The sequence below is a fragment of the Pseudomonas sp. GW821-FHT10B02 genome (assembly GCF_059415665.1).
Genome location: NZ_JBWKNR010000013.1, coordinates 1 through 115,343, shown reverse-complemented (window position 1 = coordinate 115,343; position 115,343 = coordinate 1). Strand labels below are relative to the sequence as shown.

The following is a 115,343-nucleotide window of genomic DNA, read 5'->3' as shown; positions in this document are numbered from 1 at the left end:
TCAGCGTTACGCCGCGATAGGCCTTGTAGTCGGAACCGGCAACCTCAGTCAGATCGACCTTGATCCCGTCTTCGTTCTTGGCCTGCTTCCAGTCCTCGGCCTGGGCCAGCGGCAGCAGCGCTGCGCTAAGACCCATGATCAGTGCCACTTGCTTAAACGATCCCATTCTGTTGTTCCTTATTGTCGAAGATCCACGTTTCAAGCCGCCGTCATTTGCTCCAGCCATCCGAGGATCCTGATCGCCTCATCGCGATCGCTGCCGCACACTTCCACATCAGCCCTGAAGCCGCCACACACCGCGGGGCGTTCGGGCTTGCCGAACAACCCGCACAGATTAGCGAGCGACAGATGCAAGCAGCGCTCACCCGCCGGCTTGCCCTTGGGCATACCGGGAATCGGTGAGCTGATGGAGGGCGCGATGCAGCAAGCGCCACATCCTTCACGGCAGTTCATGACAACAGAATCCTCGGTACAGCAAATGATCAATGAATCGGAATAGTAACCGCTTAAACGGTCGTTTGAAATTGCTGGAAACATGAAAACTCACCTGACCCGCCATGACTGACCGGTCAGTGCAACAACTACTGCTTGAACTCGAACTCGATCGCCGCGCCTTCGATATCCTGCTGGCGCGCATCATTACGCAGCTGCAGCTGCATTTCGTTGCTCAGCAGGCGACCGTTGAGCTGAAACGGGCTGTCGGCAGGAGGCTTCTCGCCAAACAGGTAAGGCAGCAGAGGCTTGGGCGTAGACACCGGATCCTGGGTCGCCGGCTTGAGGTCCTTGACCATTTCGGCCGGCAAACGCAGATCCACTTTGGCTCTCGGCAAGGGTGCCGGGGCAGCCTTGGCTGATTTTGCCGCTTTATGCCGGACCGGTTTGGCCGCCGGCTTTTTACTCACCGGCACCGGCTTGGCCTGCTTTTGCTGGACGTTCGGCTTGGCTTTTGTCGAAGTGCTGGCCGGCTTGCCTGGTGTCGCGGCAACTGGCGTCTGGGCCACAGCATTCCCGGTACCTGCCAGAAGACCCAGCAATGACAGGAACAGGCCAACCCGAGACAAGGCTTTCATAGACACCGAAAATCATCCGCAAAGAGCTATATGCTCCTCGTTCCCGAGAGGGCTGGCAAGTTTATGGCATAACAGCTAGAAAAAGTTTGCCGCCCCCGACTCCTGGCACAGCTGACTGGCCAACAGCCCCAGGGTCATCAAGGCGCGCTCCGCTTCGCGGTTCCAGGGAATCCCGCAGTTCAGGCGGATACAGTGGTTGAACTGCTCGGTATTACTGAAGATCAGTCCCGGCGCGATACTGATTCCCTGCTGCAGCGCCCGCACGTGCAACTCCTGGGTATTGACCCGCCCAGGCAGGCTCACCCAGAGAATGAAACCGCCGGTCGGCCGGGTCATCTGCGTGCCTTCAGGAAAATGCTGCTGCACCGCCAGTTGATAAGCGCTGAGGTTCTTCCGGTACTCCTGGCGGATGTACCGCAAGTGCCGGTCGTAGCCGCCGTTCTCAAGATATGAGGCCACCCCCATCTGCGTCACACTGCAGGCCGAGTGCGTGGTGAAGGTCTGCAAGCGCTGGATTTCCGCCTGGTATTTACCGGCAATCATCCAGCCGATACGCACCCCGGGCGACAAGGTCTTGGAAAAGCTCGAGCAGTAGATCACACGCCCCAGGCGATCAAACGCCTTGAGCGCTTTGGTCTTGCCCTGCTCGAACATCAGTTCGCCATAAATATCGTCTTCGACAATCTGGATATCGAAGTCCGAAGCCAGACGCAGCAATTGCTTCTGCCGATCTTCCGGAATAGTGCCACCGAGCGGATTGCTCAGCCGCGCGGTCAATACCAACGCCTTGATCGACCACTGGTTGGCCGCAAGCTGCAGCGCTTCCAGACTGATACCGGTAGACGGATCACTGGGAATCTCGATGACCTTCAGCCCCAACAGATCGGCCAGTTGCAGCAAACCATAATATGTCGGTGACTCGGCAGCGATCAGATCACCCGGTTTGGTCAACACCCGCAGCGACATCTGCAACGCATCGACACAGCCATGGGTGACCACCACCTCGCTGGGGTCAACCACCACGCCGGCATCACGCATGCGGATGGCGATCTGCCGGCGCAACGGTTCAAAGCCCGGGCTGAACATATAGCTGAACGCCCGCGGGCTATGGAAACGGGTGACCTTGGCCAACTGTTGATGCAGCGCCCGCACCGGCAGGTAGTCGACATGGGGCACCGCCGCGCCGAACGGGAACACGCCGTCGCGCCGGGCCTCGGTCAGCACTTGCTGGATGATGCTGCTGCGGGTGACCAGACCGGGGCGCTCGACCCGGGCGATATCCGGGGTCTGCGCAGTCAATGCCGGGGTCTGGTGCACATAATAGCCAGACTGCGGACGAGCCCGGATCAACCCCTGGTCTTCCAGGTTGGCATAGGCCTGCAACACCGTGGCATGACTGACGTTGAGCTGCGAGCTCATCTTGCGCACCGACGGCACCCGCTCACCCGGTTGATAGACACCACGGCGGATATCTTCGGCCAGTTGCTGGGCGATACGCTGATAGAGCAGCAGGTTGGTCATGATCGGTTCTCGACACGCAGGCAATGTAGTTATTTTTGTACGACTCGAAGATTGAGTCAGAATACCGGAACAGTTGCAAAGTGTACTGGGACAGATTGCAGAATAGTCGACAATACAGTTGTGTGACAGCCCCCTGCCGGCACTTTCCGACGCCCATAAAAAAACCCGGTGAGCGGTACTCACCGGGTTTTTCAGAGGACCTTAGCGCGCGGCGCCAAGCTTGCCCTTTTCGTCGGAAAAGACGATCTCGACGCGACGGTTCTGCGCCCTGCCCCGCTCCGAAGCATTGGCTTCGACCGGGTACTGGTCGCCATAGCCTTCGACCTGAATGCGCTTTTCGTCGACCCCCAGGTCGACCAGCATATCGGCCACCGCCTGCGCCCGGTCGCGGGACAACTTGAGGTTGTCCTCCGCAGCACCCGTGCTGTCGGTGTAACCCTCGATACGCACGACACGCTTGGGGTTGAGCTGCAGGAACTGCACCAGCTTGAGCACGGTTCGATTGGCCGAATTCTTCAACTCGGCGCGACCGGTGTCGAACAGCACATCACCCAACGTCATGACCAGGCCGCGATCGCTCTGGGTGGTGGCCAGACTGACAATCTGCGCCTCCAGCCACTTGCCCTGCTGCTGCACACTGGCAAGCTTGGCCTCACGCAGCGCCAGCTGCAGGCGTTGACGCTCGAGCTCAAGCTTGGCCAGACGCTCCTGGTTGAGCACCAGATTGCTGTGCTCACGGGCAATATCACTGTAGCGCTGGCTCAGGTAGGCGTAGTGGCGCACATCGGCACCGGTTCCGAAGTAGCTGGACAGCCGGTCGGCCCGCGCCAGCGACTCACCTGCTCGAATGACATCGCGCGGCGCACTGCGCAACACATCGGAATCGTCCTTGACCGTCTGGAATTTGGCCGTCGCTTCATCCAGTGCCGTCTCGCTGCGCTGACTGGCGCAACCCTGCAGACCGACGAGCCCGAGCAGCAGCAAGGCTGCCATAGGTTTGATCGAACTCACGGCTGTTCTCCCAACTGTTTACGCAGGCGATTGACCCGCGATTGCAGCAGGTCGAGCTGCTCTTTGCTTTTGCTGGTCAACACCCGCGCCTCGGCCAGGCGCGCGTCGAGCTCGGCCTGTTCGGCGCGCATGCGTGCATCGCGATAGGCCTCATGGTTCATATTGACCTGGGCCCGGGCCATTTTGTCTTCCGCCAGCTTCAGCTCTGCCACTTCATCGGTCGCACCGACGGCCTTGGCCTGCGCCAGCGCCTGCTCGGACAGGCGCAGCTGTTCATTGGGGGCCGGATCATTGGCGCATCCAGCCAGGGCCAGCAGCGCCAGGGCGGCGAATAGTGAATGAGTTCTCACACAATCTTCCTACTGTTTAGGGGCATCCAGCGGTACCTGCATCTGCGCCTTCCAGCGCTCGACATTGCGTTGCAGTACCGCCTGGGACACGCCGGAGGCCGGCAATTCTGTCAGCTTTTTTGCCAGTTGTCCGCGCAACCAGGCGTCATTGCATGCCGAATTATGCGAAAGCGCCAAATACAGTCCAGGGCGATCCAGAGGCAAGCCGCGGGCGATCAACGCATTGCTCATGCCCAGGGTCTGGGCCATGGCCATACCGGCATAGCGTCCAGCCAGCACGTAGTCGACCTGGCCCAGCAACAGCTTCTGGAACGCCTGGGTCAGATTCTGCGCTGGAGCAAGCCGCAACTGACTCTTGGCGTAGGCAGAGAATTCGGGGGTAAGGCGCGCTTTTTCCGAAACACTGCCCTGATGCTCGCGCAGATCGGACAAGGTGTCGTAGACCAGTGATGAATCGTGGCGGGTCCAGACCACGTATTCGTTGCTCAGCAACGACGGGTGTACATAATCCACCGTAGTGAGCTCAGCCACGGCGAAGGGCGAATCGATCAGCAAATCCACTCGACCGCTGCGCACCTCTTCCAGCGCCTGGTTGCGCGTTCCGCTATCCAGCACTTCAACCTTCAGACCCAACTCGCCGGCGACCTGCCTGAACAGGTCGACGTTGGCGCCGATCAGGTGTTTGGGGTCTTGCGGATCGCGCCAGGAATAAGGCGGAGCGTCAGGGCTGCCGGTAGCCACCAGCCGCTCACATTTACCCACGGCCCACACCGACAACGGCGTCAGCAGCGTAGCGAACACCAGCGCCGTGTTGATCCGGCCATGCCATCCCATGCAACCCCTCCCTACGCTTTGTACCCTGAATGAAAAAGCCCGATCGATCGAGCTGTGCAAGGCAGGCCTGCACAGCCCGAACGGATCGGGCTCTTTTATAAGTGAAGCGGCTGGATTAAACCAGCTTCTCCAGCTCAGGGATGGCTTCGAACAGGTCAGCGACCAGGCCGTAATCGGCCACCTGGAAGATTGGCGCTTCTTCGTCCTTGTTGATCGCAACGATCACTTTGGAGTCTTTCATACCAGCCAGGTGCTGGATCGCGCCGGAGATACCGACGGCAATGTACAGCTGTGGCGCAACGATCTTGCCGGTCTGGCCGACCTGCATGTCGTTCGGTACGAAACCGGCGTCAACCGCGGCGCGCGAAGCACCCACTGCGGCGCCCAGCTTGTCGGCCAGGGCGTACAGGTGTTTGAAGTTATCACCGTTCTGCATGCCACGCCCGCCCGAGACGACGATCTTGGCAGCGGTCAGTTCTGGACGATCGGACTTGGCCAGTTCTTCGCCAACGAACGCCGATTTGCCAGCGTCGTGAGCAGCAGCAACAGCTTCAACTGCAGCCGAACCACCTTCAGCTGCAACGGCATCAAAGCCGGTGGAGCGTACGGTGATGACTTTGACGGCAGCATTCGATTGCACGGTGGCAATGGCGTTACCGGCATAGATCGGACGCTTGAAGGTGTCAGCCGATTCCACCGAGATGATCTCGGAGATCTGGTCAACGTCCAGCAGCGCAGCAACGCGTGGCAGGATGTTCTTGCCGTTGGAGGTAGCAGGTGCCAGCACGTGGCTGTAGCCCTTGCCCAGCTCGGCTACCAGCGGCGCGACGTTTTCCGGCAGTTGGTGCGCGTAAGCGGCGTTATCGGCAACCAGCACCTTGGCAACGCCAGCGATCTTGGCTGCAGCTTCAGCAACGCCACCGACATTCTGGCCAGAGACCAGCACGTGGATGTCGCCACCGATTTTGGCGGCAGCAGCAACAGTGTTCAGGGTGGCCGGGGCAACGGCACCGTTTTCGTGTTCAGCGATAACCAGGATAGTCATTTAGATTACCTTCGCCTCGTTCTTCAGTTTCTCGACCAGTTCAGCAACCGACTTGACCTTGATACCCGCGCTGCGTGCAGCTGGCGCTTCGACTTTCAGGGTCTTGTTGGTGGAGGCGGTGGAAACGCCCAGCGCGTCTGGAGTAACGGTTTCCAGCGGCTTTTTCTTGGCCTTCATGATGTTCGGCAGCGACGCGTAGCGCGGCTCGTTCAGGCGCAGGTCGGTGGTGACGATCGCTGGCAGGTTCAGCGCAACGGTCTGCAGGCCGCCGTCGATTTCACGGGTAACGTTGACCTTGTCGCCAGCCACTTCAACCTTGGAGGCGAAAGTGCCTTGAGCGAAGCCGCTCAGCGCCGCCAGCATCTGGCCGGTCTGGTTGTTGTCACTGTCGATCGCTTGCTTGCCAAGGATCACCAGCTGCGGCTGTTCTTTGTCGACCACAGCCTTGAGCAGTTTGGCCACGGCCAGCGAGGTCAGCTCTTCAGCGGACTCGACCAGCACGGCACGGTCGGCACCCAGTGCCAGGGCAGTACGCAGTTGCTCCTGGGCAGTGGCCGGGCCGACGGTAACGACGACGATCTCGCTCGCAACGCCCTTTTCTTTCAGGCGTACGGCTTCTTCTACGGCGATTTCGCAGAAGGGGTTCATGGACATCTTGACGTTAGCAAGGTCGACGCCGGAGTTGTCCGCCTTGACGCGAACCTTGACGTTATAGTCGACCACTCGTTTGACAGCTACAAGAACCTTCATGGATTCCTCGTTACTCTCCGGTGAAAAGAATGTCGCCTGGGGCAAACCCGGCGATTGCGCGTGGGTACAAGGGCACCTCTAAAAACGATTGCAGCCGATAGAATTTAACCCTGACCCAGCAGTCCCAATTCGACCTTGCAGCAGCAAAACCCGTGAGTCATTTTCTGTCGTGGTGTGTAAACTCCACTACAAAGCGGCCCGCGGCCCAGCTGCCCTGCTTTTCGCCTGGTTTTTAGGGGTGCACCTGCATCCGGCGGTCAGCCTACGGCGAGCGCAAAACCGCTCGTATCTTGACCGTAACGCCCAATCCGGTCAATACGGCAAACCGGTCAGATTCACGCCGTGCGTCTTTGATTTTACTGGCCTGCGGCAAATTCAAACAAACGTTTGTATTGGACCCCGTGAGTGGTGTAGATATAATGCGCGGCCAAGAGAAAGCGGTGTAGTCCGTCATCACTCGAGCTACAGCTTACACGTAGCGAAAAATGACCGCCTGACACCCGCCAACAAAGAAAAACCGATGAGCCTTGAGTAGGAGAGAACCTGTGGAACGCGAATACATGGAATTCGACGTGGTCATTGTCGGCGCTGGCCCGGCTGGCCTGTCCGCCGCCTGCCGACTGAAGCAGAAGGCCGCCGAAGCCGGTAACGAAATCAGCGTCTGCGTGGTCGAGAAAGGCTCGGAAGTCGGTGCCCACATCCTCTCCGGCGCAGTTTTCGAACCGCGCGCCCTGAACGAACTGTTCCCGGACTGGAAAGAGCTCGGCGCCCCGCTCAACACCGAAGTCAAACGCGACGATATCTACGTGCTCAAGGATGCTGGCAGCTCGATCAAGGTCCCAGACCTGTTCGTGCCCAAGACCATGCACAACGAAGGCAACTACATCATCTCCCTGGGCAACCTGTGCCGCTGGCTGGCCCAGCAGGCCGAGAACCTGGGCGTCGAGATCTACCCGGGCTTCGCCGCCCAGGAAGCCCTGTTCGACGAGAACGGCGTAGTCCGCGGGATCATCACCGGCGACCTGGGTGTCGACCGTGAAGGCAATCCGAAAGAAGGCCTGTACACCCCGGGCATGGAGCTGCGCGGCAAGTACACCCTGTTTGCCGAAGGCTGCCGTGGCCACATCGGCAAGCAACTGATCAAACGCTTCAACCTGGACAACGAATCCGACGTCCAGCACTACGGCATCGGCCTGAAAGAAATCTGGGAAATCGATCCGGCCAAGCACGAACAAGGTCTGGTTGTGCACACCGCTGGCTGGCCGCTGGATGTCATGGCCAAGGAAAACACCGGTGGATCGTTCCTCTATCACCTGGAAAACAACCAGGTGGTCGTGGGTTTGATCGTCGATCTGTCCTACTCCAACGCCTACCTGTCGCCGTTCGACGAATTCCAGCGCCTCAAGCACCACCCGGTGATCAGCCAGTACCTCGAAGGCGGCAAGCGCATCAGCTACGGCGCCCGCGCCATCAGCAAGGGCGGCCTGAACTCGCTGCCGAAGATGGTCTTCAACGGTGGCGCGCTGATCGGGTGCGATCTGGGCACCCTGAACTTCGCCAAGATCAAGGGCAGCCACACCGCGATGAAGTCCGGCATGCTCGCCGCCGAAGCGGTGGCCGACGCCCTGCTGGCCGGCAGCGAAGGCGGCGACCAGCTCAACAGCTACGTCACAGCATTCAAGGCCAGCTGGCTGCATGAAGAACTGTTCGCCAGCCGTAACTTCGGCCCGGCCATGCACAAGTTCGGCCCGATCTTCGGTGCGGCGTTCAACTACGTCGACCAGAACTGGTTCGGCGGCAAGCTGCCGTTCACCCTGCGCGACACCAAGCCGGACTACGCCTGTCTGAAGCTGGCCGCCGACTCGAAAAAAATCGACTATCCAAAACCGGATGGCAAGCTGAGCTTCGACAAGCTCAGCTCGGTGTTCCTCTCCAGCACCAACCATGAAGAAGAGCAGCCGTGCCACCTGAAACTGGCCGATGCGAGCATCCCGATCGGCACCAACCTGCCGCTGTACGACGAGCCAGCCCAGCGCTACTGCCCCGCCGGCGTGTACGAAGTGGTCACCCAGGAAGACGGCAGCAAGCGCTTCCAGATCAACGCCCAGAACTGCGTGCACTGCAAGACCTGTGACATCAAGGACCCTTCGCAGAACATCACCTGGGTAACGCCGGAAGGCGCCGGTGGTCCGACTTACCCGAACATGTAAGTCAGCAGCCAACAAAAAGCCCCCTCGCCTTGCGGCCAGGGGGCTTTTTATTGCACATCGTTTGGCTTTAGCAGCGTACCGCCCTGTCCTCAAACCCAAGCGTTTCCCGCGCCCCGTAATACACCGCCGTCAACAGCCCGACCACCCCCATGACCAGACTGAAAACTACGCATACCCACGGGCTCCAGGGCATCAACGCAATCAACATCAGCGGTGTGGTACTGGCCCACAGTGCATAGGCGATGTTGTAGGTAAAGGAAATCCCCGACACCCGGATCGGCGCCGGGAACAGCCCGACCATCACCGACGGCACCACACCGACCACGCCACAGGCCAATCCTGCCAGAGCATAGGCCAGCCCAGGCCACTGCCAACCACTCACCAGGCTCGCATACAAGGCACCGATGCCCAGCGGCAGCAGCAGGCTGTAGAACATCAGCGCGCGCCAGGCGCCAACCCGGTCGACCAACAGTCCGGCCAATACGCATCCGACATTGAGAAAGACGATGCCCATGCTGCTCAACGCGAAGGTGTGCCCGGCACTCATACCGAAGCGCTGTTGCATCACCGTCGGGGTGATGACCACCAGCACCACCACCGCCGAGGTCAGCACACAGGTCAGCAGCACAGCAGGAAGCAGCGCCCGCCGGTGCTCACTCAACACCGTGCGCAGCGGGAAGGCTACCGGCTGCTCGCGGCGCTCGCGCAAGGCCAGGAACACCGGGGTCTCGCTCAACCAGCGGCGCAGCCATACACCAATTACACCGAACACCCCACCCAACAGGAACGGGAAGCGCCAGGCGTAGTCGAGGATCTCTTGCGGCGTGAACAGTTGCGCCAGCAGCGTGGCCGTCAAGGCGCCAAGCAGATAGCCGAAAGTCAGGCCTGCCTGGAGAAAGCCCAGGGCGTAGCCGCGCCGTCCGACCGGTGCATGCTCGGCAACGAACACCCAGGCACTGGGCACTTCGCCGCCTACCGCCGCCCCCTGGAGAATCCGCAGTGCCAGCAGAATCAGCGGGGCGAAATAACCGATTTCGGCATAGGTCGGCATTACCCCGATCAACAGGCACGGCAAGGCCATCATCAGGATACTCAGGCTGAAGACCTTCTTGCGTCCCAGGTGGTCGGCAAAGTGCGCCATCAGGATCCCGCCCAGGGGTCTGGCCAGGTAGCCGGTGACAAAGATCCCGAAGCTCTGCAACAGACGCAGCCACTCGGGCATCTGTGGCGGGAAGAACAACTGGCTGAGGGTCAGGGCGAAGAACACGAAGATGATGAAATCGTAGATTTCCAGCGCGCCGCCCAATGCCGCCAGGCTCAGGGTTTTGTGGTCACTGCGCGTCAGGCGTAGCGCTGGCGCGGGCGTGGTGGCTGTCATAAGGGCATCCGTCAATCGATGGGCATCGACGCGCTCTGCGGCGCGCCTGGGCGAACGCCAGAGGATAGCAAAACCCACCACAAGGGTGCGCCAACTGATGCCAAGGTTCAGGATTGACGGGAAAAAATCGACGGCGCAAAACTCATCCGTCGCGGTGAATGCCCCGCCGGGGATGTCCGATCGAACACACCCGGCAACTGCCCGATGACTTTCGGCGAATCGATGATCGCCATGAAGGTATGCATGGTCTCGTCGTCGGGGACCTTGGGCAGACTGACATTCACCGCTTCGCGCTGGCCGCTGGGAATGGCCGGCACTTTCAGGTGCTGGGACTGGTACAGCAGGGCGTGCTGGATCTGGGCGCTGCCCCGGCAAAAGCGTTCCAGGTCGACCCCGACATGGCTGGCCAGGTCAATGTTGCCCACCAGCAGGTTGAATGGCTGTAGTGCACTCAACACCAGGCGCTGCAGGTCTTCAAACGATTCAACCGGAGCAATGCGATAGTAGCCCATGCCATTGAGGATTTTCTCCAGCTGCAGCAACTGCATCGGATGCTCGTCGGCGATCAGGATCCGCAGTGATTTGTTTGGCATCGTCTATGACCAAGGCTGGAGAGCGTTAGTGGCATTCCTTGACCATAACTGCGCCAATAACTCAACTACAGGCTGGAGGCGAGCACTTCGCCAGATATAGGGTCTTTCTTGATAGTTGTTGGGAAATCCGCAGAAAGCAAGCGCGCCCCCAACGAAATTTTCACACTCCCCCACTAACGCGCGCCTATCAGGACTCCCATAGCCGCATGCGCACACGACAGTGTTTCATCGCATTGACGATGTGTTTTTCCACCAGGCTGCGGGAAATACCCAGACGTTCGGCGATTTCCTGATGTGACAGACCCTCGAGCTTGCGTAACAGAAAACTGTCGCGACAGGGCTTGCTCAATTCACCGAGGGCACGCTGCATCAGCTCCAGGCGCTGCCGCAGCTCCATCTCCTGGGACGGTGCCGGAGAAAAGAAGCGTTCGTCACTATCGAGCACTTCCAGTGGCTCGGCCTGGCGCAACAGGCCCCGGCGATGGCCATCGATCACCAGGTTCAGGGCCGTACGATAGAGGAAAGCCCGCGGATGCTCGATGTCGCTATCGGCCGTGCGCTCCAGCACGCGGGTGTAGGCATCATGGGCGACGTCTTCAGCCGCCTGACGGTTACCCAGGCGGGCGCAGAGGAAACTCACCAGTTCGCGATAGTAGTTTTCCAACACAGCACCTGGCCGCGGCGTCGCGGGGTTTTCCCGGCTCTGGGTGAGCGGAGTTGAATGATGGCAGATTGGAATAATACAAATTATAATTATTCTCAGCAAGATCAAGCGCGCGGGTCTGCTGCCGGCCCCCGCCAGATCACCTGCTGAACCTCGATAGCCACGGTAAATTCCGCCGCCAGTCTCTCGTTTACCTGGGAGCCGCCCGTGTCTGTCGTGTTTGTCTAGCAGCGTGACCCACGGCTCAACCCCTTTGGCTGGAACCCTGCATGAGACGTCCTTCAAACAAACGCCGCCTGCTGTTTTGTGGCCTCGGCCTGCTCAGCCTGAGTGCCCTGCTCGCCTGGAAAACCCTGCCCGCTAGTGGCGACCCGCTCAGCACCGTCAGTGTGACGCGCAACGATATCGAAAGCAGCGTCACCGCGCTGGGCACCTTGCAACCGCGGCGCTACGTGGACGTTGGTGCCCAGGCCTCAGGGCAGATCCGCAAACTGCATGTGGAGGTCGGCGACCAGGTCAAGGCGGGGCAACTGCTGGTCGAAATCGACCCCTCGACCCAACAGGCCAGACTCGATGCCGGGCGCTTCTCGATCGACAACCTCAAGGCCCAGCTGGCTGAACAGCACGCCCAGTACCAGCTCGCCGAACAACAATACAAACGCCAGCGCAACCTGGCCGCCGGCGGCGCCACCCGCGAGGAAGATGTGCAAAGCGCCCAGGCTCAGTTGAAAGTTACCCAGGCCCGCATCGACATGTACCGCGCGCAGATCCGCCAGGCCCAGGCCAGCCTGCGCAGCGATGAGGCCGAACTTGGCTACACGCGTATCTATGCACCGATGTCCGGGACCGTAGTCGCCGTGGATGCGCGCGAAGGCCAGACCCTCAACGCCCAGCAACAGACACCCTTGATCCTGCGCATCGCCAAACTGTCGCCGATGACCGTCTGGGCACAGGTATCGGAAGCCGACATCGGTCATGTCAAACCGGGCATGGCGGCCTATTTCACAACCCTGGCGGGCGGCAAGCGCCGCTGGACCAGTACTGTACGCCAGATCCTGCCGGTCCCCCCCAAGCCCCTGGACCAGTCCAGCCAGGGTGGTGGCAGCCCGGCCAGTGCCAGCGGCACAGGCTCGGCAAGCAAAGTGGTGCTGTACACCGTGCTGCTGGACGTGGACAACCCCGATAACGCCTTGATGGCGGAAATGACCACCCAGGTGTTTTTCGTTGCCGGCCGCGCCAGCAAGGTGCTGACCGTACCGGTGGCCGCACTGGATGAAGATGCCAGCGACGAAAACCTGCGCATTGCCCAGGTGCTTGATGCCAGCGGCAAGATCGAGCAACGCCGGGTACGCACCGGGCTAAGCGACCGCCTGCGGGTGCAAGTGCTTGAAGGTTTGAACGAAGGCGAGCAGCTGTTGATCGGCGCACCTGCCGCCAGCGGAGGTTGAATGAGTACGCCGCTGATCGAACTGCGTGACATCCGCAAATCATACGGCGGGGTCGACACCCCGAAGGTCGAAGTGGTGCGAGGTATCAGCCTGGCGATCCACCCGGGCGAGTTCGTCGCCATTGTCGGCGCGTCCGGCTCCGGCAAGTCGACCTTGATGAACATTCTCGGTTGCCTGGATCGTCCGACCTCCGGTGACTACCTGTTCGCCGGCAAGGATGTCGCCGAGCTGGACAGCGACGAGCTGGCCTGGTTGCGCCGCGAAGCCTTCGGTTTCGTGTTCCAGGGCTACCACTTGATCGCCTCAGGCTCGGCCCAGGAAAACGTCGAGATGCCGGCCATTTATGCCGGTACCCCGGCTGCCGAACGCCATGCCCGCGCCAGCACCCTGCTCGATCGCCTGGGGCTTGCCAGCCGCACCGGCAATCGCCCCCACCAGCTCTCCGGTGGCCAGCAGCAGCGGGTGTCGATTGCCCGTGCGTTGATGAACGGCGGCCATATCATCCTGGCCGACGAACCCACCGGTGCCCTCGACAGCCAGAGCGGCGCCGAAGTCATGGCCTTGCTCGATGAACTGGCCAGCCAGGGTCATGTGGTGATCCTGATCACTCACGATCGCGAAGTCGCTGCCCGGGCCAAGCGCGTCATCGAGATTCGTGACGGCCTGATCGTCAGCGACTCGGCCAACGCACAGTCCAGCATACCCGTAGGCGCCCCCGGCCTGCAGGCTGAAGACCTGCGCCAGCGCCTGGACCAGGGCGCCACCCACAGCGGCGCCTGGAAAGGCGAGATGCTCGAAGCCCTGCAAGCGGCCTGGCGGATCATGTGGATCAACCGTTTTCGCACCGCCCTGACCTTGCTCGGTATCGTTATCGGCGTGGCCTCGGTGGTGGTCATGCTGGCCGTCGGCGAAGGCAGCAAGCGCCAGGTCATGGCGCAAATGGCCGCATTCGGCTCGAACATCCTTTACCTTGGCGGGAGCGCGCCAACCCTGCGCGACCCCGCGGGCGTCATCACCCTGGACGACGTCGCTGCCGTCGGCAGCCTGCCCCAGGTGAAAATGATCATGCCGGTGATCGGCGACAAATTGATGGTGCGCTACGGCAACAACAACCAGCAATTCTATGTCGGCGGCAATAACACCTACTTCTGCGAAATCTTCAACTGGCCGGTGGTCCAGGGCAGCTTCTTCACCGAAGCCGACGAACAGGCCGCTGCCGCCGTCGCGGTGATCGGCCAGAAGGTCAAGGAAAAGCTGCTCGGCGCCCAGGTTGATCCGATCGGTCAGTACATCCTGGTAGAGAACGTCCCCTTCCAGGTAGTCGGCATCCTTGCCGGCAAAGGCGCCAGCTCTGGCGATCAGGACAGTGACGAGCGCATCGTGGTGCCCTACTCCGCGGCGGCGATCCGTCTGTTCGGCAGCCGCGACCCGGAGTACGTGACCATCGCCGCGGCCGACTCGCGACGGGTAGCCGAGACCGAAGCTGCGATCGACAGATTGATGCTCAAGCTGCACCACGGCAAACGCGATTTCGAGTTGAGCAACGACGCCGCCCTGATCCAGGCCGAGGCGCGCACACAGAACACCCTGTCACTGATGCTGGGCTCCATCGCCGCAATCTCTCTGCTGGTCGGCGGTATCGGCGTGATGAACATCATGCTCATGACCGTACGCGAGCGCACCCGCGAAATTGGTATCCGCATGGCCACTGGCGCCCGTCAACGCGACATCCTGCGCCAGTTCCTCAGCGAGGCGGTATTGCTGTCGATGGTCGGCGGCGTTACCGGCATTGCCCTGGCCTTGCTGATTGGCGGCGTGCTGCTGCTTGGCAACATCGCCGTGGCCTTTTCCCTGGCGGCCGTGCTCGGCGCCTTTGCCTGCGCAGTGGTCACCGGGGTGGTGTTCGGCTTCATGCCGGCGCGCAAAGCCGCCCGTCTCGACCCGGTCAAAGCCCTTACCAGCGAATAATCAATGAACCTGCCCAGCCGTCTCAGTGTGTTGTCCATCAGCCTGTTCATCGCCGCTTGCAGCAACACGCTCACGCCACCACAAAGTGGTCTGCAAACTCCGGATGCCTGGCAAAGCCATACCGCCACACTCGATCAGCCACTGCCGCAACAGGACTGGTGGCAGCAGTTTTCCAGCGTCGTACTCGATCAACTGATCGAGCAAGCGCGGCAAAACAGTTTCGACCTCGCCGCTGCCGCCGCCAGGGTCCGCCAGGCCCAGGCCTCGGCGGTGATCGCCGGTGCCCCGCTGCTACCGGAGGTCAAATTCGGCCTGGATGGCAGCCGCCAGCGCCTGCTGCACGGCAATGGTTTCGACCAGCTCGACGCCAGCAGCCGCGAACGTACCAGCACCTCGTTCAATACCCGCCTGAGCGCCAGCTACGAGATCGACTTCTGGGGCGGCAAGGCCGCCGCCCGTGACAGCGCCCTGTTTGACCTGGACGCCAGTCGTTACGACCGGCAAACGGTCGAGCTGACCCTGCTCAGCGGCGTTGCCAACAGCTACCTGCAAAGCCTGGCGCTGGCCGAGCAGGTGCGTATTGCCCAGCTCAACCTGGCCAACGCCGAGGACGTGCTACGTCTGGTGCAGACCCGCTACGACTCGGGTTCGGCCACGGCCCTGGAACTGGCCCAGCAACGTAGTCTGGTCGCTGGCCAGGCGCGCCAGGTGCCGTTGTTCGAACAGCAACTGCAGGAGGCCCGTATCACCCTGGCGACTCTGCTGGGCGAACCGGTGCAGACACTGGCGCCGATCCAGGAGTCCCTCGACGGGGTGCACTGGCCGGAGATTGGCAGTGGCGTACCCAGCGAGCTGCTCAGCCGTCGCCCCGATATTGCCGCCGCCGAAGCACGCCTGGCCGCCGCCCAGGCCAATGTCCAGGTCGCGCGTGCGGCGATGCTGCCAAGCCTTACCCTGGGCGCTGACCTGGGCTCAGGCGCCGACACCTTCGCCCAGATTCTGCGCAGCCCCTACTACACCTTGAGTGCCGGCCTGGCCGCACCGATCTTCAACAATGGGCGTTTGCGGGCCGAGCGGGACAAGGCCCGGGCCCAGCAGGAAGAGCTGTTGCAGAACTATCGCAGCAGCATCGTGGCCGGCTTTGCCGATGTCGAGAAAGCCCTCAATGCTATCAGCGGTGTGGACAATCAGCGCCAGTGGCAGGATCAGGAAGTCGAGCAGGCGCGTACGGCCTTTACCCTGTCGGAAAGCCGCTATCGGGCGGGTGCCGAAACCTTGCTGACCGTGCTGGAGACCCAGCGCACCTTGTACCAGGCTCAGGACCAGCAGGCACAGCTGCGTCTGGCGCGACTGCAAGGCAGTGTGGCGTTGTACAAGGCGTTGGGTGGGGGGTGGCAGGTGTCTCGGTAAACGCGTTATCGCGGGGCAAGCCCGCTCCCACCGGCCCGGAACTGAACCGGTGGGAGCGGGCTTGCCCCGCGATCGAACGCTCAGGAAATAATGCCTCGCAATGACAGATGCCGCGCATACCACGGCCGTTGCGGCACTCGACGGGTCAGGTCTGCGATCTTGTCGTCTTCACTAAAGGTGATACGCAACGCCAGTTTCATGGTTTCCACATCCATCTCCACCGACTTGCCAGGCAAGGTTCCGGGCACGGTACTGCAGCCATGGGTCATCGGCCCCAGCCAGGGATCGTCGACCTCGACCCAGCGCCCCGGGGCAAACCATTTCACACCATTGACCTCAAGCCTGCGCACCTGCCCCGGGTTGTGCCGCTCATGGGCGCGATACCAGTCTTCGATACGGTCGTCGATCCAGCCATGAAAGCCCCAGAATACCGGGCTCACATGCGAAGAGAACGGATCGCCAAGGAAGTCGTTTTCCGCACCGTACCAGCGCGAAGCAAAATCAGCCGGATCGCGGGCAAAAGGTACCGGCGCACCGTTGACCGGATCCCGAGGTATCGAGGCCCAGCACATGTGCAACCAGTCGTGCAGGTTCATCTCCAGCTCTGAGCCGAACGTACCCAGCGTCATTTTCGACAGGTAGAGCGGATCCTGGTACTGCGACTCCCAGACCTGGAAGTTACTGCAGAACGTTTCACCGGCCTTGATTGCCGACACCCACTGGCCATAGGCATCATCGCCCGGCGCCTGCCAGGTCGGCGGTACGCAGTAGCCATCATGGTTGTCGAAGTAGCGGGCGAAACCCTGACGGTCCTGCTCGACGTTGGGTTTGGGCAAGGGGAAATGGCTCCAGGACGGCAGGTCCTGCAGGGTGCGGGCAGTCGCGAGCATGTCCCGGTGCATGAACAAAAAATCGATCCCCGATCCATTGCGATGTTTGCGCGGGCCACGGGCATCGCGTTCCTGGTCCCGAGGCCCGGGTTGCCAGCCCAGCCCACGCAAGGCGCCGCGCTTTTCTTCGGACAGGGTGTGCCACTTGTCCCGGGTCGCATGCCAGAGCTGGTGAAACAGACGGTGCTCGGCGCTGATCACCCAGGCTTGCATTTGCGGGGTATAGGGCAAGCGCTCACGGGCCTCGGGGAACAGACGCTTGACCGCGACAAAGTGGCTGTCCAGCAGTGGCAAAGCCATGGAGCGGTCCAGCGGCTGCAGGCGACCGCTCAAGGTGCCGCTGCCGGCATTGGCAAAACTGCCCCAGACTTCATCCAGACTGGCAATGCACTCATAGTCGGTGCCGCCCTGATTGCCCAGCAGGCGCCAGCGCACTTGTGCGCTGGAGGCGCCAACCAGATCGCCCACAACCCGATAAGCCACCGACCCCGGCCCCTCAAGACGGCTCTTTTCATCGACGAAGCCGCGCAGTCCGCGGCCCTTGCTTGCAACGTCCAGGTACAGCTGCAGCCCATGCTCAGGCAAGCCGGCAAGCCCGCCCTGGCTGCCGTAAACGCGCAGATCCCAGACCCCGCGCAGTTGATCCGCCAACTGCTGACCGGCGACATCGGCCAATTCGACACTGGCCTCACCTGGCGTGACGATATCGTCCTCAGGGTCATGGGTCAGTTCCTTGTGCGCGTAATAGGCCGCTGGCACCGCTGCACCCGCCACTGCCAGGCCCGCTATGAATCCTCGTCGCGATATCGTCATTGTCCTACCCGTGTCCGCCATAAAGCAGGCTTTATCCAAGCTAGGACGTATCCTGGAGCGGAAAATTTAACGGCTGGAGCGGCGGCTAATTCAGCTGCGCGGGGGTTCGTTTCTCAGGTGAATTCTCCGCAAAAGGGTATCGCCCATGTCCTCTTCCACCTCCTTGGCCAGCGCTTTGGGCAACGGCCTGCGCAAGCTGGTTGGCAAACCGGCCAGGCCCAGTGGCTACCGCGTGTTCGACGTCCAGCTCAAGGCAATCATTCGCCTGAGCCCGTCGCTCAGCCGCTTTGTTTTCAGCGGTGACGACGTCGCGCAGATGCACACCCTGGCCGCCGACCAGCGCATCAAGATTTTCTTTCCCGGCGCCAACGGCCAGCCACCGCAATTGCCCAAGCAGGGCTCCTGGCAAGAAGCCCGGCGTGGCCTCGATGCCCAGAGCAGCCCGCCAATGCGCACCTACACCATCCGCGCCCTGCGGCGTGAGGCGCTGGAGGTGGATGTCGACTTTGTCCTGCATGGCGTCAATGGCCCCGCCTCAGCCTGGGCAACCCGGGCCTGCATCGGTGACCGCCTGCAGATGGTCGCGCCCAATCTGGCCTTCGCTGGCGACCCCGGTGGTTACGAATGGCGACCGCCCAAGGACCTGCGCACCTTGCTGCTGGTCGGAGACGAAACCGCCCTGCCCGCCATTGCCGGCATTCTCGAACAAATGGTCCTGGACTATCCCAACGTACAAACGCAGGCATTCATTGAAGTGCCCGGCGAACAGGACTGCCTTGATTTGACCTGCAGCGCGGCGACTGAGCTGCACTGGCTACCGCGCGACGTGCTCAACGGTGAGCATGGCGATGCGATGATTCATGCCGTGCGCGAACTGGCACGACTGCCTCGTAGACAGCTCGGCAAAACCGATGTGCTTGAGGATGTCGACATCGACCAGCAGATTCTCTGGGAGCGAGGACTGCCCGGCGATGGTGAGTTCTACGCCTGGATTGCCGGTGAGTCTGCGGCGGTGATGGGTATCCGCCGTTTCCTGGTCCAGGAGCGTGGGCTGGACCGTAAAACGTTGACCTTGATGGGTTACTGGCGCGCTGGGCGCTCGTTCGATTGAAGTGCTGATCGCGGGGCGTTTGCCCCGCGATCGCGCTGTCAGAGGCTGGCCACAGCCGCAGCCAGCGCCCGCCCGAACCGCGCAGCCACTTCATCGATCTGCTCGGCGGTGATCACCAAAGGCGGCAGGAAGCGCACAACAGCGCCCTGACGCCCTCCCAGCTCAAGAATCAGACCACGCTTGAGGCACTCACGCTGAACCAGCGGTGCCAACTGCGGGCACGCGCCCGGGTGGCCCAGGGTATCCTTGGCACTTGCCGGATCGACCAGCTCGACGCCGAGCATCAGGCCACGGCCACGAATATCGCCCAGTTGCGCAAAGTCCTTCTGCAGGTGGCGCAGATGCCCGCTCAGGCGCTCGCCCATTGCCTGGGCATGAGCACACAGATCGTGATCCTTGATGTACCTCATCACCGCCGAACCTGCTGCCATGGCCATCTGGTTGCCGCGAAACGTCCCGGCATGCGCTCCCGGCTGCCAGGTATCCAGCCACTGGCGGTAGACCACCACCGCCAGGGGCAGGCTGCCACCAATGGCTTTGGACATCACCACCACATCGGGAACGATGCCCGCATGTTCGAAGGCAAACATCTTGCCGGTACGCGCAAACCCACTCTGGATCTCATCGACGATCAAGGCCACACCGGCCTTCTCGGTAATCCGCCGCACGCCGCGCAGCCATTCCAGATCCGCCGGAATCACCCCACCTTCGCCTTGCACCGCCTCGACGATGATCGCGGCCGGCAATTGCACGCCGCCTTCCGGGTCAGTCAGCAGGTTCTCCAGATAATGCAGGTTGACCTTGACCCCCGCCTCGCCGCCCAGACCGAACGGGCAACGGTAGTCATAGGGATATGGCAGAAACTGCACGCCATTGCTCAGCAGCCCGGCCAACGGCTTTTTCGGTGCCAGGCTGCCCATCAGGCTCAAAGCCCCCTGGGACATGCCGTGATAGCCCCCCTGGAACGACAGCACGGTGGTGCGTCCGGTCGCGGTGCGCACCAGCTTCAGGGCCGCCTCCACCGCATCGGTGCCGGTCGGCCCGCAGAACTGGATCTTCGCTTCGTCACGCAACGCCTGCGGCAACAGGCCGAACAGGTCCTGAACGAACTGGTCCTTGACCGGGGTGGTGAGGTCGAGGGTGTGCAGGGGCAGTTCGTCGGCCAGCACCTGCTGGATTGCCTCGATCACCACCGGGTGGTTGTGGCCCAGCGCCAGAGTCCCGGCCCCGGCCAGGCAGTCGATGAACTGACGCCCTTCGACATCTTCGACATACAGGCCACGGGCCTTTTTCAGCGCCAGGGGAATGCGTCGCGGGTAACTGCGGGCATTCGACTCTTGCTGTTTTTGCCGGGCCAGCAGGGGCGACTCTTCGAAGTGATAAAGCGTTTCGGCAGTGGCCAGGTCCGAAGACTCCGGCAGCGGCTGGGCAAGGCTGATAGCGACTGACATCTGGGGAAACCCTCGCAAGCAAGCGGATGTGCCCGTCACGCGCCTGTCACCAGATGTGTGTCGGGTTGTTATCGCTTGAAAAACGCTTCAGCGCCTTGCGGATTTAGCCCCCAGATCAACTACTGCGCACGTAAAGGGATATGCAAGAACACCCGCAGCCCATCGGTGCGGCTGTCAAAGCGCAAGGAGCCGGCACAGCGCTGGACGATGGCCTGGACAATCGCCAACCCCAGCCCGCAACCGCCGCTCTGGCCATTGCGCCAGAATCGCTCGGTAAGGTGCTCAAGGTCCTGCTCGACGATACCCGGGCCGTGGTCACGCACCAGGAAGGCCACCTGGTCCTTGTCCATCCGCACCGCCAGTTCCACCGGCGCCGGGCCACGGGTGTGGCGCAAGGCGTTGTCGAGCAGGTTGCGCAAGGCGGTCACGGCCAGTGGCGAAGGCATACCAAGGTAGGCCTGGGCGGCCTCCGGCGCCAATTGCAGGTCAATGCGCTGCGAATCGCCGAGCCCGGTGTCCTGGATCGCCTGGCGAGCCACTTGTTCGGCGCTGCACTGCACCCCGTCCTCAAACGACAGGCTGCCTTCAACCCGCGCCAGCAGCAGCAACTGTTCCAGGGTCCGGTGCAAGCGGTCAGCACCCTGCTCGGCGTGCTCCAGGGCTTGCTCACGAACCGCACCATCGGTCATTCGCGCCACTTGCAAGTGGGTCTTGATCGCGGTCAGCGGCGTGCGCAACTCATGGGCGGCGTCATCGGTCAGGCGCCGTTCGCGTTCGATCGTCTGGGCAATGCGCAAGAACAGCTGGTTCTGGGTATCCAGCAGCGGTTGCAACTCGCTGGGCAAGGCGCGCACCTGCAACGGTTCAAGGGCATCAGGGCTACGCCGGCGCAGGGCATCACGCATGCGGTTGAGCGGTGCCAGGCCCTTGCCGATACCGATCCAGAGCAACCCAAGGGTACCAAGCAAGGCGACAAACACCGGCGCCGAAGCCGCCAACAAGATCGAGCGATTCAGCGCCTCACGCTCCTGGTGACGGTCGGCCGTGGTGATGCGGACATCACCGCGGTAATAGGTAAACGTGCGCCAGCGCGCGCCCTCGATGGTCTGGTCGCGAAAACCACTGCGATCGTCGTCGAGGGTGTGTCCCTGACTATGGTTGCGGGCAATGATCTCGCCACGTAACGAGCTGACCTGACAGGCCATGCCATCCGGCACACTGAGCTGGTCGGCACTCAACTTTGTGCCCTCACCCTTGGCCGTCAGTGGCTGCGGCAACTGATCGATCAGGCCGGCAACCATGCGCGCCGAAGCCACCAGACGCTGATCGAGGGAAAACATCATCTGATAGCGCAGGTCGCGCAGCATCCAGGCCGCCGCCAGGGCCCAGATGAGCACGAAGGCGGTGCCGAGGATCAGTGTCAGGCGTACGCGCAGGCTCATGGCTGCCCGACCTCCGGCAACTGCGCCGGCCCCAGGCGATAACCCAGGCCACGTACGGTTTCGACGATGCCATTGCCCAATTTGCGGCGCAGGTGATGAATGTGCACGTTCAGGGCATTGCTCTCGACCTCGTCACCAAAGCCGTAGACGCTGTCCTTGAGCTGCTCGCTGGACAGCACCCGGCCGCGGTTGTGCAACAGTGCCTGCAACAGCGCCTGCTCGCGCCGTGACAGGTCGACCGGCGTACCTCCCAGACAGGTCTCACGACTGCTGGGATCGTAGCTGAGCGGGCCGTGCTCGATGATATTGACCGCACGCCCGGCCGAGCGGCGCAACAGGGTATGCAAACGCGCCGCCAGCTCGCGCAGGTCGAAGGGCTTGAGCAGATAATCGTCGGCACCGGCCTGCAGGCCGTCGACCCGGTCGGTAACCGCGTCGCGGGCAGTGAGCACCAGCACCGGCAGGCTCTCGCCCTGCTGACGCAGGCGCTGCAACAGTTTGAGACCATCTTCGTCGGGCAAGCCCAGGTCCAGCACCATGACATCGAAGGCGGCAGCCTGGAGCATGGCCTGGGCCGCAGCCGCCGTGGCGACCCTGTCCACGGTCATGCCCTGGGCGGTCAACCCCGCGGCGATACCGCTGGCAATCAGGTCGTCATCCTCGCAGAGCAGTACGTGCATGGTCGGTCTCGATGCTAAAAGTGGCAGTGAAGCGCAGGCGGATTAAGTCAGGATTATGCCGCGCCAGCAGCGGATCGTCGCGGTCCGGGCGACAATCGACGCTTATGGGTTAACACTCGGTTAATCGCGCTCGGCCAGGATCGGGCACTTATCGCACTACCAAGGCTTAGAGATGCGCACGTTACTAATTGCCCTGATGCTCCTGTTCAGCAGCCTGACCCAGGCCAACCCCTTTGCCCAGAGCGACTTTCTGCCGGTGGACAAGGCGTTCGTGTTCAGCAGCGAGCGGCTGGATTCCGGGCAGATGCGCCTGCACTGGAAAATCACCGATGGTTACTATCTTTACCAGAAACGCCTGAAGTTCGACGGTCTGCCCGTCGAGCAGCAGCCCGCCTTGCCAGAGGCCCTGCCCCATCAGGACGAGTTCTTCGGCGAGACTCTGGTGTATCGCGGCGAACTTGAACTGATCCTGCCCGCCTCCGCCACAGGCCAGTTGCGTATGGGCTGGCAAGGCTGCGCCGATGCCGGCTTGTGCTATCCACCGCAGACCAATCTGGTCAGCTTGAGCAGCGCTGCTGTCGATGAGCAAGAACAAGCCAGCGATCAGGCCCTGGCCGGCGGTCTGCAGCAGTCGGGCCTGGCCTGGAGCCTGCTGGCCTTTTTGGGCCTGGGCCTGTTGCTGGCCTTTACCCCCTGCTCGTTGCCGATGCTGCCGATTCTTGCCGGGCTGGTCCTCGGTAATGGCGTGAGTGCCCGCCGTGGCTGGGCACTGGCCAGCGTTTACGTACTGAGTATGGCGCTGGTGTACGCCGCCCTCGGGGTGATTGCCGCGTTGCTGGGGGGAAGTCTTCAGGCCTGGTTGCAACAACCCTGGTTGCTCGGCAGCCTGGCCGGCCTGTTTGTGTTGCTGGCCTTGCCGATGTTCGGTGCTTTCGAGCTGCAGTTGCCGGCCTGGTTGCGTGATCGCCTGGAACGCGCCGGCCACGGTACCCGCGGCGGCAACCTGTATGGCGCAGCCTTGCTCGGTGCACTCTCGGGGCTGTTGATGGGCCCGTGCATGACCGCGCCCCTGGCCGGCGCCCTGCTGTACATCGCCCAGAGCGGCAATGCCGTGCACGGCGGGTTGGTGCTGTTCACTCTCGGCATCGGCATGGGCTTGCCGCTGTTGCTGCTGGTGACCCTGGGCAATCGCTACCTGCCGCGCCCCGGCCCGTGGATGAACCTGGTCAAGGGTCTGTTCGGCTTCGTGTTCCTGGCCATGGCCCTGTATACCCTGCGCACCGTGCTGGAGCCTTCGCTGTGGCTGGGCCTGGCCGGCGCCTGGCTGATCGCCCTGGCCTGGGCGGCATGGCCTGCGTTGCATGGCTTGCGGCCAATCCGCGCGTTGCCGCTGCTGCTGGGCTTCTGGGGCAGCCTGCTGGTGATCGGTGCCGCCGCCGGTGGCGACGACCCCTGGCAACCGCTGCAGCCCTTCCGCGCCGGTAGCTCCACGGTTGTTGCCAGCGCTGTCCACAGCGATGCCTTCATCACCGTCAGCCAGCCGGCTGACCTGCAACGCGAGCTGGACACCGCCAAGGCCCAGGGGCAGTGGGTGATGCTCGACTACTACGCTGACTGGTGCGTGTCGTGCAAGGTCATGGAGAAACAGGTATTCGCCCGCGCCGATGTGCTGGCCGCGCTGAACGGCGTACGCTTGCTGCGCCTGGATGTGACCGCCGATGCGCCCTCCAGCCGCGAATTGCTGCAGCGTTACCAGGTGCCCGGCCCGCCCAGCCTGATCTGGATCGGCCCGGAAGGCAACGAGCGCCGCAGCCGGCGCATCACCGGTGAAATCGATGCGAAGAACTTCCTCGAACAGTGGGCCCAGACCCGGAGTCAAGGCTGATGCTGACGGTAAACCTCGGGCCGCTGACCATGGCCGTCGATCATCTGTTGCTACTCTGCGCGCTGGCTTTGGCCACCCTGGTCGGCTGGCGCGTGGCCAAACGCGGTGGCGACAACCCTGAATCGGTGCTGTTCGGCCTGTTCCTGCTGGGCCTGCTGGGGGCACGCCTGGGGTTCGTGCTCAGCTACTGGCCGATGTACCGCGATGATCCACTGCAGATTGTCGACTTGCGCGACGGCGGCTTTCTGCTCTGGCCGGGTTTGCTGGTGGTGGCCATCGGTGCGTTGTGGCAAGGCTGGCGCCGCTCGAGCTTGCGCCGTCCGCTGGGCTGGGGCCTGTTCAGCGGTGTGCTGTTCTGGCTACTCGGCAGCCTGGCCAGCCATCTCTATGAACAAGGCACGCAATTACCGGAGATGAGCCTGCACAAGGCCGACGGTCAGGCCGTGCAACTGACTTCCTACCGAGGCCGGCCGCTGGTCATCAACCTCTGGGCCACCTGGTGCCCGCCGTGCCGTCGGGAAATGCCGGTTTTGCAACAGGCGCAACACGAACACCCGGACATCACCTTCCTGTTCGTCAACCAGGGAGAAACCCCGCAGACGGTCAGCACCTTTCTCGCCACCACCGGGCTGAACCTGTCCCATGTGCTGTTTGACGGCGGTGGCCAGTTGGCCCAGCAGGTCGGCTCCATGGCCCTGCCCACCACCCTGTTCTACGACGCCGACGGCCGCCTGGTCGGCAGCCATCTGGGCGAGCTGTCGCGGGCAAGCCTGAGCCACGCCCTGGAATCCTTTGAGCGCACTCCTGCGCCCGCCGCCACCCACTCTTCAAGGAATGACACATGCACCCTTTGCTGAAACTGCCCCTGACTCTGACCTTCGGCCTGCTGGCCAGCCAGGCTGCCATGGCCGAAACCCTGCCCAAGGCCGTGCAGCAAATGGAAGCCAAGGGCGTGAAGATCAAAGGCAGCTTCGATGCCCCCAACGGCCTGCGCGGTTACGCGGCCGAGTACCAGAACCGGGGTATGGCCCTGTACCTGACACCCGATGGCAAACATGTGCTGGTCGGCAGCCTGTTCGATGAACAAGGCCAGGACCTCAGCGAAGCACCGCTGGAGAAGCTGGTCTATGCGCCGATGTCCAAAGAGGTCTGGGCGAAGATGGAAAAGACCGCCTGGATCGCCGACGGCAAGGCCGATGCGCCACGCGTCGTCTATCTGTTCAGCGACCCCAACTGCCCGTACTGCAATATGTTCTGGCAGCAGGCACGGCCCTGGGTCGAGTCGGGCAAGGTGCAGTTGCGCCACATCATGGTCGGCATCATCCGTGAAGACAGCCCGGGCAAATCGGCGGCGCTGCTGGCCAGCAATGATCCGGTCAAGGCCCTGCTGAAACACGAGAGTGCCGGCAAGGCCAGCAGCCTCAAGGCACTGGAGAAGATCCCCGCTGCCGTGCAAAGCAAGCTCGACGGCAACCAGGCATTGATGGAGGAACTGGGATTGGCGGCGACCCCGGCGATCTTCTACCTGGATGAGCAACAGCAACTGCAAACGCAGCAAGGCGCGCCACGCCCGGAAATGCTCGGGAAGATTCTGGGTAAACGTTGAGCCTCTGACAGCAGGTTGTAACACCAGCACGAGCAAGGCGTCTGGAGAGTACCCCTAACCGAAAAGGAACTCTCCATGACCCGCCCCGCCTACCTCGACGCCTTTGTGCGCTCCTCCCTCGACATCACGTTGCTGCGCCTGAGCCTGATCGTGATTTTCATCGGTTTCGGCTACACCAAATGGTTCGCCTATGAAGCCCAGGCGCTCATTCCGCTGATCGACAACAGTCCGTTGCTGTCCTGGATGCATCCCGCCTTCGGGATCCAGGGCGCCAGCTATGCCCTGGGCGTAGCCGAGTGGGCAATCGGCGCAGCGTTGCTGATCGGCTTCTGGCAACCGCGCTGGGCCGTGGCCGGGGCGATCGGCTCGGCGATCACCTACCTGACCACCCTGACCCTGATCCTGAGCACTCCCGGTGGCTGGGAAAGCAGCGCCGGCGGCTTTCCGGCCATGGGCAGCTCGACGTCCTTTCTGATCAAGGACGCCGTGTTGCTGGCCGCCTCGGTCGTGTTGCTCAAACACGACCTGCAACGTACCTGCCCCACCACCGCCTAGCCGCTAGAGCGCCTCAAGCTCGGCCATCAGGTCACTGAGCCGGTCGACCTTGTCGTCGCTCAGCTCACTGGCCTTGAGGCCTTCCACGTAGCTCGCCAGCTCTTCGACGGTGCTGCACTCGAACATCGCCCGCAACGGCACGTTCAGTTGCAGCGCCTTCTGCACCCTCGAGGCGATCTGCGTAGCCAAAAGGGAGTGACCGCCCAACTCGAAGAAGTTGTCGCGCACCCCGACCTGCCCGACCTTGAGCACCTCGGCCCAGATCGTCGCCAGGGTCTGCTCCAGCTCACTGCGCGGAGCGAGGAAGTCCTGACTCTGCTGAGCGGCGAAATCAACGCTTGGCAGCGCCTTGCGGTCGAGCTTGCCGTTGGCATTGAGCGGCAGTTGCTTGAGCCAGGCCCAGTGCAGCGGGACCATGTATTCGGGCAGCTCGGCGCGCAAGCGTTGCTTGATCAGCTCGAGCAGCACGCTGCTATCGGCTGCCGCATCGTTGGGCACCAGATAACCCACCAGATGCTTGCCATTGACCCCTTCCTGAACCCCCACCGCTGCGTCGCGCACCTCGGCCTGCTCATGCAGACGCGCTTCGATCTCGCCCAGCTCGATGCGGTAGCCACGGATCTTCACCTGATGGTCAATGCGCCCGACGTATTCGAGCACGCCATCCGCACGGCGCCGCGCCAGGTCACCCGTGCGGTACAGGCGTTCGCCCGCCGCCCCGAACGGATGCGGGATGAACGCCAGGGCGGTGCGCTGCGGGTCGCTGACATAGCCGCGACCGACGCCGGTGCCGGCCACACAGAGCTCACCGACGGCCCCCAGTGGCACCAGTTGCTGATCGTCACCGAGCAGGTACAGGCGGTTGTTGTCGGTCGGCGTACCAATAGGCAGATAGCTGCCACGGGTCGAGGCCGCATCGACGCGGAAGAACGCCACGTCATCGGAACATTCCGCCGGACCATAGGCATTGACCAGGCCGATCTGCGGATAGCGCTGCAACCACTGCGACGCCAGCTCGGGTGGCATCGCCTCCCCGGTTGGCAGCATCCAGCGCAGGCCGTCGAGTTGCTGATGCTCGTTGGCGAGCATGCCCTGGATCAGTGACGGCACGCTTTCCAGCACCGTGATCCCGCAAGCCTGAACGTGCTCAAGCAGGCCCTGGGGATCGTGGGCAATGCTGTTGGGCACGATCGCCACCTGAGCCCCGAACAACGGCGCGGCGAGGAACTGCCAGACGGAAATGTCGAAACTCTGCGAGGCGGTCTGGGCAATCACGTCGTGTTCGTCCAGTTGCAGGTACGGCACCTTGCTCAACTGGTTGTTGAGCATGCCGCGCTGCTCGACCATCACGCCCTTCGGCAAGCCCGTGGAGCCGGAGGTGTAGATCACGTAGGCGAGGTTGTCCGGCGCACTGTAGATGCCTGGGTTGAGCTCGGGTAGCTCGGCGTTCTGCACCTGCTCCCAGACCAGCAACTTCGGCCGCCCCGCGCAGGCCAGTTCATCCAGCAGCGCGCGGCCCTGCTCGGCGCAGGCCTGACTGCAGACCAGCACTGGCGTACGGCTGAGTTCGACGATGCGTTGCAGACGCGCCGTCGGCAAGCCCGGATCGAGCGGCAAGTAACCGGCACCGGCCTTGAAGCTGCCGACGATCATCCCCAGCAACGGCAAATCGCGCTCGGCCAGCAGCGCCACCGGCTGGTCGATACTTACCCCGGCAGCCACCAGTGCATGCCCCAGGCGGTTGGCCTGGCGATTGAGCTGTGCATAGCTGATCGACTGCTCCAGACACCGTGCGGCAGTACGCTGCGGATGGGCAGCGACCCGCGCCTCGAACAGCGCTACGTAACTCTGCTCCAGCGGGTAATCCCGTTCGCTGCGGTTGCAGTCTTCCAACAGCAAACGGCGCTCCTGTTCACCCAGCAACGGCAGCTCGCTCATGTCGCCCTGGAAGCCATCGGCCAGGGCCAGTAGCAGACGCTTGAACTCGGCCAGCAAGCGCTCGACCGTCGAGGTGTCGAAATAGCGCTGATCGAACGACAGGTGCAGCCCCAGGTCATCGCCGGGGTAGCAGACTGCAGTCAGCGGGAAGTTGGTGTGGGTGCGCCCGGAATCGGAGCTGGCATTCAGGTGTTGCGCACGGTCCAGCACCGAGACTTCCACCGGGGCGTTCTCGAACACGAACAGGCTGTCGAACAATGGCTGGCCCTTGGGTAGCTCACTGCACTCCTGAATGCTCACCAGCGGCAGGTACTCGTATTCGCGCAACTCCATATTGCGTTCGAACAGGCCCTTGAGCCATTGACGGACACTGCAACGCTGGCCCACCGCCGGCAGTTGCACGCGCAGAGCGATACTGTTGATGAACAGCCCGACCGTGCGCTGCATCTGCGGCATGCTCACCGGACGACCGGCCACGGTGACCCCGAACAGCACGTCGCGCTCGCCGCTATAACGGCTCAATACCAGCGCCCAGGCCGCCTGGGCAAAGGTGTTGACGGTCAACTGATGGGCCTGGGCCAACTCACGCAGGCGCGCTCCTTCAGTCACATCGAGGCGGGTGTAACAGTCACCGACGATCATCCCGGCGTTCTCGGCGCCATGATCACGCAGCAGCGGCCGGTCGCTCGGCACAGCGGTGCTGCGTTCGAAGCCCAGCAGGTTGTCGCGCCACCACTGACGCGCAGCGTCGAGGTCCTGGTGCTGCAGCCAGCTGATGTAGTCGCGGTAGCGCGGCGGCACCGGCAACTGCGCCTCGCGGCCTTCGCCCAGGGCCATGTACAGCTCGAAGAAATCGTTCATCAGCAACGAGCGGCACCAGGCATCGATGAGGATGTGGTGATTGCTCATCATGAACCAGTAGCGGTCTGTGCCGATGCGAATCAGGCGCAGGTGGAACGGCGCCTGTTGCAGCAGATCGAAGCCTGCTTCGCGCTCCTGCTTATGCAGGGCCTGCAAACGCGCTTCCTGCTCGTCTTCGCTGATGTCGGTCCAGTCCAGGTAGTCAAGCGCGGTACTGCCGGGTTTATGGATGATCTGCAGCATGGCTTCGCCAGCGTTCCAGCTGAACGACGCACGCAGGGCCTCGTGGCGTGCAACAACCGCTTGCCAGGCCTGGGCAAAGCGCTGCGGGTCGAGGGCGCTGTTGATCCGGTAGCGGTCCTGCATGTAGTAGATGCCGGTGCCGGGCTCAAGCAGGGTATGCAGCAACAGCCCTTCCTGCATGGGCGTCAGTGGATACACATCGTCGATCTGCGCCGCAGGCACGGGCAGGCTGTCGATCTGCTCCTGGGTCAGTTGCGCCAGCGGGAAGTCCGACGGCGTGAAGCTGCCGTTGCCAGGGGCCAGGCAGTGCTCGATCAGGCCGAGCAGTTCGGTTTTGTAGGCCTCGGCCAATTGTTCAATGGTGCGCTGGTCATAGCGCTCACGGCTGAAGGTCCAGCGCAGCTGCAATTCACCGGCGTAGACCTGGCCATCGACACTCAACCAGTTGGGCAGCGGCGCCTCCGGGTCATGGGCCTCGCCGGCTGCTTCATCCACCGGCTGGAACAGCGCATCGGCCTGGAATTGCTGGTCGAACTGGCCGAGGTAGTTGAAGGTGATCCGCGCCTGCGGCAAGGCCGCCATGGTTTCGCGTACTGAAGTATCGGCGAGGTAACGCAGCACACCGTACCCCAGCCCCTTGTGCGGCACCTGGCGCAGTTGTTCCTTGATTGCCTTGATCGACGCACCGGCATCAGCCGCAGGGCTCAGGCTCAATGGATAGGCACTGGTGAACCAGCCGACACTGCGGGTCAGGTCCATGTCCTCGAACAGGTTTTCCCGGCCATGGCCTTCCAGTTGCACCAGCACCGAGGTGTCGCCGCTCCAGCGGCACAGCACCCGGGCCAGGGCGGTCAACAGCAGGTCGTTGACCTGAGTGTGGTAGGCCGCTGGCGCTTCTTTGAGCAGTTGCCGGGTCTGTGTGGCATCCAGGCGCAAGCTCAGGGTGTGCGCCTGCTTGTGCAGGTTCGCCCCTTGCGGATGGTCGCATGGCAGTTCACGGTGAGCGGTGCTCAATTGGGTCTGCCACCAGTGCTGTTCGTCGCGCAGTGAATCACTGCCGGCATAGGCCTGCAGGCGTGCGGCCCAATCGCTCATGGCGCGGGTTTTCGCCGCCAATGCCTGGCCACGGTAAAGCGCCTGCAAATCCTCAAGCAGCACCCGCCACGACACACCATCGACCACCAGGTGATGGATCGCCAACAGCAAGCGCTGCTGCCCCTCAACGTCTTCGACCAGCAACGCCCGCAACAGTGGACCGTTGCCCAGGTCCAGGCTGCGCTGCACGTCGCTGTACAGCGGCTGGCAATCGGCAAAACTGTTGACCGACACCTGCCAGAGCAACTCGCGGCTTTCACCCTGGACGTAATCACCCTGCCACTGGCCCTCCTGCGTGCTAAAGCGCAGGCGCAGCGCGTCGTGATGCTCGATCAGTTGCTGCAAGGCCTGCTCCAGCGCCTTGGGCGTCAGACGCTCGACCGGTGCCAGCAATACCGCCTGGTTCCAGTGCTGGGGCTGCGCTACATCGCTGTCGAAGAACCAGTGCTGGATCGGCGTCAGCGCCGCGCGACCACTCAGTGGCCCTTGATCGACCGGGTTGTCGTCGCCGCGGCGCACCACACTGGCCAAGGTCTGGATGGTCTGGTGCTGGAACAGGTCGCGCGGGGTGAAATGCAGCCCCGCCTGACGCGCACGGCTGACCACCTGGATCGACAGGATCGAGTCACCGCCCAGTTCGAAGAAGTTGTCCTGCAAGCCGACCCGCGGTACGTTCAGCACATCGCGCCAGAGGTTGGCCAGCTGCTGTTCCAGCGCGTTGCGCGGTGCTTCATAGTGCTCACGCCCGTGCTCCAGATCAGGCGCAGGCAGGGCACGGCGGTCAAGCTTGCCATTGCCCATCAGTGGCATCTGCTCCAGCAGTACCAGATGGCTGGGCACCATATAGTCCGGCAGGTGCAGTCGAAGCTGGGCCTTCAGTGCATCACGCAGCACAGCCTGCACAGCGCTATCGCCATGAGCCTGATCGCAGACCAGGTAACCGACCAACTGTTTGCCGCCCGGCATGTCCAGGGCCTGCACGACTGCCTCGCGAACCGCTGGATGCTCCAGCAGGCGCGTCTCGATTTCCCCCAGTTCGATACGGAAACCACGAATCTTCACCTGATGGTCGATTCGGCCAACGTACTCGACCAGCCCATCGGCGCCCTGACGCACCAGGTCGCCGGTACGGTACAAGCGCCCGCCTTGAGTACTGAACGGGTCGGCGACAAAGCGTTCGGCACTGAGCCCCGGTCGCTCATGGTAACCTTGGGCCAGGCCGGCGCCGCCGACATACAGCTCGCCGATACCGCCCTGGGGTAACAGCGCCAGATCGGCATCGAGAATGTAAGCCACCCGGGCACCCACCACGCTACCGATCGGCACACTGCCGGCACCGGCTGGCAACTGTTCCGGCGCCAGGCACGCCAACGGCATGACCACGGTTTCGGTCGGCCCATAGGCGTTGAAGAACTGCTGTGGCGTGAACGCCTGGCGGATCCGCTGCAGGTGCTCAGCGGTCAGGGCTTCGCCACCGGTGATGCACAGGCGCACCGGCAGGGTCTCGTTGCGGCTGGCCAGCCACTGCGCCAGTTGGCTGCCATAGCTCGGGGTAAAGCCGAGAACCGACACCTGCTGTTCGCGAATCAAGGTGCAGATCTCTTCGGCGTCCCACTGTCCCTGAGCGCGCAAGACCACCCGCGCGCCGCACAGCAGCGGCACCAGCAAGCGCTCGGTAGCGGCGTCAAAGTTGATCGAATAGAAGTGCAGTTCGCAGTCGTCACTACGCATGCCGAAACGTTCGATGACCGCCTGGCAATGCATGGCGATCTCGCCACGGCTGACCACCACGCCTTTAGGCTTGCCGGTGGAGCCTGACGTGTAGATCAAGTAAGCCTGATGGCCCGGCAGACTCTGTGTGATCAGCGGCTCGCAACTGACATTGGCCAGCGCCGGGCCGTCGTCTTCCAGGCTCCAGCGATCGACCTGGCCCGGCAGTTCGCCCAGCGCCGCGAACAGGCTGCGCTGCCCCAGCAACAGGCTGATGCCACTGTCTTCGATCATGTAGTGCAGGCGTTCCAGCGGGTACTCCGGGTCCAGCGGCACATAGGCGCCACCGGCCTTGAGGATCGCCAGCAAGCCCACGACCATTTCCAGCGAGCGCTCCAGCGCCAGGCCTACCCTTACCTGTGGGCCTACACCGCGTTTGCGCAGGACCCGGGCCAACTGGTTGGCCCGGGCGTCCAGCTCAGCATAGCTCAGGTGCTGACCGGCAAAGGTCAGCGCCAGGGCCTGTGGCTGACGTGCCGCTTGCGCACTGAACAGGCCTTCGATGGTCTGCCCCAGGTCTGCATCAAGGTCGCCTTCGAGGCTGGCACGCAGCTGCTGTTGTTCAGTGCTGGCCAGCATCGGCAACTCGCACAGGCGCTGCTCGGGATTTTCGAGCATGGCCGCCAGCAGGTTCTGCCAGTGGGCCGCCATCTGCGCGATGCGCGGCTCGTCGAACAGGTCGCAACTGTAGGTCAGGCAGCAGCCCAGACGCCGGTCGAGGTCGGTGACTTCCAGGTTGAGGTCGAACTTGGTCGCCCGGGCGTCGTTGACCAGGTAATCCACCTGCATGCCCGACAATTGCCGGCTCTGCTGGAACTCCCAGCGCTGCACGTTGCACATCACCTGGAACAACGGGTTGTAGGCGGTGCTGCGCGCAGGTTGCAAGGCTTCGACCAGTTGATCGAACGGCAGGTCCTGGTGCGACTGGCCTTCGATCACGGTCTGGCGGACCTGATCGATCAGCTCAGCGACGCGCATCTGCCCAGTGAGCTGGCAGCGCAGCACCTGGGTGTTGAGGAAGGCGCCGATCAGCCCCTCGCTTTCCGGACGGATGCGGTTGGCCACCGGCGCGCCGATACGCAGGTCTTGCTGTGCGCTGTAGCGATAGAGCAGCACCGCCAGGGTTGCCGTCATGGTCATGAACAGGGTCAGGCCGCGCTCGGCATTGAAGGCGCGAACCCGCGCCGCCAGTTGCGGGCTGAGGTCAAAGCGATAGAGCTCGCCACGGTGACTTTGCAGTGCTGGCCGTGGACGATCGGTGGGCAGTTCCAGCACCGGATGCTCATCACCGAGCCTGGTTTTCCAGTAATCCAGTTGACGCTGCCCCTCTCCGGCTTCCAGCCATTGGCGCTGCCAGACGCTGTAATCCAGGTACTGCACCGGCAACGCCGGCAGCGGCGATTCACGCTCATCGACAAAGGCTTCGTACAGCTCGCCGAGCTCGCGGGCGAAGATGTCCATGGCCCAGCCTTCAGTGACGATGTGGTGCAAGGTCAGAACAAAATAGTGCTCGTGCTCGCTGACCTTGACCAGGCAGGCACGCAGCAGCGGACCGCGCTCCAGGTCGAAGGGTTGATGCGCCTGCTCATCGGCGAAGGCCTGCAGACGCTGCTCGCGCTGGGCGGGGTTGTCGGCGGAAAAATCCTGCCAGTGCATTTGCAGCGTGCTGTCGCTGTGCACGCACTGGTATGGCACGCCGTCGATGCTCGGGAAGGTGGTGCGCAGGGTCTCATGGCGCACGATCAGGGTTTGCAAGGCCTGCTCGAAGCGGCTGACATCCAGCACTCCACGCAGTCGGGCCATACCGCCGACGTTGTAGGCCGGGCTGTCCGGTTCCATCTGCCAGAGGAACCACATGCGCTGCTGGGAGTAAGACAACGGCACGGCCTGGCGACGGTCGATCCGCGCGATCTCGCCCTGCAGGTTATGTGCGCCGCTGTGCTGTATACGTTCGACCTCTCGGGCAAATGCGCCCAGCTCGCTGGCGTCGAACAATACCCGCAGCGGCAACTCGACGTTGCACGCCTGGCGGGTGCGGGAAATGATCTGGGTCGCCAGCAGCGAATGGCCGCCGAGGGCAAAGAAGTCGTCCTGCAGGCCGACCTGTTGCAGCCCCAGCACTTCGCGCCAGATCGCCGCGATCTGCTGTTGCAGCGCGGTGCTCGGTTCGATGTGTTCACGGGTGGTCCAGAGCGGTGCCGGTAGTGCTTTGCGCTCGACCTTGCCGCTTGGGCCCAGGGGCATCTGCGCCAAGTGCATCAACAACGCCGGGACCATATAGGCCGGCAGTTGACCGGCCAATGCCGCCAACAGTCCGGCATTGTTTTCCACGCCGCTGTAATAGCCCACCAGTTGCGTCCCGGCAACGGTCTGGCGAATCAGTACCAGCGCCTGCTCAACACCTGGCTGACTGAGCAGACAGGCCTCAACTTCCTCAGGTTCGACGCGAAAGCCGCGCAGTTTCACCTGCTGATCAAGCCGGCCCAGGTACTCCAGGGCTCCCAGCGACGCCACCCAGCGCGCCCGGTCACCACTGCGGTAGAGACGCTGGCCATCACCTTCCGGGTGCGGCACGAAACGTTCGGCAGTCAGCCCCGGCCTGCCGAGATAGCCGCGTGCCAGCCCGGCCCCACCGAGCAACAACTCTCCCGGAACGCCCGGGGCAGTGAGCTGCAACTCCTCATCGACAACCCGGCAAACGACGTTGGCCAACGGCCGGCCAATCGGCGAGCGCGCGCCATCGGCCTCGCTGCACTGCCAGTGAGTGACGTTGATCGCGGTTTCGGTCGGGCCATAACGGTTATGCAGCGCCACCTGCGGCAGCACTTGCAGCACCCGGTCACGCAGTGCGGCAGACAACGCCTCACCGCCGGAGAACAGACGGCGCAAACTGGTGCAGCTCGCCGCCAGTGGCTCTTGAACAAAGACCTGCAGCAAGGCTGGAACAAAGTGCAAGGTGGTCACCGCATGCTCGCGCACCAGCGCGGCAATACGCTGTGGATCACGGTGCTCGCCGGGGCCTGCCAGTACCAGTTTGCAGCCACTGACCAGCGGCCAGAAGCACTCCCAGACCGAAACGTCGAAGCTGATCGGCGCTTTCTGCATCAGCACGTCGTGCTCATCCAGCGCATAGCGTTCCTGCATCCACTGCAGACGTTCGGCCAGTGCCGCATGGGTGTTGCCGACGCCCTTGGGTTGCCCGGTGGAGCCGGAGGTATAGATCACATAGGCGAGGTTATCGCCGTGCAGGTGCAGCCCCGGTGGCTGGCACGGCCAGCTGTCGAGATTGAGCTGATCCATGGCAATGGCACTGACCCCATCCACTTGCGGCAGGCGCTCCAGCACCTCGCTGTGGCTGAGCAACAGGCTCGCACCACAGTCGGCGAGCATGTAAGCCAGGCGTTCGCCCGGGTAATCGACGTCCAGCGGCACATAGGCGCCACCGGCCTTGAGAATCGCCAGCACACCGATCAGCAACTGCGGCGAACGTTCGGCGGCAATCGCCACGCAGACATCCGGGCCGACGCCCTTGTCGCGCAGATAATGGGCCAGGCGGTTGGCCTGCTGGTGCATGCCGGCGTAGTCGAGCGCGCCGCCCTCCCACACCAGCGCAGTACGCTGCGGCGTCAGCCGTGCCTGCTCATTGAGTTGCTCGACGACCCACTGTTGCGCTGCAGGCGCCGGTGCCTGCCCCCACTGCAGCAGTTGCTCACGCGCTTGCGCATCGAGCAGTTGCAGGTCGCCGATCGCTAACGTCGGCAGCGCACAGACCTGCTCCAGCAAGCTCAGCAGGTGTGCGGCCAGACGCTGCACGCTGGCGGCGTCGAACAGCTCGCTGGCGTAGTCGAAGGACAGCGACAGGCGCCCCTGGTGGTCTTCCTCGCTGTGCAGTTGCAGGTCGAACTTGGCCTCGCGGCTGTGCCATGGCAGTTCTTCGGCGAGCAGCCCAGGCAGGCGACGCAAAGCACTCAGATCGCGCTGCTGGTGGTTGAACATGACCTGGAACAGGCCCTGCTCGCGGGCATCCGGGAAGGCTGCCAGCAATTGTTCGAAGGGCAGGTCCTGATGTTCCTGAGCCTGCAAGGTTGCCTGGCGGACCTGAGCCAGCAGGTCGGCGAACGACAGGCGCGAGGTGAACCGGGCACGCAGGACCTGGGTGTTGATGAAAAAACCGACCAGCCCCTGGGTTTCCAGGCGTGGACGGTTGGCATTAGGCACCCCGACACGGATATCGGACTGCCCGCTGTAGCGGTGCAGCAGGCTCTGGAAACCGGCCAGGAGGATCATGAACAGGGTGCTGTCGTGCTGGCGGGCGGTGCTGCGCAGCGCTTCGGTCAACGCCGCCGGCACCCGCAGGCTCAGGCGTGCGGCCGACTGGTGCTGCTGACTGGAACGCGGGTGGTCGGTGGCCAGGTCAAGCACCGGCTGTTCATCGCCCAGTTGCGCCTGCCAGTAGCTCAGTTGCCGTGTGGCCTCCCCTTCGGCCAGCCATTGCCGTTGCCAGCTGCCATAGTCGGCATAGTCCAGGGTCAATGCCGGCAACTCGGCCTGCTGCCCCTGGCAGTGAGCGGCGTACAGACGCGAGAATTCGTCGATGAGGATGTTCATCGACCAGCCATCGGCAATGATGTGGTGCATGGTGACCCACAGCTGATGCGCTTCGCTGTCCATGCGTGCCAGGGTCACCCGCAGCAATGGACCGGCTTGCAGATCGAACGGTTGCTGCGCTTCGGCTTCACGTCGCGCCAGTACTGCTTCGCTGTCGAGGTCGCTCAGGTCCAGCTGCTGCACAGTGAACTCCAGCGCTGGCAGGATACGCTGCAGCGCCTGGCCATCAATCTCGGCAAACACTGTACGCAGAGATTCATGACGTTCGACCAGGGCCTGGAAGCTGGACTGCAGCGCCGCGTGGTCCAGCTCGCCGCGCAAACGCAGCGCCCCCGGAATGTTATAGGCGGCGCTCTGCGGTTCCAGTTGCCAGAGCAACCACAAACGATTTTGCCCCAGTGACTGCGGCAACGCCTGCACGCGGGCGAGGCGCTCGATCGCCCCCTGCGCCACGCCCGCCTGCTGCGCAGCGGCGACAGCGCTGCAGAAATCACCCAGCAGCGGCGCATCGAACAGCACGCGCAAGCTCAACTGCAGGTCCAGTTCATCAGCCAGGCGGGCGGTGAGCTGGGTGGCGGCAATCGAGTTGCCACCGAGCAGGAAGAAATGATCATCGTCGGCGACCTGCTCCACGCCCAGTTGCTCGCACCACAAGCGCGCGATCAGACTGTGCAGCGGGTTGCCTTGTAGCGCTTGCGCGACCGCCACCGGCTGCCGGGCATCCGGGAAACGCGCATAGCAGTCGAGGCTGCCATCACTCATCCGCAGCCGGCAGGCAGAGCGCTGCAGCTTGCCACTGGAAGTCTTCGGCAATGCCCCCGGGTTGAGCAGCAGGACCACCGCCGGGGCTTGCTGGCAGGCATCGGCAATGACCTGGCGCAAGGTCTTGATCAGGCTTTGCGGGCTGACGATCTTCTGCACATTGCGGCTGATTTCGACCGCGACACCGATGCCCTCCTCACCCTGGTCATCGACGGCAAACACCGCCACCCGGCCTTTGCGCAATACCTCGACTTCACGCTCCAGGGTCTTCTCCAGATCCTGCGGGTAGAGATTGTGGCCGCGCACAATCAGCAAGTCCTTGAGCCTGCCGGTGACAAACAACTCACCCTCACGGACAAAGCCCAGGTCGCCGGTGCGCAACCAGGTCTGTCCGCCTTGTTCGACAAAGGTCTGCGCAGTCGCTTGCGGGTTGCGCCAGTAGCCTTTGGCAATGCTCGGACCACAGGCCCAGATCTCGCCAACCTGATTGTCACCCAGCACCGTCATTTGCTGCGGATCGACGATCTGCACGCCATGCCCGGGCTGGCTGCGCCCGCAACTCATCTGCACCGAGTCAGTGCCAGGTTCGGCACTGTTACGTGCCAGGGCGTCGGCATCCAGGGTCAGCGCAGCAATACCCTGGCCACGGCTACTGCCGCTGACAAACAGGGTTGCCTCCGCCAGGCCATAGCTGGCGAAGAAGCTCTGGGCGCTGAAGCCACAGCCAGCGAACTTCTCGGCAAAGGCCTGGAGGCTGTCCTGACGGATCGGCTCGGAACCGGAATAGGCCACCCGCCAGCGGCTCAGGTCGAGCTTGGCTAGCGCTGCACTGCTGACCCGCTCGCTGCACAGCCGATAGGCAAAATCGGGGCCGCCACTGATGGTGCCGCCGTGGTCGCTGATCGCCTGCAACCAACGCTGTGGCCGGGCGAGAAAGTAGGCCGGGGCCATCAGCACGCAAGGCACGCCGCTGAAGATCGGTTGCAGCAAACCGCCGATCAGGCCCATGTCGTGATACAGCGGCAACCAGCTGACGATGACATCGTCCGGGTTGAGGTCGATACCGAAGCCATGGCGGATCAGCACCTCGTTGGCCACCAGGTTGCCGTGGCTGACCTGCACGCCCTTGGGCAACGCCGTGGACCCGGAGGTGTATTGCAAGAAGGCGATGTCATCGGCTTGCAGCGCGGGTGCCTGCCAGGCATCGGCCAGTGCTGTGTCCAGATGATCGACCGCCAACAGCTGCGGCGCAGCTTCCTCGGCCAGCACCTCCAGGGCCTGCAGGCTGTCATGCAGGGCGCTGGTGGTCAGCAGCAGGCGCGGTTCGGCGTCGTCGATGATCGATAGCAGGCGTTCCTGGTGATGACGACGGGCAGACTCCGGTGGGTATGCGGGCACGGCAATGACTCCGGCGTACAGGCAGCCGAAGAAGGCGGCTACGTAATCCGCTCCGCTGGGAAACAGCAGGATGGCGCGGTCTCCAAAAGTCGTACGCGCCTGCAAGGCGCCGGCAATGGTCCGCGCACGCAGGTCCAGCTCCCGGTAGGTCAGCACCGCCTCCTCTTGCGGGTCATCGGCCAGAAAGCGCAAGGCAACCCGCTCCGGGGTTTGCGCAGCACGTTGTGCCAGTGCCTGGACCAGCGTAACCGGGAGTTCGAAGGCGTCCGTCATGGGAGGGTTCCTGCCAGAGTCTGTACGTGAAATCAGGGCTCGGCAGTGGCGCGTAGCGGCTATGCGCTTGCACGTTGCGCCTGCCGAGCGCCGGGTGATGTACACAGAGGAACGGATGGCCAGGGCAAATAATTAAGCGTTGGCTGCAGCTTGGGCGGGGCGCGGGGCGGTGGCTTTTTTGAAGTGGATCACAGGCTCGGACTTATAACCAAACCACCTCGGTACTAATTACTTTTCTCATTTGACAACAATTATCATTAAGAATAGCTTGTCGCACGTCGTAGGAAGCCTCCCGGCTTGGAGTGCTCCCCCTCCCTCTTAGAGACAAGGTGATTTCCATGGCGGAACAACTATCCACAGGTAAGTGCGATTCACCGTTACTCCAGGCGTTTGTCGACAACCGCAGCATTCTGGTGAAGATCGCCGCGCGCATCACTGGCTGTCGCTCCCGCGCTGAAGATGTGGTGCAGGACGCTTTCTTTCGACTCAGCTCTGCGCCGCAGATCACTTCCTCGTTCAAGGCCCAGCTGAGTTACCTGTTCCAGATCGTGCGCAACCTGGCCATCGATCACTATCGCAAGCAGTCCATGGAGCTCAAGTACTCCGGCAGCGAAGAAGAAGGCCTGAACGTGGTCGTCCAGGGCGCCTCGCCCGAAGCCACGCACATCAACTTCGCCACCCTGGAACACATCGCCGACGCGTTGAACGAACTGCCGCAGCGCACGCGCTATGCCTTCGAGATGTACCGCCTGCACGGCGTTGCACAAAAAGACATCGCCAAAGAACTCGGCGTCTCGCCGACCCTGGTCAACTTCATGATCCGCGACGCCATGGTGCATTGCCGCAAAGTTTCAAATCAGAGGACTTAAGCGCTTCAGACTGCAAGTTGCGCACTCCCTGCTCGCAACTTGCAGCGTGCAGATCATGCCAGCCTGCAACGCTCGAAGAACCGCTCCCGCCCCAGAATCATCAAAGCCGCGCGCTTATGCGGGAAGTCGAATTCCTTCTCGCAATGAAAACACTGATCGTGCATGTAGCCGATCATCTTGCTGTTGTCGGCACGCGGCTCGGCCACCACCCGCTGGGTGCGCGGGTCATCGAGAAACAGATAGTGCACCAGCGCCGACAACCAGCTGGCAACCTTGTGCGGCCCACGCTGATGCTCTTCACCGACCAGCATGTGAATGCCACGATCGTAGTCATCGGCTGCATAGAAGGGAGCGATGCGGTCTTCCTTGGCCCAATAGGCTTCGAAGTAGGCGAATGGCTGATCGTCGAAACAACCGATCAGCGTCAGGCTGTGAGGATCGGCTTGCAGCTTGCTCAGGTAGTCACGGTGCTGTTCGAGGCTGCCGCCCTCCTGCCAGAAATTCAGGACCCGCGGGTTGTTCTGCCAGCGGTTGAAACGCTCCAGATCGCTATCGATTTCCAAAGTACGCAGCGACACCCAGGCCCCCAGGCGGGCATCAAAACGACGATACACCTCACCCCGTGGTTTCGGCGCGCGGCGCGGATGGCGCTTGCCCTCGGTGATCTGCATCTGTTGCGGGTAGACGCCGGCAACCGCCTGGCCTAACCAGGGCTGCGGCAATTGCCAGAACTGCGTCCTTTCACAGCTGTACACCCCGCTCTGGGCTTGCTCGACCAGCAAACCACTGAGCAGCGCGTCGGCCGGTGCCGAACTCAGGTGCCAGGTCAGACGCTGGCAACCGGGGTCGCGGGCGAACAGCCAATAGCATGCCGCCCACAAGGCTTGCTGTGGCCGCTCGTGGGCAAATTCTTCAAGGTGGACGTGCAGCGCTTCACCCCGCACCAGGCGCACCCGGATCAACGGGCTGCCTTCAAGCACAAGGCTCAGGTGGCAGTCACTTTCATCGGCGTCCAGGCTACGCCAGCGGGGCAAGGATAAGGTTTGCGAAGCAGTGTCGAAGGGCATGGTCTTGGCTCACGAAGGAAAGATGCTCACCTTTGTGAACGTGGTCGCCCAGGGGAAATTTAGTGTGCCTGAGGGGTGCTGACGCTGATGCGGTAAGGCTGGAAGATCCGCAACAGTTCGCCCTTGTCGCGCAACTGTTGCAACAGACCGGCAAAGGCCGGGCCACTGATCGGCGCGCCGGGACGCAACAGAGCGTAATGGTGATAGACCTGATCGACCCGCTGGGATATCAGCAACTGCCCGACGCTTTTCGGGTTGCGTGCGAGAAAATCGCTGAGGTAGGAGCGGGTCACCAGGGCGACATCGGCCCGACCGCGCTGAACCATCAGCAGGTTGCTGTCGTGGGAATAGGTCAAGGTTGCGTTGTAGTGATCGGCGAGGTATTGCGGGTCCGGATTGAAATCGGCAAAGGCGTAGTGATAACCGCTGTACAGGGCCAGACGCTTGCCGTTGAGGTCGGCAAAATAGCGCTGGTCACGGTCTGGTTGCAGATGGGTGACGAATACCTCGGCATCTTCCAGGCCCATATCGACCGCTACATGGTCGATGTGCTTCCAGCCCCACTGCGGATTCTCGAAAATCGCCATGTCGGTACGCCCCTGGCGGAAATCGCCGAATCGACGCGGAATCGAGGTAGGTACCAGGACGAAACGGTAGTGCTGCTGGGCGTTGTTCAAGGCCTCGACCAATTGCGGCAACAGCCCCGTTTCGGCGCCCTTCTCGGGACGCACCGTATAAGGAGGGAAATGCGCGGCACCGACCTTGACCTCGATTTCCTCGAATGCCTGCACCGGCGACGCCAGCCACAGGGTGGCGAGCATGAACAGGAAAGACACAGCCTGCGGCATGGGCGTTGGAGTCAAAGCAACACACTCTTTGCGGTTTTTAACCGGAATCCGCCTAAGCTAGGCGTTTTCCTGGCGCTGTACAACCATCGATTGTGCCAAATTCCAGTTACCGGCAAAAGGCCAGGGGATACCCCAAGCGTTGAAGTTTGGCTACGCTCTAGCGAGTCTTGCAAGGGAGCCTACTATGGGGCATTGGCTGGTGATCGACCTGGAAGCAACCACAGACGATGGGGGCTGGCCGGTCACGGATATGGAAGTTATCGAAATTGGCGCGACGCTGGTCAATCGGCAGGGCCGTGAGGTCGATCATTTCCAGCGCTTCGTCAAACCACGGCGGCGCCCGCAACTGACGCCTTTTTGCCGTGAGCTGACGCATATCAGCCAGGCCAATGTCGATGCGGCCGCCTCCTTCGGTGAAGTGTGGGGACAGTTCGAACGCTGGATCGGCCATCATCGCGGGCATCTGCAGGCCTGGGTCAGCTGGGGCGACTATGACCGCCAGCAATTGCTGCAGGAGTGGCAGTTGCATCAATTGCACAGCGTGCTCGCCGACCTGCCGCACATCAACCTCAAGCAACGCTTCGCCAAGACGCGTCAACTGCAGCGACCACTCGGCCTCAACGGCGCCTTGCAACTGGCTGGCCTGCAGTTCAGCGGTCAGCAGCACCGCGCCCTGGAAGATGCCCGTAATACCGCGCGGTTGCTGCCGTTGACCCTCCCGGCCAATGGCACCTGAAAGCGGATGACGGCGCCAGGCGCCTTGGGCATACTGGCCAACCTTTTCAGCCCCTTTTCAGGAGTCGCCCATGTTTAAGGTCAACGAGTACTTTGATGGCACCGTCAAGTCGATCGCCTTCGGCACCGCCGAAGGTCCGGCCACGGTTGGCGTGATGGCCCCCGGCGAGTACGAATTCGGCACTGCCCAGCGTGAAATCATGCATGTGGTGTCCGGCGCCCTGACCGTCAAGCTGCCTGACAGCGACAACTGGGAAACCTTCTCGGCAGGCAGCCAGTTCAACGTACCGGCCAACAGCAAGTTCCAGCTCAAGGTGGCAGTGGATACCGCCTACCTGTGCGAGTACCGCGGCTGAGCCGAAGTGCAATGTTGACCCCATCGCCGGCAAGGCCGGCTCCCACTGAGAGAGTCCCTGTGGGAGCCGGCCTTGCCGGCGATAGCTGCTCAGCAGCCCCGATGGTTACTGCACAAACGCCGTAATCCTCTGCGCCGCCGTCGCCAGATGATCACCCTGACTGAACCCCGAAGCCTTCAACGGCTTCAGATCATGATCCCCCGCCTCCAGCCAGCACAGCTCGATCGCTGGCGATAGTTCATAGCCTTCCACCGTCTGCCGATTACCCAACGCATCGCGTTCGCCCTGGACGATCAGCGTCGGCGTCTTCAGCCCGGCCAGATGCGCCACCCGCGGTTTTTCCGGTTTGCCGGTGGCATAAAAGGGATAACCCAGGCACACCAGTGCATCCGCCCCCAGCTCATCGGCCAGCAGGCTCGCCATGCGCCCGCCCATGGACTTGCCACCGATGGCCAGCGTCCCAGTGACCAATGGTCGCACCTGTTGGTACACCTCGCGCCAGCATTCGAGCAGCTTGGCCTGCGGATTCGGGGGCCTTTTGCCACCATCGAGGCGCCGTTGCGCCATATAGGGAAACTCGAAGCGCACCACCCCCAGCCCTTGTGCCGCCAGCCTTTGCGCGATTTCTTCCATGAACCCGCTGTCCATCGGCGCACCCGCGCCATGGGCCAGGATCAGACAGCGCAAATGTTCGCCATCCCCCTGATTTTGCGGGGCATTCCAGCGCCAGCCACGGCTTTCGATCAACCGCGCCCATTGATCCCCGTCAATACCGGCCACTTGCCCATTAATCATGCTTGCCTCGCTATTTAGCCTGCCTATAACCGTGGATGGGAACCCATACATGAACACAACCAGCAGTACCGCCTACAACTACAAGGTGGTCCGCCAATTCGCCATTATGACGGTGGTGTGGGGAATCGTCGGGATGGGGCTCGGCGTTTTTCTTGCCGCGCAACTCGTCTGGCCTTCGCTCAACTTCGACCTCCCCTGGACCAGCTTCGGGCGCCTGCGCCCGCTGCACACCAACGCGGTGATCTTCGCCTTCGGTGGTTGCGCGCTGTTCGCCGCCTCCTACTACTCGGTCCAGCGCACCTGCCAGACCACCCTGTTCTCACCACGCCTCGCCGCCTTCACCTTCTGGGCCTGGCAACTGGTGATCGTGCTTGCCGCCGTCAGCCTGCCGCTGGGTTATACCAGCTCCAAGGAGTACGCCGAACTGGAATGGCCGATCGATATCCTGATCACCATTGTCTGGGTCGCCTACGCCGTGGTGTTCTTCGGCACCCTGATGAAGCGCACCACCAAGCACATCTACGTGGGCAACTGGTTCTTCGGTGCGTTCATCATCACCGTGGCGATCCTGCACATCGTCAACAACCTGGAACTGCCGGTCAGCCTGACCAAGTCCTACTCGCTGTACGGTGGCGCCACTGACGCCATGGTCCAGTGGTGGTACGGCCACAACGCCGTGGGCTTCTTCCTGACCGCAGGCTTCCTCGGCATGATGTACTACTTCGTGCCCAAGCAGGCCGAGCGTCCGGTGTACTCCTATCGCCTGTCGATCGTGCACTTCTGGGCACTGATCACCCTGTACATCTGGGCCGGCCCACACCACCTGCACTACACCGCCCTGCCCGACTGGGCGCAGTCGCTGGGCATGATCATGTCGCTGATCCTCCTGGCCCCGAGCTGGGGTGGCATGATCAACGGCATGATGACCCTCTCGGGCGCCTGGCATAAGCTGCGCAGCGACCCGATCCTGCGCTTCCTGGTGGTCTCGCTGGCGTTCTACGGCATGTCGACCTTCGAAGGTCCGATGATGGCGATCAAGACCGTCAACGCCTTGTCCCACTACACCGACTGGACCATCGGCCACGTACACGCCGGCGCTCTGGGCTGGGTTGCGATGATCTCGATCGGCGCCCTGTACCACATGATCCCGAAAGTCTTCGGCCGCGAGCAGATGTACAGCCTGGGCCTGATCAACGCGCACTTCTGGCTCGCCACCATCGGCACCGTGCTGTACATCGCTTCGATGTGGGTCAACGGTATCGCTCAAGGCCTGATGTGGCGCGCGGTCAACGCCGACGGCACGCTGACCTACTCCTTCGTCGAAACCCTGGTGGCCAGCCACCCTGGCTTCATCGTGCGCTTCGTCGGCGGGGCGATCTTCCTCACCGGCATGTTCCTGATGGCCTGGAACACCTGGCGCACCGTGCGTGCCCCGGTAGCCGCACCTGCACCTGCCGCTGCGCAGCTGGCCTGAGGAGATCGAGATGAAACACGAAGTAATCGAGAAAAACGTCTTCCTGCTGGTGCTGTTGATGGTCTTTGCCGTCAGCATCGGCGGCCTGACCCAGATCGTCCCGCTATTCTTCCAGGACGTCACCAACAAGCCGGTCGAAGGCATGAAGCCTTACACCGCGCTGCAACTGGAAGGCCGTGACATCTACATCCGCGAAGGCTGTGTGCAGTGCCACTCGCAGATGATCCGTCCGTTCCGTGCCGAAACCGAACGCTACGGCCACTACTCGGTCGCCGGTGAAAGCGTCTGGGACCACCCGTTCCTGTGGGGCTCCAAGCGTACCGGTCCGGACCTGGCCCGTGTCGGCGGCCGCTACTCCGATGACTGGCACCGTGCGCACCTGTACAACCCGCGCAACGTCGTGCCCGAGTCGAAGATGCCGGCCTACCCATGGCTGGTCGCCAGCCCGGTAGACAGCAGCCACACCGAGACCAAGCTGCGCACCATGCGCACCCTGGGCGTGCCCTACACCGACGCAGATATCAGCGGTGCGGTGGAGTCGATCAAGGGCAAGACCGAAATGGATGCACTGGTTGCCTACCTGCAGGTGCTCGGCACCGCGATCAAGAACAAGAGGTAAGTGCCATGGACTTCACACTGGATATCGGCCAGCTGCGCGGCCTGGGCACCCTGCTGGTGGCCATCGCCTTCATCGGCCTGTCGTTGTGGGTGTTCAACGGTCGGCGTGACCGCGAGTTTGCCGAGGCAAGCCTGTTGCCGTTCGCCGATGACCGCCTAGCACCTGCCGCCAACGAACCCGCATCGAGGAGTAACGGGCAATGACCACCTTCTGGAGTACGTACATCTGCGTACTGACCATCGGCAGCCTGATCGGCTTGACCTGGCTGCTGCTGGCCACGCGCAAGGGCGAAAAGCCCAACGGCGGCGACCAGACCATGGGCCACAGCTTCGACGGCATCGAGGAGTACGACAACCCGCTGCCCAAGTGGTGGTTCTGGCTGTTCGTCGGCACCCTGGTGTTCTCGGTCGGCTACCTGATCCTCTACCCTGGCCTGGGCAACTGGAAAGGCATCCTGCCGGGCTATCAGGACGGCTGGACCCAGGTCAACGAATGGCAGAAAGAAATGGACAAGGCCGACGCCAAATTCGGCCCGATCTTCGCCAAGTTCGCGGCCATGCCGGTAGAGGAAGTGGCCAAGGATCCGCAAGCGCTGAAAATGGGTGGCCGCCTGTTCGCCTCCAACTGCTCGGTCTGCCACGGTTCCGACGCCAAGGGTGCCTACGGCTTCCCTAACCTGACCGACAAGGACTGGCGCTGGGGCGGCGACCCGGACACCATCAAGCAGTCGATCATGAGCGGTCGTCACGGCGTCATGCCGGCCTGGGCCGAAGTGATCGGTGAGCAAGGTGTGGCCGACGTAGCCGCTTTCGTCCTCACCAACATGGATGGACGCAAGCTGCCAGAAGGCACCAAGGCCGATATTGGCAACGGCGAGAAGCTCTTTGCAACCAACTGTGTGGCCTGCCACGGTCCGCAAGGCAAAGGTACCCCAGCCATGGGCGCACCGGACCTGACGCACCCGCAAGCCTTCATCTACGGTTCAAGCTTCGCCCAGCTGCAGCAGACCATTCGCTATGGCCGCCAGGGCCAGATGCCTGCCCAGGAAGCGATCCAGGGTAACGACAAGGTCCACCTGCTGGCCGCCTATGTCTACAGCCTGTCGCAGGATGAACCGGCTCAAGGTGAGAACCTCTCTGCCAAGTAAAATCATCCCTTAACTGAGCCTTGACTCAAACCGCCGCAGCCACCCGGATGCGGCGGTTCCATTTCCCCCTTGCGACCAAACGTCGCACCTCCCCCGCCACCCCGCCTTGCACCCGCCTTGATCGGAACTAAGCTTGTTGCCACAGCGACCGCAACCCGGGGCCTGCTAATCCCGTTGGTCGGTCGTGGCTGTTGAAGAATGCGTGCAAAGGCAGATGGGATCGGCTCGACCTCTTTGTACCCGCTTCTGGATAACGGAAAACGGTTACAGCAAGCCTGACCGATTGGACAAGAAAAGATGAATAACGGTACACATATCAAGCAGATAATTGTGTACACTTTGTCCGCCAACAAGGCCCGGAACAGCGGTAGATCGGGCTTTGGCAAAGGCCGGCGCGAGAGCCATCGCGTTGCAATAACCACACGGTTTATACATACTTGCGCCGATTTTTTAACCTACAAAAACACCCAAACCGTGGAACCTTAGAATGAGCACAGCAATCAGTCCGACTGCTTATAACTATAAGGTCGTCCGCCAGTTCGCCATCATGACGGTGGTCTGGGGGATCCTTGGCATGGGGCTTGGAGTCTTCATCGCCTCGCAACTGGTATGGCCCCAGCTGAACCTGGACCTGCCATGGACGAGCTTTGGACGGCTTCGCCCACTGCACACCAACCTGGTGATTTTCGCCTTCGGTGGCTGTGCACTGTTTGCCACTTCTTATTATGTCGTGCAGCGTACCTGCCAGACGCGACTGATTTCCGACAGCCTCGCGGCCTTCACCTTCTGGGGTTGGCAAGCGGTGATCGTCGGTGCGCTCATTACCCTGCCGCTGGGTTACACCACGACCAAGGAATACGCCGAGCTGGAATGGCCGATCGCCATTTTGCTGGCGATTGTCTGGGTCACCTACGGTGTGGTGTTCTTCGGCACCATCGTCAAGCGCAAGACCAAGCACATCTATGTGGGTAACTGGTTCTACGGTGCGTTCATCGTGGTGACCGCGATGCTGCACATCGTCAACCACATGTCGCTGCCGGTCAGCCTGTTCAAGTCCTACTCGGCTTACTCGGGTGCCACCGACGCGATGATCCAGTGGTGGTACGGCCACAACGCCGTGGGCTTCTTCCTGACCACGGGCTTTCTCGGCATGATGTACTACTTCGTGCCAAAACAGGCCGAGCGTCCGATCTACTCCTATCGCCTGTCGATCGTGCACTTCTGGGCACTGATCACCCTGTACATCTGGGCCGGCCCGCACCACCTGCACTACACCGCCCTGCCGGACTGGGCGCAGTCGCTGGGCATGGCCATGTCGATCATTCTCCTGGCACCAAGCTGGGGCGGCATGATCAACGGCATGATGACCCTCTCGGGCGCCTGGCATAAGCTGCGCACCGACCCGATCCTGCGTTTCCTCGTGGTGTCCCTGGCGTTCTACGGCATGTCGACCTTCGAAGGTCCGATGATGGCGATCAAGACCGTCAACTCGCTGTCGCACTACACCGACTGGACCGTCGGCCACGTACACGCCGGCGCTCTGGGCTGGGTTGCGATGATCTCGATCGGCGCCCTGTACCACATGATCCCGAAAGTCTACGGCCGCGAGCAGATGCACAGCATCGGCCTGATCAACGCGCACTTCTGGCTGGCGACCATCGGTACCGTGCTGTACATCTCCTCGATGTGGGTCAACGGCATCACCCAGGGCCTGATGTGGCGTGCAATCAACGATGACGGCACCCTCACCTACTCCTTCGTCGAAGCCCTGCAGGCCAGCCACCCAGGCTTTATCGTCCGTGCCCTGGGCGGTGCGTTCTTCGCCTCCGGCATGCTGCTGATGGCGTACAACGTCTACCGTACCGTACGCGCCTCGAAGCCGGCCGAAGCTGAAGCTGCGGCTCAGATCGCTGTAGTTGGAGCTCACTGATGAAGCACGAAACACTCGAGAAGAATATCGGCCTGCTGGCCTTCTTCATGGTCATCGCCGTGAGTGTCGGTGGCCTGACCCAGATCGTCCCGCTGTTCTTCCAGGACGTCACCAACAAGCCGGTCGAGGGCATGAAGCCACGTACCGCGCTGGAACTGGAAGGCCGTGACATCTACATCCGCGAAGGCTGCGTGCAGTGCCACTCGCAGATGATCCGTCCGTTCCGTGCCGAAACCGAGCGCTACGGCCACTACTCGGTCGCCGGTGAAAGCGTCTGGGACCACCCGTTCCTGTGGGGCTCCAAGCGTACCGGCCCGGACCTGGCCCGTGTCGGCGGCCGTTACTCCGATGACTGGCACCGTGCGCACCTGTACAACCCGCGCAACGTCGTGCCCGAGTCGAAAATGCCGGCCTACCCATGGCTGGTAGAGAACAAGCTCGATGGCAAGGACACCGTCAAGAAAATGGAAGTCCTGCGCACCCTCGGCACACCGTACACCGATGAAGACATCGCCGGTGCCCGCGACGCGGTCAAGGGCAAGACTGAAATGGACGCTCTGGTGGCCTACCTGCAAGGCCTGGGCACCATCATCAAAAGCAAACGGTGACATTGATGGATATCGGGATGATTCGTGGCCTGGGCACCGTCGTGGTGATGGTGGCCTTTATTGGCCTGGCGTTGTGGGTGTTCAGTTCTCGGCGCAAGTCTGAGTTCGACGAAGCGACCATGCTGCCCTTCGCGGATGATCCCGAAGCCAGCAAGCACGTCGAGCAAGCGCAAGCGAAAGCGTCTAGGAGTAACAACGAATGACTACCTTCTGGAGTCTGTACGTCACCGTTTTGAGTCTGGGCACGATCTTCGCCCTGACCTGGCTGCTGCTGTCCACCCGCAAGGGCCAGCGCAGCGAAACCACCGAAGAAACCGTGGGCCACGCCTACGACGGCATCGAGGAATATGACAACCCGTTGCCGAAATGGTGGTTCATGCTGTTCGTCGGCACCATCGTTTTCGCCCTGGGTTACCTGGTGCTGTACCCGGGCCTGGGTAACTGGAAAGGCATTTTGCCGGGTTACCAGTACGTGGATAACGAGAAAAAGACCGAGTTCGCCAACGGCCAGCCTGGCTGGACCGGCGTACACGAGTGGGAAAAGGAAATGGCCCGCGCTGACGCTAAATTTGGGCCGATCTTCGCCAAATTTGCAGCCATGCCCATTGAAGAAGTGGCCAAGGATCCGCAAGCCCTGAAAATGGGTGGGCGCCTGTTCGCCTCCAACTGCTCGGTGTGCCACGGTTCCGACGCCAAGGGTTCCTATGGCTTCCCTAACCTCACCGACAACGACTGGCGTTGGGGCGGTGATCCGGCAACCATCAAGGCCACCATCATGGGCGGTCGTCACGGCGTGATGCCGGCCTGGGCCGAAGTCATTGGTGAGCAGGGCGTTGCCGACGTCGCCGGGTACGTGCTGACCAACCTTGATGGCCGCAAGCTGCCAGAAGGGGCGAAAGCCGACATCGCCAACGGCCAGAAGCTCTTCGCCGCCAACTGCGTGGCCTGCCACGGCCCTGAAGGCAAAGGCACCCCGGCCATGGGCGCGCCGAACCTGACGCACCCGCAGGCATTCATCTACGGTTCGAGCTTCGCGCAACTGCAGCAGACCATCCGTTACGGCCGTCAGGGCCAGATGCCTGCCCAGGAAGCGATCCAGGGTAACGACAAGGTCCACCTGCTGGCCGCCTATGTCTACAGCCTGTCGCATCAAGGTGAAAAGGCGGCTGAAGCGAAGTAATTCGCACAGCCACCAAAAGGCCCCGTCAGTGCAGACTGGCGGGGCTTTTTTATAGACGCCGCTCCCACCGGGTCAAGGCAGTTCGCATGACCCAGATCAATTGACACGCCCACTACACTAATCACCAGGCAAACCCAACGCGACTAAAGGTCGCAGCCATGCCCCATGCTGCCACTACAGGCGTATTATCCGACCTAGAGCAGCATAAACTTCTGACTGCGGTCGGCACGCACTGATCGCGGCGTAATTCCACTGCCGTGGGACTCAATGATGAGCAAGCAGATTCCAGTACATGATGTCACCCCGCCTGCCAATAAAGACAAAGACAGCGTCGATCTCTACGCCTCTCGGGAAAAAATCTACACCCGGGCCTTCACCGGCTTGTTCCGCAATTTGCGCATGGCCGGCGGCGCCGTCCTGTTCCTGCTGTATTTCGGCACGGTGTGGCTGAACTGGGGCGAGCACCAGGCGGTCTGGTGGAACCTGCCCGAGCGCAAGTTCTACATCTTCGGCGCCACCATCTGGCCGCAGGATTTCATCCTGCTGTCCGGCCTGTTGATCGTTGCCGCCTTCGGCCTGTTCTTCATCACCGTGTTCGCTGGCCGGGTGTGGTGCGGCTACACCTGTCCGCAGAGCGTCTGGACCTGGATCTTCATGTGGTGCGAAAAGGTCACGGAAGGTGACCGCAACCAGCGCATGAAGCTGGACAAGGCGCCCATGAGCGGCAACAAGTTCCTGCGCAAACTGGCCAAGCACAGCCTGTGGCTGCTGATCGGCTTTGTCACCGGCATGACCTTCGTCGGCTACTTCTCGCCGATCCGCGAGCTGGTGGTGGAGTTCTTCACCGGCCAGGCCGATGGCTGGGCGTATTTCTGGGTCGGTTTCTTCACCCTGGCCACCTACGGCAATGCCGGCTGGCTGCGCGAGCAGGTGTGCGTGTACATGTGCCCCTATGCGCGCTTCCAGAGCGTGATGTTCGACAAGGACACGCTGATCGTCTCCTACGATCCACGTCGCGGCGAAACCCGTGGCCCGCGCAAGAAAGACCTCGATTACAAGGCCAAAGGCCTGGGTGACTGCATCGACTGCACCATGTGCGTCCAGGTCTGTCCGACCGGCATCGACATTCGCGATGGCCTGCAGATCGAGTGCATCGGCTGCGCCGCCTGCATCGACGCCTGCGACACCATCATGGACAAGATGAACTACCCCAAAGGCCTGATCAGCTACACCACCGAGCACAACCTCTCCGGGCAGAAAACCCACATGTTGCGCCCGCGCCTGATCGGTTATGCGGTGGTCTTGCTGGCCATGATCGGCCTGCTCGCAAGCGCCTTCGTGCTGCGCCCGCTGGTCGGCTTCGACGTCAGCAAGGACCGCGTCCTGTACCGCGAAAACGCCCAGGGCCGGATCGAAAACGTCTACAGCCTGAAGGTCATGAACAAAGACCAGCACGACCACGTCTACGTGCTCGAAGCCGCTGGCCTGCCAGACCTCAAGCTTGAAGGCGCCGGGGAAATCCGTGTCGCCGCCGGTGACATCGTCAGCCTGCCGGTACAACTGTCGATGGCCCCGGAGAAACTGCCATCGAGCACCAACGAAGTCACCTTCATCCTCAAGGACGCTGACGACAGCGCCACCCAGGTTGAAGCCAAGAGCCGCTTCATCGGCCCGCAAATTCGATAAGAGACTGAGTCTATGCCTTCTGCAACAGCCGCCAGCCCCTGGTACAAGCACCTTTGGCCATGGATCATCATCGGGGTGCTGGCCACCTCGGTGACCCTGAGCCTGACCATGGTCTACATTGCGGTCAACAACCCGGACAACCTGGTCAACGACAACTACTACGAGGCCGGTAAAGGCATCAACCGCTCGCTGGACCGTGAACTGCTGGGCCAGACCCTGAACCTCAAGGCCAGCGTGCACCTGGACGAGCTGACCGGTGAAGTCGAGCTGCGCCTGAGCGGTAACAGCCAGCCGAAAACCCTGGAACTCAACCTGATCTCGCCGACCCAGCCGGAGAAAGACCGCAAGATCATCCTGACCCAGAGCGCCAGTGAAGCCGGACGCTACGTCGGCCAGCTCAGCGACAAGATCGAAGGCCGTCGCTTCGTCGAGCTGCTCGGCAGCCAGGACGAGCATGTCTGGCGTCTGTTTGAAGAAGAACAGGTTGGCCATGATGTAACCCTGCAGCTGGGCGACGAAGCGCTGCAAGGGGCTGAACACCTCGAAAAATGAGTCGCCCCATCGCCGGCAATGCCGGCTCCCACAAATGCCATCGGTGGTTTTCTGTGGGAGCCGGCATTGCCGGCGATAATGCCCTGAATGACTGCGAAGATAGCCATGACCAGCCCCACGCCTTGCTACCACTGCGCCCTGCCCGTTCCGGCCGGCAGCCACTTCACCGCCGTGGTACTCGGCCAGGACCGGTTGTTCTGCTGCCCGGGTTGCCAGGCCGTGGCCGAAGCCATTGTCGCTGGCAACCTGGAAAGCTATTACCAGCACCGCAGCGAAGCCAGCGCCAACCCCGACGCCCTGCCCCAGCAACTGGTCGACGAGCTGGCCCTGTATGACCGTGCCGATGTGCAAAAACCTTTCGTCCGCCATAGCGGTGAGCTGGCCGAAACCACCTTACTGATCGAAGGCATCAGCTGCGCCGCGTGCGGCTGGCTGATCGAAAAACACCTGCGCAACCTGCCTGGCGTAGCCGAGGCGCGGCTGAACCTGTCCAACCACCGCCTGCAGGTGAACTGGGCCGACAGTCAGTTACCGCTGTCCAGGCTGCTGGCCGAACTGCGCCACATCGGTTACGCGGCGCACCCCTATCAGGCCGACCGCGCCGCTGAACAGCTGGCCAATGAAAACCGCACCGCCCTGCGCCAACTGGGAGTCGCCGGCCTGCTGTGGTTCCAGGCGATGATGGCGACGATGGCCACCTGGCCGGAATTCAACATCGACCTGAGCCCGGAACTGCACACCATCCTGCGCTGGGTCGCGCTGTTCCTGACCACCCCGATCGTCTTCTACAGCTGCGCGCCGTTCTTCCGTGGCGCCGCCCGCGACCTGCGCACCCGACACCTGACCATGGACGTTTCGGTGTCGCTGGCCATCGGCCTGGCCTATGGCGCCGGGATCTGGACCGCGATCACCGGCAGCGGCGAGCTGTATTTCGATGCCGTGGGCATGTTCGCCCTGTTCCTGCTCGCAGGCCGCTACCTGGAACGCCGCGCCCGTGAGCGCACGGCCGCCGCCACTGCACAGCTGGTCAACCTGCTGCCCGCTTCCTGCCTGCGCCTGGGCGCGGCGGGCCAAAGCGAGCGGATCCTGCTCAGTGAGTTGCAACTGGGTGATTGCGTACTGATTCAACCCGGGCATGTCGTGCCTGCCGACGGGCGTATCGTCAGCGGTCAGTCGAGTGTCGATGAGTCGCTGCTGACCGGTGAATACCTGCCCCAGCCGCGCCGTGCGGGCGACGCGGTAACCGCCGGGACCTTGAACGTGGAAAGCGCGCTGACCGTCGAAGTCCAGGCCCTGGGCCAGGACACACGCCTGTCGGCCATCGTCCGCCTGCTGGAGCGGGCCCAGTCGGAAAAACCGCGGCTGGCGGAAATCGCCGACCGCGCCTCGCAGTGGTTCCTGCTGTTCTCCCTGGTCGCCGCTGCGGCCATCGGCCTGCTCTGGTGGCAGCTGGACCCGTCGCGGGCGTTCTGGATCGTCCTGGCGATGCTGGTCGCCACCTGCCCTTGCGCCCTGTCGCTGGCCACCCCTACCGCACTGACCGCCGCCACCGGTACCCTGCACAAACTCGGCCTGCTGCTGACCCGCGGTCATGTGCTCGAAGGCCTGAACCAGATCGACACAGTGATCTTCGACAAGACCGGCACCCTCACCGAAGGCCGCCTGACCTTGCGCGCCATTCGCCCGCTGGCCGCCGCCGACGCCGATCAGTGCCTGATGCTTGCCGCCGCCCTGGAAAACCGCTCCGAACACCCGATTGCCCGTGCCTTCGGGCGCGCCAGCGTTGCTGCCGACGAGGTACACGCCGAGCCTGGCCTCGGGCTTGAAGGCGTGGTGCAAGGGCAACGCCTGCGCATCGGCGAAGCAGGTTTCGTGTGCGCCTTGAGCAACACTGCTGCACCCGAGATGCCCGCAGAGCCGGGTCAATGGCTGTTGCTCGGCGACACCCAGGGCGCCCTTGCCTGGCTGGTGCTCGACGACCGCCTGCGCAATGACGCCGCCGACTTGCTCGCGGCCTGTCGCGCCCGCGGCTGGCAGACCTTGCTGCTGTCCGGCGACAGCTCACCGATGGTGCAGAGCGTGGCCGCCGAGCTGCAGATTGACCAGGCCATCGGCGGCTTGCGTCCGGATGACAAACTGGAAAAACTCAAAGCCCTGCAGCTGCAGGGCCGCAAGGTGCTGATGCTCGGCGACGGAGTCAACGACGTACCGGTGCTGGCCGCCGCCGACATCAGCATCGCCATGGGCTCGGCCACCGACCTTGCCAAGACCAGCGCCGATGCAGTACTGCTGTCCAATCGCCTCGACGCACTGGTGCAGGCCTTCAGCCTGGCCCGGCGCACTCGCCGGATCATTATCGAGAACCTGCTCTGGGCAGCGCTGTATAATGGCCTGATGCTGCCCTTTGCCGCCCTGGGCTGGATCACGCCGGTGTGGGCGGCCATTGGCATGTCCGTCAGTTCGCTGATCGTGGTGCTCAACGCCCTGCGCCTGACCCGCATCAGCGGCCCGGCCGCCGGCGCCACAGCGACCCGCGACTCACACCCAGCCACGGCCTGACCAGGAGCTTCCATGCCCGCGCTATACATCATGATTCCGGCCGCGCTGCTGATCGTCGCCATCGCTATCTACATCTTCTTCTGGGCGGTGGACAGCGGTCAGTACGACGACCTCGACAGCCCGGCCCACAGCATCCTGTTCGACGATCAGGACCCACAGCACACCGCCGCGATGGACGAAGCCGACGGCAAGAAACCCGACGACGGCGCCCCACCCCGTGCTTGAGCTGCTACCCCTGCTCAGCTCGGCGCTGATCCTCGGCCTGCTGGGCGGCGGCCATTGCCTGGGCATGTGCGGCGGGCTGATGGGTGCCCTGACCCTGGCCATCCCCAAAGAACAGCGCAGCCGGCGCTTTCGCCTGCTGCTGGCCTACAACCTGGGCCGCATCTTCAGCTACGCCCTGGCCGGCCTGCTGCTGGGCCTGGCCGGCTGGGCCGTGGCCAACAGCCCGGTGGCCTTGGGCATGCGCGTGGTCGCAGCGTTGCTGTTGATCAGCATGGGCCTGTACCTGGCCGGCTGGTGGAGCGGCCTGACTCGCATCGAAGGCCTCGGACGCGGCCTGTGGCGCCACATACAGCCCGTGGCCAACCGCCTGCTACCGGTTTCCAGCCTGCCCCGCGCTCTGCTGCTGGGCGCCCTGTGGGGCTGGCTGCCATGCGGCCTGGTCTACAGCACCCTGTTGTGGGCTGCGAGCCAGGGCAACGCCGCTGACAGCGCCCTGCTGATGCTGGCCTTCGGTCTCGGCACCTGGCCTGTGCTGCTGGCCACCGGGCTTGCCGCCGAACGCACCAGCGCCCTGCTACGCAAACGCGGGGTACGGGTCGCTGGCGGCATACTGGTGATCCTGTTTGGTCTGTGGACCCTGCCGGGGCCGCACCAGCACTGGCTGATGGGCCACTGAAGCGCCGTTGATACAAATCAAGACGGGCTGTTTCCCACCCCCCTAGACTTCGGGCACTGCTGCTCATTCTGGGGATTGCCCACATGCTCGACGCACTCCGTTGGGACTCCGACCTGATCCGTCGCTACGACCTGTCCGGCCCACGCTACACCTCCTATCCAACCGCAGTGCAACTGCACAGTGAAGTCGGCTCCTTCGACCTGCTGCACGCCCTGCGTGACAGCCGCCGGGCCGTTCGGCCGCTGTCGCTCTATGTGCACGTGCCGTTCTGCGCCAACATCTGCTACTACTGCGCCTGCAACAAGGTCATCACCAAAGACCGCGCCCGCGCCCAGCCCTACCTGCAGCGCCTGGAGCAGGAAATCCAGCTGATCGCTTGTCACCTGGACCCCAAGCAGAGCGTCGAGCAATTGCACTTCGGTGGCGGCACCCCGACCTTTCTCAGCCACGTCGAACTGCGCCAGCTGATGGCGCATTTGCGCCAGCATTTCAACCTGCTGGACGACGATTCCGGCGACTACGGCATCGAGATCGACCCGCGCGAGGCCGACTGGCCGACCATGGGCCTGCTGCGCGAACTGGGTTTCAATCGCGTCAGCCTGGGCGTGCAGGACCTCGACCCGACCGTGCAACGGGCGATCAACCGCCTGCAAACCCTGGAACAGACCCGGACAATCATCGACGCGGCACGCACCCTGCAGTTTCGCTCGATCAACCTCGACCTGATCTACGGTCTGCCCAAACAAACGCCAGAAGGCTTTGCCCGCACCGTGGACGAAGTCATCAAGCTGCAACCGGACCGCCTGTCGGTGTTCAACTATGCGCACTTGCCGGAACGCTTCATGCCGCAGCGGCGCATCGACAGCAATGACCTGCCGGCGCCCGCCGCCAAGCTGGAGATGCTGCAAAGAACCATTGAACAACTGACTGCCGCCGGCTACCGCTACATTGGCATGGACCATTTCGCCCTGCCCGACGACGAACTGGCCATCGCCCAGGAAGAATCGACCCTGCAACGCAATTTCCAGGGCTACACCACCCACGGTCACTGCGACCTGATCGGCCTCGGCGTCTCGGCCATCAGCCAGATCGGTGATCTGTACTGCCAGAACACCAGCGACCTGAACACCTACCAGGACACCCTGTCCAGCGCCCAGCTGGCCACCAGCCGCGGCCTGCTCTGCAGCGCCGACGACCGCCTGCGCCGCGCGGTGATCCAGCAGTTGATCTGCCACTTCGAACTGGACTTCGAAGTCATCGAACAAGCCTTCACCATCGATTTTCGCGGCTACTTCAAGGACCAGTGGCCAGCCCTGCAAGCCATGCACGACGATGGCCTGATCCACCTCAGCAACCAGGGCATCCAGGTATTGCCCGCCGGTCGCCTGCTGGTGCGTTCGGTGTGCATGGTGTTCGACGCCTACCTCGGCCTGCACAGCCAGCAACGCTTCTCTCGGGTGATCTGAAGCGCAAAGCACGGACACTGTTTACAGTCATACTTGTAAAGCACACTATGTTTATCGGAGGTCGGACGATACGCCGCACCTCATCCACCCCACCCTACCCGGGTGCGGGCTGGCCGAAACCCCATGCCCTGAGTTACCCTTACGGCTTATGTGTGCTTTCCCCCAAGGAATGAAGAAATGTCCGAGCCAGTCAAACTGCGCCCCCATAACCAGGCCCACTGCAAGGATTGCAGCCTGGCGCCTCTGTGCCTGCCATTGTCGTTGAACATGGAAGACATGGATGCATTGGATGACATCGTCAAACGCGGGCGACCGCTGAAGAAAGGCGAATTTCTGTTCCGCCAGGGTGACAACTTCGCTTCGGTCTACGCAGTGCGCTCCGGTGCCCTGAAAACCTTCAGCCTGAGCGACGGCGGTGAAGAACAGATCACCGGCTTTCACCTGCCCAGCGAACTGGTCGGCCTGTCCGGCATGGACACCGAAACCTATCCGGTATCGGCCCAGGCCCAGGAAACCACGTCGGTCTGTGAAATCCCCTTCGAACGCCTCGATGAACTTTCGGTTCAGCTGCCTCAACTGCGTCGCCAGCTGATGCGGGTGATGAGCCGCGAAATTCGCGATGACCAGCAGATGATGCTGCTGTTGTCGAAGAAAACCGCCGACGAGCGCATCGCCACCTTCCTGGTCAACCTCTCGGCGCGCTTCCGTGCCCGGGGCTATTCGGCCAATCAGTTCCGCCTGAGCATGTCGCGCAACGAAATCGGCAACTACCTGGGTCTGGCTGTAGAAACTGTTTCACGGGTTTTCACCCGCTTCCAGCAGAACGGCCTGATTGCCGCCGAAGGCAAGGAAATCCACATCCTCGACCCGATCCAGCTGTGTGCGCTGGCCGGTGGTGCTCTGGAGAGCTGAGAACACGGGATAAGGGTATACTGGCGGGCATTCGTTTCTCAGGATACCCGCCCCATGCACAGCGATACCTTCGACCTCAAAGCCCTGATCCGCCCAGTACCGGACTTCCCGAAAGCCGGCGTGATCTTTCGCGACATCACGCCGCTGTTCCAGTCGCCACGGGGCTTGCGCCATGTGGCCGACGCCTTTATCGAGCGTTATGTCGAGGCCGAGTTCAGCCACATCGGTGCCATGGACGCCCGCGGCTTCCTGATCGGCTCGATCATCGCCCACCAACTGAACAAGCCACTGATCCTGTTCCGCAAGCAGGGCAAGCTGCCGGCTGACGTGCTCGCCGAAGGCTACCAGACCGAATACGGTGAAGCGTTCCTCGAAGTGCACGCCGACAGCCTGTGTGAAGGCGATTCGGTGCTGATTTTCGACGACCTGATCGCCACCGGCGGGACCTTCGTGGCAGCAACCAACCTGGTGCGCCGCATGGGTGCGCAAGTGTTCGAGGCCGCAGCGATTATTGACCTGCCGGAGCTGGGTGGCTCGCAGAAACTGCAGGCGCTGGGCATTCCAACCTTCTGCCTGACCGAGTTCTCGTTGAGCGAACGCTAAGTCTTCAGCTCGTGTGGGAGCCAGCCTTGCTGGCGATGGGATCGACGCGGTGTCAGCTGTTGCGCGGTGCCTGCATCGCTGGCAAGGCCAGCTCCCACAAGATCAGCACAAGACCGTTGCTCAGAGCGAAATCGGCTTGCGCCCCGCAAAGGAGTGCGCCAGCGTCCCGCCATCCACCAGCTCCAGCTCTCCGCCCAACGGCACGCCATGAGCGATGCGCGAAGCCACCAGGCCCTTGTCGGCCAGCAACTGCGCAATGTAATGAGCCGTCGCCTCACCCTCCACCGTCGGGTTGGTCGCCAGGATCACCTCGGTAAAGGTGCCCTGCTCCTCGATACGCGCCATCAGCTGCGGAATACCGATCGCCTCAGGCCCCAGCCCGTCCAGCGGTGACAGGTGCCCTTTGAGCACGAAATAACGGCCGCGATAACCGGTCTGTTCCACCGCATAGACATCCATCGGCCCTTCGACCACGCACAGCAGCGTGTCGTCACGGCGCGTGTCGGCGCACTGTGGGCACAGCTCCTGCTCGGTCAGGGTACGGCACTGGCGACAATGACCAACCCCTTCCATGGCCTGGGTCAGGGCCTGAGCCAGGCGCGTGCCGCCACTGCGGTCGCGCTCAAGCAACTGCAGTGCCATGCGCTGAGCGGTTTTCTGGCCGACGCCGGGCAGGATGCGCAAGGCATCGATCAGTTGGCGAATCAGGGGACTGAAGCTCATGGGCAATAACCTGGATATTCAATAAGCGCGAGAAAAACGACGATGGGAGCAACGACCTCACAGCCGTGCTCCCACCGTAGGTACTACGAGTGCTGCCTTAGAACGGCATTTTGAAACCAGGTGGCAGCTGCATGCCAGCGGTCATGCCACCCATTTTTTCCTGGCTGTTCTGCTCGACCTTGCGCACTGCGTCGTTGACGGCGGCGGCGATCAGGTCTTCCAGCACTTCCTTGTCTTCCTGCATCAGACTGTCGTCCAGACTGATGCGCTTGACGTCGTGACGACCGGTCATCACCACGCTCACCAGGCCGGCGCCGGACTGGCCGGTCACTTCGGCGTTGGCCAGCTCTTCCTGCATCTTGGCCATTTTTTCCTGCATTTGCTGGGCCTGCTTCATCAGGCCGGCCATGCCACCTTTCATCATGGGGATCACCTCAAATTTAGTCTTACGGGGTGCGGCGCGGATCGGGCCCGGGCCGCTTGTGTCATTCGGTCATTCGCCCTGGGTTACCGGGGCGTCTACAGGCTCAATGGTATCGTGTCGCACCATGGCGCCAAACTGCTTGATCATCTGCTGGATGAGCGGGTCAGCCTCAATCGACGCCTCTGCCTCACCCTGACGCTCGGCACGCTTGCGCGCTGCCGCCTGGGCCGGGGTTTCCTGCTCCGGGCGAATCAGCTCGATGGACAGCTTCAGCGTGCGCCCGAAATGCTGGTTCAAGGCATCGTTCAGGCGGCGCTGCTGGGTGGCGTTGAACAGCGCACTGTGGGCCGGGTCCAGGTGCAGCAGCCAGTCATCGCCTTCGGCGGCAATCAGCGTACAGTTGGCGGCGATACTGCCGGTCATCCCGGAGATCGGCAACTGCGGGAATAATTCCAGCCATTGCAAAGCCAGGCCGGTGGCCGGCATGGCCGCTGGCAACGGCTCGGGAGTAGCGGCCGGCGCCTCTTCGTGCACATGCTCGATCGCCAGTTCATCCAGGTAACTGTAGCTGGCCGGATCCATCTCCGGCTCATAGTAATCCTCGTCCAGCGGCGGCTCGTCGTCACGCTCCATGCCTGCCGGGCTGTAGCCGATGCTGTCGTCGTGAGGCGGTTCGTCCTGGCGTACCACCGCCTGAACCGGCGTCGGCACCGGTTGCGGCGCTTCGACTACAGGTTCGGGTGCGGCAGGTGCAGCCTCGGACTCGGCAACAGGCTGGACCGGGGCTGGATCGTTCCAGGGCAGGTCGACAACCGGCTCAGGCTCTTCAGCTTTGACCTCGACTGGCGTGGGCGCAGGCTCAGCTTCCGGCTCAGGCTGGGTAACAGCTACCGGCTCAGGAGCGGCAACCGGCACAGGCTCGACAGCCGGCGCAGCAATCACCGCAGGCGCAGCGGAACTCGCTGCTGCCACCGCACTTGCCGAATCAGCTGTGGCCTGGCTGATCCCCACCGGCTTTAGTACCGGCGTCGGTGCATCATCGGTATCGGCGGGACGGAAGGCCAGCATGCGTAACAGCACCATCTCGAAGCCGCCGCGTGGATCCGGAGCCAGCGGCAGGTCACGACGACCGATCAAGCCCATCTGGTAGTAGAACTGTACGTCCTCGGCCGGCAGCGCCTGGGCCAGGGCCAATACCCGGTCGCGATCGCCCTGGCCGTTGTCCACGGCTTCAGGCAGTGCCTGGGCAATGGCGACGCGATGCAGCACATTGAGCATCTCGGCCAGCACGCCGCTCCAGTCCGGCCCCTGCTCGGCCAGGTGGCGTACCGCTTCGAGCAAGGCCCGTGCGTCGCCTTCGAGCAGCGCCTGCAGGACGCCGTAGACCTGGCCATGATCGAGCGTGCCAAGCATGGCCCGCACATCGGCGGCCAATACCTTGCCTTCACCGAAAGCAATGGCCTGATCGGTCAGGCTCATGGCATCGCGCATCGAGCCATCGGCGGCGCGGCCAAGCAGCCACAGCGCGTCGTCTTCGAACGGGACGTTCTCGGCACCGAGCACATGGCTCAGATGCTCGACCACCCGCTCGGGGGTCATGTTCTTCAGGGAAAACTGCAGGCAGCGCGACAGAATGGTCGCCGGCAGCTTCTGCGGATCGGTGGTGGCAAGGATGAACTTGACGTAGGGCGGCGGCTCTTCCAGCGTCTTGAGCAAGGCGTTGAACGAGTGACTGGAGAGCATGTGCACTTCGTCGATCAGGTAGACCTTGAAGCGCCCACGGCTCGGCGCGTACTGCACGTTGTCGAGCAGCTCGCGGGTGTCTTCGACTTTGGTGCGACTGGCGGCGTCGATCTCGATCAGGTCGACGAAACGGCCCTCGTCGATCTCCCGGCACACCGAACAGGTGCCGCAGGGGGTCGAGGTGATGCCGGTTTCACAGTTCAGGCATTTGGCGATGATGCGCGCGATGGTAGTCTTGCCCACGCCGCGAGTACCGGTAAACAGGTAGGCATGGTGCAGGCGCTGGTTGTCCAGTGCGTTGATCAAAGCCTTGAGCACATGGGTCTGGCCGACCATTTCGCGGAACGAGCGCGGACGCCATTTACGTGCAAGAACCTGATAACTCATCGAAAACCGTCAAATAGATAGACCAAAGACCGCTAATCCTAGCGGAGCAGGCCTGAAATTGCATCCGCTATGCGGCCTGACGTATAAGCTTTGTTCGCCAGGATGCCGATACCACGCAGGGAGAAGTGGATGCGCTGGGTTTTGAGCCTGTTAATGCTGTACATCGGCCAACTGCCGGCCGCCGAGTTACCCCCCTTGCGTTTTGCCATCGCCGATAGCTGGACCATGCCGCTGGTACGCCTGGAAAACAACCAGCCCGTCGAAGGCATCATGTTCGACCTGATGAACACCCTGGCCAGCCGCGTGCAGCGTCGTCCTGAATTCCACGTAATGCCGCGTTTGCGCCTGCAGGCAGGGATGGAGCGTGGCAGCGTCGATGTGCGCTGTTTCGTAATGCCGTCCTGGAGCGGCGGGCAATCGGGCAACTTCAGCTGGAGCTCGCCGCTGTTCCAGCAGCGCGACTGGCTGGTGGCTCATCCCCGCGAAACAGCGCCAGCAAACCTGGAGCAGCTGCCCAGCCAGGTTATTGGTGCCGTGCTTGGATTTCACTACCCTGCCCTGCAGGCGCATTTCGACAATGGCCACTTCAAGCGTGACGATGCGCGCAACCAGTTGCAGGTGCTGCAGAAGCTGCAGGCAGGACGCTACCGCTACGCGGTCAGCAGTCAGTTAAGCCTGGATTGGTTCAATCGCTCGCTGCCCGAAGCCCAACGCTTCAAGCCAGTGGCACTACTGGAGGAGCAGGCACTGAGCTGCTATGTGCGAAATGATCCGGGCGTACCCACGCAAGGGATTCTGCGCAGCCTTGAGGCCATGAAAAAATCTGGGGAGATTGAGCGGATGGTCAAACACCATACAGCAGCGCTGGACAGCCAGACACAAGTAGACGGAATTGCACACGCATCAGAAGACGATAAATAAACAAGATAGGTAAAGCAGGAACAAGCGCATGGCTTGAAGATAGGTGGCGACCCCACCAGCCACACCCCGGCACTCGATGTTCCCGCTATGGCTGCTCCCTTCCGGGCCTGACCAGATGGCATGCAAGCATGCTCGGTAATCAATGCGGGCCTTATGGGGCAAGGGTTTCAGGCTGACGGGGTAGCAGATTCTCTGCCCGTGCACACACTCAGCACGAGCGTTCGAAAACTGGGGTGCGACCAGAATTGTTCCACTCAATTGGTCCACTTCATTGGTCCACTCTGGTGCCTCTCATGGCCTATATCGTCCGCCGCCAGTCCGTTTACTACCTCAACCTACGGTTGCCGAAGCACCTCTTCCCAAACCGTCACACCCTGCGTGTATGTCTGCATCTGCGAGAGCGTCAGGCTGCTCTATTCCTCGCCAGCTCACTGGCCCAGCAGGTGCATCAGCATCTGAACGAACACCCACTGGCCGAGCCTCAGATGCTCCGTACGTTGTGTTTGCAATGGCGGGACGCTGCACCTCTGCCAACCATCAAGGCTGCTCCACGGAAGACACCAGTGGCTACTGTGAAGCCGAGTAACGACGGCCCTACCCTCGCCACATTGTCCAAGCTCTATGTAGAAGAAGGGAAACGTGGTGGTACATGGCGGGTAGGAAGCACTGATGAAGTCGAGCGTGCCCTCTCCGATCTGTTCGAGTTGATGGGGGATATGCCAGCGGCTGCCTTCGAGGTGCAGAAAGCTCGTCTACTAAAGGAACGGCTTAGCCGCTGCCCCCAGTACTTCGGCTTACGACCAGAGTTCAAGGGTAAGACCCTGAAGCAGGTGGTTGAATCAGGCAGCACATACAAGACCATTACTGCCGTCACTGTGAACAATCGCCTACGAAAGCTTTCTGCCTTCCTGAACTGGTGCAAGACGAACGGGTACATCACTGACAACCCACTAGCAGGCATGAAAGTGATGACGGGATCAGCGAAGGAAGCACGACTCTCATTTGACCGCCACGATCTGGTTGTCCTGCTGAACCATGAGACGCTGCGAAAGGAAGCCCGCAATCATCCGTGGCGCTACTGGTTACCACTTCTTGGGCGAACCACCGGGGCACGACTGGAAGAACTCTGCCAATTGTATGTGGACGACTTCATCGAACAACAGGGCATCCAGTGCATCCGCATTGATGACAGCCGAGAAGGCCAGAACCTCAAGAACACCAGCAGTCGCCGTATACTTCCACTGCACCCTGCCCTGATCGAGCTTGGCCTACTACAGCAGGTTGAATCAGTCCGAGCGACCGGAGTAGATCGCCTGTTCCCTGAACTTGAGCCAGTAAGAGGAAAGCTGGGCCATGCCCCCTCCAAGTGGTTTGGCAGATACAAGACGAAGTGCGGTATCTCCGATACCCGAAAGACATTTCACAGTTTCCGCCATACCTTCATCGACGATCTTCGTGAAGCTGGGGTTCAAGACTCGCTGATCAAACGAATGGTGGGACATGAAGACAGCTCCGTTACCTTCGGCATCTACGGGAGCAGGACACCAGTCAAAGCGATGGCCGAGGCATTGAATCATATAAATTAACCTCAAATAACCTACTAAAAACCTAGGTTAACCATTGCCTTCCACACGACCTTACCTTGCTACTCTAGTCGGCAACCCCAATGTTTACGGGGCACATAGGCGGTCTTGACCAAGCAAATGCCTTTCTCTTCCGCTGGAAACGGTTTTCTGAATATCGAAACTACGAAGGCGGTTGAGAATGGAGCTCGTCAGATGACAAACATGCCGAACACGTCCCGCACTCATGTAGTGCCAGACGATCGGTATCGTGCTGTCTACAATTAACCAACCGGCAGAAACCCGGCATGACCGCTTCATCACTTCTTGTTGTGAACCTTATTCAAAGCATCGTAGGGAGCTTGATTCAGCCAGTACTCTCGCCCTGCACCAGTCAACGCGTACTCTTCCTGATCCGAGCGAGCAGATACAAGCGCTACCAAGCCTTGCTCAACTAGAGCGCTGAGGCAGTGCGTGGTGGAGATTACAGATTGCCCACTAAATTCTTTGATATTGCTGAGCGTCAACTCGCATTCTGCGTCTACCATCATGCAGAACAAGTTGAAAGTATCCATTTCTACGGAGGTTAGACTGACTGGTGCACGAGGCGGCATCGAGAGTTTCGCATTCGCAGCATCCAGCTCTGCACCGAGAGCAGCCAGCTTTCCGTTCGCATCGAAGTACATCCAAGTCATAAGCCCCAAGGCGACCAGCACGCAGAGCAGCAGGATTACAAGTTCCCACATCTGCACGGGAACCGGCTGATCTAACCAACTCACCGCACTCCGTAGCCAATTCTGCACCCTGTCAATTGCAGGGCTCAAGATCGACAGGTTCAACTGTTCCTCACCCCACTTCGCGAACGGCGCCAACACCACCGTACCCACAATCGCCACTAAGCCCCTGACCGCCCATTTAAATATGGATGTCCTGCCCTGCTGCATTTCTATGCCCCGAAGCCATCTGATATCGCCAGATATTACCTTGGAATAAGGCATGGTTGATGCAGCGGTATCCGTGTCCCGCTCCGCCCAGTATTTCCGGGAGGGATTGACCATCCGAGCTAAGCAGGTCGCTTCTCCCCCGCTGGAAACTGGATTACTCAAAATGGCACAGTGCTGAAGGGCTTTGGCATGATTGATGTTGCGACTTCCAGCGAGCATATTCCAATGCTAGATGCAACAATTACTTGACGAGCGGAGCGTAAGTATGCAATGATGCACATCTGCTTCAGTAAAGCAGACAGACAACTTAGAAGCCTCTACGCGACCATGGTGCGAATAAATCGTCCAGAAATTGCAGGAGGCTTTTTAGTGCCCAAGTTTTGGCTGACCACCATCTGACGGTCAATGCAGATCATGAGAACTCCCCATGACATACGCAATAGCAGCAACACCAACCTTGAGGTCAACGACATCGAATAGCTGAGTTCCTACTCCTCCGTAGCGAGAAGAATGACGAGCCCGATGCCGACCTTGAGTCGGTTTTTTATTGCCCATTTTTCAACTGAACGGAGGAAACAACAATGCTTCAACACAGCTTCAACGACATCACTCGGACCATCTTCGTAGCACCTTGCGTGGCTGGAATCCGCCTTGACCGGACCCTTGGCGAAGAATTGCCACTTTTCGGCCCACCGCTCGATAAGTCTTTGACCTATGGCGTTGGCTACAACAGTGGAAGCCGACGCAAAGCCATGGGTATGCCCTTCTTCAAGACTGGTAAGGGAACACCACACAAAACTTGGTCCAACATGATGCGGCGAGCTTATGGCCCCAAGAAGGCCGCTGCCTATGAAGATTGCAGCGTCTGTAGAAAGTGGCATGACTATCAGGAGTTCGCCACGTGGTACTCCATGCAACCCTACGCCTTCAAGACTGATGCCGAGCTGGACAAAGACATTCTGGATTCGCTGAACATCGTCTATTCGCCTGAGCATTGCTCGGTGGTTCCAAAACTGATCAATCAGATTTTCAGGAACACCCGGAGCCGTCGCGGGAAACTTCCCATTGGAGTGTCGGTCGCTTCCGGTGGAATCGGATTCGTATCGGTGCTTTCGATGTATGGGAAGCCCGTTGTATTGGGGACGTTCCTTGACATCACCGAAGCATTCAGGACGTATCAGGCTGCACACCATGAGTACTGCATTGAACTTGCAGAGAAGTACACAGCCAAGATCGATCTTCGTGTAATTGAGCGTCTTCGCACCTGCTCCCGTCATATCCGGGACTGATTTTCGCACCAAGCAGCACCGCAGGTTAACGTCTGCGGCAACCACTACTAATGAGGCACACGCCTATGAAATGAACTTGAATACAGGAGAACAATCCATGTCGCACCCGCTCGTCTCGAATTCGCCCAGTACCACTGAATCCCACCCCTCTACCAAGCTTCTCTCTCCAGCAGAGCTGGAAGCATTGAACGCACGAATTTCAGCCAACGCTGATAAGTGGCTGACAGTCAATGCACCGAAAGCCAAGAGCAAGGCCGAACGCAAGCCCAAGAGCAATCGGGGAGCAAAGCCCAAGATGTTTGAGAATCCTTTCTATGGATTTATCGGCTGCACAACGTATTGGGGGCGCTACCCAGCATTTGCGATGGACATCATCGAAGGGATCGCTCGACTTGACTGGCATGATCGTCCAACGGGGATCGACGGTAAGTCCATGCCACTGTCAGTCCGCAGTCTTGTCATGATTCTGGAAAGCCTCCCAGCCATTACCAACGCGTTGGTAGAGGAGTTGCTTCAACTGAGAGAGCGACATGCCCGGCGTTACGTCAAGGCGATCGAGTTGATCATTCCATGGATGATGAAGAGCCGCCCTCAATCCCTCTTCAACGAGATGGAAGGAATCGAACCTGAACCGACAGCCTGCGAGTGGGAGGACTATGATGATTTACCCAAACCAAGTGCCGAAGAGCTGGCCAAGCTGCACTACGACCTTCGCACTTTGACTGAGTTCAAGACGGCGGAGGAGTACGAAGCGGAATACCCGACACCTCCAGCTCCCGCTAATATCGTAGCCTTACCAGTGCGTCCTGAGCATCAGAATCGGCACCAGCACCCCAAGAAGCAGGAGGTATTGAGAATGCTGACACAAGGTATGGCGGTTAAGACCATTGAGCGAGAAACCCGCGTAGCAGCGAAGACCATCCGGAAATGGCGTAATGAAATGCAGACTGTGCAAAGCGAGTTGCAGGCCGCGTAAGCGGCTTCACTCGGCAGGGGGGACTAATTCGGCCGCATGTATCATAGAAGCACTTCAATGCGGAGCATTGGGCGGAACACCCTTTCATGCGAGGCATGAGTCAGTACAGTTGTCGTATCGCCCCGATACCGGATCAGTACACCATCCAATTCAATAGCATCAGCACACACCAAAAGCTCTTCGCTTTTGACCCTGATGTACGTGATATGCGGAGCATGGCGGGTATTCTATGTAAGCGACGCTTACGGGTTGATTCAACCAAGATGGAGGGGATGAATGATATAAAATATCATCCCCTAGCCTTGAAGGCTGAACGCCTTGACGTACAACCAGCCAAGCGAAGCTTGTACAGGGATACCATCGTTAGCTGTCGCTAACCACCGTGCACCTACAATTAAGATCAAAGGCAAGAGCTGGATTGGTGTTGATTCTTTATTGGGCACTGTTTGACCGGCAGGTCAGCGGTGATCTGCCTTGCATGAAGCAATTGAAAGCTGTCCGATTTCGGTGCGAACGACCAGCGGAGCTGATCAGGGTATCCAGCTCAAAGCTCCGCTTTCAACGTGCAACGACCATCACAGGCCGTACTAGAAGATCACACTAGTGAACGGACCAAGACTCATGTCGTTCCGGTTCATCTCGATTACGATTTTCGTTGCAGAATCTGCCTGATCTGCTTGTCGATCTTCCTGTTGTGCCAGTCATTAGCACGCATGGTTATACCCCAGACGAACAGCCATACCCCACAGGTAGGAACGCACATTAGCAGGTGCAGAATGTGGTTGGTGGTCTTCTTCTGACTGGTGAGGTAGTAGAGCTGATCGTTCATGAATTGTCCGTAATGTACAGGTGCGAGGTACTTGCACAAGCAAGAATATCCGAAATTCAGATATCCGAAAAGCAGATATAGGTTGGAGAGCTACCATTACCCGGCTAGTTCACCATGACAAAGACGATCTATCGACCTGAACAAACAGTCCTCTTGAGCCTGCTCAGGAAGCACAGAAAGGCGGCGGGCTTGACCCAAGTCGATTGCTCAAAGGAGCTGAGACGACCTCAGTCATTCATGAGTGACGTGGAGAACGGAACACGCCGATTGGACATCGTACAGCTCCGCGACCTATGCAAGGTTCTGGGAATCAGCCTTGTCGAACTGGTGCAAGAGCTTGAGGAAGGCATACTGGAGCTCTAACCTGCTCCGATACCGGATTCGTATTCTTCGATGATTCAGCATCCACGACTCTCATCACCTGCTGGCAGTGTTCTAGCAAGGCATTTCCATCGGCCAATGCCCCAGTGCTCACCAATGATCCGGTTAAGGCGATAGCTCCGATCCATGCGTTCATTCTGAATTCCTTGAGAGTGGCACCGGAATGATACGCCTTTGATGACTCATTGCCCCCCCCCCAACACCCACTGGGATCGGAGTTTGGTGGCAGTCACTCGCACAGGTAAGCTTCTTGGATGGCGAACATAGCTAGCATGGTGTCATCGATGTTCGCCATCTCAGTCTCTTGAAGATACTTCACAACAATCCGCACTGCTTCGCCGTTCGTGATCGGCTTGGTAGGGAAGCAAGTTTGATGCTCCTTGGAGAGCTTATTATTTAGGGTGTACATCGTTCTCAAGACACCTTCCACCGTGCCAAGGCATTGCCCCATAGGGAATGTGGCTGCCCTCCCCTGATCTCCGCGCTCCATGTAACTGATCAGCTCATTGCATTGGGCGAGCAAGCCTACCGCTTCTTTGCTCTGTGCCTGTTCGCCGCTGAAGAGGGCAGCCACAGCGATACCAGCGATAGCCGCTCTCATGGGCTTACCCTTTAGATGGGGTAGGTTTGTGGTTCTCGTGTCGTTCCAGTAGTTCAGCTGACCACATCATCACTTCGCTCCAACTCCTTAGGAATCTTCGCCACAAACCATCTGAAGCTATGCAACTGCCCACAGCTGACGCAAGTCTTCACTTCATCATGCTCAATAGTTTCGAGAGCCATTCGCTGCCCACACTCAAGACAGGGCACCGAACGAAGCTCTCGCCGATCAATGTCGAAGCTATCATCATCGTGCAGCGTGATGACGTGTCGGGCCTGACAATTGTCTTGATAGCACTCGACCTCAGCCTGCGCTTTAATTTGAGCTTCACTGACGTACATGTCAGCCCTACATAGGCTGCAAGGGTACGCTTGGATCGAGTTCATAGACATTACGGTGCTCGCACTTGCCACTCGCTCGATCTCTTGCAATACGGGGAGAATCGTTTCCACAGTGATCTCAGGCGGGCTGCCTGCTTCCGCGAGGGCTGTCATGTGCAGAAATTTGCCCAATTTGTTGTACTGCTTAGAGAGGGTCTTAGCAGTGAACATTTTATAATCACCGATGCGTAACCACTCGCCCGACGGCTTCCCCTCTACCGTATCCAGACACATGCTGATGACGGCATCCCGATCTGCACGGGGTTCAAAGCTTAGGAGTAACTTCATGGCTTTCGGTGGCTGCCATGTACGATATATGGAGCGCGGCAGAGCAGGCCCCACCTGACTCAGCTTCTTGTACACAATCATCTCGATACAGAATCGTAGCTCTAGGCAAGCGTGACGCAACGAGCTTTCGTCTCCCGCCTCGATGAATGCTCTTGCTCTGTTGAGCTGATCTTCTACACCGTAAATGCTCATGGCCTTCCGCTTGCTTAGACTAGGACGTCGCAAGCATACCTACCGGAGCTGTACACCACTAGCCTTCATGGCTAGCTTGCGACCAACCAGAATCGCTCGCTGTCATCATATCCAGCAGCACCCGTGGCACTCGGACCGCTGATAGATCGAGCAAGCATCCTGCCGTTCATTAAGGAAGGATTGATGGCACTGGCCAGGAAGGTAACTTCAAGACGCGCAGACAGTCATCTTGCAGTGCGGGAGCGCTTTGCCGACAAAAGAGCGTTTGGCCGCTCTGCCACAATCAGACGGAGCACACTCGCAGCATACTGGAGATGAAGTGCTTGGAATAACCGACAGAGGCGAGCTAGCATACCGCTCGTGGCGCACCACTTAGGTGTACCTACACACTGGTCCACTTCGAGATTTTTGAGCGAGAAATCCTTGTAGAACCAAGGACTTAGAGATAGGTGGCGACCCCACCAGCCACACCCCGGCACTCGATGTTCCCGCCATGGCTGCTCCCTTCCGGGCCTGACCAGGTTAACGGGTAATCAATGCGGGGGGACCGATGGGGTCACCATAACGCAGCTCATCTGGCGACGAGCCGCGCCATTGTACCGGCATCAAGTGAAGATACAACCTCTAATTCAAAAAAAACCATCAGCACTCAATGACTTGGCGGTGTTCCTGGGCTTAGATGGCAATGCCATGCTCACCCATAAAGGTCACAAAGGCATCTTCATCCAGCACCTTGAGCCCCAGTTCGTTGGCCTTGGCCAGCTTGGAACCGGCCCCCGGCCCGGCCACCACGCAATGGGTCTTGGCCGACACCGAGCCCGCGACCTTGGCGCCGAGGCTTTCCAGCTTGTCTTTGGCGATATCGCGACTCATGCGCTCCAGGGAGCCGGTCAGCACCCAGGTCTGACCGGTCAGCGGCAAACCGGCGGCGACTTTTTTCTCGCTCGACCAGTGCATGCCGAACTCACGCAGCTGCGCCTCAATGGCCAGGGCCAGCGCGGCATTGGCCGGATCCTGGAAGTAACTGCGTACCGCATCGGCCTGCTTGGCCGCCAGGGCCTGGCGCAGATCGATGCCGTCGGCGGCGATGATCTTTTCCAGGCTGTCGAGTTTGGCCACCAGCTTTTCCGCCCCCGTCGGCCCCACCGAGGGAATATCCAGCTTGGCGATCAAGCCGGCCAGGGTGGTGCTGGCCGCGAACTCGGCGCCCAGATCGCCCTCGTCCTGCAACTGCAGCCCACGCTCTAGCAGCTGACTGATAACGGTGCGGTTGTGCTCATCTTCAAAGAAGCTATGGATCTCGTGAGCCACCTCCAGGCCGATGTCCGGCAGGTAGGTCAGCACCTGCGGCAATGCCGCCATGACCCGCTGCAACGAGCCCAGGGAGCGCGCCAGGACCTTGGCCGTCTCCTCACCCACATCGGGAATGCCCAGGGCGTAGATGAAGCGTGCAAGGCCCGGCTGCTTGCTGGCAGCAATGGCCGCCAGCAGGTTCTTGCTCGACAGTTCGGCAAAGCCTTCCAGGTCGACAACCTGCTCGAACGTCAGTTGATAGAGGTCGGCCGGCGAACGGATCAGGCCTTCATCCACCAGTTGCTCGACGCTCTTTTCGCCGAGCCCTTCGATGTCCATGGCGCGCCGCGAGACGTAATGAATGATCGCCTGCTTGAGTTGCGCAGCGCAGGCCAGACGACCGACGCAGCGGTACACCGCGCCCTCACTGACGGTTTCCTTGCCCTTGCTGCGCTTGATCAACTGCGTGCGCTCTACCTGTGAGCCACAGACCGGGCACTGTGTGGGGATGTGCACCGGCCGGGCATCATCAGGACGACGCTCGGTCACCACCTGCATCACCTGCGGGATGACATCGCCAGCCCGGCGAATGATCACCGTATCGCCGATCATCAGCCCCAGGCGCGCCACTTCGTCCATGTTGTGCAACGTGGCATTGGACACGGTCACTCCAGCCACCTTCACCGGCTTGAGCCGGGCCACCGGGGTGACCGCGCCGGTACGTCCGACCTGGAATTCGACGTCCAGCACTTCGGTCAGTTCTTCCATGGCCGGGAACTTGTGGGCAATGGCCCAGCGCGGTTCGCGGGCACGAAAGCCCAGTTCGCGCTGGGAAGCCAGGCTGTTGACCTTGAACACCACGCCATCGATCTCGTAAGGCAGGTCATTGCGGCGCGCGCCGATATCGCGGTAGTACTCCAGGCACTCGGTAACGCCCGCTGCATGGCGCAGTTCGCGGCTGATCGGCATGCCCCAGGCCTTGAGCTGTTCCAGGGTGCCGATATGGGTGTCGGCCAGTGGCGCCGAGACCTGGCCCAGACCATAGCAGCAGAACTCCAGCGGGCGGCTGGCGGTGATCTTCGAATCCAGCTGACGCAGGCTGCCCGCCGCGGCGTTGCGCGGGTTGGCGAAGGTCTTGCCGCCCGCTTCGATCTGCGCCTGGTTCAGACGTTCGAAGCCGGCCTTGGACATGTACACCTCACCGCGCACTTCGAGCACGGCTGGCCAACCCTCACCTTGCAGCTTCAGGGGAATGTTGCGCACGGTACGCACGTTGACGCTGATGTCTTCGCCGGTGGTGCCGTCGCCACGGGTGGCGCCCTGCACCAGTTGCCCGTCGCGGTACAGCAAGCTGACGGCCAGACCATCGAGCTTGGGCTCGCAGCTGTAATCCACCGCCACGCCGTCACCGAACAGATCGCCTGCTGGCAGGTCCAGGCCTTCGACCACGCGCCGGTCGAACTCGCGCAGGTCGTTTTCCTCGAAGGCGTTACCCAGGCTCAGCATCGGCACTTCGTGACGCACCTGACTGAAAGCCGACAAGGCCGCACCGCCGACACGCTGGGTCGGCGAATCAGCGGTCACCAGCTCCGGATGCTCGGCTTCCAGCGCTTTGAGTTCGTTGAACACACGGTCGTATTCGGCGTCCGGAACGCTGGGCTCGTCGAGCACGTAGTAGCGATAGTTGTGCTGGTCGAGTTCGGCACGCAGTTCGAGGATTCGGGATTCGGCGGTCATTTTCGTATTCTCTTGCAAAGCAAAAGAGCAGCCTGGGCTGCTCTTGCGTGTTCGGGGTCGGCTTTGAGGGCCTCATCGCGGGGCAAGCCCGCTCCCACAGGGAGGCTGTTTGTGGGAGCGGGCTTGCCCCGCGATGCTGTTAGCGTTTCTGGGTCAGGGCACGGCGCTCGAACTCGACGATGCGCTGACGGTAATGCTCGATGGTCTGGGCAGTCATTACGCTGCGCTGGTCGTCCTTGAGCTCACCGTTGAGTTCATGAGCCAGCTTGCGCGCAGCAGCAACCATGACATCAAAGGCCTGCTTGGGATGACGCGGCCCCGGCAAGCCCAGGAAGAAGCTCACCGCACGGGTGCTGAAGTGATCGATATCGTCCAGGTCGAACACGCCCGGCTTGACCGCGTTGGCCATCGAAAACAGCACTTCGCCATTACCGGCCATGCTTTCGTGACGGTGGAAAATATCCATTTCGCCGAAACGCAAACCGCTTTCGAGAATGTTCTGCAGCAAGGCCGGGCCCTTGAAGCCGCCTTCGTCACGGGAAATCACGCTGATCACCAGGACTTCTTCAACCGGCGGCAGGTCACGGGTTTCGGTGCTGGCAAAGGCATTGCCGTTATTACGGCTTTCATCCGGGTAATCGTCGTCAGCATTGGCAAACAGGTCCGGCTCACGCTCACGCGGCTCAGCCGCCAGGTTCAGGTCGCCCTGCTGCGGTTCGCTACCACGCTTGCGTTTGGACGCCTTTGGCTTGCTGCTATTGTCACGCTCGCGCGCAGCACTCATGGACGGCAGGTCGTGCTCGTCCAGCTCAGGTTCCTTGTGGGTGTCCAATACCCGCGGCGGGCCGATCAATTCGGGGCTGTTATCGTCATCAGGGGCATTGGAGAAGCTGCGATCCAGACGAAACTTCAGCTTGCCCTTGCCGCCGCGCATACGACGCCAGCCGTCAAAAAGAATACCGGCAATGACAATGATGCCGATGACGATCAGCCACTCGCGCAGACCGATTTCCATGTAATCCTGTGCCTCTGTAAAAAATGCTGAAAAATAAAGGGTTTAAACCCCTTTAAAACGTGGCGCCAACTCTATGTTCTGACAGGCGTTTTTACCCACGCAAAAAATAAGTGACATTAAGCTAGCACGACCAAAGATAACTTTACACCGTCTGTCGCAACTGACAGGGCCATTTAGCGCAGGTTCACGCTTTATCGCCTCAAGTCAGGCGTCGACCATGGCCATCGCCTCCTCCACATCGACCGCAACCAGACGCGAGCAACCCGGTTCATGCATGGTAACCCCCATCAACTGATCGGCCATCTCCATGGCGATCTTGTTGTGAGTGATATAGATGAACTGCACTGTCTGACTCATCTCCTTGACCAGCCGGGCGTAGCGTCCGACGTTGGCATCGTCCAGTGGCGCATCGACTTCATCGAGCATGCAGAACGGTGCCGGGTTCAGTTTGAAAATGGCAAATACCAGGGCCAGGGCGGTCAGCGCTTTCTCCCCGCCCGAGAGCAGGTGAATGGTGCTGTTCTTCTTGCCCGGTGGCCGCGCCATGATCGTTACCCCTGTATCGAGTAAATCTTCGCCCGTCAGTTCCAGGTAAGCACTGCCACCACCGAAAACTTTTGGGAAAAGTGCCTGTAATCCGGCATTTATCTGATCAAAGGTATCTTTGAAGCGGTTGCGGGTTTCCTTGTCGATCTTGCGAATGACGTTTTCCAGGGTATCCAGGGCTTCGACCAGGTCGGCATCCTGAGCATCCAGATAACGCTTGCGCTCTGACTGCTGCTGATACTCGTCGATGGCCGCCAGGTTGATCGCGCCCAGGCGCTGGATACGGGCGTCGATGCGTTCCAGCTCCTGCTCGGCTTCTTGCTCGCTGGCCGCCTCGCTGAGGGTGCCAAGGACCCCTTGCAGGTCGTAGCCGTCGGCGTGCAACTGCTCCTGAAGCGTCTTGCGCCGTACGCTCAGCCCTTGCCATTCCAGGCGGTGCTGCTCCAGCTGGCCACGCAGCAATTGCGCTTGCTGCTCTGCCTGGGTCCGGCGTTTCTCCGCGTCACGCAGCTCGCGGTCAGCCTCATCCATGTGCAGGCGGGCCTGGCGCATTTCGTCATCGACGCTCATGCGCTTTTCCAGCAGCTCTTCGAGTTTCAGGCGCAGCTCTTCCAGCGGTGCTTCACCCTCTTCCAGGTTGAGGCTCAGCTGTTCACGCTTCTCCGTCAGACGCTCCGACTGCAGCTCCAGACGCTCAAGGGCCTGACGGGTGGAATCGTGCTGGGCGCGCAACGAGCCCAGGCGCACGGCCAGTTGATGAGCGTGATCCTTGTGCTGACGAGCTTCCTGGCGCACCCGGTCGAGACGCTCACGCAAGCTGTCGCGCTGGGCCAGAAGCAGTTCGCGCTGTTCGGTGTCCTGGGCCATCAGATCGAGGGCCTCCTGCAGTTGCAGGCGCGACTCACCGAGATTCTCGCTTTCGAGGGCGCGTTGCTCCAGCAGTTCGGCCAGCTCTTCCTCCAGACGCCGACGGCGCAAGCTCAATTGCTCGGCGCGCGCCTTGCCGGCCGACAACCGAGCGTTGAGTTCACTCTGCTGGCGGGCCTCGTCCTGGGCGCGACGACGCAATTGTTCGCGGCGCTCCTCAAGGTCCTGCTGCTGCTCGCGCTGCTCCTGTAACCGGGCTTCAAGCAATTCGAGCGCGGCCTCCAGCTCCTGGTGCTCAAGCCCCAGGCGCTCCAGTTCCTGGCCACGGGCCAGCAGCCCACCTTGAGCATCGCTGGCGCGATTGACCCGCAGAAAATGCCGCCCGACCCAGTAGCCATCACGGCTGACCAGACTCTGGCCGTCATTCAAGCGGCTGCGCTGGGCCAGCGCCTGCTCAAGGCTTTCCACCGGCAAAACCTGCCCCAACCAGGGCGCCAGATCGACCCGGCCTTCAACCTTGTCGAGCAAGCTGCCCGGAATGCGCGCACTTTCGGTCGTTGAATCAAGCAAACGCAGATCGCCCTGACTGAATGCTGCCAGATCAAGGCTACTGAAATCATCCACCAGCACGGCCTGCAAATCGGCGCCCAGCACGGTTTCCACCGCCAGCTCCCACCCCGGTTCGACCCGCAGGCCCTCAGCCAGACGCGGACGCTGCTCCAGGCCCTGCTCGCGCAACCATTGCGCGGTGCCAGTGCCCGGGTCCAGCGCGGCCTGCTGCAAGGCCTCGAGCGACGCCAGGCGGCCACCCAGGCGCTGCAACTCGCCCTGGCTCTGTTGCTGTGCCTGGACGGCCTGCTGCAATTGCTCGCGCAGGGTTTCCAGTTGCTCGACCACCTGTTGTTCCTGCAGTTGAATCTCTTCAAGCACCAGCTCGCTGCTGGCCACTTGCTCACCCAACTCCAGAATCGCGGCATCTTCAGGGTCGGCGCTGAGCTGGTCGCGCTCTTCAGCCAACTTGCGCTGGCGCTCGAACAGACGCTCCAGCGCCTGTTCGAGCTGCTGAATACGCGCCTGCTGCACTTCGGCCTGGCGACGTGGTTCGGCCGAACGGGTGTTGAAGGTGTCCCACTGTTCCTGCCAGCCGTGCATGGTGCCTTCGGCTTCTTCCAGGGTGGCCGCCGACTCTTCGGCAGCGGCCAGGGTCATTTCCTGCTCAGGCTCGAGCATTGCCAGCTCTTCGCCGAGGGTCGCCAGCAAGGTGCGGTCATGCCCCAGGTGCGACTCGGTCTCCAGGCGCGAGCGCTCGGCTTCCTTGAAGTCGTCCTGGAGCTGGCGCAGACGCTGCTGGCCATGCTGGATGCTTTGCTCGACCCGGGCGATATCGCCGCCGACCGAGTAGAAGCGCCCCTGCACCTGCCCAAAGCGCTCGGAGAGTTCATGATGGCCATCACGCAGACGCTCGATACTGGCATCGGCATTGCGCTGCTCGGCCACCAAGGCCTCAAAGGCCACTTCCTGGTCACCGATCACCACTTCGCGCTGACTGACCTGCTGATCCAGCGCCTGCCAGCGCAAGGCCGCCAGCTGCGCCTTGAGCTGGCGTTCCTCGGCCTTGTACTCCTTGTACTTCTCGGCGGCCTGAGCCTGGCGATGCAAGCGTTCGAGCTGGCGCTCCAGCTCTTCGCGCAGGTCGGTCAGGCGCTCAAGGTTTTCATGGGTGCGGCGGATGCGATTCTCGGTCTCGCGCCGACGCTCCTTGTACTTGGAGATCCCGGCCGCTTCTTCGATGAAGTTGCGCAGGTCTTCCGGCTTGGCCTCGATCAGCTTGGAGATCATCCCCTGCTCGATGATCGAGTAGCTGCGCGGGCCCAGGCCAGTACCGAGGAAGATGTCGGTGATATCACGGCGCCGGCACTTGGTACCGTTGAGGTAATAGGTGTTCTGCCCGTCGCGGGTAACTTTACGGCGGATGGAGATTTCCGCGTAGGCGGCGTATTCACCGACCAGGGTGCTGTCGGAGTTATCGAACACCAGTTCGATACTGGCCTGGCTCACCGGTTTGCGGCTGGTCGAGCCGTTGAAGATGACGTCGGTCATCGACTCGCCACGCAGGTTTTTCGCCGAGCTTTCGCCCATCACCCAGCGCACCGCATCGATGATGTTGGACTTGCCGCAGCCATTGGGCCCGACCACTGCCGCCATGTTGCTGGGGAAGTTGACCGTGGTCGGGTCGACGAACGACTTGAACCCGGCCAGGCGAATGCACTTTAGGCGCATGCTCAGGCGGTCGCCAGTGCCGCCAGCACCAGCTCGCAGCTGCGCTGGCAGTATTCGACCAGCACCTTGCGGATGCGCGCCTGATCGCGGGCAACCACGGCCTCCAGCAGGTTGGCGAACAACGCCAGGAAGTCGCTCATTTCGGCCTTGCGTTGATCCAGCGCCAGGTAATAGGCGCGACTCATGGCCGGCTGCAGGTTCTCGACGGTTTCCTGCAGGTAAGGGTTGTTGGCGAACGGGTAAGCCGCGCGCATCACCGCAAAGCTTTCTTCGACGAAAACCTTGATGTCCTGGCGCTGCAGGGCACTGGTCAGGCTTTGCTGGATGTTCAGGAATGCCAGCAGGTCGCTTTCATTGCGCCAGTTCTGTGCAACCGCATTGCCCAAAAGGATGTACAGCTCGCCCATCAAGGTACACAGGCTGCGCACGCCATGTTCGTCGAGTTCGGTCACATGGGCGCCACGGCGCGGCAGGATGGTCACCAGGTGCCGACGTTCGAGGATCAGCAAGGCTTCACGCACCGAGCCGCGACTGACGTTCAATGCCTGGGTGACCTTCTGCTCCTGAATACGCTCAGCAGGTTTGAGCTCGCCGCGGATGATCCGCTCGGCCAGGTAGTGGGCAATTTGCTCGGAGAGGCTGTCCGGCGCCTTGAACGTCATGGTTTTCCTTCAAAATCATTGAACTGTGCAAAGGGCGCAATTGTAGCGCACTTGCCCCCGCGCCGCGCAGGGGCCTGGCAGCAGAAGTTGGCAGCAATGGCGCAAAAAAATCGGCCATGGGCACAGCGGACTATGCTCTATAGAGAGACGCCTGTGGCGGGCGGGTAATGGCGCGTAAATTTTCCTGACCCAGAAGTCAGAAAATTGTTGACCTAAAAATCAAGTCTGCTTACAGTCCGCTCAACAACAATAAACCGCGTGTGAGGCCTTCCGTGATCCAGTTTCTATTAAACCAGGAGCTGCGCAGTGAGCATGCCCTGGATCCCAACCTGACAGTGCTGCAATACCTGCGCGAGCACTTGGGCAAGTCCGGTACCAAGGAAGGCTGCGCCAGCGGCGATTGTGGTGCCTGCACGGTGGTAGTCGGCGAACTGGCCGAGGGCGACGACGGCCGCGAGCAGATCCGCTACCGCAGCCTGAACTCGTGCCTGACCTTTGTTTCGTCGTTGCACGGCAAGCAATTGATCAGCGTCGAAGGTCTCAAGCATCAAGGCCAACTGCACAGCGTGCAACAGGCCATGGCCGACTGCCACGGCTCGCAGTGCGGCTTCTGTACCCCCGGTTTTGTCATGTCGCTGTTTGCCCTGCAAAAGAACAGCGATGCACCGGACCTGCACAAGGCCCAGGAAGCGCTGGCCGGCAACCTCTGCCGCTGCACCGGATACCGCCCTATTCTGGCGGCTGCCGAACAGTCCTGCTGCCAGGCCAAGCCCGACCAGTTTGACAGCAACCAGACGCAGACCATTGCCCGTCTCAAAGCCATTGCGCCGAGCGAAACCGGTGAACTCAACAGCGGCGACAAGCGCTGCCTGGTACCGTTGACCGTCGCCGATCTGGCCGACCTCTACGGCTCGCATCCCGAAGCTCGCCTGCTCGCTGGTGGTACCGACCTGGCACTGGAAGTCACCCAGTTCCACAAAACCCTGCCGGTGATGATCTATGTCGGCAACGTCGCCGAACTCAAGCGCATCGACAGCCATGATGAACATCTGGAAATTGGCGCGGCCACCCCGCTGACCGACTGCTACGACGCCTTGAGCCGCGAATACCCGGACTTCGGCGAACTGCTGCACCGCTTTGCCTCCTTGCAGATCCGCAACCAGGGCACCCTCGGTGGCAACATCGGCAACGCCTCGCCGATCGGCGACTCCCCGCCCCTGCTGATTGCCCTCGATGCGCAGATTGTCCTGCGCAAAGGCGGCAGCACCCGCACCCTGGCGCTGGAAGACTACTTCATCGACTACCGCATCACTGCCCGTCAGGAAAGCGAGTTCATCGAGAAGATCATTGTGCCGCGCGCCCGCAGCGCCTGGACGTTCCGTGCCTACAAGGTTTCCAAGCGCCTGGACGACGATATTTCCGCCGTCTGCGCCGCCTTCAACCTGCGCATCGAAAACGGTGTGGTTGAAGCCGCACGCATCGCCTTCGGCGGCATGGCTGCAATCCCCAAACGCGCCCGCGCCTGCGAAGCCGCATTGGTCGGTAAAGCCTGGAACCAGGCCAGCATCGAACGTGCCTGCCAGGCCCTGGCCGAAGACTTCACCCCGCTGTCGGACTTCCGCGCCAGCAAGGAATACCGCCTGCTCAGTGCGCAGAACCTGCTGCGCAAATACTTCATCGAACTGCAAACGCCGCACATCGAGACCCGGGTGACCGCTTATGTCTAACCATCACGTCGCCAAAAGCCAGGCGCAAATGGCCGAGCTGTTCAGCCAGGACCTGACCACCGGAGTCGGGCGCAGCATCAAGCACGACAGCGCCGACAAGCAGGTCAGCGGTGAGGCGCAGTACATCGACGACCGCCTGGAATTCCCCAACCAGCTGCACGTGTATGCGCGCATGTCCGACCGCGCCCATGCGCGGGTGCTGAAGATCGATACCAGCCCCTGCTATGCCTTCGAGGGTGTGCGCATCGCCATCACCCACGAAGACATTCCAGGCCTCAAGGACATTGGCGCGATCATGCCCGGCGACCCGTTGCTGGCCATCGACAAGGTCGAGTTCGTCGGCCAGCCGGTACTCGCCGTCGCCGCCCGCGACCTGGACACCGCACGCCGCGCGGCAATGGCCGCGATCGTCGAATACGAAGACCTGGAACCGGTGCTCGACGTGGTCGAGGCCCTGCACAAGCGCCACTTCGTGCTGGACAGCCACACCCACAAACGCGGCGACTCGGCCACGGCCCTGGCGAACGCGCCGCATCGTCTGCAAGGTACCCTGCACATCGGCGGCCAGGAACACTTCTACCTGGAAACCCAGATCTCGTCGGTGATGCCTACCGAAGACGACGGGATGATCGTTTACTGCTCGACCCAGAACCCCACCGAGGTGCAGAAGCTGGTCGCCGAAGTGCTCGACGTGCCGATGAACAAGGTACAGGTCGACATGCGCCGCATGGGCGGCGGCTTCGGCGGCAAGGAAACCCAGGCCGCGAGCCCGGCGTGCCTGTGCGCGGTGATCGCGCGCCTGACCGGGCAGCCGACCAAGATGCGTCTGCCGCGGGTCGAAGACATGCTGATGACCGGTAAACGCCATCCGTTCTACGTCGAATACGACGTCGGCTTCGATGACAGCGGCCGCCTGCACGGGATCAACCTGGAGCTGGCCGGCAACTGCGGTTACTCACCAGACCTTTCGGCATCCATCGTCGACCGCGCCATGTTCCACTCCGACAACGCCTATTACCTCGGTGACGCCACGGTCAACGGTCATCGCTGCAAGACCAACACCGCGTCGAACACTGCCTACCGGGGCTTCGGCGGCCCGCAGGGGATGGTCGCCATCGAAGAGGTGATGGACCATATCGCCCGCAGCCTGGCGCTCGACCCGCTGGCGGTTCGCAAGGCCAACTACTACGGCAAGACCGAGCGCAACGTTACCCACTACTACCAGACCGTCGAGCACAACATGCTCGAGGAAATGACTGCCGAGCTGGAGGCCAGCGCCGACTACCATGAGCGCCGCGAATCGATCCGCCTGTTCAATGCCCATAGCCCGATCCTCAAGAAAGGCCTGGCGCTGACCCCGGTGAAGTTCGGTATTTCCTTTACCGCCAGCTTCCTCAACCAGGCCGGTGCCCTGGTACACGTCTACACCGACGGCAGCATCCACCTGAACCATGGCGGCACCGAAATGGGCCAGGGCCTCAATACCAAGGTGGCGCAGGTGGTGGCCGAGGTGTTCCAGGTCGACTTCCAGCGTGTGCAGATCACCGCGACCAACACCGAGAAGGTGCCGAACACCTCGCCGACGGCGGCCTCCTCTGGCGCCGACCTGAACGGCAAGGCAGCACAGAACGCGGCAGAGACCATCAAGAAGCGCCTGGTGGAGTTCGCTGCGCGGCAATACAAGGTGACCGAGGAAGACGTCGAGTTCCGCAACAATCATGTGCGTATCCGCGACGAGATCATCAGCTTCGACGCGCTGATCCAGCAGGCTTACTTTGCCCAGGTATCGCTGTCGAGCACCGGCTTCTACAAGACCCCGAAAATCTATTACGACCGTAGCCAGGCCCGTGGCCGGCCGTTCTACTACTTCGCGTTCGGTGCGGCCTGTGCCGAAGTGATCGTCGACACCCTGACCGGCGAATACAAGATGCTGCGCACCGACATCCTGCACGACGTCGGCGCCTCGCTGAACCCGGCCATCGACATCGGCCAGGTGGAAGGCGGCTACGTTCAGGGCATGGGCTGGCTGACCACCGAAGAGCTGGTGTGGAACGCCAAGGGCAAGTTGGTGACCAACGGCCCGGCCAGTTACAAGATTCCGGCGGTGGCGGACATGCCGATCGACTTTCGCGTGAAGCTGGTGGAAAACCGCAAGAACCCGGAAGACACCGTGTTCCACTCCAAAGCCGTGGGTGAACCGCCGTTCATGCTGGGTATCGCCGCCTGGTGCGCGATCAAGGATGCCGTGGCCAGCCTGGCGGACTACCGGGTGCAACCGAAGATCGATGCGCCGGCGACACCTGAGCGGGTGCTATGGGGTTGCGAGCAGATGCGCAAGGCGGTGGCGGCACAGCAGCCGGCTGCCGAGGTTGAGACAGTGACTCCGTGAGGCCCCTATCGCCGGCAAGGCCGGCTCCCACAGAGCAATGATTCGAAACTCTCAGTGTGGGAGCCGGCCTTGCCGGCGATGAGGCCGGAACAGACACCCCAGAGGTAACTGAATAATGCACACCTGGATCAACGCCCTCGCCGACCTGCAAGCCCGCGGTGAAGCCTGCGTACTGGTGACCATCATCGAAGAACGCGGCTCGACGCCACGCAATGCCGGCTCGAAGATGGTGGTCAGCGCCGAACAGCTGTTCGACACCATCGGCGGCGGCCACCTTGAATACAAAGCGATGAAAATCGCCCGCGAGATGCTCGCCGAGCGTCGCGAATCACCGCATCTGGAGCGCTTCAGCCTCGGCGCCAGTCTTGGCCAGTGCTGCGGCGGCGCTACCGTGCTGCTGTTCGAGCCCATGGGCCAGGTGCAAGCACAAATCGCCGTGTTCGGCGCAGGCCATGTCGGCCGCGCTCTGGTACCCTTGCTCGCCGCGCTGCCCTGCCGGGTGCGCTGGATCGATTCGCGCGAGCAGGAGTTTCCCGAGCAGATTCCGACTGGCGTCAGCAAGATCGTCAGCGAAGAGCCGGTCGATGAAGTCGACGACCTGCCCGCTGGCAGCTATTGCATCGTCATGACCCACAACCATCAACTGGACCTGGAACTGACCGCTGCAATCCTTAAACGCAATGACTTCACCTGGTTCGGCCTGATCGGCTCGAAAACCAAACGGGTCAAATTCGAACACCGTCTGCGTGAACGCGGCTACACCGAGGAGCGTCTGCAACGCATGCGTTGCCCCATGGGCCTGGCCGAGGTCAAGGGCAAACTGCCGATCGAGATCGCCGTGTCCATCGCCGCTGAAATCATTGCCACCTACAACGCCAGCTTCGGCCAGCACGACAGTGCGACCAATGCCGGCCCCATTGCCCAATTGCTGCCGCCCTCGCGGCGCAGCCAAGCCATATGACGAGAGCCCTATGAGCGCAACCCGCAAAGCCTACCGTGCCGCCATCCTGCACAGCATCGCCGACCCTGCCGAGGTGGGAATCGAAGCTTCCTACCAGTATTTCCAGGACGGCCTGCTGCTGATCGACAACGGCAAGATCAGCGCCCTGGGACACGCCAGTGAACTGCTGCCGAGCCTGCCGGCAGACATCGAGGTACAGCACTATCAGGACGCCCTGATCACCCCGGGCTTTATCGACACCCATATCCACTTCCCGCAGACCGGCATGATCGGTTCCTACGGCGAGCAACTGCTGGACTGGCTCAACACCTACACCTTCCCGTGCGAGAAGCAGTTTGCCGACAAGGCGCACGCCGACAAGGTAGCGAAGATCTTCATCGAAGAGCTGCTGCGCAACGGCACCACTACTGCCTTGGTGTTTGGCAGCGTGCACCCCGAGTCGGTCAATGCCTTCTTCGAAGAAGCCGAACGCCTGGACCTGCGGATGATCGCCGGCAAGGTGATGATGGACCGCAATGCCCCGGACTACCTGACCGACACCGCCGAGTCGGGCTACACCGAAAGCAAGGCGCTGATCGAACGCTGGCACGGCAAGGGTCGCCTGCACTACGCCGTGACCCCACGCTTTGCCCCGACCAGCACCCCGGAGCAATTGACCCTGGCCGGGCAGCTGCTGAGCGAATTCCCTGACCTGTACATGCACACCCACCTGAGCGAAAACCTCAAGGAGATCGACTGGGTCAAGGAACTGTTCCCTGAGCGCAAGGGTTACCTGGACGTCTACGATCACTTCAAGCTGCTCGGTGAGCGCTCGGTATTCGCCCACGGCGTACACCTGTGTGACGAAGAGTGCCAGCGCCTGGCCGAAACCGGTTCGGCCGTGGCCTTCTGCCCGACCTCCAACCTGTTCCTCGGCAGCGGCCTGTTCAACCTGCCACAGGCGGAGAAGTTCAAGGTCAAGGTCGGCCTGGGTACCGACGTCGGTGCCGGCACCAGCTTCTCGCTGCTCAACACCCTCAACGAAGCCTACAAGGTCATGCAGCTGCAGGGCGCGCGCCTGAGCCCGTTCAAGTCGCTGTATCTGGCCACCCTCGGCGGCGCTCAGGCGCTGAGCCTGGATGACCGCATCGGCAGCCTCAAGCCTGGCAACGATGCCGACTTCGTGGTGCTCGACTACAAGGCGACGCCGCTGATGGACTACCGCATCCAGCAGTCGAACAGCATCGACGAGACCCTGTTCGTGCTGATGACCCTGGGCGACGACCGTACCGTCAAACAGACCTTCGCCGCCGGGCGTTGCGTACACCAGCGTTAATCTTCAAAAACATCGCGGGGCAAGCCCGCTCCCACAGGATTTGTTTGAACCTGTGGGAGCGGGCTTGCCCCGCGATTGTTTTGAGCCGGTTATCAGCCCTTGATCGGCACCGAACTGCCACGCTTCTTGGTCTGCAACAAATGCGAGAACACCGCATGCAGATCATCCGAAGCGCTGTCCTCGTCGAGGTTGAGCTTGCTGTCGATGTGATCCATGTGGTGCATCATCAGGCTGACCGCCTGATTGACGTCACGCGCCTCGATGGCGTCGATCAGCTGCATGTGCTCGTCGTAGGAACAGTGCGAACGGTTGCCGCTTTCGTACTGGGCGATGATCAACGAAGTCTGCGACACCAGGCTGCGCTGGAAGCTGATCAACGGCGCATTGCCGGCGGCTTCGGCGAGCTTCAGGTGGAACTCGCCGGACAGACGAATACCGGCACCGCGGTCGCCCCGGGAGAAACTGTCGCGCTCTTCACGCACCATCTGGCGCAACTCGTTGAGCTGCTCGGCGGTGGCGTGCTCGACCGCAAGCTCGGTGATGGCGCGCTCAACCATGCGCCGCGAGAAAAACACCTGGCGCGCTTCCTCAACGGTCGGGCTGGCCACCACCGCACCGCGGTTAGGCCGCAGCAGCACCACGCTTTCATGCGCCAGGCGCGACAGTGCGCGGCGAATGATGGTGCGGCTGACGCCAAAGATTTCGCCCAGGGCTTCCTCGCTCAACTTGGTACCCGGCGCCAGACGCTGTTCGAGAATGGCCTCGAAAATGTGCGCGTAGACGATGTCGTCCTGGGTTCCGCTGCGCCCGGCCTTGCCGGTACGCACTGGTTTCTTGAGAGGTTGCAGCTGTTCGTTCATGGGCACTCGAGCACGGGGATCGGCCTGTCGGACCCTGACTGTAATACCAGCCAGTGGGGCGGAGGCAAGTCTTGGTAAGAAAATTAAACGATTAAGGTATGGGCACATTGTACACAGCCGCAGCGATTTCTGCAGGGGGTGATGGCCTTTATAGCGATGCGGCGAAATTATTTGCGCACAACAACAAAAACATTATTTGCATTCTTTGTATACAAACGCATAATCCATCCGTGCAACTTCCTGACTCAGAAGTCAACAAACGGTCCGGTCGCCTGCCATCCCATCCGCCTCACAGAGCTTCCCAGTGCGTGCGCAGGACTGGCTCTGAAAAACAAGAAAAGACTTGAGGAGTACACGCTGTGGAAAGCCGCAAATCCGAAGCCCCTACGCTGGATCTTGCCCCACCGCTCGAAACGAGCTGGCTGGAGCGGATTTTCAAACTCAAGCTACATGGCACCACCGTCAAAACCGAGATGATCGCCGGGTTGACCACCTTTATCACCATGGCCTACATCATCTTCGTCAACCCCAACATCATGGCCGATGCCGGCATCGATCACGGTGCGGCTTTTGTCGCCACCTGTATCGCCGCCGCCCTGGGCTGCCTGTTGATGGGCCTGTACGCCAACTGGCCAGTAGGCCTGGCACCGGGCATGGGCCTCAACGCCTTCTTTACCTATACCGTGGTCGGGACCATGGGCTACACCTGGGAGGCGGCGCTGGGCGCGGTATTCGTCTCCGGGGTGCTGTTCATGCTGCTGACGCTTTCGCGGGTGCGTGAATGGCTGCTCAACAGCATTCCCGTGAGCCTGCGTCATGCGATGGGTGCCGGCGTCGGATTGTTTCTCGGACTGATCGGTCTTAAAACTGCCGGAATTGTCGTCGACAGCCCGGCCACCCTGATCAAGCTCGGCTCTCTGCATGAGCCTGGCCCGCTGCTGGCGGCGATCTGCTTTTTGATGATTGCAGTGCTCAGCTATCACCGCGTGTTCGGCGCGATCCTGATCAGCATCATCAGCGTCACCCTCGCCGGCTGGGGCCTGGGCCTGGTCGAATACGGCGGCCTGTTCTCGTTGCCACCGAGCCTGGCACCGACCTGGATGGCCATGGATGTCGCGGGCGTGTTCAACGTCAGCATGATTGCCGTGGTGTTCGCCTTCCTCTTCGTGCACATGTTCGACACCGCCGGCACCCTGATGGGCGTAGCCCAGCGCGCCAACCTGGTGAATGCCGACGGACGCATCGAAAACCTCTCGCGCGCATTGAAGGCAGACAGTGCTTCGAGTGTGTTCGGTGCAGTGGTGGGCGTACCGCCGGTAACCAGCTATGTGGAAAGTGCTGCGGGTGTTGCCGCAGGTGGCCGCACCGGCCTGACGGCGGTGGTGGTCGGCCTGTTCTTCATCGCCGCGATGTTCTTCGCCCCCCTGGCCGGGATGATTCCCGCCTACGCCACGGCGGGTGCGTTGATCTATGTGGCGATGCTGATGATGGGCAGCATGGCGCACATCAACTGGGATGAAGCCACCGACAGCATCCCGGCGATCGTCACCGCGATCATGATGCCGCTGACCTTCTCGGTTGCCGACGGTATTGCCCTGGGCTTTATCACCTATGTGGTGCTCAAGGCCGGTACCGGTCGCTTCAGCGAGATCTCGGCAAGCTTGTGGGTACTGACGGCGATCTTCATTGCCAAGTTTGTGTTCCTGTAAGCACAACCCCGGGTAAACAGAGCCTCACCTTCGGGTGGGGCTTTTTGTTGCCTGGTCCAGCCCTTGTGGGAGCTGGCTTTGCCAGCGATCGACCGCAGAGCGGTCGTCAGCCTCATCGCCGGCAAGGCCGGCCCCCACAGAAACTGGATGCACCTTCAAATTGCAGACAAAAAAAAGCCCGCAGTGTGAGCGGGCAAGGACCTACGAAGATTCTTCTAGCGACCAACTAGCTTCCACGATAGGTCGAGTAACTGTACGGCGAGATCAACAGTGGTACGTGGTAGTGATCCTGCTCGGCGCTGATGCCAAAACGCAGTACCACAACATCAAGAAATGCATGCTCAGGCAGCTGCACGCCACGGGCGCGGTAGTAGTCGCCGGCATTGAACTGCAGCTGGTAGACGCCGCTGCGGTAATCGTCACCTTGCAACAGTGGCGCGTCGCAACGGCCATCGCTGTTGGTCAGGGTGGTGTGCACCAGCTCGAGCTGCTGGCCTTCGACCCGGTACAGCTCGACCTTGATCGAGCTGCCAGGGCAGCCGTGAGCGGCATCCAGTACATGCGTGGTCAAACGTCCCATTGCTTGCTCGCCTCTGTTCTATCTGTGGGCAAAAAATCCCGTACGGCGCCGTCAGGAGACCCGGCAGCGTACGACTGTCGGATTATTAAGACATTTTTCTGTAAAATTGTACACAATAATTCGGTATTCTTTCCTGACATGCCCACCACCTTCTGTAAATACGCCATCAGTCGCAAAACCACGCCACTGGCCGACGAGCGCGTCATTAACTGACCAATTGGGCAGGTTTCTTGCAGAGGGTTTCCGAGGGTAAAAACAGGAAGAAATAGGAAAAAACAGGCTTACAAACCGCAAACAAAGTTGTATACAATCACCTCATCGTCGTGGCCGATACCCTACCCGGGCGCCACGCCCTCCGTTTACACGTATAAGAAGGAAGACTGCAGTGAGCGCTGACTATCCTCGCGACCTGATCGGTTACGGCAATACCCCACCCCATCCGCGCTGGCCGGGGAATGCCCGCATTGCTTTGTCTTTCGTACTCAATTACGAAGAAGGCGGTGAACGCAACATTCTTCACGGGGACAAGGAATCAGAAGCCTTCCTCTCGGAAATGGTTGCCGCCCAGCCCCTGCAGGGCGCGCGTAACATGAGCATGGAATCGCTCTACGAATACGGCAGCCGCGCCGGCGTCTGGCGCCTGCTCAAGCTGTTCAAGGACACCGGCGTGCCGCTGACCATCTTCGCCGTCGCCATGGCCGCCCAGCGTCACCCCGACGTGATCCGCGCCATGGTCGAAGCCGGTCACGAGATCTGCAGCCACGGCTACCGCTGGATCGACTACCAGAACATGGACGAGGCCCAGGAGCGCGAGCACATGCTCGAAGCGATCCGCATCCTCACCGAACTGACCGGTGAGCGTCCGCTGGGCTGGTACACCGGCCGCACCGGGATCAACACCCGTCGCCTGGTGATGGAGGAAGGTGGCTTCCTCTATGACAGCGACACCTACGACGACGACCTGCCCTACTGGGAACCGAACAACCCGACCGGCAAGCCGCACCTGGTGATCCCTTACACTCTGGACACCAACGACATGCGCTTCACCCAGGTGCAGGGCTTCAACTGCGGCGAGCAGTTCTTCCAGTACCTCAAGGATGCTTTTGACGTCCTCTACGAAGAAGGCGCCGAGGCACCGAAGATGCTCTCGATCGGCCTGCACTGCCGCCTGATTGGCCGTCCGGCTCGCCTGGCTGCGCTCAAGCGCTTCATTGAATACGCCAAGAGCCATGAGCAGGTCTGGTTCACCCGGCGCGTGGACATCGCCCGTCACTGGCATGCCACCCACCCTTACAAAGCCGAGAACGCCCAATGACCGCTTTCAAAACCCTCAAGCCTTCGTCCCTGGAGCGCAGCGCGTTCGTCGAAGCCTTTGCCGACATCTACGAGCACTCGCCGTGGGTCGCCGAAAAGGCCTACGACCTCGGCCAGTTGCAGGAAATCGACCAGATCGAAGCCCTGCATCAACGCATGAGCGACATCCTGCTGAGCGCCGATCACGCCGCCCAGCTGGCCCTGATCAATGCTCACCCGGACCTCGCCGGCAAAGCCGCGATCCAAGGTGAACTGACCGAGTCGAGCACCAACGAGCAGGCCGGCGCTGGTATCCACCAGTGCACCGCCGAAGAGTTCGAGCGCTTCACCGAACTCAACGATGCCTACAAAGAGAAATTCAGGTTCCCGTTCATCATGGCGGTAAAAGGCAGCAACCGGCACCAGATCCTCGCCTCGTTCGAGAAGCGCATCCACAACTCGGTCGAGGCCGAGTTCAAGGAAGCGCTGGCGCAGATCAACCTGATTGCCCTGTTCCGCCTGCTGCAACTTTAAGGGTAAGCCCGGCCTTACCCTCCACAACACAGAATAAAGAGAATCCGCATGCGCACTTTAGTGATTGAGCCCTTGACCAAAGAAGCCTTCGCCCCTTTCGGTGACGTGATCGAAACCGACGGCAGCGACCACTTCATGATCAACAACGGTTCGACCATGCGCTTCCACAAGCTGGCGACGGTACAAACCGCCCAGCCCGAGGACAACGCGATCATCAGCATCTTCCGCGCCGACGCGCAGGACATGCCGCTGACCGTTCGCATGCTGGAGCGCCATCCGCTGGGCAGCCAGGCTTTCATTCCGCTGCTCGGCAACCCCTTTCTGATCGTGGTCGCGCCCGTTGGCGATGCACCTGTATCAGGCCTGGTCCGTGCCTTCATCAGTAATGGAAGGCAGGGCATCAATTACCATCGCGGCGTCTGGCACCACCCGGTGCTGACGATCGAAAAGCGGGATGACTTCCTGGTGGTTGATCGCAGTGGCACTGGCAATAACTGCGATGAGCATTTTTTCAATGAGGATGAGCAATTGATCCTCGCCCCCCACCAATAAGAGAAGACCTGAGCACCCGGCTACAGGGTGCCAGGGTAGAGGTAAAGACTGTGGAAGCACATCTGTTGGAATGGCTGAACCTGAGCGTGCGTTGGGTTCACATGATCACTGGCGTCGCCTGGATTGGCGCGTCGTTCTACTTTGTCTGGCTGGAAAACAACCTCAACCGGGCCAACCCGCGCGATGGTCTGTCCGGCGATCTCTGGGCGATTCACGGTGGCGGGATCTACCACCTGGAGAAGTACAAGCTGGCTCCGCCGAAAATGCCGGAGAACCTGCACTGGTTCAAATGGGAAGCCTATTTCACCTGGATGTCGGGTATCGCCCTGCTGTGCCTGGTGTTCTACTGGAACCCGACCCTGTACCTGCTGGCCCCTGGCAGCACCCTGAGCGGTGGTGAAGGGATCGCCATTGGCGTTGGCTCGCTAATCGCTGGCTGGTTCATCTACGACTTCCTGTGCGACTCGCCACTGGGCAAACGCCCTGGCCTGCTCGGCCTGGTGCTGTTCGTCCTGGTGATTGCCGCCTGCTACGGTTTCAGCCAGGTGTTCAGCGGTCGTGGTGCGTACCTGCACACCGGCGCGATCATCGGCACCATCATGGTCGGTAACGTGTTCCGCATCATCATGCCGGCCCAGCGTCAGCTGGTCGCCGCCATCGAAGCCAACCAGACCCCGGACCCGCTCCTGCCGGCCAAGGGCCTGCTGCGCTCGCGGCACAACAACTACTTCACCCTGCCGGTGCTGTTCATCATGATCAGCAACCACTTCCCGAGCACCTACGGTAGCCAGTACAACTGGCTGATCCTGGGCGGTATCGCAGTGGCTGCAGTGTTGGTTCGTCACTACTTCAACACCCGCCACGACAGCAACAAGTACGCCTGGACCCTGCCGGTCGGTGCCCTGTCGATGATCTGCCTGGCTTACGTCACTGGCCCTGCGCCAATGCCGACCGCGCCTGAGCAGGCCGCTGCCAAGGTCGAGTACCAGCCGCTGCCGGAAACCGCACTGGGTGGCAAGACCGCTGCCGAGAAAGCTGCAGAGCAAGCCGCCGCACCTGCCCAGGCCGCTGCCCCGGCCGAAGCGCCGGCGGCCAACGTCGCCAAACTCGACGATGCCGGTTTCGACAAGATCCACAGCGTCATCCAGGAACGTTGCGCCGTGTGCCATTCGGCCAAGCCGACCAGCCCGCTGTTCAGCGCTGCACCTGCCGGGGTAATGCTCGACACCCCACAACAGATCCAGCAACAGGCCGCGCGTATCCAGGCTCAGGCTGTCGCCACGCAGATCATGCCGTTGGGCAACATCACCCAGATGACCCAGCAGGAACGTGAACTGATTGGCGCCTGGATCGCCAAAGGTGCTCCAACCAAGTAAGTAACAGGCTTCAAGCGACAAGCTGCAAGCTGCAAGCCAAGCGCCACCACCTGCTTCTCCTCGAGGCGTGGCGCTTGAAGCTTGCAGCTCTAAAGAATAAAAACAAAACCGAGGTGTTGCATGTCCGAGTCACGCAAGGCGTACATCCCCGTTGCGCCCCCACGACAGCCACTGCCAATGCTCCAACTGTTCCTGGTGGGTCTACAACATGTCTTGCTGATGTACGGAGGCGCGATTGCCGTGCCGCTGATCATCGGCCAGGCCGCCGGCCTTTCTCGTGAAGAAGTCGCTTTCCTGATCAATGCCGACCTGCTGGTCGCTGGTGTCGCCACCATCGTCCAGTCGTTCGGCATTGGCGCAGTCGGCATACGCATGCCGGTGATGATGGGTGCAAGCTTTGCTGCAGTTGGCAGCATGGTGGCCATGGCCGGAATGCCCGGCGTCGGCCTGCAAGGTATTTTCGGTGCGACCATTGCCGCCGGTTTCTTCGGCATGCTGATCGCCCCGTTCATGTCCAAGGTGGTGCGTTTCTTCCCACCGCTGGTGACCGGCACGGTCATCACCTCGATTGGTCTTTCGCTGTTTCCGGTTGCCGTTAACTGGGCCGGTGGCGGCGCCACTGCCGAAACCTTCGGCTCCCCTATCTACCTGATCGTCGCCGGCCTGGTGCTGGCGACCATCCTCCTGGTCAACCGCTTCATGCGCGGCTTCTGGGTCAATGTCTCGGTGCTGATCGGCATGGGCCTGGGTTATATCCTCGCCGGCTCCATCGGCATGGTCGACCTCTCCGGCCTCGACGAGGCGCCCTGGGTACAAGTGGTAACGCCGCTGCACTTCGGCATGCCGACCTTCAGCCTGGCGCCGATCCTGTCCATGTGCCTGGTGGTGGTGATCATCTTTGTCGAGTCCACCGGCATGTTCCTCGCCCTGGGCAAGGTCACCGACCGTGAAGTCACTCCGGGCATGCTGCGCCGCGGCCTGATGTGCGACGCCGGTGCATCGTTTGTCGCCGGCTTCTTCAACACCTTCACCCACTCCTCGTTCGCCCAGAACATCGGCCTGGTGCAGATGACTGGCGTGCGCTGCCGCTATGTCACGGTGGTTGCCGGTGGTTTTCTGATTCTGCTCAGCCTGCTGCCCAAGGCGGCCTTCCTGATTGCCTCGATTCCGCCGGCGGTATTGGGCGGCGCCTCGATTGCCATGTTCGGCATGGTCGCTGCCACCGGGATCAAGATCCTCCAGGAAGCCGACATCGCCGACCGCCGCAACCAGTTGCTGGTTGCCGTCAGCGTCGGCATGGGCCTGATCCCTGTGGTGCGTCCGGAGTTCTTCGCACAGATGCCGCAGTGGATGGAACCGATCACCCACAGCGGTATCGCCATGGCCACGGTCAGCGCGCTGATCCTCAACCTGCTGTTCAACATTCTCGGCGGCGCCGAACGCGCTGCGCACAACGAAGCCGCCCACCAACACTGAGTCTTTGGGCGGCGCTTGCCGCCCGGTAGCACCCCGAGCAATACGCAGGACCGTCGACCCGTGGGAGCGGGTCGGCCGGGGCGTTTCGCGCCGAAAAAACCGAAAACCAACAATAACAAAGCCGGGAATCACAACATGAAAGGCATCACCACTTCCCTTCTGTTGGGTAGCAGTCTGTTGGCCACTTTGCCAGCCGCCGCAGAAGACCTGCTGCAATGGCACACCAACAGCCTCTCCTACCTGTATGGCAAGGACTTCCAGGTCAACCCTGCCATCCAGCAGACAGTGACCTTCGAACACGCCAACCGGTGGAAATACGGCGACACCTTCCTGTTCGTCGACAAGATCTTCTACAACGGCGGTACCGACCGCAACAAAGGCAACAACACCTACTACGGTGAGTTCAGCCCGCGCCTGTCGTTCGGCAAAATTTTCGACCAGAAGCTGGAGTTCGGTCCGATTACCGACGTGTTGCTGGCCATGACCTACGAGTCGGGCGAAGGCGACAACGAGGCCTACCTGATCGGCCCCGGCTTCAACCTGGCGATTCCCGGTTTCAATTACTTCACCTTGAACTTTTACTTGCGCAACACCGAAGGCAGCCGCCCAGGCGATAACGTTTGGCAGATTACCCCGACCTTTTCCTACACCATCCCTGTAGGCAAGTCCGACATCCTCATCGATGGCTACATGGACTGGGTGGTCGATAACGACGAGACCCGACGCGGTACATACCACGCCAACCTGCAGTTCAACCCACAGGTCAAATACGACCTGGGCAAGGCCCTGAACCTGGGCGCCAAGCAGTTGTACGTGGGTATCGAATACAGCTACTGGAAAGACAAATACGGCATCGAGAACAGTGGACGGCTGGACACCAATCAGAGCGTGACCAGCGCCCTGGTTAAGGTTCACTTCTAAAACCTGACCAAACGCACAGTTTTAGCCACACCCGCTCCACGACGGAGCACTTGAGGACCCGCGCGCAAGCCAGTAATCTGCGCGCCCCCTCGCTCAGGGCAGGATGGATCCTGCCTGCGTTTGCTGACCGCTCAGTCAATGAATTCGGGCGGTTGGCAAGCGTCACGCCAACCTGAAATACCCTTTTTCAGCTGTTCAGAAAGACGTCGAGCAGGACTGTTGCGCCATTGCGGAAAAGTTGGCGCAGCACTTGCCAAATTGTTGTGGCCAATCGAAAAAAACTGACTCAAAAGACAAGTATTTGAACTCAACGGTGCCGCTCAGAGCACCGACAACAGATTCAATCAAGGGAGCAACACAGCGATGCGCATGACCAATAGCCTGATCCTCGCCGGCGGCCTGCTGGCGGCCAGCACGGCCGCTACCGCCGGTGATCTGCTGCAATGGCAGAACAACAGCCTGACCTACCTGTGGGGCAAGAACTTTGCGGTCAACCCGGAAATCCAGCAGACCGTGACCTTCGAGCACGCCGATGCGTGGAAGTACGGCGACAACTTCATCTTCGTCGACAAGATCTTCTACAACGGTGACAAGGACTTCAACAACGGTCCGAACACCTACTACGGCGAGATTCAACCGCGCCTGTCGTTCGGCAAGATCTTCGACCAGAAGCTGGAGTTCGGCCCGATCAAGGACGTGCTGCTGGCCATGACCTACGAGTTTGGTGAGGGCGATACCGAGTCCTACCTGATCGGTCCTGGTTTCGACCTGGCAATCCCGGGCTTCGACTACTTCCAGCTGAACTTCTACCAGCGTCACACCGAAGGCAGTCGTGCCGGTGACAACGTCTGGCAGATCACCCCGGTCTGGTCCTACACCATTCCTGTGGGCAAGTCCGACATTCTCATCGATGGTTTCATGGACTGGGTTGTGGATAACGACGCCACCAGCCGCCGTGGCACCTACCACGCCAACCTGCACTTCAACCCGCAGGTCAAATATGACCTGGGCAAGGCGCTGAACTGGGGCGACAAGCAGCTGTATGTCGGTTTCGAATACGACTACTGGAAGAACAAGTACGGGATCAAGGACAGCGACGCGTTTGATACCGATCAGAACACGGCGAGCTTCCTGCTCAAGTATCACTTCTGATTGAAGCGATCGCGGGGCAAGCCCGCTCCTACCTGGTAGGAGCGGGCTTGCCCCGCGATGAGGCCATCAGCCCTTCACGGCTCGCCAGATTTTGCCAACAACAGCCACCACCGCCAAAACTGCCGCACCCGCAACAATCCCCACCCCGCCATTGAGCAAGGCCCCGGTCAACGCCCCGCCCCGCCCTTCGCTGAAGGCTTCGATGGCGTGATGCAGCGGCGCCACGCCATGCACCAGAATTCCGCCACCGACCAGGAACATCGCCGCGGTACCAATTACCGACAGGCTCTTCATCATGTACGGCGCCGCACGCAGGATGCCGTTGCCCAGCACCTGTGCCGCACGCGACGCCTTCTGGGTCAGCCACAATCCCAGGTCATCGAGTTTGACGATACCGGCAACCAGGCCATACACGCCGATGGTCATGACAATGGCGATGCCCGAGAGCACGATGATCTGCTGGCTCAGCGGCGCAGCAGCAACGGTGCCCAGGGTGATTGCAATGATCTCTGCCGAGAGAATGAAGTCGGTGCGAATCGCGCCCTTGATCTTGGTTTGCTCGAAGGCCACCAGATCGACGTCAGGGTCCGCTACCGCTTCGACTAACGCTGCGTGCTCGGCCTGGTCTTGCGCCTTGCTGTGGAGGAACTTGTGGGCAAGTTTTTCGAAGCCTTCAAAGCACAGAAAAGCGCCACCGATCATCAGCAGCGGCGTTACCGCCCAGGGGATGAACGCACTGATCAACAGCGCTGCCGGCACCAGGATCAGCTTGTTGACGAACGAGCCCTTGGCCACCGCCCAGACCACCGGGATTTCCCGCTCGGCACGCACGCCGGTGACCTGCTGGGCATTGAGCGCCAGGTCGTCGCCCAGCACCCCTGCGGTCTTTTTCGCCGCGACCTTGGTCATTACCGAGACATCGTCGAGTAGCGTGGCGATATCGTCGATCAATACCAGAAGACTGCTTCCTGCCATGTTTGCCTGATTCCAGCGGGTTGAGAGGTGCTCAGTCTAGCCCAAAGTCGCCACCTTGAGCCCTTTGCAAACGCGGTGCTACCATGCGCAACCGCCCTTTCAGGCCCGAGGATTAGCGTCAACCATGAGCAGCATTCGCGAGCGCAACAAAGAACTGATCCTGCGCGCGGCCAGTGAAGAGTTCGCCGACAAGGGCTTCGCCGCCACCAAGACCAGCGACATCGCGGCCAAGGCCGGGCTGCCCAAGCCGAACGTGTACTACTACTTCAAGTCCAAGGAAAACCTCTACCGCGAGGTCCTGGAAAGCATCATCGAGCCGATCATGCAGGCGTCTACGCCGTTCAATGCCGACGGTGATCCGAAAGAAGTATTGAGCGCCTACATCCGCTCCAAGGTACGGATTTCCCGCGACCTGCCGTTTGCTTCCAAAGTGTTCGCCAGCGAGATCATGCACGGTGCCCCGCACCTGAGCCCGAGCCAGGTCGAACAGCTCAACGAGCAGGCCCGGCACAACATCGAATGCATCCAGGCGTGGATCGACCGTGGCCAGATTGCCAAGGTCGACCCGCATCACCTGATGTTCAGCATCTGGGCGGCGACCCAGACCTACGCTGATTTCGACTGGCAGATCTCGGTGGTTACCGGTAAGGCCAAGCTGGAAGACAGCGACTATGAGGCGGCGACGCAGACCATCATTCGTCTGGTGCTCAAGGGCTGTGAGCCGGACGCTTAGTCCGCAGCAACGCTATCGCCGGCAAGGCCGGCTCCCACAGTATTTGAGTCAATGCTGAATCTGTGGGAGCTGGCCTTGCCAGCGAAGGGCTGCAATGCAGCCGCAAAAGACCTCAGGCTGCTACACCGGCATCCGCCGTCAATCCCGCCTCTTCGATCGCACTGATCGCGCACTGCTCATCGATATCCGAGGTATCGCCACTGATACCGATCGCCCCCACCACCACGCCCTGCTGATTACGAATCAGCACGCCACCTGGCGCCGGCACCACCGGGCTCTGCCCCAGACCATTGAGCGCGGCGAAAAACGCCGGGCGTTGTTGTGCATCCAGGGCAATCAGGCGCGAGCCCTTGCCCAGGGCAATCGCGCCCCAGGCCTTGCCCATCGCCACTTGCGGGCGTAACAGGCTGGCGCCGTCTTCGCGCTGCAGGGTCAACAGATGGCCGCCAGCATCAAGCACCGCCACCGTCAGGGGCGCGGCGGAGATCTTGCGGCCTGCGGCCAGCGCGGCGTTCACCAGGCTGACGGCGACTTTCAGGGTCAATGTGGTCATGGAAAGGTCCTCTTGTTGTTAGAAGCCCTGAGGGCAGGTGTGAAAGCAATAGAACAAATAGAACACAATGGCGAATATTTTTGTATACAATAATTCGAGAGCGATAACCCAATTCTGACGAAACGCCTTTTTTATGGCCTTCCTGACGAAAGCACCCATCGCCGATGAAAATGGATTGACCAGAGTCGCCTGGCGTGAATACACTCTGACGAAAAGCCATTTGTATACAATTACAAAATCAAAGAGGCACAAAACCATGAGCAAAATGAGAGCAATTGATGCAGCCGTTCTGGTGATGCGCCGCGAAGGTGTTGAAACCGCGTTTGGTATTCCGGGTGCTGCAATCAACCCGCTGTACTCGGCCCTGAAGAAAGTCGGCGGTATCGATCACGTCCTCGCTCGTCACGTTGAAGGCGCCTCGCACATGGCCGAGGGCTACACCCGCACCAAAGCCGGCAACATCGGCGTGTGCATCGGCACCTCCGGCCCTGCCGGCACTGACATGGTCACCGGCCTGTACAGCGCCTCGGCCGACTCCATCCCGATCCTGTGCATCACCGGCCAAGCGCCGCGTGCCCGTATGCACAAGGAAGATTTCCAGGCCGTCGACATCACCAGCATCGTCAAGCCGGTGACCAAGTGGGCGACCACCGTTCTGGAACCAGGCCAGGTGCCTTATGCGTTCCAGAAAGCCTTCTATGAAATGCGCTCCGGCCGTCCAGGCCCGGTGCTGATCGACCTGCCGTTCGACGTGCAGATGGCCGAAATCGAATTCGACATCGATGCCTACCAGCCGCTGCCAGTACAAAAGCCTGCTGCCAACCGTATCCAGGTCGAAAAAGCCCTGGCCATGCTCGACTCTTCCGAGCGTCCGCTGCTGGTGGCCGGTGGTGGCATCATCAACGCCGATGCCTGTGACAAACTGGTCGAATTCGCCGAACTGACCGGCATTCCGGTGATCCCGACCCTGATGGGCTGGGGCATCATCCCGGACGATCACCCGCTGATGGTCGGCATGGTCGGTCTGCAGACTTCGCACCGCTATGGCAACGCCACCATGCTCAAGTCTGACGTGGTGCTGGGTATCGGTAACCGTTGGGCCAACCGTCACACCGGTTCCGTCGACGTCTACACCGAAGGCCGCCGCTTCATTCACGTCGATATCGAACCGACCCAGATCGGCCGGGTGTTCACCCCTGACCTGGGTATCGTTTCCGACGCCGGTGCTGCCCTGGATGTGTTCCTGGAAGTGGCCCGCGAGTGGAAAGCCGCCGGCAAGCTCAAGGACCGCAGCGCCTGGCTGGAAGATTGCCAGCAGCGCAAATCGAGCCTGCAACGCAAGACCCATTTCGACAACGTGCCGGTCAAGCCGCAGCGCGTGTACCAGGAAATGAACCAGGTGTTCGGCAAGGACACCTGCTACGTCAGCACCATCGGTCTGTCGCAGATCGCCGGCGCGCAGTTCCTGCACGTCTACAAGCCGCGTCACTGGATCAACTGTGGCCAGGCCGGCCCGCTGGGCTGGACCATTCCTGCCGCCCTGGGTGTGGTCAAGGCCGACCCGACCCGCAAGGTAGTAGCACTGTCGGGCGACTATGACTTCCAGTTCATGATCGAAGAGCTGGCCGTAGGCGCGCAGTTCAACCTGCCGTACGTCCACGTACTGGTGAACAACTCCTACCTGGGTCTGATCCGTCAGGCGCAGCGTGGCTTCGAGATGGATTACTGTGTGCAGCTGGCGTTCGAGAACGTCAACGCGCCGGAACTCAACGGTTATGGCGTCGATCACGTCGCCGTGGTCGAAGGCCTGGGTTGCAAGGCCCTGCGCGTTACCGAGCCTGGCGAGATCGCCCCGGCCCTGCTCAAAGCGCAGAAACTGGCTGAAGAGTTCAGGGTTCCGGTGGTGGTCGAGGTTATCCTCGAGCGCGTGACCAACATTTCCATGGGCACCGAAATCAACGCGGTCAACGAATTCGAAGACCTGGCCCTGGTCGGCAACGACGCGCCAACCGCGATTTCCCTGCTCGACTGATCGCTAGAGCGGCCCTGCTGCGTAATGCGCAGGGCCCACTTTTGCAAGGAGACAACCATGCCACGTTTCGCCGCCAACCTGTCCATGCTGTTCACCGAGCAGGACTTTCTCGCCCGTTTCAAGGCTGCCGCCGACGCCGGCTTCAGCGGTGTCGAATACCTGTTCCCGTACGATTACAGCTCGGCTGAAATCAAGCAGCAGCTCGACGCCCACGGCCTGACCCAGGTGCTGTTCAACCTGCCGGCCGGCGACTGGGCCAAAGGTGATCGCGGTATCGCCTGCGATCCGGCCCGCGTCGAGCAGTTCCGCGCCGGTGTCGACCTGGCCATCGCCTACGCCCAGGTGCTGGGCAACACCCAGGTCAACTGCCTGGCCGGTATCCGTCCGCAAGGTCCGGATTGCGCGACCGTGCGCAAGACCTTCGTCGACAACCTCAAGTACGCCGCCGACAAGCTGCAAGCTGCCGGGATCAAGCTGGTCATGGAAATGATCAACACCCGCGACATTCCTGGCTTCTACCTGAACAACACCAAACAGGCCCTGGAAATCCAGGCCGAAGTCGGCAGCAGCAACCTGTTCCTGCAATACGACATCTACCACATGCAGATCATGGAAGGGGATCTTGCCCGCACCATGGAAAGCAACCTGGCCAAGATCAACCACATCCAGCTGGCCGACAACCCGGGCCGCAACGAGCCGGGTACTGGCGAGATCAACTACCGCTTCCTCTTCGAACACCTGGACCGCATCGGCTACCAGGGCTGGGTGGGCTGTGAATACAAGCCACTGACCACCACCGAAGCTGGCCTGGGCTGGTTGAAATCCCATAACGCGATCTGACCTGCAAACAATTACAAGAGGCATCTCTCATGGCTAAAATCGGATTTATCGGCACCGGCATCATGGGCCGCCCAATGGCGCAGAACCTGCAAAAAGCCGGTCACAGCCTGTTCCTCTCCACTCACCACGATGCCGCCCCGGCCGACCTGGTCGCCGCTGGCGCCGTGGCCCTGGCCAACCCGAAAGAAGTGGCCCAGGAAGCTGAATTCATCATCGTCATGGTGCCGGATACCCCACAGGTCGAAGCGGTCCTGTTCGGTGAAAACGGCGTTGCCCAGGGCGTGGGTCCAAACAAGGTAGTGATCGACATGAGCTCGATCTCCCCTACCGCTACCAAAGCCTTCGCCGAGAAAATCAAGGCCACTGGCGCTGCCTACCTCGACGCGCCGGTGTCCGGCGGTGAAGTCGGTGCCAAAGCCGCGACCCTGAGCATCATGGTCGGTGGTTGCCCGAACGCTTTCGAACGCACCCTGCCGCTGTTCCAGGCCATGGGCAAAAACATCACCCGCGTCGGTGGTAACGGCGATGGCCAGACCGCCAAGGTCGCCAACCAGATTATCGTTGCCCTGAACATTCAGGCCGTCGCCGAAGCGCTGCTGTTCGCCGCCAAGAACGGTGCCGATCCGGCCAAGGTACGTGAAGCGCTGATGGGCGGCTTCGCCTCTTCGAAGATCCTCGAAGTGCACGGCGAGCGCATGATCAAAGGCACCTTCGATCCAGGCTTCCGCATCAGCCTGCACCAGAAGGACCTGAACCTGGCCCTGCAAGGCGCCAAAGAGCTGAACATCAACCTGCCCAACACCTCCAACGCCCAGCAAGTGTTCAGCACCTGCGCGGCCATCGGTGGTGCCAACTGGGACCACTCGGCGTTGATCAAAGGCCTTGAGCACATGGCCAACTTCTCGATCCGCGGCGACGAGTAAGCTGCAAGCTTCACGCCGTAAGAAAATCCAGGTCGCGCATCGATCCGCATTTTCTTGAGGCTTGCCGCACAAAGAGCACCACCGCCCCTGGGTCGGCCTGCACGGAGGCAGAACCAGGGGCGTTTTCGATTTTGAAGAACAATAAGATTGGAGCCTGCCATGTCGCTCGATCCGCAACACTTTCTGCGCGACCTGTTCGCTACGGCCATCGATGCCGCGCACCCTCGCCAGGTTCTTGAAGCACACCTGCCCAGCGACCGTAGCGGTCGCGTTATTGTCATCGGCGCCGGCAAGGCCGCAGCCGCCATGGCCGAAGTCGTCGAACGCAACTGGCAAGGCCCGGTTTCCGGCCTGGTGGTGACCCGCTACGGTCACGGCGCCAGCTGCTCGAAGATCGAAGTGGTCGAAGCCGCCCACCCGGTCCCCGATGCCGCCGGCCTGGCCGTGGCCAAACGCGTGCTGGAGATGGTCAGCGATCTGAATGAAGACGATCGGGTGATCTTCCTGCTTTCCGGTGGCGGCTCTGCGCTGCTGGCCCTGCCGGCTGAAGGCCTGACCCTGGCCGACAAGCAACAGATCAACAAGGCCCTGCTCAAGTCCGGCGCCACCATCGGCGAGATGAACTGTGTGCGCAAGCACCTCTCGGCGATCAAGGGCGGGCGTCTGGCCAAGGCCTGCTGGCCGGCCACCGTTTACACCTATGCGATTTCCGATGTACCCGGCGACCTGGCCACGGTCATCGCCTCCGGCCCTACCGTAGCCGACCCGAGCACCTCGGCCGAAGCGCTGGCGATCCTCAAGCGTTACAACATCGAAGCCCCGGCGGCAGTCACCGCCTGGCTGAACAACCCGGCGTCGGAAACCGTCAAGGCCGACGACCCGGCGCTGGCCCGCAGTCATTTCCAGTTGATCGCCCGTCCCCAGCAGTCGTTGGAAGCCGCAGCGGTCAAAGCCCGCCAGGCCGGATTCAGCCCGCTGATTCTTGGCGACCTGGAAGGCGAATCGCGGGAAGTGGCCAAGGTTCACGCCGGCATCGCCCGGCAGATCGTCCTGCACGGCCAGCCGCTGTCGCCGCCCTGCGTGATCCTCTCCGGCGGCGAGACCACCGTCACCGTGCGCGGCAATGGCCGTGGCGGGCGCAACGCTGAGTTCCTGCTGAGCCTGACCGAAAGCCTCAAGGGCTTGCCCGGGGTCTACGCCCTGGCCGGTGACACCGACGGCATCGACGGTTCGGAAGACAACGCCGGTGCCCTGATGACTCCGGACAGCTACGCCCGTGCCGCGGCCCTGGGCCTGTCGGCCAGCGACGAACTGGACAACAACAATGGCTATGGCTACTTCGCCGCGCTCGATGCCCTGATCGTCACCGAGCCGACGCGGACCAACGTCAACGATTTTCGCGCCATTCTGATCCTTGAGAGTGCCAAACCATGACGCCTGATAAAAAAGTCAAAATCCTCGCGACCCTCGGGCCTGCCATCAAGGGTATCGACGACATCCGCCAGCTGGTCGAGTCCGGAGTCAACATCTTCCGCCTCAATTTCAGCCACGGCGAACACGAAGACCACGCCCTGCGCTACCAGTGGATCCGCGAAGTAGAGAGCCAGCTCAACTACCCGCTGGGGATCCTCATGGACCTGCAAGGGCCGAAGCTGCGGGTTGGCCGTTTCGCTGAAGGCAAGGTCCAGCTGCAACGTGGCCAGGCCCTGCGCCTGGACCTCGACAGCACCCCTGGCACGGCCGAGCGGGTCAACCTGCCGCACCCGGAAATCATCGCCGCACTGGAACCGGGCATGGACCTGCTGCTCGATGACGGCAAGCTGCGCCTGCGGGTGACCGCCAAGCACAGCGACGCGATCGAGACCGAAGTGCTCAACGGCGGCGAGCTGTCCGACCGTAAAGGCGTCAACGTGCCGCAAGCGGTGCTGGACTTGAGCCCGCTGACCGCCAAGGATCGCCGCGACCTGACCTTCGGCCTGGAGCTGGGTGTCGACTGGGTAGCGTTGTCGTTCGTGCAGCGTCCGGAAGACATCGTCGAAGCGCGCCAGCTGATCGGTGACCGCGCCTACCTGATGGCCAAGATCGAGAAGCCGTCGGCCGTTACCCAACTGCGGGCGATTGCCGAACTCAGCGACGCGATCATGGTTGCCCGTGGTGACCTGGGCGTGGAAGTACCCGCCGAAAGCGTGCCGCAGATCCAGAAGAGCATCATCGACACCTGCCGCGAGCTGGGCAAACCCGTGGTCGTTGCCACGCAGATGCTCGAATCGATGCGCTTCTCGCCCGCCCCGACCCGCGCCGAAGTCACCGACGTGGCCAACGCCGTGGCCGAAGGTGCCGATGCGGTGATGCTCTCGGCCGAGACCGCCTCCGGTGACTACCCGCTCGAAGCCGTGCAGATGATGAGCAAGATCATTCGCCAGGTTGAAAACGGCCCGGACTATCAGGCGCAACTCGACGTTGGCCGTCCCAAGGCGGAAGCGACCGTCTCCGATGCGATCAGCTGCGCGATCCGCCGGATCAGCGGCATCCTGCCGGTGGCGGTGCTGGTCAACTACAGCGAGTCGGGGGCTTCGACCCTGCGTGCTGCACGCGAGCGGCCACGGGCACCGATCCTCAACCTGACCCCCAACCTGTCCACCGCCCGTCGCCTGAGTGTGGCCTGGGGTGTGCACTCGGTGGTCAATGATCGCCTGCGTCAGGTCGATGAAATCTGCTCCACCGCGCTGGAAATCGCCCAGGCCCAAGGCATGGCCAGCCGTGGCGATACCCTGTTGATCACCGCCGGTGTGCCTTTTGGCAAGCCGGGATCGACTAACACGCTGCGGATTGAAACCTTGATCTGATGTAAACCCCATCGCTGGCAAAGCCAGCTCCCACAGGTACTGCAGGCACTGCACCTTGTGGGAGCCGGCCTTGCCGGCGATGAGGCCAGAGCGGCCAACACACACTCATGTGGGAAAACCCGGCCCAAAGAGGCTCCCCCACTCCACATCAACCCAGACTGCCCCCATGTACACCAAGAATTTCGTCAACCCGTGCCCGGACTGGGCCACGGCCTTGCTCAACGGCTTCAGCCAGGTCCTGCTGCAGCGCAATCCGCTGTGCGGCCTGTTGTGCCTGCTGGCCATCACCCTGACTGCCCCCGATCTGGTCGGCGGAGCTCTGCTCGGTGCCCTTGCCGGTCTGCTCACCGCCCAGCGCCGCGGCTACAACCGCACCGACCGCCAGGCTGGCCTGTACAGCTACAACGGCGTGCTGATCGGCCTGCTGCTCAGCTATGCCCTGCCCTGGTCGGCGATTCTGCCGCCACTGATCATCGCCGCCGGTGGCCTGAGCAGCATGCTCGTGCACCAGTGGCTCAAACGCGCCAGCTCCAACCTGCTGCTCCCGGCCTACACCGCACCGTTCGTATTGATCGGCTGGGCCGTGCTGGCAGTCAATGACCCTGGCGCCAGCGCCTCCACTCCGATCGAGCCCAACGCGCTCTATGCCCTGGCGCGCGGGCTGGGCCAGATCTTCCTGCTGGACAACCCGCTGGCCGGCCTGCTGATCGCCATCGGCCTGTTGATCGCCAACCGCTATGCCGCGGCCTGGGCATTGCTCGGCGCGGCGCTGGGCGGCAGCGTCGCGCTGCTCGGCGGCGAAGCCAATGCTGCGTATGCCGGCCTCTACGGCTTCAACGCCGCACTCGCCGCCCTGGCCTTCAGCCAGACCCGCAAACAACCCTGGCTGCCGTTGCTGGCGATGATCCTGGCAATCATCCTGCAACCGCTGGTTGCGCAACTGCCGGTACCCGGCCTGACCGCACCGTTCATCTTCGCCTGCTGGCTGGTGCTGATCGGCCAGCGCCTGCTGCGCCAGCCGCTTGCCCGCCGTGCCGGTCGCTTGCATAGCTGAGGCGCTGCCCCTAGGCTCAGCTCCATCATGAAATGGAGCTGAGCATGGATACCCCTTCGAGCTGGCGTGAGCGGCTCTACGTCATCGTTTTTCAAACCGACACCGTCGCCGGCCGACGCTTTGACAGCATCCTGCTGCTGATCATCCTCGCCAGCCTGATCATTGTGATCATGGACAGCATCGACGAGGTCCACCAGAACTACGCCGGGCTGCTGGCGATGATCGAGTGGGGCTTTACCGCGATCTTTCTCGCCGAGTACCTGGTGCGCCTGTACTGCTCGCCCAAGCCGCTGCGCTACGCCTTCAGCTTCTACGGCCTGGTCGATCTGCTGGCGATCGTGCCGGGGATCATTGCCTTGTACTACAGCGACGCCCAGTACCTGCTGATCATCCGGGTGATCCGCATGTTGCGGATCTTTCGTGTGCTCAAGCTCAGCCCGTATCTCAAGCAGGCGCACTACCTGCTCGAGGCACTGCGCGGCAGCAAGCAGAAGATCATTGTCTTTCTGGTCAGTGTCTCGACCCTGGTAACGGTGTTCGGCACCCTGATGTATGTGGTCGAAGGCCCCGAGCATGGCTTTACCAGCATCCCCAAAGGGATCTACTGGGCGATTGTCACCCTGACCACGGTCGGCTTCGGCGACATCGTGCCGAAAACCCCGCTTGGCCAGGTGATTTCTTCGATGGTGATGATCACCGGTTACTCGATCATTGCCGTGCCAACCGGGATCTTCACCGCTGAACTGGCCAATGCCATGCGCGGTGAACAGCTCAAGCACGACTGTCCGGTGTGCCGCAAAGGCCACCATGAGCACGGCGCAGCCTTCTGTTCACGCTGTGGCAATGCGCTTTTCAAGAAAATGGAATAAGCAAAGTACTTTTTAATCTTTTTAGTGCCAAAGGGCCAACCGCTATAGTCGCTGCCATGATGCCTTCAACACCAATTCGAACAAGGAATGCGCAGTGAAAAAACTCTTCAGTGCCTCGCTTCTGGCCGCCGGCCTGGCCCTCGGCTCGTTGGCACACGCCGCGCCAGCACCGTTGCTGAACGTCTCCTATGACGTGATGCGCGACTTCTACAAGGACTACAACGCCGCCTTCCAGAAGCACTGGGAAGCCGAGCACAAAGAGAAAATCACTGTACAGATGTCCTTCGGCGGTTCGAGCAAGCAGGCGCGCTCGGTGATCGATGGTCTGCCCGCGGATGTCATCACCATGAACATGGCCACCGACATCAATGCCCTGGCCGACAACGGCAAGCTGGTACCGGACAACTGGGTCACCCGCCTGCCGAACAACAGCGCACCGTTCACCTCGGCTACTGTGTTCATCGTCCGCAAGGGCAACCCCAAGGCCCTCAAAGACTGGCCTGATCTGCTCAAGGACGGCGTCCAGGTCATCGTCCCGAACCCGAAAACCTCCGGTAACGGCCGCTACACCTACCTCTCGGCCTGGGGTTATGTGCTGAAGAACGGCGGTGACGAGAACAAGGCCAAGGATTTTGTCGGCAAGCTGTTCAAACAGGCGCCGGTGCTCGATACCGGTGGCCGTGCCGCCACCACCACCTTCATGACCAACCAGATCGGCGACGTGCTGGTAACCTTCGAGAACGAAGCAGAAATGATCGCCCGCGAGTTCGGCCGCGATCAATTCGAGGTGATCTACCCGAGCGTCTCCGCTGAAGCCGAGCCACCGGTGAGCGTGGTCGACAAAGTGGTGGAGAAAAAAGGCAGCCGCGCAACCGCCGAGGAATACCTGAAATACCTGTGGTCGCCAGAGGCCCAGGAAATTGCCGCCAACAACTACCTGCGCCCGCGTGATCCGGCGGTACTGGCCAAGTACACCGACCGTTTCCCGAAAGTCGATTTCCTCTCGGTAGAGAAGACCTTCGGTGACTGGCGCACCGTGCAGAAGACCCACTTCAACGACGGTGGCGTGTTCGACCAGATCTACACCGGGCAGTAACGCTTAGTTGACTGTGGGAGCTGGCCTTGCCAGCGATGCAGACGCCGCGCACCCCCTGACACTGCAGCGATCTCATCGCCGGCAAGGCCGGCTCCCACAAGTAAGTGCATATCCACCCAAGTTCCCCTCTTCTACACGTTCATTGACTACCCTTTCCGTCATCCACGGTTCAAGGAGTATCCAGTGACCCGATCCCTGTTCGCCCTCCTGCTCGGTTGTCTGCTGAGCCTCCAGCTGGCGACCGCCGCCCCCTTGCTGCCCGCTGCGACAAAGTCGACAGAGCCTGCCGAACCTGTGGTTCAGGGCGGCCTGCTCGGCGCAATTGCCGATGGCCTGGACGACGTCAGCCAGGAACTGGATGTCGACAACCACCTGATCGATAACTGGCGCCTGCGCGCCGATCGCGCCGCCGATGAAGTCGATCAACTGGTCAGCCAGCCCTCAGGGCTCAGCTCCCTGGAACTGTGGACCGACTTCGCCCTGCTGACGATCACCTGGCTGCTCGCCTTTGCCCTGCTCACCAACGGCGGCCGCCTGCTGGCAGGCAAGAGCAGCCATTCACGTCTGCTACGCGCGCGACCACGCCCCAGCCGTGTGGTCAAATATCTGCTGGTTTACACCCTGCCAGCCCTGGCCAGCCTGATCATCACCCTCTACGTCAGTCATTTCCTCGTGCTCTCTGCCGGTCGTGCCCTGGGCATGAGTCTGGCCTACGCGACCAGCAGCGGTATTTTCTCGACCTCGATCATCCTTTGCCTGATCACCCTGTTCGACACCGGGCATAAACGCACGGCAGTGCGGATCATTCGCCGGGTGGCGCCGCGACCATTGTTTCTGATCGGCTTTCTCGCCGCCTGGAGCGATGCCCTGACCAGCCCGCAGATCGCCCGGCACCTGGGCGGCAACATCACCAGCAGCGTCGCTGCCGTGACCGGATTGCTGGCCACCCTGGCGTTTGCCGTGCTGGTGCTCAGGCTACGCCGCCCGGTGGCGCACCTGATCCGTAACCGCGCCTTGCCCGACCGCCTGCAGCACCGTGCCGTGCAGGAAACCCTGCGAATCTTCTCGGCCCTGTGGTTCCTGCCGATCCTGATGATGATCCTGGTCTCGGCCATCCACTTGATCGGCGCCGGCGAAGAGAGCCAGCGCGCTCTGCAAAAGGCCTTGCTGACCTCGATCCTGCTGATCGGCACGGTGTTTCTCAGCACCGTGTTCCAGCACATGTTCAAACACCAGGAGCAAGAGGATGCCAGACAGCGCCTGCGCCCCTACAAGGAGCTGTTGCGCAACCTGGCCCGCGCGCTGCTGCGCATTGCCATCGCGGTGGCCTTCATCGTACTGCTGGGGCGCATCTGGGGCTTTTCGGTGCTCGACTTCGCCCTGCGCAACAGCCTCGGCCGCGCCATCAGCGACTCGTTGAGCAGCATCGGCCTGATCCTGCTGGTGACCTGGCTGCTCTGGGTGGTGATCGACACCGCTATCCAGGAGGCGCTCAAGCCCACGGTCGGACGCCGTGCGGCACGCCAGCCCAGCACGCGGGTGCGGACCATCCTGCCGATGCTGCGCAACGCGATCAAGATCATCCTGGTGGTGATCTGCACCATCACCACCATGGCCAACCTGGGCATCAACGTGGCTCCGTTGCTGGCCGGTGCCGGGGTGGTTGGCCTGGCGATCGGCTTCGGCTCCCAGCAACTGGTGCAGGACGTGATCACCGGGCTGTTCATCCTCATCGAAGACACCATCGCCATCGGCGACTGGGTGGTGCTCGACTCCGGTCACGCCGGCACCGTCGAAAGCCTGACCATCCGCACCTTGCGCCTGCGCGACGCTAAAGGCTTCGTGCACTCGGTGCCATTCGGCCAGATCAAGGCGGTCACCAACCAGTCCCGGCAATTTGCCTATGCCTTTTTCTCAGTGCAGTTCAGCTATGAGACCGACATCGACAGCGCCTTGAAGCTGATCCGCGAAGTCGGCCACTCGATCAGCGAAGACCCGATGCTGCGCCACAGTCTGCAAGGGCCCTTGCAGGTGTTCGGGGTCGACAGCATGAACCTCAATGGCATCACCCTGACCGCACAGTTCCGTACCACCTCGGGCGGGCAATATGCGGTCAACCGCGCCTTCAACGAGCGCCTGAAAAAGCGCGTTGACCAGACCGATGATGTGAGCTTTGCCCAGTACAATCCACCGCCCTCGCGTGTCGGTGACGGGCAAGCCTGATTCGACTTTCTAGCCCCCTGAGATCGGTGATAAAGTCGCGGCCATGAACGCCTCTCCCGCCAACCGCCCGCTGATTGCCTGGACCCTGTACTTCAGCGTCCTGTTCAATCTGTTCGCCTGCGGTATCGGCCACGGGCAGATGGTCGGCCTGCAACTCAACGGTATCGGCGGCGCCTATTGTTCGGCCATGGGCAGCGCCGGGCCAACGCTGAAAAGTGACTTCAGCGACCAGTCGGTTTCTGGCTGGGACAGCATGCAAACCTGTCCGGTGTGCGCCGCCGCCGTGGTTTGTCTGGGCCTGGCGCTGGTCATTGGCTGGCTGCTGGCTGCCACCCGCACCCGACGCTATCACCGCGAACTGCGCAGCAAGGCGCCACCGCGCTATTGCTGGCCCGCCGCCAACCCTCGCGCCTCCCCGCTTCTGGCTTGAACCCTGCGGCAGCCTGCGTGGCTGCCGGTAACCGGCCTTTTTGCCGCACCTGTGTGACAGGCGCCGCTGGCCGCTGGCTCAATTTCCAGAGTTTGCTCCATGCCCTACTCCTATCGCTTTTCCGGTTGCGCGGCGCTGCTGTGCGCGCTGTCCTTCAATGCCTCGGCCGAAGCGCCGCTGACCCTGCCCGACCTGCGCATCGATGGCCGCGCAGATGCCGACGACGGCGTGTTGCTCGATACCCCCTCGCAGACCGGCTCACGCCTGGGCCTGACCCCACGGGAAACCCCGGCATCGGTCAATATCGTCAACCGCCAGCAGATCGAACAACGCGGCGCCCAAACCACCCAGGACATGCTCGCCGGGGTACCGGGCATGACCGCCGCCTCGCCACCGGGCTCGGCAGGGTCGGTGGCCTACCGCGGTTTTTCCGGGGCGCAGATCACCCAACTGTTCAACGGCATCAGCGTGCAGTACGACTCGATTGCCGCGCGCCCGGTGGACAGTTGGATCTATGACCGCGTCGAAGCCATCGGCGGGCCTTCAAGCTTTCTGTTCGGCGCCGGCGCCGTCGGTGGCTCGATCAACTACATCACCAAGCTGGCCAGCCGCGACGAGAACTTCAACGAAGGCCGCATCAAGTACGGTTCCTACGACAGCAGCGAAACCTCGTTCGGTTTCAACCATGCCCTCAATGACGGCGACGGCATCCGCAACTATGCCCGCCTGGACTTCAGTCACACCCACAGCAATGGCTACGTAGACCGTGAAGAACGCGACGCCTGGAGTGTGGCCTTCTCGCTGCTGACCGACATCAACGACCAGCTGTCGCACACCCTGGCCCTGGAATACCAGAACGAAAGCGTCGACAGCCCCTACTGGGGCAGCCCGGTACTCAACCCGCTGGGTGGCGAAATGAAGGTCGACGAAAGCCGCCGCTTCGAAAACTACAACGTCGAGGACGGCCGCTACGAACAACGCGTGCGCTGGCTGCGCTCGATCACCGAGTACCGCTTCAACGACGACACTTCGCTGCGCAACACGCTCTACCACTACAACACCGAGCGAAACTTCCGCAACCTCGAGACCTACGCCTACAACGCCGACAACAGTCAGGTCAAACGCTCCAACGCGCTGTTGCAGCGCCATGACCAGGAGCTCAACGGCAACCGTATCGAACTGCTGCACCAAGGCCAGTTGTTCGGCATGAACAGCCAGTGGTCGAGCGGCGTCGACTACAGCCACAACGTGCAGATGAACTATCCGCGTTCGGTCACCGGGGTGTTCGACAGCGTCGACCCGGCAAACTTCGAGCCCGGTCATTTCTACGACCTCAAAGGCATGGTCCCGGGCTACCAGAAGAACCGCCAGAACACCGTCGACACCTGGGCCGCCTTCCTTGAAAACCGCCTGCAACTGACCGATCGCCTGTCACTGCTGACCGGCCTGCGCCACGACCATATCGACCTGCAGGTTCACAACTATCGCACTGTCGACGCCAACAATCCGCGCGACTTCAAGCGCATCTACGAACCCACCACCGGACGTGTTGGCCTGGTCTACGAGCTGACGCCGGCGGCCAACGTCTACGTGCAATACAGCACCGCCGCCGACCCGCCCGCCGGCATCCTCACCACCGCAACGTTCGCCCAGGTGCGCGACTTTGACCTGAGCACCGGCAAACAGGTTGAGGTGGGCAGCAAGTTCAGCTTCCTCGACGGCCGTGGCGCTGCCACTGTTGCCGCCTACCACATCGAGCGCAAGAACCTGGCCACCGCCGACCCGGCCAACCCCGGCGTCACCCAGCCGGTGGGCAAGCAATCATCACGCGGCATCGAACTGGCCGCCTCCCTGCGCGTCACCCCGCAACTGCTGGCCGAGGGCAACTTCGCCTATGTCGATGCCCAGTACGACGAGTTCAATGAAAACGTCGGCGGCACCAGCGTCTCGCGCAAGGGCAATACCCCGACCAACATCCCCGAGCGGGTCGCCAACCTGTGGCTGACCTACGACATCGACCCCAGCTGGCAAGTGGGCGGCGATAGCCGCTACGTGTCATCGGTGTATGCCGATGCGGCCAACACCCGTTATGCACCGGCCTACACCGTCTTCGGTGCCTTCGTTGGCTACAAGGTCGATGCCGACACCCGCATCAGCGCCCGGGTGCGCAACCTGACCGACGAGGTGTACGCGCGCTGGACCAGTTCGAGCATGCTCTACCTCGGTGCGCCGCGGACCCTGGAACTGGCCGTGCAGACACGTTTCTAGGACGCCGACGATGAAACGTTACCTGTACCTGTGGCACCGCTGGCTGGGCATCGGCCTGTGTCTGTTCATGGCCCTGTGGTTTTTCTCGGGCGTGGTCATGCTCTATGTCGGCTATCCCAAGCTGACACCGCGAGAGCACCTGAGCCATCTGCCGGTGCTCAGCCTGCAGGACTGCTGCGTCGACCTGAGCGTCGCGCTGGCCGCAGCCGATCCGCAGCGAGCCCCCGCCAGCATTCGCCTCAGCACCGTGGCCGGTGAGCCGCGCTACCTGTTCAGCTATCCGGGCCGCAGCAATGTCGCGGTGGATGCCCGCACCGGCCAGCGCGTGAACTTTTCCGACCGCGATTGGGCCCTGGCCGCCGCTCGCCAGTACGATCCATTGGCAGCAGCGGTTTATCGGGGGCCGGTGCAGGAAGACCTCTGGAGCCATTCCCGGGCGCTGGATGCCGACCGGCCGTTGCAGCGGGTACAGCTTGCCGATGCCGACGGCACCCTGTTGTACATCTCGGGGCAAACCGGCGCAGTGGTCCGCGATGCCCGCGCGCTGGAACGCGGCTGGAACCTGGTCGGCGCCTGGCTGCACTGGCTGTACCCGCTGCGTGGCATCGGCGTGGATGGCTGGTGGAGCAATCTGCTGATCTACCTGTCGCTGACGGCCACGCTCATGGCGGTGCTTGGGGCGGTGATCGGTGTGCTGCGCTGGCGCATCAGCAAACCCTACCGCAGCGGCTCGCGTTCGCCCTATCGGGGGTTTGCCCGCTGGCACCATATCGGTGGTTTGCTGTTTGGTGTGCTGGCGATCACCTGGATCTTCAGTGGCTTGATGTCGATGAATCCCTGGCGGATTTTCAGCAGTTCAACACCACTGGACACCGCGGCGTATCAAGGCGGGCCGTTGCAGGCCCAGGCCTTTCCGATTTCCGCGGCCCGGGCGCTTTCACGGTTTGCCGATGAAGGGTTGGTGGCGCGGGAGCTGGAGTGGCGTCTGGTCGGTGGTGAGGGTTATCTGATCGGGCATGACGGTGGTGGTCGTACCCGGGTGCTGTCGATGGTCGACGGGCAGGTGCATAACCGCTTGCCGAGGGAGGTGCTGGAACGCGCTGCGCAGGCGGTTTTGCCGCAAGGGCGGATGCACAGTGAGCTACTCGATAGCTACGACTTTTACTATTACGCACGGGCTGAGCAGAGCATGCTCGGGCATCTGGAAAAGCGTTTGCCGGTGTTGCGGGTGCGCTTTGATGATCCGCAACAGACCTGGTTGCATCTGGATCTGTACACCGGGGAGATGCTTGGTGTGCTCGATCAACCCAAGCGGGTATCACGCTGGTTGTTTGCCTTGTTGCATAGCTGGGACTGGTTGCCGTTGCTCCAGCGGCGGCCGGTTTGGGATATCTGGATGATTGTCTTCAGTGTTGGAGGGCTGATTCTCAGCGTCAGTGGGGTGGTGTTGGGATGGCGGCGATTGCGTAAGTAGTTCGTTTTTTTGGGGGGCGTTTAGGTTTTTGAGCTGATCCGTTTGCGGCGGTGGCGCTGAATCACCTTTCCGCCCTTACGGCGGGTTACTTTGGCAAACGCCGGTGTGCCGGCCCAGCCCAAAGTAACACAAAGGGCTTGCCCCACCAGGGGCCCTACGCTGCGCTTCGGGTCCCCTCGCTGCGGCGTCGCTACGGGGTATC

General features: G+C 61.5%; 93 protein-coding genes and 1 other RNA gene (1 of these 94 running past the window's edge). 58 read left to right on the top strand and 36 right to left on the bottom strand.

Features of this window, described 5'->3' with window-relative positions:
- From AC07OF_RS19700 to AC07OF_RS19660, 9 genes are all read right to left on the bottom strand, one after another.
- A protein-coding gene (locus AC07OF_RS19700) for an START domain-containing protein (protein WP_157193388.1) crosses the window boundary here: on the bottom strand, positions 1-166 show its beginning. Its footprint begins 440 nt before the window's first position; 166 of the gene's 606 nt are visible here — the first part of the coding sequence; the start codon lies at positions 164-166; its stop codon lies beyond the left edge, outside the window.
- A gap of 32 nt (positions 167-198) precedes the next feature.
- Complete coding sequence (locus AC07OF_RS19695; RefSeq protein WP_157194781.1) at positions 199-453, bottom strand: YkgJ family cysteine cluster protein; 255 nt, start codon at positions 451-453, stop codon at positions 199-201.
- A 128-nt stretch (positions 454-581) separates the two neighbouring features.
- Positions 582-1,070: a translation initiation factor 2 gene (locus AC07OF_RS19690; protein ID WP_232478200.1), complete on the bottom strand. Its 489-nt coding sequence runs from the start codon at positions 1,068-1,070 to the stop codon at positions 582-584.
- A gap of 75 nt (positions 1,071-1,145) precedes the next feature.
- Entirely contained in the window at positions 1,146-2,591 is a 1,446-nt protein-coding gene (locus tag AC07OF_RS19685) for an aminotransferase-like domain-containing protein (protein WP_038613128.1), read from the bottom strand.
- Positions 2,592-2,792: 201 nt separating this feature from the next.
- Entirely contained in the window at positions 2,793-3,584 is a 792-nt protein-coding gene (locus AC07OF_RS19680; RefSeq protein ID WP_157194783.1) for an OmpA family protein, read from the bottom strand.
- A gap of 14 nt (positions 3,585-3,598) precedes the next feature.
- Entirely contained in the window at positions 3,599-3,952 is a 354-nt protein-coding gene (locus AC07OF_RS19675; RefSeq protein WP_157193389.1) for a DUF4398 domain-containing protein, read from the bottom strand.
- Between the two features lie 9 nt (positions 3,953-3,961).
- Positions 3,962-4,786, bottom strand: a complete 825-nt coding sequence (locus AC07OF_RS19670; RefSeq protein WP_495073360.1) for a substrate-binding periplasmic protein — start codon at positions 4,784-4,786, stop codon at positions 3,962-3,964.
- Between the two features lie 115 nt (positions 4,787-4,901).
- Positions 4,902-5,831, bottom strand: coding sequence for an electron transfer flavoprotein subunit alpha/FixB family protein (locus AC07OF_RS19665; RefSeq protein ID WP_157193391.1), 930 nt, complete (start codon positions 5,829-5,831; stop codon positions 4,902-4,904).
- Entirely contained in the window at positions 5,832-6,581 is a 750-nt protein-coding gene (locus AC07OF_RS19660; RefSeq protein ID WP_107025481.1) for an electron transfer flavoprotein subunit beta/FixA family protein, read from the bottom strand. It abuts the gene before it with no gap.
- A gap of 545 nt (positions 6,582-7,126) precedes the next feature.
- Here AC07OF_RS19660 and AC07OF_RS19655 point away from each other — a divergent pair.
- Positions 7,127-8,791 carry an electron transfer flavoprotein-ubiquinone oxidoreductase gene (locus AC07OF_RS19655; protein WP_157193392.1) on the top strand — a complete coding sequence of 555 codons (1,665 nt, stop codon included), beginning with the start codon at positions 7,127-7,129 and terminating at the stop codon, positions 8,789-8,791.
- Between the two features lie 67 nt (positions 8,792-8,858).
- On the opposite strand, the gene AC07OF_RS19650 is transcribed toward AC07OF_RS19655, so the two are convergent.
- The 3 genes from AC07OF_RS19650 to AC07OF_RS19640 form a co-directional block, all read right to left on the bottom strand.
- Positions 8,859-10,169 (bottom strand): MFS transporter, encoded by a 1,311-nt coding sequence (locus tag AC07OF_RS19650; protein ID WP_157193393.1) that lies wholly within the window; start codon positions 10,167-10,169, stop codon positions 8,859-8,861.
- Between the two features lie 107 nt (positions 10,170-10,276).
- The gene (locus AC07OF_RS19645; protein WP_157193394.1) at positions 10,277-10,762 is read right to left on the bottom strand and encodes a histidine kinase; all 486 of its coding nucleotides are present in this window, start codon (positions 10,760-10,762) and stop codon (positions 10,277-10,279) included.
- Between the two features lie 187 nt (positions 10,763-10,949).
- Complete coding sequence (locus tag AC07OF_RS19640) at positions 10,950-11,426, bottom strand: sigma-70 family RNA polymerase sigma factor (protein WP_157193395.1); 477 nt, start codon at positions 11,424-11,426, stop codon at positions 10,950-10,952.
- 269 nt (positions 11,427-11,695) lie between these two features.
- Between AC07OF_RS19640 and AC07OF_RS19635 the strand changes: the two genes are divergently transcribed.
- The 3 genes from AC07OF_RS19635 to AC07OF_RS19625 are packed head-to-tail and all read left to right on the top strand — an operon-like array spanning position 11,696 to position 16,252.
- Positions 11,696-12,874, top strand: a complete 1,179-nt coding sequence (locus tag AC07OF_RS19635) for an efflux RND transporter periplasmic adaptor subunit (protein ID WP_157193396.1) — start codon at positions 11,696-11,698, stop codon at positions 12,872-12,874.
- Positions 12,875-14,842, top strand: a complete 1,968-nt coding sequence (locus tag AC07OF_RS19630; RefSeq protein ID WP_157193397.1) for a MacB family efflux pump subunit — start codon at positions 12,875-12,877, stop codon at positions 14,840-14,842.
- A gap of 3 nt (positions 14,843-14,845) precedes the next feature.
- Entirely contained in the window at positions 14,846-16,252 is a 1,407-nt protein-coding gene (locus AC07OF_RS19625) for an efflux transporter outer membrane subunit (RefSeq protein ID WP_495073359.1), read from the top strand.
- A gap of 80 nt (positions 16,253-16,332) precedes the next feature.
- On the opposite strand, the gene pvdP is transcribed toward AC07OF_RS19625, so the two are convergent.
- Positions 16,333-17,955: a pyoverdine maturation tyrosinase PvdP gene (pvdP, locus tag AC07OF_RS19620; RefSeq protein ID WP_495073358.1), complete on the bottom strand. Its 1,623-nt coding sequence runs from the start codon at positions 17,953-17,955 to the stop codon at positions 16,333-16,335.
- 145 nt (positions 17,956-18,100) lie between these two features.
- Here pvdP and AC07OF_RS19615 point away from each other — a divergent pair, with 145 nt between their 5' ends.
- Positions 18,101-19,066, top strand: a complete 966-nt coding sequence (locus tag AC07OF_RS19615; RefSeq protein WP_157193400.1) for a siderophore-interacting protein — start codon at positions 18,101-18,103, stop codon at positions 19,064-19,066.
- A gap of 38 nt (positions 19,067-19,104) precedes the next feature.
- Here AC07OF_RS19615 and AC07OF_RS19610 read toward each other — a convergent pair whose 3' ends face one another.
- From AC07OF_RS19610 to AC07OF_RS19600, 3 genes are all read right to left on the bottom strand, one after another.
- Positions 19,105-20,517 carry an aspartate aminotransferase family protein gene (locus AC07OF_RS19610; protein WP_495073357.1) on the bottom strand — a complete coding sequence of 471 codons (1,413 nt, stop codon included), beginning with the start codon at positions 20,515-20,517 and terminating at the stop codon, positions 19,105-19,107.
- Positions 20,518-20,636: 119 nt separating this feature from the next.
- Complete coding sequence (locus AC07OF_RS19605; RefSeq protein ID WP_191832701.1) at positions 20,637-21,959, bottom strand: ATP-binding protein; 1,323 nt, start codon at positions 21,957-21,959, stop codon at positions 20,637-20,639.
- Positions 21,956-22,639, bottom strand: coding sequence for a response regulator (locus AC07OF_RS19600; RefSeq protein ID WP_157193403.1), 684 nt, complete (start codon positions 22,637-22,639; stop codon positions 21,956-21,958). The genes AC07OF_RS19605 and AC07OF_RS19600 overlap by 4 nt, the downstream gene beginning before the upstream one ends.
- 172 nt (positions 22,640-22,811) lie before the next feature.
- Between AC07OF_RS19600 and dsbD the strand changes: the two genes are divergently transcribed.
- From dsbD to AC07OF_RS19580, 4 genes are all read left to right on the top strand, one after another.
- Entirely contained in the window at positions 22,812-24,524 is a 1,713-nt protein-coding gene (gene dsbD, locus AC07OF_RS19595; protein WP_461529309.1) for a protein-disulfide reductase DsbD, read from the top strand.
- Positions 24,524-25,381 (top strand): TlpA disulfide reductase family protein, encoded by an 858-nt coding sequence (locus AC07OF_RS19590; RefSeq protein WP_157193405.1) that lies wholly within the window; start codon positions 24,524-24,526, stop codon positions 25,379-25,381. Before dsbD ends, AC07OF_RS19590 begins: the two co-directional genes overlap by 1 nt.
- Positions 25,366-26,130 carry a thiol:disulfide interchange protein DsbG gene (gene dsbG, locus AC07OF_RS19585; protein ID WP_157193406.1) on the top strand — a complete coding sequence of 255 codons (765 nt, stop codon included), beginning with the start codon at positions 25,366-25,368 and terminating at the stop codon, positions 26,128-26,130. Before AC07OF_RS19590 ends, dsbG begins: the two co-directional genes overlap by 16 nt.
- Before the next feature lie 75 nt (positions 26,131-26,205).
- Positions 26,206-26,685, top strand: coding sequence for a YkgB family protein (locus AC07OF_RS19580; protein WP_157193407.1), 480 nt, complete (start codon positions 26,206-26,208; stop codon positions 26,683-26,685).
- 3 nt (positions 26,686-26,688) lie between these two features.
- Here AC07OF_RS19580 and AC07OF_RS19575 read toward each other — a convergent pair whose 3' ends face one another.
- Positions 26,689-39,633: a non-ribosomal peptide synthetase gene (locus tag AC07OF_RS19575; RefSeq protein ID WP_495073356.1), complete on the bottom strand. Its 12,945-nt coding sequence runs from the start codon at positions 39,631-39,633 to the stop codon at positions 26,689-26,691.
- Between the two features lie 338 nt (positions 39,634-39,971).
- On the opposite strand from AC07OF_RS19575, the gene AC07OF_RS19570 reads away from it, so the two are divergent.
- Entirely contained in the window at positions 39,972-40,502 is a 531-nt protein-coding gene (locus AC07OF_RS19570; protein ID WP_038613161.1) for an RNA polymerase factor sigma-70, read from the top strand.
- Between the two features lie 53 nt (positions 40,503-40,555).
- Here AC07OF_RS19570 and AC07OF_RS19565 read toward each other — a convergent pair whose 3' ends face one another.
- Together AC07OF_RS19565 and AC07OF_RS19560 are read right to left on the bottom strand one after the other, a co-directional pair.
- A complete protein-coding gene (locus AC07OF_RS19565; protein ID WP_495073355.1) occupies positions 40,556-41,569 on the bottom strand; it encodes a GNAT family N-acetyltransferase in 1,014 nt (337 codons plus the stop codon).
- 59 nt (positions 41,570-41,628) lie between these two features.
- Positions 41,629-42,432 (bottom strand): substrate-binding periplasmic protein, encoded by an 804-nt coding sequence (locus tag AC07OF_RS19560; RefSeq protein ID WP_157193410.1) that lies wholly within the window; start codon positions 42,430-42,432, stop codon positions 41,629-41,631.
- A 169-nt stretch (positions 42,433-42,601) separates the two neighbouring features.
- Here AC07OF_RS19560 and AC07OF_RS19555 point away from each other — a divergent pair, with 169 nt between their 5' ends.
- On the top strand, positions 42,602-43,153 hold the full coding sequence (locus AC07OF_RS19555; protein ID WP_038613167.1) for a 3'-5' exonuclease: 552 nt from the start codon (positions 42,602-42,604) through the stop codon (positions 43,151-43,153).
- A gap of 70 nt (positions 43,154-43,223) precedes the next feature.
- The gene (gene ppnP / locus AC07OF_RS19550) at positions 43,224-43,508 is read left to right on the top strand and encodes a pyrimidine/purine nucleoside phosphorylase (protein WP_010225980.1); all 285 of its coding nucleotides are present in this window, start codon (positions 43,224-43,226) and stop codon (positions 43,506-43,508) included.
- A gap of 105 nt (positions 43,509-43,613) precedes the next feature.
- Here ppnP and AC07OF_RS19545 read toward each other — a convergent pair whose 3' ends face one another.
- Positions 43,614-44,303: an alpha/beta family hydrolase gene (locus AC07OF_RS19545; RefSeq protein WP_157193411.1), complete on the bottom strand. Its 690-nt coding sequence runs from the start codon at positions 44,301-44,303 to the stop codon at positions 43,614-43,616.
- A gap of 49 nt (positions 44,304-44,352) precedes the next feature.
- Here AC07OF_RS19545 and ccoN (AC07OF_RS19540) point away from each other — a divergent pair, with 49 nt between their 5' ends.
- From ccoN (AC07OF_RS19540) to AC07OF_RS19465, 16 genes are all read left to right on the top strand, one after another.
- Positions 44,353-45,777: a cytochrome-c oxidase, cbb3-type subunit I gene (ccoN, locus tag AC07OF_RS19540; protein ID WP_157193412.1), complete on the top strand. Its 1,425-nt coding sequence runs from the start codon at positions 44,353-44,355 to the stop codon at positions 45,775-45,777.
- Positions 45,778-45,787: 10 nt separating this feature from the next.
- Positions 45,788-46,396, top strand: coding sequence for a cytochrome-c oxidase, cbb3-type subunit II (gene ccoO, locus AC07OF_RS19535; protein WP_038613174.1), 609 nt, complete (start codon positions 45,788-45,790; stop codon positions 46,394-46,396).
- 5 nt (positions 46,397-46,401) lie between these two features.
- Positions 46,402-46,599, top strand: coding sequence for a cbb3-type cytochrome oxidase subunit 3 (locus tag AC07OF_RS19530; protein WP_038613176.1), 198 nt, complete (start codon positions 46,402-46,404; stop codon positions 46,597-46,599).
- Entirely contained in the window at positions 46,596-47,543 is a 948-nt protein-coding gene (gene ccoP, locus AC07OF_RS19525; protein WP_157193413.1) for a cytochrome-c oxidase, cbb3-type subunit III, read from the top strand. The genes AC07OF_RS19530 and ccoP (AC07OF_RS19525) overlap by 4 nt, the downstream gene beginning before the upstream one ends.
- A gap of 487 nt (positions 47,544-48,030) precedes the next feature.
- The gene (gene ccoN, locus AC07OF_RS19520; protein WP_107025503.1) at positions 48,031-49,473 is read left to right on the top strand and encodes a cytochrome-c oxidase, cbb3-type subunit I; all 1,443 of its coding nucleotides are present in this window, start codon (positions 48,031-48,033) and stop codon (positions 49,471-49,473) included.
- Entirely contained in the window at positions 49,473-50,081 is a 609-nt protein-coding gene (gene ccoO, locus AC07OF_RS19515; RefSeq protein ID WP_038613183.1) for a cytochrome-c oxidase, cbb3-type subunit II, read from the top strand. Before ccoN (AC07OF_RS19520) ends, ccoO (AC07OF_RS19515) begins: the two co-directional genes overlap by 1 nt.
- A 5-nt stretch (positions 50,082-50,086) precedes the next feature.
- Entirely contained in the window at positions 50,087-50,284 is a 198-nt protein-coding gene (locus AC07OF_RS19510; RefSeq protein ID WP_010225992.1) for a CcoQ/FixQ family Cbb3-type cytochrome c oxidase assembly chaperone, read from the top strand.
- On the top strand, positions 50,281-51,261 hold the full coding sequence (gene ccoP / locus AC07OF_RS19505; RefSeq protein ID WP_038613186.1) for a cytochrome-c oxidase, cbb3-type subunit III: 981 nt from the start codon (positions 50,281-50,283) through the stop codon (positions 51,259-51,261). Before AC07OF_RS19510 ends, ccoP (AC07OF_RS19505) begins: the two co-directional genes overlap by 4 nt.
- A gap of 270 nt (positions 51,262-51,531) precedes the next feature.
- The gene (gene ccoG, locus AC07OF_RS19500) at positions 51,532-52,947 is read left to right on the top strand and encodes a cytochrome c oxidase accessory protein CcoG (RefSeq protein WP_157193415.1); all 1,416 of its coding nucleotides are present in this window, start codon (positions 51,532-51,534) and stop codon (positions 52,945-52,947) included.
- Between the two features lie 12 nt (positions 52,948-52,959).
- Positions 52,960-53,499 (top strand): FixH family protein, encoded by a 540-nt coding sequence (locus tag AC07OF_RS19495; protein ID WP_038613190.1) that lies wholly within the window; start codon positions 52,960-52,962, stop codon positions 53,497-53,499.
- 105 nt (positions 53,500-53,604) lie between these two features.
- On the top strand, positions 53,605-56,058 hold the full coding sequence (locus tag AC07OF_RS19490; RefSeq protein ID WP_476445785.1) for a heavy metal translocating P-type ATPase: 2,454 nt from the start codon (positions 53,605-53,607) through the stop codon (positions 56,056-56,058).
- Between the two features lie 12 nt (positions 56,059-56,070).
- The gene (ccoS, locus tag AC07OF_RS19485) at positions 56,071-56,283 is read left to right on the top strand and encodes a cbb3-type cytochrome oxidase assembly protein CcoS (RefSeq protein ID WP_038613194.1); all 213 of its coding nucleotides are present in this window, start codon (positions 56,071-56,073) and stop codon (positions 56,281-56,283) included.
- Positions 56,276-56,959 (top strand): sulfite exporter TauE/SafE family protein, encoded by a 684-nt coding sequence (locus AC07OF_RS19480; RefSeq protein ID WP_157193417.1) that lies wholly within the window; start codon positions 56,276-56,278, stop codon positions 56,957-56,959. Before ccoS ends, AC07OF_RS19480 begins: the two co-directional genes overlap by 8 nt.
- A gap of 83 nt (positions 56,960-57,042) precedes the next feature.
- Positions 57,043-58,425 carry an oxygen-independent coproporphyrinogen III oxidase gene (gene hemN / locus AC07OF_RS19475; protein ID WP_495073354.1) on the top strand — a complete coding sequence of 461 codons (1,383 nt, stop codon included), beginning with the start codon at positions 57,043-57,045 and terminating at the stop codon, positions 58,423-58,425.
- 177 nt (positions 58,426-58,602) lie between these two features.
- Positions 58,603-59,337: a Crp/Fnr family transcriptional regulator FnrA gene (gene fnrA, locus AC07OF_RS19470; protein ID WP_157193418.1), complete on the top strand. Its 735-nt coding sequence runs from the start codon at positions 58,603-58,605 to the stop codon at positions 59,335-59,337.
- A gap of 54 nt (positions 59,338-59,391) precedes the next feature.
- The gene (locus AC07OF_RS19465) at positions 59,392-59,940 is read left to right on the top strand and encodes an adenine phosphoribosyltransferase (protein ID WP_157193419.1); all 549 of its coding nucleotides are present in this window, start codon (positions 59,392-59,394) and stop codon (positions 59,938-59,940) included.
- 120 nt (positions 59,941-60,060) lie between these two features.
- Here AC07OF_RS19465 and recR read toward each other — a convergent pair whose 3' ends face one another.
- The 3 genes from recR to dnaX all read right to left on the bottom strand — a co-directional run bounded on the left by recR (position 60,061) and on the right by dnaX (position 63,217).
- Positions 60,061-60,663 carry a recombination mediator RecR gene (gene recR, locus AC07OF_RS19460; protein ID WP_157193420.1) on the bottom strand — a complete coding sequence of 201 codons (603 nt, stop codon included), beginning with the start codon at positions 60,661-60,663 and terminating at the stop codon, positions 60,061-60,063.
- Positions 60,664-60,760: 97 nt separating this feature from the next.
- A complete protein-coding gene (locus AC07OF_RS19455; RefSeq protein ID WP_028945400.1) occupies positions 60,761-61,087 on the bottom strand; it encodes a YbaB/EbfC family nucleoid-associated protein in 327 nt (108 codons plus the stop codon).
- Positions 61,088-61,156: 69 nt separating this feature from the next.
- On the bottom strand, positions 61,157-63,217 hold the full coding sequence (dnaX, locus tag AC07OF_RS19450; RefSeq protein ID WP_495073353.1) for a DNA polymerase III subunit gamma/tau: 2,061 nt from the start codon (positions 63,215-63,217) through the stop codon (positions 61,157-61,159).
- A gap of 129 nt (positions 63,218-63,346) precedes the next feature.
- Between dnaX and AC07OF_RS19445 the strand changes: the two genes are divergently transcribed.
- Both AC07OF_RS19445 and AC07OF_RS19440 read left to right on the top strand, forming a co-directional pair.
- Positions 63,347-64,138 carry a substrate-binding periplasmic protein gene (locus AC07OF_RS19445; RefSeq protein ID WP_495073352.1) on the top strand — a complete coding sequence of 264 codons (792 nt, stop codon included), beginning with the start codon at positions 63,347-63,349 and terminating at the stop codon, positions 64,136-64,138.
- Between the two features lie 293 nt (positions 64,139-64,431).
- Positions 64,432-65,724, top strand: a complete 1,293-nt coding sequence (locus AC07OF_RS19440; protein ID WP_495073351.1) for a site-specific integrase — start codon at positions 64,432-64,434, stop codon at positions 65,722-65,724.
- A gap of 296 nt (positions 65,725-66,020) precedes the next feature.
- On the opposite strand, the gene AC07OF_RS19435 is transcribed toward AC07OF_RS19440, so the two are convergent.
- Positions 66,021-66,863, bottom strand: a complete 843-nt coding sequence (locus AC07OF_RS19435) for a hypothetical protein (protein WP_495073350.1) — start codon at positions 66,861-66,863, stop codon at positions 66,021-66,023.
- 362 nt (positions 66,864-67,225) lie between these two features.
- Here AC07OF_RS19435 and AC07OF_RS19430 point away from each other — a divergent pair, with 362 nt between their 5' ends.
- Both AC07OF_RS19430 and AC07OF_RS19425 read left to right on the top strand, forming a co-directional pair.
- On the top strand, positions 67,226-67,933 hold the full coding sequence (locus AC07OF_RS19430; RefSeq protein WP_495073349.1) for a hypothetical protein: 708 nt from the start codon (positions 67,226-67,228) through the stop codon (positions 67,931-67,933).
- A gap of 97 nt (positions 67,934-68,030) precedes the next feature.
- A complete protein-coding gene (locus AC07OF_RS19425) occupies positions 68,031-68,909 on the top strand; it encodes a helix-turn-helix domain-containing protein (RefSeq protein ID WP_495073348.1) in 879 nt (292 codons plus the stop codon).
- Between the two features lie 643 nt (positions 68,910-69,552).
- On the opposite strand, the gene AC07OF_RS19420 is transcribed toward AC07OF_RS19425, so the two are convergent.
- Positions 69,553-69,738, bottom strand: coding sequence for a hypothetical protein (locus AC07OF_RS19420; RefSeq protein ID WP_495073347.1), 186 nt, complete (start codon positions 69,736-69,738; stop codon positions 69,553-69,555).
- A gap of 114 nt (positions 69,739-69,852) precedes the next feature.
- On the opposite strand from AC07OF_RS19420, the gene AC07OF_RS19415 reads away from it, so the two are divergent.
- On the top strand, positions 69,853-70,101 hold the full coding sequence (locus AC07OF_RS19415) for a helix-turn-helix domain-containing protein (protein WP_495073346.1): 249 nt from the start codon (positions 69,853-69,855) through the stop codon (positions 70,099-70,101).
- A gap of 247 nt (positions 70,102-70,348) precedes the next feature.
- On the opposite strand, the gene AC07OF_RS19410 is transcribed toward AC07OF_RS19415, so the two are convergent.
- The 7 genes from AC07OF_RS19410 to AC07OF_RS19380 form a co-directional block, all read right to left on the bottom strand.
- A complete protein-coding gene (locus AC07OF_RS19410) occupies positions 70,349-70,720 on the bottom strand; it encodes a Rap1a/Tai family immunity protein (protein ID WP_495073345.1) in 372 nt (123 codons plus the stop codon).
- Positions 70,721-70,773: 53 nt separating this feature from the next.
- Positions 70,774-71,580, bottom strand: a complete 807-nt coding sequence (locus tag AC07OF_RS19405; RefSeq protein ID WP_495073344.1) for a hypothetical protein — start codon at positions 71,578-71,580, stop codon at positions 70,774-70,776.
- 456 nt (positions 71,581-72,036) lie between these two features.
- Positions 72,037-72,133: signal recognition particle sRNA small type (gene ffs / locus AC07OF_RS19400), an RNA gene on the bottom strand.
- 122 nt (positions 72,134-72,255) lie between these two features.
- Positions 72,256-74,610, bottom strand: a complete 2,355-nt coding sequence (ligA, locus tag AC07OF_RS19395; RefSeq protein WP_495073343.1) for an NAD-dependent DNA ligase LigA — start codon at positions 74,608-74,610, stop codon at positions 72,256-72,258.
- A 139-nt stretch (positions 74,611-74,749) separates the two neighbouring features.
- Positions 74,750-75,625: a cell division protein ZipA gene (gene zipA / locus AC07OF_RS19390; RefSeq protein WP_157193425.1), complete on the bottom strand. Its 876-nt coding sequence runs from the start codon at positions 75,623-75,625 to the stop codon at positions 74,750-74,752.
- 204 nt (positions 75,626-75,829) lie between these two features.
- Entirely contained in the window at positions 75,830-79,318 is a 3,489-nt protein-coding gene (gene smc, locus AC07OF_RS19385) for a chromosome segregation protein SMC (RefSeq protein ID WP_495073342.1), read from the bottom strand.
- Positions 79,319-79,320: 2 nt separating this feature from the next.
- On the bottom strand, positions 79,321-79,980 hold the full coding sequence (locus tag AC07OF_RS19380; protein ID WP_157193427.1) for a GntR family transcriptional regulator: 660 nt from the start codon (positions 79,978-79,980) through the stop codon (positions 79,321-79,323).
- Positions 79,981-80,252: 272 nt separating this feature from the next.
- Between AC07OF_RS19380 and xdhA the strand changes: the two genes are divergently transcribed.
- From xdhA to guaD, 4 genes are all read left to right on the top strand, one after another.
- A complete protein-coding gene (gene xdhA, locus AC07OF_RS19375; protein WP_495073341.1) occupies positions 80,253-81,707 on the top strand; it encodes a xanthine dehydrogenase small subunit in 1,455 nt (484 codons plus the stop codon).
- Positions 81,700-84,096, top strand: coding sequence for a xanthine dehydrogenase molybdopterin binding subunit (xdhB, locus tag AC07OF_RS19370; RefSeq protein WP_495073340.1), 2,397 nt, complete (start codon positions 81,700-81,702; stop codon positions 84,094-84,096). Before xdhA ends, xdhB begins: the two co-directional genes overlap by 8 nt.
- Before the next feature lie 115 nt (positions 84,097-84,211).
- On the top strand, positions 84,212-85,057 hold the full coding sequence (xdhC, locus tag AC07OF_RS19365; RefSeq protein WP_495073339.1) for a xanthine dehydrogenase accessory protein XdhC: 846 nt from the start codon (positions 84,212-84,214) through the stop codon (positions 85,055-85,057).
- Between the two features lie 10 nt (positions 85,058-85,067).
- Complete coding sequence (guaD, locus tag AC07OF_RS19360) at positions 85,068-86,372, top strand: guanine deaminase (protein WP_157193431.1); 1,305 nt, start codon at positions 85,068-85,070, stop codon at positions 86,370-86,372.
- A gap of 92 nt (positions 86,373-86,464) precedes the next feature.
- Here the strand turns inward: guaD and AC07OF_RS19355 are convergent, their stop codons facing one another.
- Positions 86,465-87,232, bottom strand: coding sequence for a GntR family transcriptional regulator (locus tag AC07OF_RS19355; protein ID WP_038613226.1), 768 nt, complete (start codon positions 87,230-87,232; stop codon positions 86,465-86,467).
- A 359-nt stretch (positions 87,233-87,591) separates the two neighbouring features.
- Here AC07OF_RS19355 and AC07OF_RS19350 point away from each other — a divergent pair, with 359 nt between their 5' ends.
- Entirely contained in the window at positions 87,592-88,941 is a 1,350-nt protein-coding gene (locus AC07OF_RS19350) for an NCS2 family permease (RefSeq protein ID WP_038613228.1), read from the top strand.
- 226 nt (positions 88,942-89,167) lie between these two features.
- Here AC07OF_RS19350 and uraH read toward each other — a convergent pair whose 3' ends face one another.
- Entirely contained in the window at positions 89,168-89,521 is a 354-nt protein-coding gene (gene uraH, locus AC07OF_RS19345; protein WP_038613230.1) for a hydroxyisourate hydrolase, read from the bottom strand.
- 385 nt (positions 89,522-89,906) lie between these two features.
- On the opposite strand from uraH, the gene puuE reads away from it, so the two are divergent.
- The 7 genes from puuE (at position 89,907) to AC07OF_RS19310 (ending at position 96,825) form a co-directional block, all read left to right on the top strand.
- Positions 89,907-90,836: an allantoinase PuuE gene (gene puuE / locus AC07OF_RS19340; protein WP_157193432.1), complete on the top strand. Its 930-nt coding sequence runs from the start codon at positions 89,907-89,909 to the stop codon at positions 90,834-90,836.
- Positions 90,833-91,348, top strand: coding sequence for a 2-oxo-4-hydroxy-4-carboxy-5-ureidoimidazoline decarboxylase (uraD, locus tag AC07OF_RS19335; protein WP_157193433.1), 516 nt, complete (start codon positions 90,833-90,835; stop codon positions 91,346-91,348). The genes puuE and uraD overlap by 4 nt, the downstream gene beginning before the upstream one ends.
- Positions 91,349-91,396: 48 nt before the next feature.
- The gene (locus AC07OF_RS19330; protein ID WP_038613236.1) at positions 91,397-91,900 is read left to right on the top strand and encodes an ureidoglycolate lyase; all 504 of its coding nucleotides are present in this window, start codon (positions 91,397-91,399) and stop codon (positions 91,898-91,900) included.
- Positions 91,901-91,950: 50 nt separating this feature from the next.
- On the top strand, positions 91,951-93,276 hold the full coding sequence (locus tag AC07OF_RS19325) for a urate hydroxylase PuuD (RefSeq protein ID WP_157193434.1): 1,326 nt from the start codon (positions 91,951-91,953) through the stop codon (positions 93,274-93,276).
- A 120-nt stretch (positions 93,277-93,396) separates the two neighbouring features.
- A complete protein-coding gene (locus AC07OF_RS19320; RefSeq protein WP_157193435.1) occupies positions 93,397-94,752 on the top strand; it encodes a nucleobase:cation symporter-2 family protein in 1,356 nt (451 codons plus the stop codon).
- A gap of 135 nt (positions 94,753-94,887) precedes the next feature.
- Positions 94,888-95,673: an outer membrane protein OmpK gene (locus tag AC07OF_RS19315; RefSeq protein ID WP_038613242.1), complete on the top strand. Its 786-nt coding sequence runs from the start codon at positions 94,888-94,890 to the stop codon at positions 95,671-95,673.
- A 363-nt stretch (positions 95,674-96,036) separates the two neighbouring features.
- A complete protein-coding gene (locus AC07OF_RS19310; protein ID WP_157193436.1) occupies positions 96,037-96,825 on the top strand; it encodes an outer membrane protein OmpK in 789 nt (262 codons plus the stop codon).
- A gap of 66 nt (positions 96,826-96,891) precedes the next feature.
- Here AC07OF_RS19310 and AC07OF_RS19305 read toward each other — a convergent pair whose 3' ends face one another.
- On the bottom strand, positions 96,892-97,800 hold the full coding sequence (locus tag AC07OF_RS19305; protein WP_495073338.1) for a DUF808 domain-containing protein: 909 nt from the start codon (positions 97,798-97,800) through the stop codon (positions 96,892-96,894).
- Positions 97,801-97,924: 124 nt separating this feature from the next.
- On the opposite strand from AC07OF_RS19305, the gene AC07OF_RS19300 reads away from it, so the two are divergent.
- Positions 97,925-98,533, top strand: a complete 609-nt coding sequence (locus tag AC07OF_RS19300; RefSeq protein WP_038613246.1) for a TetR/AcrR family transcriptional regulator — start codon at positions 97,925-97,927, stop codon at positions 98,531-98,533.
- Positions 98,534-98,645: 112 nt separating this feature from the next.
- On the opposite strand, the gene AC07OF_RS19295 is transcribed toward AC07OF_RS19300, so the two are convergent.
- Positions 98,646-99,086: a GlcG/HbpS family heme-binding protein gene (locus tag AC07OF_RS19295; RefSeq protein ID WP_157193438.1), complete on the bottom strand. Its 441-nt coding sequence runs from the start codon at positions 99,084-99,086 to the stop codon at positions 98,646-98,648.
- 256 nt (positions 99,087-99,342) lie between these two features.
- Here AC07OF_RS19295 and gcl point away from each other — a divergent pair, with 256 nt between their 5' ends.
- The 12 genes from gcl to AC07OF_RS19235 all read left to right on the top strand — a co-directional run bounded on the left by gcl (position 99,343) and on the right by AC07OF_RS19235 (position 115,141).
- Positions 99,343-101,118, top strand: coding sequence for a glyoxylate carboligase (gcl, locus tag AC07OF_RS19290; RefSeq protein ID WP_191832667.1), 1,776 nt, complete (start codon positions 99,343-99,345; stop codon positions 101,116-101,118).
- 57 nt (positions 101,119-101,175) lie between these two features.
- Entirely contained in the window at positions 101,176-101,958 is a 783-nt protein-coding gene (gene hyi, locus AC07OF_RS19285; RefSeq protein WP_157193440.1) for a hydroxypyruvate isomerase, read from the top strand.
- A 29-nt stretch (positions 101,959-101,987) separates the two neighbouring features.
- Positions 101,988-102,881, top strand: a complete 894-nt coding sequence (locus AC07OF_RS19280; RefSeq protein WP_157193441.1) for a 2-hydroxy-3-oxopropionate reductase — start codon at positions 101,988-101,990, stop codon at positions 102,879-102,881.
- Between the two features lie 159 nt (positions 102,882-103,040).
- Complete coding sequence (locus AC07OF_RS19275) at positions 103,041-104,315, top strand: glycerate kinase type-2 family protein (RefSeq protein WP_038613259.1); 1,275 nt, start codon at positions 103,041-103,043, stop codon at positions 104,313-104,315.
- On the top strand, positions 104,312-105,727 hold the full coding sequence (gene pyk, locus AC07OF_RS19270) for a pyruvate kinase (RefSeq protein ID WP_157193442.1): 1,416 nt from the start codon (positions 104,312-104,314) through the stop codon (positions 105,725-105,727). The genes AC07OF_RS19275 and pyk overlap by 4 nt, the downstream gene beginning before the upstream one ends.
- Positions 105,728-105,893: 166 nt before the next feature.
- On the top strand, positions 105,894-106,781 hold the full coding sequence (locus tag AC07OF_RS19265; RefSeq protein ID WP_157193443.1) for an urea transporter: 888 nt from the start codon (positions 105,894-105,896) through the stop codon (positions 106,779-106,781).
- 44 nt (positions 106,782-106,825) lie between these two features.
- The gene (locus AC07OF_RS19260; RefSeq protein ID WP_157193444.1) at positions 106,826-107,650 is read left to right on the top strand and encodes an ion transporter; all 825 of its coding nucleotides are present in this window, start codon (positions 106,826-106,828) and stop codon (positions 107,648-107,650) included.
- Between the two features lie 94 nt (positions 107,651-107,744).
- Positions 107,745-108,746: a sulfate ABC transporter substrate-binding protein gene (locus AC07OF_RS19255; RefSeq protein ID WP_157193445.1), complete on the top strand. Its 1,002-nt coding sequence runs from the start codon at positions 107,745-107,747 to the stop codon at positions 108,744-108,746.
- Positions 108,747-108,929: 183 nt separating this feature from the next.
- Positions 108,930-110,969 (top strand): mechanosensitive ion channel family protein, encoded by a 2,040-nt coding sequence (locus tag AC07OF_RS19250; protein ID WP_157193446.1) that lies wholly within the window; start codon positions 108,930-108,932, stop codon positions 110,967-110,969.
- Positions 110,970-111,012: 43 nt separating this feature from the next.
- On the top strand, positions 111,013-111,399 hold the full coding sequence (locus tag AC07OF_RS19245) for a DUF2946 domain-containing protein (protein ID WP_157193447.1): 387 nt from the start codon (positions 111,013-111,015) through the stop codon (positions 111,397-111,399).
- A gap of 99 nt (positions 111,400-111,498) precedes the next feature.
- Complete coding sequence (locus tag AC07OF_RS19240; protein ID WP_157193448.1) at positions 111,499-113,667, top strand: TonB-dependent receptor; 2,169 nt, start codon at positions 111,499-111,501, stop codon at positions 113,665-113,667.
- A 10-nt stretch (positions 113,668-113,677) separates the two neighbouring features.
- Entirely contained in the window at positions 113,678-115,141 is a 1,464-nt protein-coding gene (locus AC07OF_RS19235; protein WP_495073337.1) for a PepSY domain-containing protein, read from the top strand.
- Positions 115,142-115,343: the final 202 nt, after the last annotated feature.

What these genes read in the sequence shown, in the direction of transcription:
- AC07OF_RS19695 (WP_157194781.1), bottom strand. Translation starts at nt 453, where the DNA reads ATGAACTGCCGTGAAGGATGTGGCGCTTGCTGCATCGCGCCCTCCATC.
- AC07OF_RS19690 (WP_232478200.1), bottom strand. Translation starts at nt 1,070, where the DNA reads ATGAAAGCCTTGTCTCGGGTTGGCCTGTTCCTGTCATTGCTGGGTCTT.
- AC07OF_RS19685 (WP_038613128.1), bottom strand. Translation starts at nt 2,591, where the DNA reads ATGACCAACCTGCTGCTCTATCAGCGTATCGCCCAGCAACTGGCCGAA.
- AC07OF_RS19680 (WP_157194783.1), bottom strand. Translation starts at nt 3,584, where the DNA reads ATGGCAGCCTTGCTGCTGCTCGGGCTCGTCGGTCTGCAGGGTTGCGCC.
- AC07OF_RS19670 (WP_495073360.1), bottom strand. Translation starts at nt 4,786, where the DNA reads ATGGGATGGCATGGCCGGATCAACACGGCGCTGGTGTTCGCTACGCTG.
- AC07OF_RS19665 (WP_157193391.1), bottom strand. Translation starts at nt 5,831, where the DNA reads ATGACTATCCTGGTTATCGCTGAACACGAAAACGGTGCCGTTGCCCCG.
- AC07OF_RS19660 (WP_107025481.1), bottom strand. Translation starts at nt 6,581, where the DNA reads ATGAAGGTTCTTGTAGCTGTCAAACGAGTGGTCGACTATAACGTCAAG.
- AC07OF_RS19650 (WP_157193393.1), bottom strand. Translation starts at nt 10,169, where the DNA reads ATGACAGCCACCACGCCCGCGCCAGCGCTACGCCTGACGCGCAGTGAC.
- AC07OF_RS19645 (WP_157193394.1), bottom strand. Translation starts at nt 10,762, where the DNA reads ATGCCAAACAAATCACTGCGGATCCTGATCGCCGACGAGCATCCGATG.
- AC07OF_RS19635 (WP_157193396.1), top strand. Translation starts at nt 11,696, where the DNA reads ATGAGACGTCCTTCAAACAAACGCCGCCTGCTGTTTTGTGGCCTCGGC.
- AC07OF_RS19630 (WP_157193397.1), top strand. Translation starts at nt 12,875, where the DNA reads ATGAGTACGCCGCTGATCGAACTGCGTGACATCCGCAAATCATACGGC.
- AC07OF_RS19625 (WP_495073359.1), top strand. Translation starts at nt 14,846, where the DNA reads ATGAACCTGCCCAGCCGTCTCAGTGTGTTGTCCATCAGCCTGTTCATC.
- pvdP (WP_495073358.1), bottom strand. Translation starts at nt 17,955, where the DNA reads ATGACGATATCGCGACGAGGATTCATAGCGGGCCTGGCAGTGGCGGGT.
- AC07OF_RS19615 (WP_157193400.1), top strand. Translation starts at nt 18,101, where the DNA reads ATGTCCTCTTCCACCTCCTTGGCCAGCGCTTTGGGCAACGGCCTGCGC.
- AC07OF_RS19610 (WP_495073357.1), bottom strand. Translation starts at nt 20,517, where the DNA reads ATGTCAGTCGCTATCAGCCTTGCCCAGCCGCTGCCGGAGTCTTCGGAC.
- AC07OF_RS19605 (WP_191832701.1), bottom strand. Translation starts at nt 21,959, where the DNA reads ATGAGCCTGCGCGTACGCCTGACACTGATCCTCGGCACCGCCTTCGTG.
- AC07OF_RS19600 (WP_157193403.1), bottom strand. Translation starts at nt 22,639, where the DNA reads ATGCACGTACTGCTCTGCGAGGATGACGACCTGATTGCCAGCGGTATC.
- dsbD (WP_461529309.1), top strand. Translation starts at nt 22,812, where the DNA reads ATGCGCACGTTACTAATTGCCCTGATGCTCCTGTTCAGCAGCCTGACC.
- AC07OF_RS19590 (WP_157193405.1), top strand. Translation starts at nt 24,524, where the DNA reads ATGCTGACGGTAAACCTCGGGCCGCTGACCATGGCCGTCGATCATCTG.
- dsbG (WP_157193406.1), top strand. Translation starts at nt 25,366, where the DNA reads ATGCACCCTTTGCTGAAACTGCCCCTGACTCTGACCTTCGGCCTGCTG.
- AC07OF_RS19580 (WP_157193407.1), top strand. Translation starts at nt 26,206, where the DNA reads ATGACCCGCCCCGCCTACCTCGACGCCTTTGTGCGCTCCTCCCTCGAC.
- AC07OF_RS19575 (WP_495073356.1), bottom strand. Translation starts at nt 39,633, where the DNA reads ATGACGGACGCCTTCGAACTCCCGGTTACGCTGGTCCAGGCACTGGCA.
- AC07OF_RS19570 (WP_038613161.1), top strand. Translation starts at nt 39,972, where the DNA reads ATGGCGGAACAACTATCCACAGGTAAGTGCGATTCACCGTTACTCCAG.
- AC07OF_RS19565 (WP_495073355.1), bottom strand. Translation starts at nt 41,569, where the DNA reads ATGCCCTTCGACACTGCTTCGCAAACCTTATCCTTGCCCCGCTGGCGT.
- AC07OF_RS19555 (WP_038613167.1), top strand. Translation starts at nt 42,602, where the DNA reads ATGGGGCATTGGCTGGTGATCGACCTGGAAGCAACCACAGACGATGGG.
- ppnP (WP_010225980.1), top strand. Translation starts at nt 43,224, where the DNA reads ATGTTTAAGGTCAACGAGTACTTTGATGGCACCGTCAAGTCGATCGCC.
- AC07OF_RS19545 (WP_157193411.1), bottom strand. Translation starts at nt 44,303, where the DNA reads ATGATTAATGGGCAAGTGGCCGGTATTGACGGGGATCAATGGGCGCGG.
- ccoN (WP_157193412.1), top strand. Translation starts at nt 44,353, where the DNA reads ATGAACACAACCAGCAGTACCGCCTACAACTACAAGGTGGTCCGCCAA.
- ccoO (WP_038613174.1), top strand. Translation starts at nt 45,788, where the DNA reads ATGAAACACGAAGTAATCGAGAAAAACGTCTTCCTGCTGGTGCTGTTG.
- AC07OF_RS19530 (WP_038613176.1), top strand. Translation starts at nt 46,402, where the DNA reads ATGGACTTCACACTGGATATCGGCCAGCTGCGCGGCCTGGGCACCCTG.
- ccoP (WP_157193413.1), top strand. Translation starts at nt 46,596, where the DNA reads ATGACCACCTTCTGGAGTACGTACATCTGCGTACTGACCATCGGCAGC.
- ccoN (WP_107025503.1), top strand. Translation starts at nt 48,031, where the DNA reads ATGAGCACAGCAATCAGTCCGACTGCTTATAACTATAAGGTCGTCCGC.
- ccoO (WP_038613183.1), top strand. Translation starts at nt 49,473, where the DNA reads ATGAAGCACGAAACACTCGAGAAGAATATCGGCCTGCTGGCCTTCTTC.
- AC07OF_RS19510 (WP_010225992.1), top strand. Translation starts at nt 50,087, where the DNA reads ATGGATATCGGGATGATTCGTGGCCTGGGCACCGTCGTGGTGATGGTG.
- ccoP (WP_038613186.1), top strand. Translation starts at nt 50,281, where the DNA reads ATGACTACCTTCTGGAGTCTGTACGTCACCGTTTTGAGTCTGGGCACG.
- ccoG (WP_157193415.1), top strand. Translation starts at nt 51,532, where the DNA reads ATGAGCAAGCAGATTCCAGTACATGATGTCACCCCGCCTGCCAATAAA.
- AC07OF_RS19495 (WP_038613190.1), top strand. Translation starts at nt 52,960, where the DNA reads ATGCCTTCTGCAACAGCCGCCAGCCCCTGGTACAAGCACCTTTGGCCA.
- AC07OF_RS19490 (WP_476445785.1), top strand. Translation starts at nt 53,605, where the DNA reads ATGACCAGCCCCACGCCTTGCTACCACTGCGCCCTGCCCGTTCCGGCC.
- ccoS (WP_038613194.1), top strand. Translation starts at nt 56,071, where the DNA reads ATGCCCGCGCTATACATCATGATTCCGGCCGCGCTGCTGATCGTCGCC.
- hemN (WP_495073354.1), top strand. Translation starts at nt 57,043, where the DNA reads ATGCTCGACGCACTCCGTTGGGACTCCGACCTGATCCGTCGCTACGAC.
- fnrA (WP_157193418.1), top strand. Translation starts at nt 58,603, where the DNA reads ATGTCCGAGCCAGTCAAACTGCGCCCCCATAACCAGGCCCACTGCAAG.
- AC07OF_RS19465 (WP_157193419.1), top strand. Translation starts at nt 59,392, where the DNA reads ATGCACAGCGATACCTTCGACCTCAAAGCCCTGATCCGCCCAGTACCG.
- recR (WP_157193420.1), bottom strand. Translation starts at nt 60,663, where the DNA reads ATGAGCTTCAGTCCCCTGATTCGCCAACTGATCGATGCCTTGCGCATC.
- AC07OF_RS19455 (WP_028945400.1), bottom strand. Translation starts at nt 61,087, where the DNA reads ATGATGAAAGGTGGCATGGCCGGCCTGATGAAGCAGGCCCAGCAAATG.
- dnaX (WP_495073353.1), bottom strand. Translation starts at nt 63,217, where the DNA reads ATGAGTTATCAGGTTCTTGCACGTAAATGGCGTCCGCGCTCGTTCCGC.
- AC07OF_RS19445 (WP_495073352.1), top strand. Translation starts at nt 63,347, where the DNA reads ATGCGCTGGGTTTTGAGCCTGTTAATGCTGTACATCGGCCAACTGCCG.
- AC07OF_RS19440 (WP_495073351.1), top strand. Translation starts at nt 64,432, where the DNA reads ATGGCCTATATCGTCCGCCGCCAGTCCGTTTACTACCTCAACCTACGG.
- AC07OF_RS19435 (WP_495073350.1), bottom strand. Translation starts at nt 66,863, where the DNA reads ATGCTCGCTGGAAGTCGCAACATCAATCATGCCAAAGCCCTTCAGCAC.
- AC07OF_RS19430 (WP_495073349.1), top strand. Translation starts at nt 67,226, where the DNA reads ATGCTTCAACACAGCTTCAACGACATCACTCGGACCATCTTCGTAGCA.
- AC07OF_RS19425 (WP_495073348.1), top strand. Translation starts at nt 68,031, where the DNA reads ATGTCGCACCCGCTCGTCTCGAATTCGCCCAGTACCACTGAATCCCAC.
- AC07OF_RS19420 (WP_495073347.1), bottom strand. Translation starts at nt 69,738, where the DNA reads ATGAACGATCAGCTCTACTACCTCACCAGTCAGAAGAAGACCACCAAC.
- AC07OF_RS19415 (WP_495073346.1), top strand. Translation starts at nt 69,853, where the DNA reads ATGACAAAGACGATCTATCGACCTGAACAAACAGTCCTCTTGAGCCTG.
- AC07OF_RS19410 (WP_495073345.1), bottom strand. Translation starts at nt 70,720, where the DNA reads ATGAGAGCGGCTATCGCTGGTATCGCTGTGGCTGCCCTCTTCAGCGGC.
- AC07OF_RS19405 (WP_495073344.1), bottom strand. Translation starts at nt 71,580, where the DNA reads ATGAGCATTTACGGTGTAGAAGATCAGCTCAACAGAGCAAGAGCATTC.
- ligA (WP_495073343.1), bottom strand. Translation starts at nt 74,610, where the DNA reads ATGACCGCCGAATCCCGAATCCTCGAACTGCGTGCCGAACTCGACCAG.
- zipA (WP_157193425.1), bottom strand. Translation starts at nt 75,625, where the DNA reads ATGGAAATCGGTCTGCGCGAGTGGCTGATCGTCATCGGCATCATTGTC.
- smc (WP_495073342.1), bottom strand. Translation starts at nt 79,318, where the DNA reads ATGCGCCTAAAGTGCATTCGCCTGGCCGGGTTCAAGTCGTTCGTCGAC.
- AC07OF_RS19380 (WP_157193427.1), bottom strand. Translation starts at nt 79,980, where the DNA reads ATGACGTTCAAGGCGCCGGACAGCCTCTCCGAGCAAATTGCCCACTAC.
- xdhB (WP_495073340.1), top strand. Translation starts at nt 81,700, where the DNA reads ATGTCTAACCATCACGTCGCCAAAAGCCAGGCGCAAATGGCCGAGCTG.
- xdhC (WP_495073339.1), top strand. Translation starts at nt 84,212, where the DNA reads ATGCACACCTGGATCAACGCCCTCGCCGACCTGCAAGCCCGCGGTGAA.
- guaD (WP_157193431.1), top strand. Translation starts at nt 85,068, where the DNA reads ATGAGCGCAACCCGCAAAGCCTACCGTGCCGCCATCCTGCACAGCATC.
- AC07OF_RS19355 (WP_038613226.1), bottom strand. Translation starts at nt 87,232, where the DNA reads ATGAACGAACAGCTGCAACCTCTCAAGAAACCAGTGCGTACCGGCAAG.
- uraH (WP_038613230.1), bottom strand. Translation starts at nt 89,521, where the DNA reads ATGGGACGTTTGACCACGCATGTACTGGATGCCGCTCACGGCTGCCCT.
- uraD (WP_157193433.1), top strand. Translation starts at nt 90,833, where the DNA reads ATGACCGCTTTCAAAACCCTCAAGCCTTCGTCCCTGGAGCGCAGCGCG.
- AC07OF_RS19330 (WP_038613236.1), top strand. Translation starts at nt 91,397, where the DNA reads ATGCGCACTTTAGTGATTGAGCCCTTGACCAAAGAAGCCTTCGCCCCT.
- AC07OF_RS19320 (WP_157193435.1), top strand. Translation starts at nt 93,397, where the DNA reads ATGTCCGAGTCACGCAAGGCGTACATCCCCGTTGCGCCCCCACGACAG.
- AC07OF_RS19315 (WP_038613242.1), top strand. Translation starts at nt 94,888, where the DNA reads ATGAAAGGCATCACCACTTCCCTTCTGTTGGGTAGCAGTCTGTTGGCC.
- AC07OF_RS19310 (WP_157193436.1), top strand. Translation starts at nt 96,037, where the DNA reads ATGCGCATGACCAATAGCCTGATCCTCGCCGGCGGCCTGCTGGCGGCC.
- AC07OF_RS19305 (WP_495073338.1), bottom strand. Translation starts at nt 97,800, where the DNA reads ATGGCAGGAAGCAGTCTTCTGGTATTGATCGACGATATCGCCACGCTA.
- AC07OF_RS19300 (WP_038613246.1), top strand. Translation starts at nt 97,925, where the DNA reads ATGAGCAGCATTCGCGAGCGCAACAAAGAACTGATCCTGCGCGCGGCC.
- AC07OF_RS19295 (WP_157193438.1), bottom strand. Translation starts at nt 99,086, where the DNA reads ATGACCACATTGACCCTGAAAGTCGCCGTCAGCCTGGTGAACGCCGCG.
- gcl (WP_191832667.1), top strand. Translation starts at nt 99,343, where the DNA reads ATGAGCAAAATGAGAGCAATTGATGCAGCCGTTCTGGTGATGCGCCGC.
- hyi (WP_157193440.1), top strand. Translation starts at nt 101,176, where the DNA reads ATGCCACGTTTCGCCGCCAACCTGTCCATGCTGTTCACCGAGCAGGAC.
- AC07OF_RS19280 (WP_157193441.1), top strand. Translation starts at nt 101,988, where the DNA reads ATGGCTAAAATCGGATTTATCGGCACCGGCATCATGGGCCGCCCAATG.
- AC07OF_RS19275 (WP_038613259.1), top strand. Translation starts at nt 103,041, where the DNA reads ATGTCGCTCGATCCGCAACACTTTCTGCGCGACCTGTTCGCTACGGCC.
- pyk (WP_157193442.1), top strand. Translation starts at nt 104,312, where the DNA reads ATGACGCCTGATAAAAAAGTCAAAATCCTCGCGACCCTCGGGCCTGCC.
- AC07OF_RS19265 (WP_157193443.1), top strand. Translation starts at nt 105,894, where the DNA reads ATGTACACCAAGAATTTCGTCAACCCGTGCCCGGACTGGGCCACGGCC.
- AC07OF_RS19260 (WP_157193444.1), top strand. Translation starts at nt 106,826, where the DNA reads ATGGATACCCCTTCGAGCTGGCGTGAGCGGCTCTACGTCATCGTTTTT.
- AC07OF_RS19245 (WP_157193447.1), top strand. Translation starts at nt 111,013, where the DNA reads ATGAACGCCTCTCCCGCCAACCGCCCGCTGATTGCCTGGACCCTGTAC.
- AC07OF_RS19240 (WP_157193448.1), top strand. Translation starts at nt 111,499, where the DNA reads ATGCCCTACTCCTATCGCTTTTCCGGTTGCGCGGCGCTGCTGTGCGCG.
- AC07OF_RS19235 (WP_495073337.1), top strand. Translation starts at nt 113,678, where the DNA reads ATGAAACGTTACCTGTACCTGTGGCACCGCTGGCTGGGCATCGGCCTG.